This is a genomic window from Streptacidiphilus sp. BW17 (assembly GCF_041262485.1).
In the GTDB taxonomy this organism is placed as follows: domain Bacteria; phylum Actinomycetota; class Actinomycetes; order Streptomycetales; family Streptomycetaceae; genus Streptacidiphilus.
The window spans coordinates 55,402-167,357 of record NZ_JBGCCR010000008.1 but is presented as its reverse complement, the minus strand read 5'-3'; the positions used below and the strand labels follow the sequence as shown (position 1 = coordinate 167,357).

Here is a 111,956-nt window from a genome sequence, read left to right as displayed (position 1 = left end):
TCCTGGTCGAACTTGATCCCGGACTGGCCGTTGAGGTCGATGTGGAACAGCTTGCCGTGCCACAGCGCCTGTGCAATGCCATGCGGAAAGTTCAGCCCGGCCATCTGCTCGTGCCCGACCTCGGGGTTGAGGCCCACCCGCTCGGGGCGCTCCAACTCGTTGATGAACGCCAGCGCGTGACCGACCGTCGGGAGCAGGATGTCGCCGCGCGGCTCGTTGGGCTTCGGCTCGATCGCGAAACGCAGGTCGTAGCCCTGCGACTCGACGTACTCGCCGAGCAGGTCGAAGGCCTCCTTGAGCCGGTCCAGCGCGACCCGGACGTCCTTGGCCGCGCCCGACTCCGCGCCCTCGCGTCCACCCCAGGCGACGTAGACCTCGGCGCCGAGCTCGACCGCGAGGTCGATGTTGCGGATCGTCTTGCGCAGCGCGTAGCGGCGCACGTCACGGTCGTTGGCGGTGAACGCGCCGTCCTTGAAGACCGGGTGGGTGAACAGGTTGGTCGTCGCCATCGGCACCCGCATCCCGGCGGCGTCGAGGGCTGCCCGGAACCGCTTGACCGTCGCCTCGCGCTCGGCCTCGGCCGCCCCGAAGGGGATCAGGTCGTCGTCGTGGAAGGTGACCCCGTACGCGCCGAGCGCGGCCAGGCGCTGCACCGACTCGACCGGGTCGAGGGCGGGGCGGGTCGCGTCGCCGAAGGGATCACGGCCCTGCCAACCGACGGTCCACAGACCGAAGGTGAACTTGTGCTCGGGTGCGGGGGCGAGGCTGTCACGGGTCATCGGCGGTCTCCGGATCTATTCGTAATGGCACTGGACAAATTAGTATGCGAGAGCCGCCGAGGGAAGCCCGACGGCGCAGGAGCGCGAAATCAGGCAGAGCAGGGAGGCGTGCGCGATGAGCCACAGCAGGGCGGCGACCACACGGGTGGTCATCGGTGTGGACAGCTCGACCCAGGCGACCAAGGCATTGGCCGTCGACGTCGACACGGGCGCCGTGGTCGGCGAGGGGCGCGCCACGCACCAGGTCAGCGGCGGGCGCGGCGGGGACGGCCGCGAGAGCGACCCGGAGCAGTGGTGGCGGGCGCTCACCGAGGCCGTCGCCGCCACCGGCCTGGCCGATCGGGCGCAGGCCGTGTCGGTCGCCGCCCAGCAGCACGGGCTGGTCACCCTCGACGCGTCGGGCGCGCCGGTGCGGCCCGCGATGCTGTGGAACGACGTCCGGTCCGCACCACAGGCCGAGGCACTGGCCGACGCGCTCGGCGCGCACGCCTGGGCGAAGCACACCGGCAGTGTGCCGACCGCCGCGTTCACCGCAGCCAAGTGGGCCTGGCTGCGCGCGACCGAACCCCGTGCCGCCGAGCGGACCGCAGCGGTCCGACTGCCGCACGACTACCTCACCGAGCGCCTGACGGGCGAGGCGGTCACCGACCGAGGCGACGCGTCAGGTACCGGCTGGTGGACCCCCGACGACAGCGACACCTCGGGCTCCTCCGGCTCTTACGACAGCGCGATCCTCGACCTGATCGGCCTGGACCCGGCGAAGCTGCCCGCCGTCCTCTCTCCCGGCGCGCGAGCAGGCCTGACCCGCGCGGGCGGACCGCTGCGCCCCGGGACGCCGGTGGCCACCGGTACCGGCGACAACATGGCCGCCGCACTCGGTCTCGGTCTGTCCGCCACAGCCGGGCAACCGGCCCGGCCCGTGCTGAGCCTCGGCACCTCCGGCACCGTCTACGCGGCCACGGCCGGTCGGCCGCAGGACCCGAGCGGCACCGTCTGCGGATTCGCGGACGCGCTCGGCTGCTGGCTGCCACTGGCCTGCACCCTCAACTGCACGCTCGCCGTGGACCGGATCGCCGCGCTGCTCGGCCGCGACCGCGACGACGTCGAACCGGGCGGGACCGCCGTCGTCCTCCCCTACCTCGACGGCGAGCGCACCCCCAACCTGCCGCTGGCCAGCGGCCTCCTCCACGGCCTGCGGCACGACACCACACCCGGTCAGCTGCTCCAGGCCGCCTACGACGGTGCCGCGCACGCGCTGCTCACCGCACTCGGCGAGGTGCTGCGCGCGGGCGGCGAGCGCGACTCCAGCGACCGGCCGCTGCTGCTGATCGGCGGGGGCGCGCAGGGCCGTGCATGGCAGAACACGGTCCGGCGGCTGTCCGGGCGCCCGGTCCAAGTACCGCGCACCAAGGAGCTGGTGGCCCTCGGCGCCGCCGCGCAGGCCGCCGCACTGCTGACCGGCGAGAGCGCCGACGCGGTCGCCCGCCGCTGGCACACCGCCGACGGCCCGCTCCTCGACCCGCTGCCCAGGGACGACGTTGCCCTGGACCGCATCACCGATACGCTGCACCGAGCCCGGGCCCTGCAACAACCGCGGTGACCAGGCCGAACCAGGACCGGGACAGGGATCCGGACAGGGACAGGGAGGAAGTGACCGTGCGCGACGCGCCGCCGAGCGGGCCCGTAGGCCCGGCGTCCCAGCAGGGGATGCGACGCCAGAACCTCACGCTGGTGTTGTCCACCGTGGCCGAGCACGGCCCCCTCTCCCGCGCCGCGGTCGCGACCCGCACCGGCCTGACCCGCACGGCCGTCTCCAGCCTGGTCGACGACCTGGCCGCCACCGAGCTGCTGGTCGAACAGGACAGCGCACCGACCGGCCGGGTCGGCCGCCCCGGCCGGGCGCTCACGCTCAACGACCGGGGACCCGCCGGCCTCGGGCTGGAGGTCGGCCCCGCCCACCTCGGTGCCTGCGTGGTCGACCTGCGCGGTGCGACCCGGATCTGGCACCGGATACCGGCCGCCAACCGGAAGCGCCCACCCGAGCAGGTCCTGGCCGAGCTGGCGGCGCTGGCCGCCCGGACCACCGCCGAGGCCGAAGCCGCCGGCCTGCACCCCGCCGGAGCGGTCCTGGCCGTCCCCGGCATCCTCGGCCACACGCCGGGAACCGTTGAACACGCCCCCAACCTCGGCTGGCACCAGGTCTCCCCCGCCGCCCACTGGCCCGCCGAACTGACCTTGCCCGCACCCGAGTTGGAGAACGAAGCCAACCTCGGCGCACTGGCCGAACTGTGGGCCGCAGGCCGCACCGGGACTCTGCTCCACGTCTCCGCCGAGACCGGCATCGGCGCGGCGCTGGTCCTCGACGGACGCCTCTTCCGCGGAGCGGGCGGCTTCGCGGGCGAGCTCGGGCATGTCCCGGTCCACGCCGACGGTCCCCGCTGCGCCTGCGGCGCGCGCGGCTGCCTGGAGCAGTACGCGGGCGCGCGTGCCGTCCTGCGCGCCGCCGGGCTGCGCGGAGGTCACCGCGACCCGGTCGCGCCCCTCGCCGAACGGGCCGCAGCGGGTGACCCGACCACGCTGACCGCGCTGGCCGATGCAGGGAGCGCGCTCGGCATCGCGCTCACCTCGGCCGTGCAACTGGTCGACCCCTCGGCCCTGGTCCTCGGCGGTGCCTACGCGGAGTTGGCGCAGTGGCTGCTCCCCGCGATCGGCGCCGAACTCACCGCCCGCGTCCGGGTACGACCCTGGACCCCTGACGCACTGCAGGCCTCCGACCTCGGCCGGCGCGGCCCGCTCCTCGGCGCGGCACTCACCACCGTCCGCCGCATCCTCGCCGACCCCGCCCGCTGGTCGGACCCCTCCCGCCCGACGGCATCTCCGGCATCCACCCTGACCGCCTGAGGCACCGGGCGCGCCGCACCTGAAAAGCAGGCGTTCACCCGTGGAGCGCGGCGAGCAGCAGGGCCACGTCGTCCGCTCGGTGGGACGGGGGCAGCGTGTCCGCGAGGAGTTGGTCCGCGACCTCCTCCAGGGAGGCGGCGTCCGCGCGTTCGAGCGAGGTGCGCAGCCGGTCGATGCCCTGGTCGATCGGCACTCCCGGTCGCTCGACCAACCCGTCGGTGTACAACGCGAGTACCGACCCGGGGGGCAGGGTCAGCTCCTCGGCGGGGTAGGCGGCGCAGGGGTCGACGCCGAGCAGCACTCCGCCGCCCAGTTCGAGGACGTGCGTGCTGCCGTCCGGGTGCCGCAGCAGCGGCGGCAGGTGGCCCGCGCGCACGCCGGAGGCCTTCCCCGAGGCGGGGGCCAGCTCGATCAGGCAGCAACTTGCCAGCAACCCCGAGCCGAGGTCCATCAGCAGTCGGTTGAGATGCTCCAGCACCTCGCCCGGCGAGTGGCCGCTTGCCACGAACGCCCGGACCGCGCTTCTCAGTTGCCCCATCAGCCCGGCCGACGCCACGCTGTGCCCCTCGACGTCGCCGACCACCAGGCAGACCCCACCCGGGGTGACGATCACGTCGTACCAGTCCCCGCCGATCTCCATGCCACGGGTGCCGGGCAGATACCTGGCGGCGACGGCGACGCCCTCCAGCTGGGGCAGCGCATGCGGGAGCAGTGCCCGCTGCAGTCCCCGGGCCAGCGCGTACTCGGCGTCGTACAACCGGGCCCGCTCCAGGGCCTGGGCGATCAGACCGCCCAGGGCGGTCAGTACCCCGCGCTCCTCCGACGTGAACGGATGCGGCTCGTCGAACCCCAGGATGCAGCTGCCGACCGGACGCCCCGAGGCGATCAGCGGGAGGAAGGCCCAGGCGCACATCTCGTCCAGGGGAATGCCGGGATAGGCGCTGGACAGTTCGTCGACGGAGGCGAAGAAGATCGGAGCGCCGCTCGTCAGCGTCTCCGCGCCGGGCAGCCGGGCCCGCATCGGCGTGCCCTCGAACGGGTCCAGGAAGCCCTTGGGGTAGCCGACCTGCAGCGCGAGGTGCAGTCGGCCCTCCTCCGCCACGTAGATCGCGAGCTCCTGCCCGCCGAACGCGGGCAGGATCTGCTCGGCCACGACCTCGCAGACCTCGCGCACCGACACCGCCTCCGCGAGAGCGCTGGCCAGCCGGAGCAGGTGGTAGATGGCCGTCGCGCCCGCGCCCGGTCCCGGTCGGGCCTCCTCCCCGCCCGCCCCGGCGGCGGCAGTGCTCCCGGAGTCGCGGAGATCGTCCCCGGCGGGGTGGGTTCCCGGCACGACTGTCCCGGTCATGCCGTGCGCGTCCGGGTACAGGCTGAAGGCCAACCACCGGTCCGGCGGGCGACGAGCGAGGAAGCCCGTCGGCAGCCGGGAGATCGCCGCAGCCCGGTGGCGGTCCTCATGGGCGGGATCGGCCAGCCACGGAAGCGCCTCCCACAGCCGTTCGCCGAGGAGCTCCTCACGACGGACCCCGAAGAGGAGCTCGGCTCCCAGATTCACGTAGTCGACCCGCCCGTCCGGGTCGAGGGAGAAGACGCCCCTGCGCAGCCGCTCCACCGCCTGCGCGGCCGCCGCGGCGGTCCCGATGTCCAGCACCGCACCCGTCAGATGCCGCCCTGCGGAACCGCCGGCGTCACGGACCTCGGCCCAGACCTGGACCGGGCGTGTCCGCTTGGTCTCGTCCCTGATCCGCAGGCGCAGCGGCCGGAAGCGGCCGGTGCGCTCGGCATGGCGCAACGCGGTCCGCATCTTGGGCAGGTCGCCCGGGTCGATCGCGTCGACGAGTTCCCGAGCCTCCCGCCCTGGCCTCAGCCCTGCGACAGAACGCCCGGCAGCTGTCCGGGGACCGGCCGACGGGTCGAGACCGAGGATCGCGCGGAGCTCGTCGTCGAGCGTGATCGACCGGGTCTCCAGATCCAGATCGAAGAGGCCCAAGCGGACGACGGGACCGGGCGGCCACGGGAGTTCCAGGACGGTGGCCCGGCCCTCCACCGTCCCGCCCTGCGCGACCAGCTTCCCGAGATCCGCGCCGAGCCGCTGCGCGCTCTGACGCAGCTTCCGCAGGACCGCCGCGGGTACTCCCTCCGGCATGGCGGGCCACAGCGCGCACAGCACACCGTAGGTCTCCTCCCCACAGGTCACCGGCGCGTACGCGGACGCGAACGCATAGGGCAGGCCCGCCAGCAGTTGTGGGAACCGCCGCATGGTGTCCTCGGCTCCGGCCAGGTGCACCCTCCGCCTGGACCGGTAGGCCACCGGTGCAGGCAGGGACCCCTGCACCGAGACCCGCCGAAACGGCTCCAGTGCGGCCACCGGGACCCCGGCGGCCGTGCTGAGCAGCAGGGAGCGCCGGTCGTGGGAGCGCAGATAGATCATGGCGCCGTAGGCGCCGGTGGCGGTGAGCGTGCGCTCCAGCGCGTCGACCTGAAGATCGTCGCAGCGATGGTCGGCGTCCGGCACGCGGTCACCCGTGCCGGTCGGCGGGCGCCCCGTTCCGGCCGTGCGGTGCGGCCGGTTCCGCCCACCCGGGTGCATCTCTTCTCTGTACGCTCGCCCACCCCACCTGTCAAGGCGAAACCGCAGGTCGCGGCCGGGCGTGGCGGGACCAAGCCTTGACGGTCGCCCCAGGGTGGTATGCAGTGGAAGGGCCACAACGACATACACGGACGAACAATCACAAAAGGTGGGCAACCGATGAGCACGATGGAGAGCACACCGATGTTCGACACCGACGCCCTACGCCGGGGCATCGAGGGGCGTGACGTCTCCGCCCTGCGCGGCCTGTACGCGGAGAACGCGCACATGACCGTCGTCGACCAGCGCGACCAGCCGAGCCACCCCCACGAGATGACCGGGACCACCGCGATCGGCGAGTTCCTCGACGACGTGTGCGGCCGGGACATGGAGCACCGCCTCGAACAGGTCGTCGTCTCCGCCGACGGCAGCCATGCGGCGTACCTGGAGCAGTGCCGCTACCCGGACGGCACCCGGGTCACGTGCACGTCCATGCTCGACCTGCGGGACGGGCGCATCACCGCGCAGACCAGCGTGCAGGCCTGGGACGAGGAGAGCCTCGGCGGGGCGGAGTCCCGCGAAGCGACGACGGCCATGGCGACCGAGCACCTCGACTTCACGGTCCCCGACGAGATCCGCACCTTCCCGAACGGGCGCGCGGAGCTCCTCCACGCGGGCGGCGGCGTGGTCGGCCGCTTCTCCCTCGAGCCCGGTTGGCGCTGGTCCCGGGACGTCAAACCGTTGGCGGGCACCGAATGGTGCGAGGCGCCGCACTTCCAGTACCACCTCTCCGGGACCCTGCGCATCCACATGGCCGACGGGACCGAGTTCGACGCGAAGGCGGGAGACGTGACCATGCTGCCGTCCGGGCACGACGCCTGGGTGATCGGTGACGAGCCGGTCGTCCTCGTCGACTGGCAGGGCGCGGTCCACTACGCCGACAAGGCGGCCTAGAACGGCATAGAACGGCCCTAGAACCCGTCACCCGGCGCGTCGGAGGGATCGTCCGGGTCCGGCCCGGCCTGCTCCGGCTTCGGCTTCGGCTCGGACCCCGGCTGGGGCGGCGGCCCCGCCTGCGGCGGAATGTAGGCCTCGGGCGGGTCGACCGTCGTCTCGCGTCCGGCGTTGGCGTACACCACCGCGATGTAGGGCAGCACGCCGCCGCAGACGAGGGCGATGATCGCGGCGATCCGGCTCTCCTGCCACAGGACGACGGCGAGGATGACGCAGAGCGTACGGATTCCCATGGTCAGGGCATACCGACGCTGCCGATGGCGGATGTCGTCGGTCACGCTCGGGCGGGCGTCGGTGATCCGCACGACCGGGTGTCTGTGCAACGGGAAGTGCATGGCGTCGACTCCTGTGACTCCTCGTTTCATCGTAGGCCGCCGGGGAGCCCGACCTGGATCAACCGGCCGCCCAACGGGTGACAGCGGGCCCCAGGGTGTTCCCGTGCGCATTGAATGACTGACTGAGTCAGTCTATGGTCGGTCCATGCGAGGACGGATGCCGATACGGCCGTTGGAGGAGATCGCCGACGCGGCGGTGCGAGTGTTCCTGGCACGGGGTTTCCGGCCTGCGGGCATCTCCGATGTCGCGGCCGCGCTCGGGCTCAGCCACGGCGCGCTCTACACCTACGTGAAGAGCAAGCAGGCCCTGCTCCACCTGGCACTGCTGCGGGTGCTGCGGCCGAACGCGGTGGCCGGGCTGGACGTGCCCGTCTCGACCCCGACCGCCGAGGAGGTCATCGAGCTGGTCGAGTCCTGGGCGGGCGACCAGGCCGCACTGCCGCTGTTGGCCAGGGCTTCGGCCGGGCCGTCCGGGCTGTCGGCCGCCGCGGAGTTGGGCTCCGTGGTCGATGAGCTGTACGCGTTCGTCGAGCAGAACCGGATCGCGCTGCAACTGGTCGAGAGCTGCGCCGAGCACCTGCCCGAGCTGGCCCAGTGGTACTTCGTGCAGCGGCGGCGCGCGATGGTCGAACACGTCGGCACGTACCTGGCCGCCCGGATTGAGGCCGGCCTGCTGCGCCCAGTACCCGATGTGCCGGTCGCCGCCCGATTCATCGTCGAGACCGTCGCCTGGTTCGCCATGCACCGCCACGGCGACCCGGACTCACAGACGCTGACCGACGACGACTGCCGCCGCACCGTGCACCACCTTCTGGTCGCCGCCTTCCCAACCACGGAGGAAAGCCATGACGGACATCGGTGAATCCGTCTTACCCGCCGCCCCCTTGGCACCCGGCCGCGAGCGAATGGCGTGGCGCCCGGTGGTGCTGATCGCCACCGCCGTGGCGGTGGTGCACCTGGCGGTCGCCACCCGGTACGGCTGGCACCGTGACGAGTTCTACTACGTGATCTGCGGCCGCCACCCAGCCTGGGGCTACGCCGACCAGCCGCCGCTGGCCCCGCTGCTCGCCCGGCTCGCCGCCGCACTGCCCGGCGGCGTGCTGCCGCTGCGGGTCCTGGCGGTGGCCGCGCAGGTCGGATGCGTGCTGCTCGCACCCATGCTGGCGGCCGAGTTCGGCGGCAGGCGCCGCGCCCAGACCATCACCGCGGCTGCGATCGCGGCCTGTCCGGCGTTCGTGGCCGCGTCGCTGCTGTTCGGCACGACCGTGGTGGACCAGCTGGTGTGGGTGGCCCTGCTGGTCCTGGTCGCCCGAGCCCTGCGGCTGCGCACCACGGGGTCATGGCTGGCCGCCGGAGTCACCGCAGGTGTCGGCCTGGAGAACAAGGACACGCTGGCCGTGTTGCTGCTCGGCATCGTGGTCGGTCTGGCGCTGCTGCGCCGCGAGGCGCTGCGCACCGCCGGACCGTGGCTCGCCGGGGTCATGACGCTCGCACTGGCCGCGCCGAACGTGGTCTGGGACGCCGCGCACGGCTGGCCGAACCTGCGGATGGCCCGGGTGCTTGCCGCCGGACAGGGCGGCCCGCTCGGCTCACTGGAGCATCTCCCGGTGATCGGGGTGCTGCTGGCCGGTCCGCCGCTGATCACGCTGTGGGTGCTCGGTGTCCGCTGGCTGGCGTCCCCGGCCGGCCGCGCGCACCGGTGGGTGCTGGCGGTCGCGGTGGTGGCGGTAGTGGTGTTCACCGCGAGTGGAGGGAAGGCGTACTACCCGGCCCCGGTACTGGCCGCGCTGTTCGCGGCGGGGGCGGTGCGGGTGGAGTCGACGGGGTGGGTCCGGGATCGGGCCACGGGGCGGCACAGCTGGGCGAGGCGGATCGGGGTGTCCGCACTGGCCGCGCTGCTGATGGGGCTACCGGTGCTGCCGGTGAGCGCGGCCGACGCCGTGCGGGCACTGAACCCCACGGTGATCGAGACGTACGGGTGGCCGGGGTTCGTCGAGCAGGTGCGGAAGGCTGCCGCCACGCTGCCACCCGGGACCCCGATCTTCACCAGCAACTACGGCGAGGCGGGCGCACTGACGATCCTCGGCCCCGCGCAGGGCCTCCGGCAGCCGGTGTTCAGCGCGCAGAACACCTACGCGCTCTGGGGTCCGCCACCCGGGCGCCCGGACGTCGCGCTGTGCGTGGGCGAGTTCGGCCCCGCCCAGTTGCACCGATCGTGGGCCGAGGTCACCGAAGTCGCCCCGATCCAGATGCACGGCGTGCACGACGAGGAGACGGACCACCACGCCGCGATCTACGTCTGCCGCCAGCCGCGCGGCACCTGGGCCCAACTCTGGCCTACCCTCGTCCACTTCGACTGAGGTTGCCCCACAGGCTCTCCGAGTCCGCGCACGGCCGCTCCTCCGAGCCGGACTCGCGGAGTAGCCCAGGGGACTTGAGTCGCTCTTGTCGTTCCGATCTTGAGGGGTGTCGGTCGAACGGGAGTCTCGGTGGAACTGAACAGCGCTGTTGGTCAGCGTCGCAGGCGCGGTGCAGCCACTGGCCTGGTCGACCTGCGCTCCCTTGATACGCGACGTTGCGGTGACCGGGGCGACTCCGGTGTCACACGAAGATGCAGTGCGGCAAGCAGAAGGCAGAACACGGCCATTGCCGACCACAGTGCGATCGTCCCAGCGTGGGCGAGTAGTTGGGTGCCGAGGAGGGGGGCGAGCGTCGCGGCAATTCCCCAGCTGGTACCGAAGACGGCCAGGTAGCGGCCGCTTGCGCCGAGAGGTGCGAGGTCCGTGACGAGCGCGTAGATGCGGCCCATGACCAGCAGATCGCCGAGGCTCTTCACGGCGGCCGAGGCGAGCAGCGCCGGCAGGGTGCGGGTGAGGGCGTAGCCGGTCAGCCCTGCAGCCAGGAGGAGATGGGCGAGGGCGAGTGCGACAGGGGTGGTGAGCCGGGTCACCCAGGGCAGGCGGATCAGCGGCTGGGCGAGCACGGTGGTGGCCGCGGCGGCGGTGAACAACAGGCCGGCCTCGGCGGCGGGCAGGCCCTGCCGCGCGAGTACGAGCGGCAGGGTGATCACGGTCTGTTGGTTGATCAGGGCGTAGGCGGTGCCAGTGGCCAAGACGCCCAGCAGGGCTCGGTCGCGCAGCGGTCGTACGGCGATGTCGTCCTGGTCCGCTGCGAGCGGTGCCGGGCGGTCGCGGGGCAGGGCCAGGTGGATCAGCAGCGCGCAGGCCAGGCACGTGACGGCGTCGGTGACGAAGAGCCAGCGCAGGTCCCAGCGGCCGAGGAGGGCGGCGAGCAGCCCGGAACCCATGCCGCCCGCCGCGAGCGCGGCGCTGAACAGGCTGAACGCGCGCACCCGGTGCTGCTCCGGCACGGACTCGCCGATGATCGCCTGGCTCGGGGGCTCGTAGAGCTCGAACGCCAGCCCGAGCAGCACCGCCCCGGCGACCGCCCAGGTGAGCGACGCGGAGGCCGCGATCGCCAGCTGTGCGGCGGCGCATCCGCAGAGCCCGAGGACGATGGTCGTGCGCCGGCCGATTCGGTCGGCCAAGTGTCCCCCGGCCAGCCGTGAGGGGATCGTCGCGAGCCCGAAGGAGGCGCTGACCAGCCCGGCGGTGGTCAGGCTCGCGCCGTGGTTGGTGCTGATCAGCGCGGTGAGAAAGGGCAGTGAGAAGGCCCCGAGTTGGTTGACGACCCGGGCGAGTAACAGCAAGCGGACGGTGCGGGGCAGTGGTTCGGAACGCGACACAGCGCCTCCCTGTTCTTGTCGTCAATCGTCAAATGTCAGTGATCAGCGGGTGGTACGAGCGCCGATGTTCGTCCGGCGCTCGTGTGCCCCTGCTGGCGATCCACCGTCAGGTCGGACCGACACCGCGGGCGAAGTGCGGCAGCACCATCGCGACCAGGGCGCGGCTGACCGAGTCAGACGGACGGTCCGCGGCATCCACCGGCGAACCGCGCCCCCGGGGGCCTTGCCCGGCGCTGGGTCGGGGCCAGAGCCGGATCCGGGCGGAGCCGGGGATCCAGCCGGAGCGGCATCGTCCCGAACGCCGAGCGTGCAATCGCGGCACAGGTCTTGCTCTCTCCAGGTGACGGAGCTACGTTTCCCGCGGGTAACTTAGCGGAAACGCCGACGACATCTGCCTGCTGACGTGTCGTCGTCTGCTTTTCTCCCTGTCACGGCCCCACCCGGTCCAAGGAGATCCCCGCATGTCGCTCCGTCTGGCTCGTGTTCACAGTGCCCGCTCGCGGCGTCTTGCCGCGGCCACCGCCGCCGTCTCCGTCCTGGCCGGCCTGTGCCTCGCGCTCCCCGCGCGGGCGCAGGCGGACTCCTCCGTCAACTATGTCGCCCTGGGCGACAGTTACAGCGCCGGATCCGGGGTGCTGCCGCTCGATCTGAGCGCGCCGCTGGAGTGCGCGCGCTCGACGCTGAACTACCCCCACGACCTGGCCGCGAGATTCGGCCTGAACCTGACCGACGTCACCTGCGGCGGGGCGGAGACCAAGGACTTCGCCGGCTCTCAGTACCCTGGCGTCGCCCCGCAGTTGGACGCGTTGAACGCCGACACCGGTCTGGTCACGATGACCATCGGCGGCAACGACAGCAACACCTTCATCGACGCGATCCTCGCCTGCGGTTCCGCGGGCATCGCCACCCTAGGCATCGGGCACCCCTGCCAGAGCCTGTACGGGTCGAGCTTCGACAACACCATCGACACCACCACCTACGCCGCGGTCGACTCGGCGCTGGCCGCCGTCAAGGCCAAGGCACCCAACGCGCGGGTCGCCATCGTCGGCTACCCGTGGATCGTCCCGGCCCAGGCCGTCCCCGGCTGCTACGCCAAGATGCCGCTGGCGTCCGGCGACATCCCCTACCTCCGCGACATCGAGGCCCACCTCAACGCCGCCGCGCAGCACGCCGCGGCGGACAACGGCGTCACCTACGTCGACATGTCCGCCGTTTCCGACGGCCACGACGCGTGCGCACCCGTCGGCACCCGGTGGATCGAGCCGCTGCTCTTCGGCACCAACTACGTTCCGGTCCACCCGAACGCGATCGGCGAGGCGGCGATGGGCGACCAGATCGCGGCCACCCTCGGGCTGGGCTGATTCGCGGTCAGCCGTAGGCGTTCTCGATCGCGGCGGCAGCGACCGTCACCACGGTTCTGAACGTGCGGATCATCGCGTACGCGGTGTCCGTGGTGAACGCGACCCGGCGGACGTCGGTCCGCCGGACCGTCGGCACGCCGGCGGTCGCCGCCGCGAGGTGGCTGGCGTCGAACTCGACCTCGACCTCGAAGCCGCGCCCGCTGACCGGCTCGGCCCGCGTACAGAGCCGCGCGGCCTGCTCGGCCGCCGCGCGGATCTGTTCGAAGGTCACCGCAGGCGGACGGCAGACCGCGGCGTACCGGCTGACGCAGTCCTTCACCGCGGCCGTCACGGCGTCGGGCGCGTAGGACGCGGCGTCCGCGCAGGCACGGTCGTCGCCGGTGACGAGGACGACGGGCACGCCGAACTCAGCAGCCACCAGGGAGTTCAGGTATCCCTCACTGGCCGGGACCCCGTCGACGGCGACCTGAGTGATCGAGTTGGCCAGGTATGTGTGCGCGAGGACGCCCTCGGCCCCGGCTCCGGCGTGGTAGCCGACGAACGCCAGGCCCGAGACGTCCGGGTGCTGGACGCCCTCGACCATGGTCAGGTCCTTGTGACGGCCCGTCAGCATCTCGGCGCGCGGGTCGAGCTGCTCCAGCAGCAGGTTGCGCATCGTCGCATGGGCCTCGTTGACCAGGACGGACGTGGCGCCGCCTGCGAAGAAGCCCGCGATCGCGGCGTTCACGTCCGAGGTGAAGAGCGCCCGGCAGCGTTGCCAGGCGGGGTTTCCCGGTTCACAGTCGTCCGGCCAGGTGACTCCGGTGGCGCCTTCCATGTCCGCCGAGACCAGCACGCGCATGATGCCCCACTCCCGCTCGCCAGTCGCCGCTCGCCGATCGAAGACTCGGAGTCTGCCACGCTGCCGCGTTCGGTGGCGGGCGGATCACTGGCCGGTCCGTCAGTCCTGACGCTCCGCCAGCACCTGACCCAGGAAGGTCAACGTGCCGTTGTCCGCGTCCAGGCGGGCGCGGACGCCGATCGGCCAGGTCTGCATCGCGGTGTTGTGGCCGATGTTCACCCCGGCGAGCACCGGGACGCCCAGGTCGCCGAAGCGGTCGTCCAGCAGCCGGTCGACCTGCGCCGGGTCGCCGCACTCGGTGAAGGTGCCGAGAACGATTCCCGCCACGCCGTCGATGTAGTCCTTGGCCCGCCGGAGCTGCGTGAAGGCGCGGTCCAGCCGGAACAGGCGCTCGTCGACGTCCTCCAGGAGCAGGATCCCGCCGCGCGCCGGGTAGGAGGTGTCGGTGCCCAGGCTCGCCGTCAGCAACGTCGCGGTGCCGCCCACCGTCACGCCTTCGGCGACGCCGGGTACCAGCGCCCAGGATCCGGGGAAACTCAGCTGCGTGACGCGCTCGGGGGTGAGCAGCAGCTTCGTCAGGGCCCGGAAGTCGTACTCCTCCGGGCCCTCCCAGAAGCCGCTGCTCGCCACCATCGGACCGAACAGCGAGACCCAGCCCAGCTTCGCGGCGAGCGCCTCCAACAGTGCGGTGACGTCGGAGTAGCCGACCACGACCCTGGGCGCGGCGGCGTCGATCCGGCTCCAGTCGATCAGCTCCAGGGTGCGCTGCATGCCGTAGCCGCCGCAGGCGGTCAGCACGCCCGCGTAACGGGGATCGGTCAGGGCACGGGTGAGGTCCGCGGCGCGCAACGCGTCGTCCCCGGCGAGGTAGTCGTACGTGCTGCCGACGGCCCGGGCCGAGGCGAGGACCTCCGGCTTCAGCCCGACGGAGGTCAGGGCGCGCAGGCCGGACTCCAGGCGCTCCTGGTCGCCGACGGGCGAACTGCCGCAGAGGACGGCGACGGTGTCGCCGGGGCGAAGGGCGGGTGGACGCAGCAGGGGCATACGGACTCCGTCTCCGTGAGGGCGTCGGTGTGGCGCAGGTGCAAGCAGCACGGTAGCCGTCGGCCGCCGGGAGGTGTCCAGGCGTTCAGGCGAAGACGCGGGGGTCCGTCATCAGATAGCTCGTCAGCACCCGGGCGCCGAAGGCGAGGCTGTCGGTGAGCACGTGCTCGTCGACGCCGTGGACGTACTGCCACGCGTCGAAATCCGCGGGGGTGCGGCCCGGCACGAAACCGAAGCCGGGGATGCCGAGGGCGGCGAAGGCCTTGGCGTCGGTGCCGCCGGTCATGCAGTACGGGAGGACCAGGGCCTCCGGGTCGTGGGCGCGCAGGGCCGCTGCCATCGCCGCGAAGTCCGGCGCGGTGTGGTCGGCGCTGACGGGGGCCCGGAAGTCGCCCGTGCGGGTGCCGTCCGGGCCGAGCAGGGCGTCCACGGTGGCGAAGAACTCCGCCTCGGTGCCGGGCAGGATACGTCCGTCCAGAGCGGCACTCGCCTCGCCGGGGATCACGTTGTGCTTGTAACCGGCCCGCAGCATGGTCGGGTTGACCGAGTTGGCCAGGGTTCCCGACACCAGATCCGCCGCGGCGCCCAGCGGGCTGAGATCGGCGGGGTCGATGGTGACGCCGAGGTGCCGGGAGAGTCCGTCCAGCAGCGCCGCGACGACCGGCACCACCCGGACCGGCCACGCGTACCCGTCGAACCGGCCGATCGCCGCGGCCAGCTTGACCACGGCGTTGTCGTCGTTGTGCCGGGATCCGTGCCCGGCGGTGCCGCGTGCGGTAGCGGTCATCCAGGCGCTGCCCCGCTCACCGGCAGCGATCGGGTAGAGCCTGCCGCCGCCCGGCAGATGGACGGTGTGGCCGCCGGACTCGCTGATCGCGGCGTTGACGCCCTCGAACAGGTCGGGGTGCTGCTCGACGAGGAAGCGGGCGCCGTACTCGCCCGCGTCCTCCTCGTCGGCGACGAAGGCGAGGACCAGGTCACGGGGTGGCCTGGCGCCGGTGCGCTCCAAGTGGCGGACGAACGCCAGCATCATGGCGTCCATGTCCTTCATGTCGAGCGCGCCGCGTCCCCAGACCGCTCCGTCGCGGACGTCTCCGGCGAACGGATGGCTCGACCAGTCGGACGGCTCGGCGGGCACCACGTCCAGGTGTCCGTGGACCAGCAGCGCCGGGGCGGCGGGGTCGGCGCCCGCGATGCGCACCACGGTGCTGGCCCGGCCGGGGGCGGACTCCAGCACGACGGGCGTGAGCCCGGCGTCGGTCAGCCGCTCGGCGACCCATTCCGCGCAGGGACGTTCGCCTCGGCTCTCGCCGCCGCCGAAGTTGCTGGTGTCGAAACGGATCAGGCGGGAGCAGCAGGCCACCGCGTCGTCGGCGAGCGCTGCCGCCTCGTCCTCGGACGGAACGGGCGTCGCGGCACCGGTGTCGGTCATGACCAGCACCTTACGTTCTCTGGGATGGGAGGGGTGGGAACCGTCGGGCAGGCCCCGGGTCGGATGATGCGCGCACGAAGACTGACGCCCCGTCACTGCTCGTGATGTGTCGTGCAGGCCACTGGGCAGCGTCGCCGGGGTGAGCCGTTATGTTGACTGCTGCAGCCTGTCCCGCCGTGAGCTGGGAACGAAGTGGTGACTGAGCACCGAGGTTTTCGATGCTCCCGCCGACTCCGGCTCGACGGAGCAGGCTGAGCCCCGTCCGACCGCCCGGCACCCCCGCGAGCGAGGTAGCGATGCTTCCGACTCCCAGCACGGCCACCGCAGCCGCAACGGCCGCCGCACGGCGAGCCCGGCGGGACGCGGCCGTCCGTGCCGCCGTGGTCCGAGGACTCCTCGACGAGTCGGACAGCCCGGTCGCCGCCTTCGTGGATGTGGCCGGGATCGGCGAGAGTGCCCACGCGCTGCGCGCGGCCTGGCCACCCGAACTCGACGTCCTGCACGCGTTCGCCGCCAAGGCCAACCCCCTGGTGCCGGTGCTTGCCCTGCTGCGCAGTCACGGTCTGGGCTGCGAGGTGAGCAGTGCCGGGGAACTCGCGCAGGCCCGCGCCGCCGGGTTCCCCCCGGAGCGCTTGGTCCTCGACTCCCCCGTCAAGACGCTCGGCGAGCTGTCCACCGCTCTCGCCGACGGCATCGCCGTCAACATCGACAACTTCGAGGAACTCGAACGGGTCGACCGGCTGATCGGCACCGCCCCGCCCGCGTCACGTATCGGCATCCGGCTCAACCCGCAGGTCGGCCTCGGCAGCATCGAGGCGATGTCCACGGCGGGCCGCACCACCAAGTTCGGGATCGCGCTGACCGATCCGGGCAACCGCGAGCGCCTGCTGGACGCCTACCGGGACCGGCCCTGGCTGCGCTGGGTCCACGTCCACGTGGGATCGCAGGGGGTGCCACTGGAGCTCAACGCGGCGGGGGTGTCCACGGCCGTCGACTTCGCGCAGGAGGTCAACCAGGAACGGCCCGACCAGGTCGTCGGCATCGACATCGGCGGCGGACTGCACGTCGACTTCAGCGGTGACACCGACTCCCCGACCTTCGCCGACCACGTCGCCGTGCTCCGGGGGGAGGTGCCGGAGCTGTTCGACGGATCCTTCCGGATCGTCACCGAGTACGGGCGCGCGCTGATGGCACGGAACGGCTTCGTGGCCACGCGCGTGGAGTACACCAAGACCTCCGGCGGACGACGCATCGCGCTCACCCACGCCGGCGCCCAGGTGGCGGCCCGCACCGCCTTCGCCCCGGAGCTGTGGCCGCTCCGGGTCCTCGCCTACGACCGCGACGGCAGGCCCAGCCGCGCCGAGCAGCAGGTCCAGGACGTCGGCGGACCCTGCTGCTTCGCGGGGGACCTGCTGGCGCAGGAGCGGCTGCTGCCGCGCCTGTCGGCGGGCGACCTGGTCGTCGTGCCGGACACCGGCGCGTACGCGTTCTCCTCGCCGTTCCACTACAACAGCCTGCCGATGCCGCCGGTCCACGGCTTCGAGTGCACCCGCGACGGCGAAGTGCGGTTCACCGTGCTGCGCGCCGCCGAGACCGTCGACGAGGTGGTCGCCAGAAGCGGCGGAGCGCTGACGCGGTGATCGCGGGGTGATGGCGGGGTGATGACGCGGCGTCACTTCGACCTGCGGGCAGCGGACGCCTCAGCGGCCGACCGCGTAGCCCTGCATGCCACGCGGGTTGGCCGCGGCCGACAGCACCCCCGTGCGCGGGTCGCGGGCCACGGCGCAGACGCGGCCCTCCGACCACGGGTCGGCCAGGGTCACCTGGTGACCCCGGGCACGCAGCTCCGCGGCCACCTCGCCGTCGATCCGATCCTCGATCACCAGGCTGCCCGGTCGGATCCCACGCGGGAAGAACGAGCTCGGGAAGGCGTCGGTGTGCCAGTTGGGGGCGTCGATGGCGCCCTGGAGGTCCAACTGGCCACGGACCGGCGGGCGCAGCGCAGCGGCCAGGAAGAAGTGCAGGCTCCACTGGTCCTGTTGGTCGCCTCCGGGTGTGCCGAAGGCCATGACCGGCTCGCCGTCGCGGAGCGCCAGTGACGGTGTGAGCGTCGTACGCGGACGGCGGCCTGGAGTGAGCGAGTTGGGCAGGCCCGGTTCGAGCCACGCCATCTGCAGTCGGGTGCCGAGCGGGAAGCCCAGCTCCGGGACCACGGGGTTGGACTGGAGCCAGCCGCCGCTGGGCGTGGCGGAGACCAGGTTCCCCCAGTGGTCGACGACGTCGAGGTGGCAGGTGTCGCCCCGGGTCAGCCCGTCCCGTGCGACGGTCGGCTCCCCCGCGCCCGACGGCAGCGTGCCCAGCGCGTCGAAACCGTCCCCCGCACCGGACTTGGCCAGTTGCTCGACCAGGTGGTGGACGTGCGCGGGCAGGCGCGGCGACTGTCCGTTCGGGGAGCCGGGGCGCAGGTCCAGGCTCGCCCGGTCGCCCACCAGATTGCGGCGTTCGGCGCTGTACGCGGGCGAGAGCAGGGCGTCGAGCGGCACGTCGGCCGCGTCGCCGTACCAGGCCTCGCGGTCGGCCATGGCCAGCTTGGTGCCCTCGACCAGGGTGTGCACGTAGCCCGCGGAGCCGTACGCCGTCTCACCCGTGCCGAAGTCATCGGGCAGCAGGGCGAGTTGCTGGAGCAGCGCGGGCCCCTGGCTCCACGGCCCCGCCTTGCACAGCGTCCAGCCGTTCCAGTCCAGGGTGACCGGAGCCTCGTACCCGGCCCGGTATCCCGCCAGGTCGTCACCGCTGAGCAGGCCGGCGTGGCGTTCGCCGGAGGTGTCCATCGTGGGCCGGTCCGACGCCTCGACCAGCGCCTCGGCAACGAAGCCCTCGCGCCACGTCCGGCGGGCCGCCTCGATCTGCGTCTCGCGGTCCGTTCCCACCGCCTCCGCCTCGGCGATGACGCGCCGCCAGGTCGCGGCGAGGGCGGGGTTGCGCAGCAGCTCGCCCGCCTGCGGGGCCCGGCCGCCCGGCAGATAGAGCTCGGCGGAGCTGGTCCACTCCTGCTCGAAGCGCTCACGGACGCTTTCCACGGTGGCCCCGATCCGCTCCACCGCCGGATGACCGGACTCGGCGTAGTGGACCGCGTAGCGCAGCACGTCCCGCACCGTGCGGGTGCCGTGGTCGCGCAGGAGCAGCATCCACGCGTCGAAGGCGCCCGGCACCGCCGCCGCGAGCGGTCCGGTGCCGGGGACCAGGTCCAGGCCGAGCGAGGTGTAGTGCGGGACGGTCGCCCCGGCCGGAGCCGGCCCCTGGCCGCACAGCACGGTCGCACTGCCCCCGGCCGGAGCCAGGATGATCGGCACCTCACCCGCCGGTCCGTTCAGGTGCGGCTCGACGACATGCAACACGAACCCCGCAGCGACCGCCGCGTCGAAGGCGTTGCCGCCGTCCTCCAGCACCGCCATCGCGCACTGCGACGCGAGCCAGTGCGTGGACGACACCATGCCGAAGGTGCCCTGCAGGGTGGGACGGGTGGTGAACATCAGCGAACCCTCCAACCACGACGTGTATGTGATGAACCGTCTGATGAACCGCGGTCTGATGGACCGGTACCGTCAGAGCACCACGCGGGGACGGAACTCGGGCTCGGTCGAATCCGGCGTCATCAGCGCGTAGACGCTGCCTTCCTGGCCTGCCGCGCCGCCGTGCCGCCCGTCGGGGGTCAGGGCGAGGGCGCGCAGCTCCGCGCGGAAGTCATCCGGCAGGGTCGCGGCGTCGGCCAGGCCGAGGCGGCAGGCCTCCGCCGGGCCGTGGCCCGCAGCGAGGTGGTCGACGATGGTGCGGGCGGTCCCGCCGCGCATGCTGAGCTCGCCGCGCCCGGTGCAGGCGGCGCCGCCGGCCCGCAGGTCGCACCAGTTGCCCGCGCCGGGGACCGACGAATCCCCGACCCGGCCGGGATACTTGAACGGGTAACCGGAGGTGGACACGCCCACGCACAGCTCACCGGAGGCATCCAGGGCGATGATGTTGATCGTCCCCCAGGGCCCCTCGTGCGGGGCGAACTTGCGGACCAGGTCGAGGGCCGCGGCGCGGTAGCGGTGGTCACCCGGCAGCGCGGCGGTGTTCTCGCCCTCGACGGACTCGGCCGACCCGACCGACTCGGCCGACTCCTTGCGGGCGACTGCGTCCAGTTGTTCGCGCCAGAGCGCGCGCGCCTCGTCGGTGAGCAGCTCCGCTCGGGTGAAGCCGTTCTCCTCGGCGAAGAGTTCCGCCCCCTCGCCGACGAGCAGGCAGTGCTGCGGCAGCCGCTCCAGCACCGCGCGGGCGATGGAGATCGGGTTCGGATAGCCGTGCACCGCGCCCACGGCGCCGAATCGACGGCTGGATCCGACCATCACCGAGGCGTCCAGCTCCACCTCGCCACGGGCGTTGGGCAGACCGCCGGTCCCGACGTAGTGGTCGGCCAGGTTGTCCTCACAGCGCCGCATCGCCGCCTCGACGGCGTCCAGCGCTGAACCGCCCCGCCGCAGCACCTCCATCCCCGACGGCAGGCCGACTTCGCTGCGCTCGCTGCCGATGATGACCGGTTCGGGCATGTTCACTCCCGTTCGTCGCTGTGTCCGTCGCTGCGGCGATCTTCGACAAGCACTCTGACATGAAAGTGGTGCTCATGGGGAGGGGGCATTACCTGTGAATACGGAGCAGCTACCTTCCGCTTCGCCGCACGCCACGGGGGCGGACGCAGGCGCGAACGCGGGCGCACCTGCACACCGCCCTTTCTGGTACAGACCATTGACGGAGCGGCAGACTCCACTCCACCCTTTGGTCCACCGCACACCACCGTGGTCCCGGCCCGCCTGGAGGCGAGGATGCACATGCACAGACGCGGCTTCACGACATTGGCAGCCACCACACTGCTGGTCACCGCGGCGGCCACCGGCACAACCGCCGCACCGGCCGCAACCGCCGCAACGGCGGAATCCGTCGCACCGGCGGCGGCCACCTCGCCGATCCAGGTCTACGGCGCCTGGGACTGCGGGAACGACGAGTGCACCTGGGGCACGGTGCGCGACATGACCGGCTTCGACACCAACAACCACTGGCTGATCGACCGTGGCGACGGCACCCCGTCGGTCAACCTGGTCGTGCTCTCCTTCGTCGACCCGCTCAAACTGCTCGACGGCACCAACGACAGCGGCGACGTGAACGGCGCGCCCGTCGGCATGAACCAGGCCGTCGTCGACTACTTCACCAGCCACGGCGTCCGCGTGATGCTCTCCCTCGGCGGCGCCACCTACACGGCCGACTGGGACACCGCCCTCAGCCAGAACCCCACCCTGCTCGGGCAGAAGGCCGCAGCGCTGGCCACCCAGCTCGGCGTCGGCATCGAGATCGACTACGAGAACTCCACCGGCCCGAACCTGACGGGCCTTCAGTCCTTCATCAGCGCCTACCGGTCCGTCCATCCCTACGACGCCACCGGCGCGGACCCGACCGCCCGGCTCACCATCGACCTGGCCGCGGGCGACCGCTACCTGATCGGACTCACCCAGTACGCCACGGCCAACTGGCTCAGCACGAGCAACCCGGTGCTGGACTACGCCAACGCCATGGTCCCCAACAAGCAGCCCTCCGCCACCGCCGCGGAGGCCAATTGGCAGGAGCACATCGACGGCAAGCCCAACTACAGCCCGCCGATCGCGCCGCTCGCCCCGGCCAAGTTCACCGGCAGCGTCTATCTGGCCGGCCAGCCCCAGGTGCTGCCCGAGTGCAACGACTTCTCCGCGTCGTTGGAGAGCAGCACCGGGAGCTGGCTCCAGGCTGCGGCGCCAGGCGGTGCCGGGACCACGCCGGGCATGCTGGGCTACATGTTCTGGGCCGCCGAGACACCCTCCTCCCGAGGAACGTCCACGACCCCGCCCAACACGTGCCAGGCCGGCGTGGGCGTCGGCTCCAGCACCTACGGCATCCCTGTCCCGATGCCCGCCCTACGCCAGGGCTGAGGCGCGCCAAGGCTGACACCGCCCACAGGGCCCGGCCTGATCGGCGCGGCGGCGTGCGCGCCCGGCGAACACTGCCCCAGCCTCACCTCGGCCGGGGCAGTGCAGGGGTGTCGGCGGGTCAGGGACTCAGCAGGCCCCGTCGTCGTTCCACGCGCCGGAGGGGCCGCCGGGAACCTCGTCGTCGTTCCACTGGTTGGCGGTCCAGTTGTGACCGTTGTACGAGACCTCCTGGCCGGAGGTGTACGCGCTCGACGCGCTCCACGTCGCCGCGCAGGAACCACCGCCCCCGCCGGTGGAGGTCGGCGTGGGAGTGGGCGTGGGGGTAGGCGTCGGGGTGGCCGTCGAGCTGCTGCCGCCCGTGAAGGCCTGGAACGCCTGGGTGAAGGCCCCGCTGTTCTGGCTGACGCCGCTGCACGTCGAGCTCGCGGTCGTCTGTCCCGGGCAGCCGCCGTTGTCACGGCCTTCGGCCCAGAACGAGAGCTCCGCGATGCCCTGCTGGGCGGCGTAGGACTCGACGGTGCCCGCGTCGGCGAGTGAGAACACCTCCCCCGCGCTGTCGTTCTGACCGATCATCGGCGTGTTGCCGAGCCGCGCGTAGGCGGCTGAGGTGGAGATGCCGAAGGCCGAGGCCACCTGGCCGGCCGTGGCGTCGAGGGCCTGGTTGGCGGCCGTGCCCATCTCCGTGCCGGAGGTGCCGTAGTCCATCGTCATGATGTTGACGACGTCCGGCGTGAAGCCGTTGGCCACGGCCGTGGTGAGGACGTTGACGCCGGACTGGGTGAGCCCGGTCGGCGCCGCCGGGATGGTGTACGAGAGCGACAGGCTCTGGCCGTTGGCGGAGGCCCAGGAGCGGACCTGCGCGAGTGCCTGCGCGGTGCGGGTGATGTCGGAGGAGTTGGTGACCTCGTTGGACTCGATGTCGAAGTCGAGGTGGCTCACGCCCAGCGTGGTCACCACCGACTCGACCTGCGCGGCCATCGCGCTCGCCGACGAACAGGTGTTGCCGAGGTCGGTGCCGTTGGTGTCCGTCGTGTAGCCGCCGAAGGAGATGCTGACGTCGCCGCCCTGCGCCTGGAGCGAGGAGATCTGGGACTGCCAGCCCGACTCGTTGGGCATCGACCACTGGCAGCCCGAGCCGTCGACGAAGGCCAGCGTGAAGTACTTGGTGCCGTAGTCGGAGGCCACCGTGGTCAGTGTGGTGTTGCTCAGGCCGGTGTCCACGTAGGGGGCGAAGACCTGCGACGGCCACGACACGCCGGCGGCGTGCGCGGTGGGGGTCAGGCCGGTGGCCGTGAGCGCCGCGAACGCGCCGACACTCAGCAGGGCCGACGCGGACAGGACGAAGAAGCGTTTGGGCATGCACTGCTCCCTTTTCGGCATGGGGGGACCGGCGGCGCGACCGAGCGGGCGCCGTCGTTCGCCAGGGGCGTGCGCACATGTTGTCTGGACCAAAGTGGGGAGTGGTCTGGACCATGTGAACGCGAAAGCCAGCAAAGCGGCAGCAACGAATACATGTCAAGACCATCGACGACAATCACCACCGCACCGCACGACGCGGAAGTTGCCGGACCACCCGGTCGAGGTGGCGGCGGTCGCCCGGGCCGACCGTCCGTCATCCGAATTCGTCACGTCGGCGCGCGGCCATGCTGTTGGATGGTCCGCATGACGTCGCCAATGACCTTGATGGTGGAACCCACCCCGAGTGCGCCGGCTCTGACGCTCCGTCCCTGGCAGGACTCGGACGTCCCGGCGATTGTCGCCGCCCACCGCGACGAGGCGATGCGGCGCTGGTTGATGCGCCCCGTCGGCGACGAGGACGGGGCGCGCGCCTGGCTCGCCGACCAGGACCGGGGCTGGGCGAACGGCACCCATCTGAGCTGGGCCATCGAGGAGGACGGCAGGTTCGTCGGCTACTTCGTCATCAAGGCGGCCAACCCGCCGAAGATGCTAGCGACCGGAGTGGGCTATTGGACGGTGGCCGAAGCCCGCGGCAACGGCATCGCCTCGCGCTGCGTCCAGCGCGCGACGGAATGGCTGTTCGGCGGGCAGAACCTCATGCCCGCCGACGAGATCGAGTTGCTGCACACCGTCGGCAACGAGGGCTCGTGCCGCGTGGCGCAGAAGTGCGGCTACGTCCTGGATTCGGTGCTCCCGCCGATGCCGCCGAAATTCCCGCACGAGGGACACCGGCACGTGCGCAAGCGGCCCGCGTAGCAGCGACCGACATCGATGCGGCCCTGCGTCAAGGCTGACTTCGACCCGGACGAGTCACGAACCGCCGGCGGCCGTGCGCTGCTGAGCGGCCGTGTGGATCGCCTGCATGTACGGGAGGTCCATGGCCTGGGTACGGGCGGGGAGTTGCTCGAAGGGCACGATCGCCGGATGGTCGGGCTCGCGCCCGAGCATCCACGCCGACCACGTGTCGTGGACGTCTTCCGACGTGGTCTGCGTGCCCTTGGCCCTCATCAGCACCGCGTAGCCGAGGAAGAGTGCGTCGTCGTCCCCCGGCGGCTGTGCGGCCGGCGGGAGCAGGTTCCGGATGAGGGCGGCGTCTTCGGTGAGGTACTGGCTCATCCCAGCAGTCTGCCCAGGAGCAACAGGACGTGCAATCCGGCGAGCAGCCACGGGATCAGCCGCTCGGTCGTGCCGAGTTCGACGTAGCCGAGCCGCCGTGAACCGGGGTCTCCCACGCGTTTCAGGATCTCCCACTCGTCCGTGAAGATCCGGGCGGGCAGTCGCTCCTCCAGCCTGTTGATCACCCTGAACTTGGCTGCGTTGAGCATCCGGTAGCTGCGCAGTTGCAGCCACCACACCACGGAGATCGCACATCCGGTGAGGGCTGCGGTCAGTGCCGAGTACCACGCGACGTGGTCGAGTGTCGTGTCGGCAAGGCCCACGGCCGCCAGCAAGGTCGTCTGGACGGAGAGGAAGAACTTGTTGGCGGCGCCGCGCCGCTCCGAGACCCGGTCCGCCATCTCGACTGCCAGGGCGTAGGGTTCGAACAACCCGCGACCGACCCTGCTCCTCGGCACAGGCCGCGACCCGGCGTCGGGAGTGCGGGCCTCAGCGGTGCGGGCCTCGGGGATATCGGCTGCGGGTGCGGGTGCAGTTTCGGGCGCGGGTGCGGCTTCGGGCGCGGGTGCAGTTTCGGGCGCGGGTGCAGCTTCGGGTGCGGGTGCGGGTGCGGCTTCGGGTGCAGGATCGGTCTCTTGCATCGCTCAAGCACTCCTGACTTTGTCCGTGACGCTCTGATTACGGGGCAGTTCGGCGAGTTCCGCGAGGACAGGCTTGAGTTGACGCTTGACCAGGCGTGAGAGCGACCACCCCCTCTTGACTGACGTGAGGGCGATGGCTGCCGGATCGAATCGCCTGAACTCCCCCACCCCGTTCTCGCCAAAGACGACAATGCCTTTGAGGGGGAAGTCCCAGTCCTCGAACGCCTTCACCCGTTTCCTGCCGCCGAAGCACACCACCTTCCACCGCGAAAGCTCCTGGTAGCCGGACTTGGGCCGGAAGGCAGGCAGCTCAGGCAGCGGGCGCCGCGTCGGGAGCTCCTGTCCCGACGCCTCCTGTGCGGCAGCGAAACGGCGCGCGTACTCGGCTTTTACCGACTCGCAGAAGTCGCCGTACTCCTCCTCGTCGCAGTAGACCAGGAGCACCAGCCGTTTCAGGTCCATCACCTGAGCAGCCTCGGCGAACTCCCATACCGTTCCCTCGCCCCTGCCGGCGGCGAGGGCGACCACGTGGGCGCCTCGGATCAGCCCACCCACGGTGTCCTGCCAGTCGTCCAGCGGCAGGTAGCCGCGCGCCGCGCCCGGAAGCGGGAGGTCCTCGTCCGGACTGCCGATCGCGATGACCTTTCCGATGCCTCCGAACCGGCGCACCAGGTACTCCTCCTGCGTCAGCCCGGAGAGGAGGAAAATGGCTGTCCCCGGATCACCCCCACCGACCAGCGTCGTCGGCATCTTGAACATCGCCTCGTCCTGCGCGAACGGCCGCAGGTAGAGCACGTACCGCGTGTAGAGGAGCTCGGTGAAGGAGCCGATGATCTTCACCGTGTGACGCTTGCCCCTCTTGATCAGCAGGCGGCCGTAGAGGAACACCCACATGCCGATCGTCATGCCGACCAACCCTGCTCCCCTGGCCAGCAGATCGACCCAGGTCAAGATGCCCGCGCCGGCACCGACCCCCTGCCTCAACACGCCGTCTCCGGCCGCCCCGGCGCCCGTTCCGGCGACCCGCAACGTCCACCCGGCCGCGATCATCGCGCGCCCCTTGTTGGGCTTCTGTTCACCGTGGCGCGGGTATTCGTCCGCAGGCTTCGTCGTTCTGCGGCCCGGGGGCCGCGGCGGAAACCCCGGCGGGACCGGGAACAGGACAGAGGAGCCGTAGCGCACCTCGCCCCAAATCGCTGCGCGCAGTGTGCCTTCGAGGCTCTCCTTCCGAAAGCACCGGTCGAGGTAGAGCAGGCCCCAGAGTCAGCGGTGTCAGCGGCGCCGTCACGACCGCAGCGACAACGAACGCGAGCACGACGATGGAGACGGGAAGGATGAGACTGTCTGCCGACAGGTGGACCTTGCTGCCCGACGGACCGTAGAGAAGCTCCGGTGGGAGGTACCGAGCCGCGACGGTTGAACCGACGCCGATGATCAGTTGGGTCGCCGCCCGGCCGACCATGCCGGGCAGGAGCGAGATGCCGAAGGTGCGCCACCAGACGCCGCGGTTGAGCTGCCAGGAGCGGCGCAGCGCAGTCGTGGGGGTCATGCCCTCCAGTACTGAGACCGGTGTGGCATAGAGCAGCCTGCCCCCGACGTACAGCATTGCGGCAAGGCCGGGGAAGAGCAGCAGCAGGGCCAACCCTGCGGCAGCAGCGCTGTGGAGAGCGAGGCCGAGAACGACGGCCGGAAGGACGGACAGCAGGAGGACGCCGACCACGACCAGCGAGGTCAGCAGCTGGGTGCCGAGTGTCCGCCGCAACTGGGGGCGCGCCTCGGCCCAGGCCTGGCGGGCCGTCAGGCGTCGGCCGAGCACCGCGTGATGGCCGAGGACGGTGAGACAGACGGCCGTGGTGACCGCGGACGCGAGGACCGCGCACAACAGAGCGGGAACGATGACCACGGCTGCGGCAAGGGCCAGTTCGATCCCGCGCGTTGTGGTCATCCGCCCGCCGTGCAGGTGCGGGGAGGTGATCAGTCCCCACGCGGCCCACGCGCTGCCGCCGAGTACCACTGTGCTGCCGAGGGCGACGATCAGCAGCGGGAGGTACAGCGGCCAGAAGTACCGCCGGACGGTGGCGAAGACGCCCTTGACGATGTCGTTCGCGTCGAGCGGGCGTAGCGGCACGACCGCACGGTCCCGCGCCCCCATCGGCCACGCGAGTACCACCGCTCCGCCGCCAGGGCCGTCGCGCCTGACCGCTTCTCCCCCGTCGCCTGCCATCGCAGCATCCTCCCCCGATGTGTGCCGCCCTCTGTGTCAGATGATGTGTCAGACGCTCGCGCCGTACTGGTTCGGTCCGGGCGTGCCTTCCTGGCACAGGAACACCAGCAGGACGATCACGCCGATGAACGGGATGAGGGCGATCAGGATCCAGCCCGCCGACCGGTCGGTGTCGTGCAGGCGGCGGAAGGCCACCGCGAGCGTGGGCAGCAGGACCGCCAGGCTGTAGACGGCGTAGAGCAGCGGGAAGTGGATCGCGGCGCCGATGATGATCAGAAGTGCGCCGGCGACGACGTTGAACAGCGTGAACATCCAGTACTCCGCGCGCCGTGCCCGGCCCGAGAATCCTGCGTAGTTCTTGAGCACGTCCAGGTAGTAGTTCACGGCCCCTCCAAGGTGTGACTGGCTTGTGGAAGAAGCTAGCCACGGTCAGAGGGGACCGGTCCCCGGCGAGTTGTGCCCCGGTGTCGTGAGCGCCTGCGCGGCTACAACGTCCCTGCCAGAATGGGCATATGCCGACTCTCACGGTACTCGGAACGTGCGGCGCGTGGCCAGAGGCCGAGCGTGCAGCGAGTGGGTTCCTGGTGGAGGCGGACGGGTTCCGCGTCGTGCTGGATCTCGGATACGGCACGCTGCCACGCCTGTTGGCGCACTGCTCGGCGGACGAGGTCGACGCCGTGGTGATCACGCACGGGCATCCCGATCACTGCGCGGACCTGAGCGGGCTCGGTCGGGCGCTGACGTTCGGGGCTGAGCGGGCCGGAGGTGGACGAGCCGGGCGCACGCCGCTGTACTGCCCGGACGGGGTACTGGAGCGCGTGCAGGCGATGGAGCCGAGCGAGGACCTGCGGGAGGTGTTCGCGCCGCATCCGCTGCCGGGGAGTCACCAGGTCGGGCCGTTCCGGCTGGACGGGATGCTGCTGCGGCATCATGTGCCGCACGCGGGGGTGCGGCTGACCGTGTCAGGAGTGGCCGTGGCCTACAGCGGCGATGCAGGTCCCGCCGCAGGGCTGGGCGAACTGGCGGCCGGGGCCCAGCTGTTCGTGGCCGGGGCGACCCTGCAGGGCGCGGACCGGGACCCGTACCTGCTCAGCGCCGCCGAGGCCGGCCAGTGGGCCGCCGACGCACAGGCCAAGCGGCTGCTGCTCACGCACTTCTGGCCCGGCGCCCAGCGGAGCCGGTCCGTCGCGGAGGCGGGTGCCACCTACGACGGGGAGGTCCTGGCCGCGGAGGAGGGGACGAGCCTCACGCTCTGACCCCGCCCCCGCGCCACGGACCGTCAGTACCAGTTGTTGGCCTGCCAGAACGCCCAGGCCTGGTTCGGGCTGCCGTAGGTGGAGTCCATGTACTGCAGCGCCCAGCGCAGCTGGGTGGCCGCGTCGGTCTGCCAGTCGGCGCCGGCGGAGGCCATCTTGTCGCCCGGCAGGGACTGCGGCAGGCCGTACGCGCCGGAGGACGGGTTGGTGGCGGTGACGTTCCAGCCGCTCTCGTGGGAGATGATCTCGTCGAACGAGGCGAGCTGGTCGGCCGGGACGATCTGCGCGGCGATGGCCTGCGGGTCACCGCTCAGGTTCGCGTTGCTCGCGGGCTGCGCGGCGGAGCTGCTCTGGGCGCTGCTGCCGGCGGACGCGTCGCTGCCGGTCGTGCTCGTGCTGGTGCTCGTGGTCGTGCTCGACGACGAACCCGCGCCGGTGAGCTGCAGGTGCTCGCCCGGGAAGATCAGGTTCGGGCCCTGGGTGAGCGTGGCCTTGTTGAGCTGGTACAGCTCCTGCCAGCCGCCGGAGACGTGGTGCGACTCGGCGATCGTCGACAGCCAGTCACCCGAGACGACGGTGTACTCGGTGGCACCGGCAGTCGCACCGGAAGCGGGCGTGCCGACAGCGCTCGTGCTGGCAGCAGCCGTGCTCGGCGCGGCGGAGCTGCCGCCGTCGGAGTCCTCCGAGCCCGCCTGGGCCTGGCCGCTGTCGCTGGAAGCGGTCGAGCTGTTCGAGGAGCTCCCGGAGCTCGACGAACCGGAGGTGCTGATCACCGGGGCGGGGCCGCCCTGGGTCAGACCGGCCTGCGGGCCGCAGACGGGCCAGGCGCCGGGGCCCTGGTCCGCGAGGACCTTCTCGGCGACGGCGATCTGCTGGTCCTTGCTGGCCTGGTCGGCGGAGGACGCGTACTGCTGACCCCCGTAGGCGTCCCAGGTGGACTGCGAGAACTGGAGGCCACCGAAGTAGCCGTTGCCGGTGTTGATCGACCAGTTGCCCGTGCTCTCGCACTGGGCGACGGCGTCCCAGGTGGAGGTCGAGGCGGCGAATGCGCTGGACGTCCCGACGAGCGGGAGGGCGATGCCGGCGCCGGCGACACCGGCGACGGTGGCCAGGCGACGGGCCTGGTTGGTGCGGGGACGGCGGTGACGGCCGTTTCCGGACAGGAGCATGGCAGGGTCCTCTACGACGCCTGCGAGGTGAGCTGTCGGATTCGGACCGTGGGCTAGCCCGGCCGTGCTGAGCACGGCTTCACCCCAAGCTGCGGACCTTCTGGAGCGCAGCGACTTACCTGGTTCCCCCGCCCCTGCCGGGCCGAATGTTCGCGCTGCCCGAGCCTCCGGCGGCAGGATTCGGCGTTCCGGAACATCGGGGTCCGCTATGCGCGGACAGGCGGCACGCTAGGCAGTGCGACACGGCGAGGGCAACCGCCGCGAGCCCTCTGTGAGCAGGGCCACATGCCCGCGCGACGGGCTCCAACCCGCCTTCGCCACCTGAAGGTTCATCAACTGCGGCGGACAGCACCGCTCCCTGCCTCGGCTCGGCACCGTGGGCCGCCGCCCCCGCGCAGGGTGGCAAATCCACGCTTGACAGCCCCATCCGCAACCTCCAGGATCACTCGGGTGAACCTGTCAGACAGCCAGACAGGTGGCGCAATGCCGCGTCGCGTCAGCGCGATGGAAGCGGTGTTCGGCCATCTTCGCCAGGCCATCGAGCGCGGCGACTACGCCATAGGCGACAAGCTCCCCTCCGAGGCGGAGCTGTGCCGCATGCTCGAGGTCAGCCGGCCGGTGCTGCGGGAGGCGCTCCGCGCCCTGCAGGCGATGGGCCTGACCGCCTCCCGGACCGGCAAGGGCACCTTCGTCATCGCCCACGCGGTCGAGGAGCCCACTTTCGGCGACTACGCGGCCGGCGATCTGGAGGAGGTGCGCCGGCACGTCGAGATCCCCGTAGCGGGCTACGCGGCGCTGCGCCGCACCCCCGAGGACCTGGACCGGCTGGCCCATCTGCTGGAGCGGATGGAGCGGGAGACGGACACCACCGCATGGGTCGCGATGGACAGCCTCTTCCATCTGACCGTGGCCGCAGCCGCCCAGAACCCGGCCTTCCGCCGGGTGATCGAGGAGATTCGTGACGCCCTGGCACGCCAGTCGTCGTTCCTCAACGAACTGGGCCCCGGACGCCGCGAGCAGTCCAACCGGGAGCACCGCGTGATCGTCGAGGCGCTGGTCGACGGCAACCAGGACGACGCCGTCGCCGCCATGGCCCACCACCTCGACTGCATCGACGCGACCCTCAGCAGCATCGTGCACCCCGGGCGCACCACACCCACCCACATCCCCATCCCCACTCCCACCGAAGGCGGATCCGACGCGTGAACCTCGCTGACTCCCCCGCGATACGCGAACCCCGTCACTCCCCCGTCGCACACCTGGTGCGCGGCGGGGTGGTCGAGGGCGTCCACTACGGCTCGGTCGTCGTGCTGGACGCGGACGGCCAGGTCGCGTTCGAACTCGGCGACATCGAGGCCGCGTTCTATCCGCGCTCGGCGCTCAAGCCCATCCAGGCGGTCGCCATGGTGCGGGCCGGGCTGCCACTCGACGGTGAACTGCTCTCGCTGGCGGCGGCCAGCCACTCCGGCGAGGAGCGCCATCTCGACGGCGCCCGGCGGATCCTGGAGCTGGCCGGTCTCACCGAGAGCCACCTGCGCAACGCCGAGGACCTGCCCTACGGTCCGACCGTCCGGGACGCCTGGGTCAGTGCCGGACGCCTGCCGTCCCGGCTGGCGCAGAACTGCTCCGGCAAGCACGCGGCCATGCTCTACACCTGCACACTCAACGGCTGGTCCCTCGACGACTACCTCGATCCCGCGCATCCGCTCCAACAGGCCGTCGCGGCAGCAGTCGAGGACCTGACGGGGCAGCGCGTCGCGACGGTCACGGTGGACGGCTGCGGCGCGCCGCTGTTCGCGGTCTCGCTGCACGGCCTCGCCCGCGCCGCCGCCCGCATCACCACCGCCGCGCCCGGCACGCCCGAGGCACGCGTCGCGGACGCGATGCGCGAGCACGCCGAGATGGCCTCCGGCTCCGGCCGGGACGTCTCCGCGCTGATGCACGCCGTACCGGGACTGCTCGCCAAGGACGGCTTCGAGGGCGTCCAGGTGGGCGCGCTGCCGGACGGCCGGGCGATCGCCGTGAAGATCTCCGACGGCGCGAACCGGGCGCGCATCCCGGTCGCCGCCGCTGCGCTCGCCCGCGCGGGCGTCGACCCCGAGCTGCTCACCGCGTTCGCGGGCGAGACGCTGCTGGGCGGCGGGCACCCGGTCGGGCGCGTCCAACCGGTACCCGCGCTGACCGCCTGACCCTCAGCGCTCTCCCGCACCTGAGCCCTCGTCACCGTCCACTCCGAGGAAGAAGACCCGCACCCGCCATGACCGCAGTGACCGCCATGACCGCCGCAACCCGCAGCGAGCACGACCTCCTCGGAGACCGTGACATCTGCGCCGACGCCTACTGGGGCGTCCACACCCTGCGCGCCACGGAGAACTTCCCGATCACCGGCACGCCCATTTCGGCCTACCCCCACCTGATCGACGCCCTGGCCGCGGTCAAGGAGGCAGCCGCGCTCGCCAACGAGGAGCTCGGGCTGCTGGCGCCCGCCAAGGCTGCCGCGATCGTCGCCGCCTGCCGCGAGATCCGCACCGGCGCGCTGCACGACCAGTTCGTCGTGGACGTCATCCAGGGCGGCGCAGGCACCTCGACCAACATGAACGCCAACGAGGTCGTGGCCAACCGCGCGCTGGAGCTGCTGGGTCACGCCAAGGGCGAGTACCAGCACCTGCACCCCAACGAGGACGTCAACCTCAGCCAGTCCACCAACGACGTCTACCCCACCGCCGTCCGGATCGCGACCGTCTTCGCGGTGCGCGGCCTGCTGGAGGCGATGGCCCACCTCCAGGACGCCTTCGCCGGCAAGGCCGTCGAGTTCCGCGACGTGCTGAAGATGGGTCGCACCCAGCTCCAGGACGCCGTGCCGATGACGCTCGGTCAGGAGTTCTCGACCTTCGCGGTCATGCTCGACGAGGACCGCAGTCGACTGGCCGAGGCCGTCCAGCTGATCCACGAGATCAACCTCGGCGCGACCGCGATCGGCACCGGCCTCAACGCCCCGGCCGGATACGCCGAGGCCGCCCGCCGCCATCTCGCCGACGTGACCGGGCTGCCCCTGGTCACCGCCGCCAACCTGGTCGAGGCCACCCAGGACTGCGGCGCGTTCGTCCAGATGTCCGGCGTACTCAAGCGCATCGCCGTCAAGCTCTCCAAGAGCTGCAACGACCTGCGTCTGCTGTCCTCCGGCCCGCGCGCGGGCCTCGGCGAGATCAACCTGCCGCCGGTGCAGGCCGGTTCGAGCATCATGCCGGGCAAGGTCAACCCGGTCATCCCCGAGGTGGTCAACCAGGTCGCCTTCGAGGTGATCGGGAACGACGTCACCATCACCATGGCCGCCGAGGGCGGTCAGCTCCAGCTCAACGCCTTCGAGCCGATCATCCTGCACTCGCTGTCGGAGTCCGTCACCCACCTGCGCGCCGCCTGCCTCACCTTGGCCGACCGCTGCGTCACCGGGATCACCGCCAACACCGAGGCGCTGCGCGCGACCGTCGAGAACTCCATCGGCCTGGTCACCGCCCTCAACCCGCACATCGGCTACGTCGCCGCCACCGAGATCGCCAAGGAGGCGCTTGCCAGCGGCCGTGGCGTGGCCGAGCTCGTCCTGGAGCGCGGCCTGCTCCCGGCCGAGCAGCTCGCCGCGCTGCTCCGCCCCGAGGCGATCGCGGGCACCGGCGTCCCGGTGGCCTGACCCGACGCCAATCCGACGCGACGCCGATCTGACCCGACGTCGATCCGACCCCGGCACCCGCCCCGAGCGGGATCGACCGAGCAGCAGCTTCCGCGCCTGACCTGTGATCTCATCTGACATGCGTTCACACCCGACGGCCCGGCTCCCGACCTCCCGGAAGGCACCATGCTGAACCTGTCGATCCTGCTCGAGGACTCCGCCCGCACCTACCCGAACCGTGACGCGCTGGTCCTGGGCCCGACGCGCCTCACCTACGCCCAGGTCGACGCCGCCGCGAACCAGGTCGCCAACCTGCTGGTGGAACGCGGGATCCGGCCCGGCGACAAGGTGGCGCTGAGCTGTCCGAACCTGCCGCAGTTCCCGGTCGTCTACTACGGCGTCCTCAAGGCGGGCGCGGTCGTGGTCCCGCTCAACGTGCTGCTCAAGCCGCGCGAGATCGCCTACCACCTGCGGGACGCCGACGTGAAGGCGTACTTCTGCTTCGAGGGCACGCCGGAACTGCCGATGGGCGCGGCCGGTTGGGCGGCGTTCAACGAGGTCAAGGAGGTCGAGCACTTCTTCCTGATCACCGCCGACGCCGCCGAAGCCGCCGCGCCGAGCCCAGTGGAGGGCGCGGTGACCATGGGCGCGGAGACGTTGGCGTCGGCGCTCGCGGGCCGGAGTCCGGTCTTCGACCCGGTCGTCACCGAGGCGACCGACACCGCGGTAATCCTCTACACCTCGGGCACCACCGGCCAGGCCAAGGGCGCCGAACTGTCCCATGCCAACACGATGATGAACGTGTTCGCCTGCAACCGGATGTTCGACACCAGGCCGGCCACCGACAGCCACGTGCTCTGCCTGCCGCTGTTCCACACCTACGGCGCGACCGTGCAGATGCACGCCGGGTTCGCCATGGCGGCCACGCTCCACCTGGTGCCGCGGTTCAACGCGCAGCAGGTGGTGCAGTTGATGAACACCGAGGAGATCACCTTCTTCGCCGGTGTCCCGACCATGTGGTGGGGCCTGCTCGGCGCGCTCACCGACGACGTCGACGTCGACCGGATCGCGCGCAACCTCCGGGTCGGCGCCTCCGGCGGTTCCAGCCTGCCCGTCGAGATCATCCACGAGGTCCGGGAGCGGCTGCACGTCCAGGTGCTGGAGGGCTACGGCCTCTCCGAGACCAGCCCGGTGGCCACCTTCAGCGACCCGAACCAGGAGCCGCGTCCCGGCTCGATCGGCGTGCCGATCTGGGGCGTCGCGGTGAAGCTGATCAACGACGACTGGTCCGAGGTGACCGAGGTCGATGAGATCGGCGAGATCGCCGTCAAGGGCCACAACATCATGAAGGGCTACTACAACCGGCCCGAGGCCACCGCCGAGGTGATCAGGGACGGTTGGTTCCGCACCGGCGACCTGGCGCGCCGGGACGCGGACGGCTTCTACTACGTCGTCGACCGCTCCAAGGACATGATCATCCGCGGCGGCTTCAACGTGTACCCCCGCGAGATCGAGGAGGTGCTGATGACGCACCCCGCGATCAGCCTGGCCACGGTTATCGGTGTGCCGCATGCGAGCCATGGCGAGGAGGTCAAGGCGTTCGTGATCCTCAAGCCGGGGGCCGAGGCCTTGCCGGAGGGACTGGTCGCCTGGGGCCGGGAGCAGATGGCCGGTCACAAGTACCCCCGCATCGTGGAGATCGTCGAGTCACTGCCGATGACCGCCACTGGAAAGATCCTCAAGCGCGAGCTCTCCTGAAACTCGCCCGACCTCTCCTTCTTTCCCCTCGACCGGCCGTCAGTGGTGATCTGACGGCCGGTCGGTGTTTGCCTCGACACCTACCCTTGCCCCTCGAATGTCCCTTGAAACAAAGGGATCTTGACGCTCTGCAAGGTTTTTCAGGACTCTTCAGAATGGCTGTCAGAAGGTTGGCATGGACACTATTCACGGCGGGTTACCGGCTGGTACACAAGTCCGCGACGCGCGTCACCCAGGCCCCACCCCCCAATGTCGTGCACCACCACCACAAGTGGAGGCACCATGCACATCCACGCGTCCAGACGACTCCTGGCGAGCACCCTCGCCGTCGGCACCCTCGTGGCCTGCGCGCTGGCCGGCGCGCCGACCGCCCAGGCCACCAGCGGCGGCTACGTCGCACTCGGCGACTCCTACGCCTCGGGCGTGGGCAGCGGCAGCTACATCTCCTCCAGCGGCTCCTGCTACCAGAGCACGCTGTCCTACCCCGAGCTGTGGCAGCAGGCCAACTCCCCGTCCAGCTTCGACTTCGCGGCCTGCTCCGGGGCGACCAGCCAGGATGTGCTCAACAACCAGCTCTCCGGGCTGAACAGCAGCACCACCGAGGTCAGCCTCACCGTCGGCGGCGACGACGCGGGCTTCACCTCGACGATGGAGACCTGCGTGCTGGACGGCACCAGCTCGTGCCTCTCGGCCGTCAGCACCGCGGAGAACACCGTCAACACCCAGCTCGCCTCGCGGCTGGACACGCTCTACTCCGCGATCAGCGCCGACGCGCCCAACGCCCACGTGGTCGTGCTCGGTTACCCCCACCTCTACGCGGTCCCCGGCGACTGCCTCTTCGGCATCAGCGACACCAGCCGCAGCGCCATCAACGGCGCCGCCGACGACCTCGACGGCGTGATCGCCAACGAGGTCGCCAAGTACCCGAACTTCACCTTCGGCGACGTGCGGAACGCCTTCAGCGGGCACGAGATCTGCACCGACGACCAGTGGATCCACAGCACCACGCTGCCGGTCTACGAGTCCTACCACCCCACCTCCGCCGGCCAGGCCGACGGCTACTACCCGGTGTTCACCGCCGACGAGTGATCACCCGCTCGCGCATGGGCGTTGTGAGCGTGTGAACGTGTGACGGATCGACCCGGGCCGTCGCCGCCCGCCCCGGCACCGCCGGACGCGGGCGACGGCGGCCCTACGGCTGCTCTCTCCCACCGCGGCCCGCTGGATCGAACCGGACGCGGTCACCGCCCGTCAGCAGCCGACTGGGCGAATCTTCCTGATACGGCACCAAGATCTGCCCGGATTTCCTGTCCCAGGGCTCTTCGTCCGGGCGCCCTCGCGCGCGGCGATCCGGTAGGACCGGTTCTGCTTCCGGCCGAGCCAGGTGATGCGCCGGGGCCGAACGGCCGCCTTGACGAAGGCCGCCCGGCCGGGCTCGATCTGCACCGTTGCCGGGTGGAACTCGAACGCGAGCTGGTCGCCCTCGTCGAGGCCGGACACGGACGCGGTGAGCCTGGTGTTGCCCAGGTTGTCGAGCGCGAGCACCGGCCGGCCCCGAAACCGCCCCCGGACCGTCGGCGGCACCAACTCGGCCCGCAGTTCGGCGAACGGCGTGATGCTGAGGTTGCCCTCGGGGACGGTGGTCGCCTCCGGGTGCTCGGTCGGGACGACCTGGATGCCGTACGGGTTCGGACCGGCCGTCGCATCCGGACTGCGGGGCGGGGCGAAGCGGATCTCCACGCTTCCCGTGGTCCCCGGATAGAGCCTGAGCGTGGCGGGCTCGACGGTCGCGTACGCGGCGACGTCGCCGACCGGCACGAAGCGGTACTCGTCGACGACATCGCCGGTGTTGCGCACCCGCAGTCGCACCGTGGCGGTGCCGCCGGGGTCCACGGTGGTGGACGCCGGATCCAAGGAAGTCCAAATACTCACACGGGGACGCTAGCCATGGCCGAGGCGCCGGTCAGGAGGCGTCAGGTCAGACCTGCTGCCCGATCTCCCCACCGCACAGGGGGACTTACGACCGCTCACGTTCGCAGGTGGGCGAACGCCTGGTCGGCGTCGATGACAGCCTCGGGGTGAACGTCGCGCGCGGTTCCCCCGTCGGCGATCTTCTGCCAGTTGGCACGGGCGAGCACCCGTTGGACCGCGAGTACCTGGGCCGCCGTCAGTCGCGCCTGGATGTCCGGGCCTGGATCGAGGGCTTCTGCCAGCGCCTGCTCGTCCTCGAGCATGTACTGCGTGAGCCGTCCCGCCAGGCTCGGCGTGGTGAACACCAGGCGATGGAACTCCACCACCGCGGGATGGTCGCTGAGGCCGGTGACGGGATCGTAGAGATCGAGGCCGGCCCGAAAGTGCCGGTGCAGGGCCGCCACGGGCGAGACGCCGGGCTCGCGGTCGCGCACGACGCGTGCGGCCTCACCGTTGTGGTCTGCGAATCGGTGCAGTACCAGGTCCTCCTTGGTCGGGAAGTACCGGAAGAGCGTCGGCTTGGAGACCTCAGCCACCGCAGCGATGTCGCTGACCGAGACCTGGTCGAATCCGTGTGCAAGGAACAGTGAGATCGCCGCATCGGCGATGGCGTCACGAGTCCGCGCCTTCTTGCGGGCGCGCAGCCCCGTCGACTCGATCACCCGGACAGCATAACATTGTGTAACCAGGTTGCTTTTTTAACCGAGTAACGCTTTGCTGCGGGAGTGAATCGGACAGACACCACCCACATGCCACCGGTGCTCGTCACCGGCGCCACCGGCCGGATCGGGCGCGGCGTCATCGACCAACTCGTCAGCGCGGGCGTGCCGGTGCGCGCCCTCACGCGTCGTGCCGAAGGCGCGGCGACGCTGCCGGCCGACGTCGAAGTCGTCACCGGCGACCTCACCGTGCCCGCGTCTCTTGACCAGGCATTGCAGGGCACCAGCGCCGTCTTCCTGCTCTGGACCGCGCCTCCGACGACGGCTGCGGCAGTTGTCGAGCGCCTGGCGGCCCACACGCGGCGCGTCGTCTTCCTCTCCTCGCCGCACCGGACGCCGCACCCCTTCTTCCAGCAGCCGAATCCCATGGCGGTGCTCCACGCCGAGATCGAGCGACTGATCGCGGCCACCGGACTCGAGTCGACGATCATCCGACCGGGGATGTTCGCATCGAACTCGTTGGCCTGGTGGGCACCCGCCATCCGCGCCGGCGAGGTCGTCCGATGGCCCTACGGTGCGGCCGAGACCGCACCCGTCGACGACCGTGACGTCGCAGCCGTCGCGGCGCGGACGCTCTACCAGGACGGACATGCCGGCGCTGACTACGTCCTCACGGGGCCCGAGTCACTGAGCCAGGCGGCGCAGGTGGACATCATCGGCAAGATCCTGGGTGGCCCGGTCAGGTTCGAGGAGCTGTCACCGGACGAGTTCCGCAGCGAGACAGAGGGCAAGGCCCCGCGCGCGGTCGTCGACATGCTGCTCACCGCATGGGGCGCAACGACTGGCAGGCCCGCGTTCATCACCTCAGCCGTCTCCGACGTCCTCGGGGTGCCGGCGCGATCCTTTGCCGAGTGGGTGGCCGACCACGCAGGCGCGTTCGAGCAAGGCGCGGTTCCGTCAACCTGATCTTCGTCGCAGTCGCCGCAGTCACCGCAGTCGCTGCTGTCGTATGACGTCCCGTCAGTTCCCGTCCCAGTCCCAGCGGATCCCGAACCGGCCGGGTCCCGCGCCGAGGGCCACCGCGTGGACGGTCCCGGCGCTGTTCAGCCGGAGCGACCGCTCGCGTGGGACGGCGTCCAACGCCCCACTGCGGAACATGCGGCAGGCGCCGGGCCGGGCCGCGCGGTCGAAGCGGACCTCCAGCAGGTGTTCGCGCGAGGCCCGGTTGAGGCGGGCGTCGAAGTGATGGACCGGCCGCCCGGCGGACGCCCGGTGGACGGTGTACTCGACTATCGCTGTCTCGCCTCTGGCGAGCGCACGGTCGAAGAGCAGTTCCGCCGCCAACAGGCCTTGGTCCGGCAGGTGTTCGACGGCGCCCAGCCGCAGCGGTGCCGGGACTTCCAGTTCAGGACCGCGGCCGATCTCGTGCGCCTGGAGCACGGTGATCCAGCGGTCCACGCCGTCGGCCTCGGCGCGGACCACGCGTCTGCTCCACAACGAGCTAACGCAGCGGTCCGCGTCGACGGTCAGGCGGCTGTGGCAGCTCAGCCGGGTCAGACTGAGATCCCAGCGGGTGTCCAACCGCTCCCACAGCCCCCGGCCCTGCTCGCCGGGCGACCACGCGTCGGTCAGCGGAACATCACCCACGACACCGACACCGCCGCCCCCCGCCGCCCTGGGAACGGCCACCTGACCCGTGCCCTGCTCTGCGCTCTGCTGCGCGCCCTTGACGGCCCACCGGCCGCGCGGACGCGGGGGCCCGAGCAGGGCGAACAGGGCGCCGGGCTGGACCTGGAGCACCTCCTCGATCACGCTCAGCGCCTGGAGTGACTTGGGCCGTTCAGGACGGCAGCGACCCGTCTGCCAGAGGCTCAGCGTCGCGACGGACAGCCGCATCCCGCGCGCGTCCAGCCGGTCCGCGATGCGTTCGAGCGTGAGGCCGCGTTCCGCGATGGCGTGACGCAGCGCCTGGTCGAAGGGAACGCTCTGCGCAGGCACCTGCGTCATAGTCACGCCCTCCTTCTGCCGACCCCGCCCCCGTGTCTGGCTGATCATTACCCACGATTGCATCTAACAACCTGTGAGTTCCCTGGCGGCTGCCCGCCCTGGGCTCATCCCGCCCTGCGGCAGTCCTCCTCGGCAGGCTGCTCGCCGGTCTCCTTGCCGATCTCTTCGGCAATTCCCTTGAAACTGAACGGGCGGAGCCCTCTTGTCCGGTGCATGTACACAAGGTGAGGCTGTGTCAACCGCCGGAGATCACCCCCACTTCGCGGCGGCCGACCCCAACTCCTCACCCCCATAGGAGAATCCATGAGGACCGTTCGGCGAACCGCACCCTTGCTGGCCATCGCCGTCGGCGTCAGCGCCGCCGCGCTGGCCACCCCGGCCATCGCGGCCACCCCCACGGCGTCGCCCGCCCAGATCACCCAGGCCCAGGCGTCGCACGAGAGCCACTCCCTGCACGGTCTGCACCAGCGGACGGGCGCCGTCACCAACGCGAGCGTGGAGTCCACCAACTGGTCCGGCTACGCCGCCACCGGCTCGTCGGGCGCGTACAAGTCCGTCTCCACCTCCTGGGTCCAGCCCTCCGTCAGCTGCGGCTCGGCCACGACCTACTCGTCCTTCTGGGTCGGCCTCGACGGCTACAGCAACTCGGCGCTGGAGCAGACCGGCACCGAGGCGGACTGCATCGGCGGCCACGCCACGTACGGCGCGTGGTGGGAGGTGCTGCCCGCCTCGGAGAGCGCGTACTCGGGCGTCACCGTCGCGGGCGGCGACTCGATGTCCGCGTCGGTGACCGACAACGGCAACGGCACCTTCACCATGACGCTGACCGACAGCACCAAGGGCTGGTCCAAGTCCACCACGCATGCCGGAAGTTCCGGCTACCAGGACAGCTCGGCCGAGGTCATCGCCGAGGCCCCGGAGGTCAACGGCTCGATAGCCAGCCTGGCGAACTTCGGCACCGTCAACTTCACCGGCGCGACGGCCGGCGGAAAGTCGCTCGGCAGCGCCTCTCCGACCGAGATCGTCATGGTCAACAGCAGTGGCAGCACGGTCCGCGCCCAGCCCGGCGCGATCTCCGGTGGCAGCTTCTCCGACGTCTGGAAGCACAGCTGACGCGCGGGGCGCGCTGACGGAACGACCGCGTCCGGGTCCGCGCTTCCAGTCGCGGACCCGGACGGCCTCGTTCGGCTGCTTCTCCAGCCCCACCAACCACCCCGGTCAACGACCGCGCCCGTTACGCCGGCTCCTGCGGCGGGCCAGTTCCTCGCGTGCCGTCACCCAGCGCTCCTGCGCCTGCGCCACCACAGCCGCCCACTCCTGCCGCACCTCGTCGTCCGGCGGGCGGTTGCCGCGGGCGATCCGGCCGAGTTCGTCATGGACCTCCCGGCCCAGCGCCGACGAGGCCACGAGCACGACCATGACGCCGAACAACGCCGCGATCATTGCGAAGACGGCACCCACCGGCCCGAAGCGGGTGGCATAGGAACTGAAGAGATGTGGCAGATACACCGCCGCCACGACGGAGTAAGCACTGCTCGCGACCGCTCCGACAACGCCGAACGGCACCAGGTCCCGCCAGGCCTGTCGTCGGGCGCAGAGGGTCCAGCCTCCCCACACGAGAAACACGGCGGTCAGCGGCACCTCGCACGCGGCTGCCAGGAGACCGAACCGCGCTTCCCCAAGCGTGGCGTACAGCCATCCTCCGACTGCCGCGTACGCGACGAGGCCCGCGAGCCAACGCAGCCCGTTCAGAGTGTTGCGCACGCTCAGCGGCGGCAGTTCCCAGGTCTGCTCGAACAACCGTTGGGCCGCTCGCGCGAGACTCAGGGACGAGATGATCAGGAACACCGTCCCACCGACTCCGAGACTGACACCGGGTCCTTCCGCGAAGGAGAAAAGAGACCTGACCGCCTCCGCCCCACCACCGGTCAGGCCGTAGCGGTTGATCAGCCGGGTGGCCAGGTCCTCCTGGCCGAGCTGCACCACCACGGACGCCACCAGCAGAGCCAGCGGGATCCCGGCGGTCAGGGCACTCGACGCGAGCGCCATGGAGCGGTCGAAGCCCACCAAGCGCTGGAATCGGCTGACGACGCGCAAAGCGAACGCCGGACGCAGCCAGAAGGTCAAGGTCCGCAGGACACGCTCCCGCGAGATGGTTTTCGTGCCTGGCCTCCGCGAACCCGGGGTGGTCGGGACGCAGCCACCCTAACGCGCCGTCACCTTTCCGCCCGCGTGGACGCGCCCGCGCCGGTGTGTGAGCACCACTTCCCCTGCCGGGCCTAAATGTCGTCGAAGTCAGCGAACACACCCTCCCCCTGGAGTCCTCCGGTGAGCGGCTGCTCGGACCAGATCACCTTGCCGCTCGCGGTGTAGCGGGTGCCCCAGCGGTGGGCGAGCTGGGCGACGAGGAAGATGCCGCGACCGCCCTCGTCCGTCGTCGCCGCCCAGCGCAGGTGCGGGGCGGTGCTGCTGCCGTCGGAGACCTCGCAGACCAGTCCCGTGTCGCGGAGCAGCCGGACGCGGACCGGCGCCACGCCGTACCGGATGGCGTTGGTGATCAGCTCGCTGAGGATCAGTTCGGCGCTGAAGGAGATCTCCTCGAGTCCCCACTCCACCAGCTGCTTGACGCACGCGTTGCGCACCGGCGCCACGGCAGCCGGGTCGCCGGGGACCTCCCACTCCGCCACCTGCTCGGGCGGCAGCAGCGCTGTTCCGGCGACGAGCAGGACCACGTCGTCGGTCGGCTGCGGCGCGGGTGCCGCGCGGACCGCGACGGCGCAGATCTCCTCGGGGCTGAGCGCGCGGCCGTGGTTCTCCAGTGCGACGCGGAGACGGCGCAGACCCTCGTCGATGTCCTCGCCCCGAGCCTCCACCAGGCCGTCGCTGAAGAGCAGCAGCCGCGAGCCCGCGTCGAGCCCGATCTCGCTGGTCCCGAACGGGTGGCCGCCGACGCCGAGCGGTGGGGCGACCGCGACCTCCGGGAAGACCACGGTGCCGTCGGGACGCACCACGGCGGGGCCGAGATGCCCCGCGCTGGAGAGAGTGCAGACGCCCGACACCGGGTCGTAGACCGCGTACAAGCAGGTCGATCCGGTCACGGTGACGTCGGCGGGGACCCCGTCCGCGGGGGACTGCTCGGACTGCCCGGCCTCCTCGTCCAGCTGCGTGACCAGCTCGTCCAGCCGGCCCAGCACCTCGTCGGGCGGCAGGTCCAGGGCGGCGAAGGTGCGGGTCGCGGTGCGCAGACGCCCCATCGCGACGGCGGCGTTGATGCCGTGCCCGACCACGTCGCCGACCACCAGCGCCGTACGGAAGCCGGGCAGCGGGATGACGTCGAACCAGTCCCCGCCGACACCGGCGCTCGCCGGAAGGTAGCGGTGGGCCAGCTCCAGCCCGGTGCGCTCGGGCACGCTGCGCGGGAGCAGGCTGCGTTGCAGGGCGACGGCGGTCCCGTGTTCGCGGGTGTAGCGGCGGGCGTTGTCGACGGAGACAGCGGCGCGGGCGGCCAGGTCCTCGGCGAGCGGCAGGTCGTCCGCGTCGAACGCCGGGCTCCCGGGGGCCCGGCGGAACTCGACCAAGCCGAGCACTCCCCCGCGCATCCGCAGCGGGACGATGAGCGTCCCGTGGTCGGCGTCCGGGACGGCACACTCACCGGCCAGGGCGAGGGCCTGCGGGCTGTCCGGGGTGAGGGTGACGGTGGTGCCGACCGGAGTGTCGGGCTCCTGGTCGCCGCCGCGCAGGACGGTGCGGCGCAGCAGTCCGGCGGTCCGGGGTGGCTCCTCGCCGCGGGTGACGGCGTCGACGAGGTCGACGGAGACGGCGTCCGCGAAGCCGCCCAGCGCGACGTCCGCGAGTTCCTCGCAGGTCCGGGTCATGTCCAGAGTCCGGCCGATCCGCATGCCCGCCTCGTAGAGGAGTCGGCGGCGGCGTCCGGCAGCCTCGATCCGGCTGGTGAGGTCGTGCAGCTCGGTGGTGTCCCGGAGCGTGACCACACTGCCGGGGAGGCCGCCGTACGGGGCGGTCGGGCGCTTGTTCACCGCGAGCAGCCGGTCGGCGGCACGGTGAATGCCGTCCGTCACCTCGTCCGGGGAGGTGAGCAGCGTCGTCGTCGCCGGGTCCAGACCCAGCGCCGCCACAGGCTGCTGCTCGGCGTCCGGCGGCAGGTCGAGGAGGCGGCGGGCCTCGTCGTTGGCGAGCGTCAGCCGTCCGTCGCCGCCGATGATCAGCACGCCCTCGCGCACGGCGTGCAGGACAGCTTCATGGTGCTCGTACATCCGGGCCAGCTCGGTGGGACCGAGGCCACGCGTCTGCCGCTGCAGCCGCCGGGAGGCGAACGCCGTGCCCGCGGCAGCCAGCAGCACAGCGATGGCCGCTCCGCCGAGCAGGACCGGCAGTTGGGTGTCCGCGAGGGCGTTGACCCGTCCGACCGTGATGTTGACGGCGACCGCGCCGAGCGGTCGATGGGCGGCGTCGAACACCGGCACGGCGGTCGCGATCGAGTCGAAGCCCGGCTGGTTGTCCTCGAAGGTGACCGTCTGCCCGGCGAGCAGCTTGGGCAGCACGTCATGGAGCACGAACGGCGTGGGCTGGTAGGGACGGCCGACATAGTCGGGGTAGGGCGAGGTGAGCTGGACGAACGAGGTGTTGAAGACCACCACCGAGTCCACCCCGGCCGCCTGCTGCACCCGCTCCGCCTGCGGCTGCAGCACCGCCGTCGGGTGGGGCGACTCCAGCGCCTGGACCACACCCGGAGCGGTCGCGAAGGACTGGGCCACGCCGCGGGTGATCCTGCGGGCGTCGCTCGTCGTACTGGAGCGCGCCTGGAGCACCATGGCCACCACGCCCGCGACGACGAGCAGCAGCACGATCAGCAGCTCGATGAGGAACATCCGCCCGGCCAGGCTCCGCCCGAACAGTGCGGCGCGCGGTCCGCGCGGTCCGCGTTTCTTCCGGGGCTCGTGCTCCCGCTCCGACGACGCACCGCGGTCACGGTGCGTGGAAGGCGCGCGGCGGCGTAGCACACACCATGCTTAACCTGCACAACTGTGACCGCGCAAGCAGCATTCCGTAGTCATCCGACTACGGTTGTCAACGCCACGCCTCCCACGGGCGGACCTCAGCCGCCGTCGGGGTAGCCGCCCCGGAGGGCGATCACCGGGTCGTACGGCAGCGTCTCCGGTTGACGCCGGGCGGCGCACCAGGCGTCCGGATGCGGCTCCCGACCGGCCGTCAGACGCGACGGCTACACCGCCGGATCACCGACGCCGTCTGCCGTCTGCCGTCTCACGGTGGCGGCCCGGCGTGGTGCCGAACTCGCGTCTGAAAGCGTGGGAGAAGGCGTAGGGACTGCCGTAGCCGACCCGGCGGGCGATGGTGGCGAGGGGGTCCTGCGTGTCGCGCAGCATGCGGGCAGCGAGGGTCAGTCGCCACCAGCCGAGGTAGGCCATGGGCGGTCGGCCGACCAGGGTGGTGAAGCGGCGGGCCAGGGTCGCGCGGGAGACGCCCGACGCCACGGCCAGCGAGTCGTTGGTCCAGGTCGCCGCCGGATCCGTGTGCAGGGCGCGCAACGCGGCGGCGGCCACCGGGTCGCTCAGGACGCCCGGCCACGCGCCGACCGCGCCGTCGCTCATCCAGGAGCGGATCATGTAGACGAGCAGCAGGTCGAGCAGGCTCTGCACGGCGATGCAGGACCCGGGCCCGCGCAGCTCCAGCTCCCGGCCCAGCAGGTCGATGGCGGCGCGAAGTTCCTGGTTTCCGCCGACCCGGCTGGGCAGATGGACGACTGCGGGCAGTTCGGCCAGCAGCGGATGCTTGCGACTGCGGTCCAGCCGGTACTTGCCGCACAGCAACTGCACCGTGTCCCCGGGGTCTGGGACGGTCCCAGGGAAGGGCTCGCCCGAGGCGAACCAACGTTCCAGCGGCACAGCTTGACGCACCGTCCGCTCGTCGGTGGGAGAGTCGGCGAGGATGTGCCCGGTGCCGTGCGGGAGCAGTACCGCGTCGCCCGGCCCGAGGGACACCGGGGCGTCCCCACTGTCGGGGAGCAGCCAGCAGCTGCCCCTGAGGACGACATGGAAGCCCGCGCCCTGGTACCCCTCGATCCTGGTGCACCAGGTGCCGGTGACGCTGACCCTGGTCGTCTCCGGATTCCCGACACGTACCGCCGCGATGGCGTCGCTCACCACGTCCATGATGACCAGGGTAGCCTCAGAAGACCTCAGTGGTGAGACGCATGCGTATGCGAAGGAGCAGCTGACGTATCGAGAAGCTCGTGTGGTCTCCCTAGGGTTGACGGCATGACAGCGGACAATGTGCAGGTCTTCCAGGTCGGAGACGTCGAAGTGCTGCGGCTCGTCGAGTGGACGGGCGCCTTCGTTCCCGCCGCCGATCTGGTGCCGGGGGCGACACAGGAGTTGTGGGCGGCTCAGGCGCACTGGCTGGCGCCCGAGCACGTCGAGCCGGAGACAGGGCGGGCGATGGTCGCGATTCAGACCTGGGTGCTGCGCAGCGAAGGGATGACCGTGGTCGTGGACACCGGGATCGGCAACGGCAGGGAGCGGCCCGGTTCCCCGATGTTCGACAACTGGCAGGGCGACTTCCCAGGGCTGCTGGCCCAGGCCGGCATCCGCCCGGAGGAGGTGGACGTGGTGGTCAACACCCACGTCCACGGTGACCACGTCGGGTGGAACACCACGGCGACGGAGCACGGCTGGGTGCCCACGTTCCCCAACGCCCGCTATCTCGTACCGGCCGCAGACGACGCCTACTTCGGGCCGGCGAACGGATACGCGGGCGGTCGCCGCCCGGACGACCGGCTCATGTACGAGGACAGCCTCGCGCCGGTGCACCGGGCTGGGCAGGTCGACCTGTGGGAGGGCAGCCACCGGATCGACGGGCGACTCACCCTGGAGGCCGCTCCCGGCCACACGCCCGGCTCCGCCGTGCTGCGGCTGGCCTCCGCCGGGGAGCGGGCGGTCTTCGTCGGCGACCTCGTGCACAATCCGGTGCAGATCGTCGCACCCGGGTGCAGCAGCTGCCTCTGCCTGGATCCGGTGCAGTCGGCGGCGAGCCGCCGCCGCGTCCTGGCACGGGCCGCCGACGAACGGGAGTTGCTCGTCCCCGCCCACTTCGCCGGCCCCGGCGCGGTCGAGGTGCGCCGCGCGGGCGAAGGCGACGGCTTCGCGCCGGGAGCCTGGGCCGCCTTGGCGGGGACGCGCTCGTCGTAGCCGATGTCGGGACGAACAGGCCGCGCGACGCGAGCGGTCAGGAAGGCCGAGAAGGACGAAGTGAGCCGGCGCGGGGACGAGGCCTCGCGTCCGGTCGCTTCATCTCGCGCCACTCCGGGCGTAGCCCGGCGAGGTTGGTGGTGAGGAAGTAGGCACTGCCGCCGACGAGCAGCACCGGGACGAGGCCGGCGGCTACCACGGCGGCTCCGGCGAGGAGGCCGCCGAGCGGGATCCCGGCCCAGGCCAGGGAATCGCCGAGGGCGCTGACGCGGCCCAGCATCCGGCGCGGGACGCGTTCGAGGAGGACGGCTCCGATGACCGGGTTGATGAAGCCCGCGCCGAGCCCCGCGACCGCGAAGACCGCCAGCACCGCGCCCAACGGCGCGCCGGAGGCCAGGATCAGGAAGCGTGGGGCCCCGGCCACCAGGAATCCGGCGAAGAAGACCAGCCGTCGCGGCAGCCGGTGCGCCAGCGCCGCGGCGACCAGGCTGCCCGCGACGGCCGCCGCGCCGCCCGCGCTGCTCATCAGGCCGATCGCGGTCGGCCCGCCGCCGGACTGCCGGGCCCAGAAGGGGATCAGGACGGACGAGAGCCCCTGGTCCAGCAGGTTGGTGCACGCCACCATCACGATGACGGAGAGCAGCAGCGGCTGGCCACGCAGGAAGGTGAAGCCCTCGGCGAAGCGCTGCCAGTAGCCGGACTCCACTTCTCCGGCCTCCCCGGCGTCATCTGACCTGGCATCAACTGACTGTCCGACGCCGCGCGGCAGTGCCAAGCCGATGATGACCGAGCCGAGGGCGAAGGAGCACGCGTTGACGACGATGCCCGTCAGCGGCCCGAGCAGCGCCACCAGCGCGCCGCCCGCCGCCGGGCCGATGGTGGAGGCGAGCCGTTCGGTCGTCCCGGTCAGCCCGGTGGCCCGCTCCAGCGGGATCTCGGCGAGGTCGGCCGCCTCCGGGACCATGACCTCCTTGGCCAGGTCTCCCGGCCCACGCGCGGCGCCGACCACTGCGACCAGCGCCAGCAGCAGCGCGAAGGAGAGCAGGTGCAGGCTGTGCAGCAGGGGGATCGCACCGGCGGCGATCGCGCTGACGAGGTCCGTGGTCCACGAGACGGCGCGCGGGCCGGTGCGGTCCACCAGCGGCCCGGTGAGCGCCTTGACCACCACATAGGGCGTCAGCTCGCAGAAGGCCACCAGCCCCGTCTGTGTCGCGCTGCCGGTCGTGACCAGGACGAACCAGGGCAGCGCCACGGCCGAGACGCGGGTGCCGGTCTGCGAGACGGCGATGGCCGTCAGCACGCCGACGAGTGGTCGTAACGACCGTCTGCGGGAACGGCCGGATATCTCGGTGTTCACTCCGCACCTCCGTCGGCGTCCAGTTCGGGCAGAACGTGGAAGATCGCGGTGACCCGCCTGGCGCCCTCGGGGGCGTCCGCCGCCGCCTCCGGCGCGTCCTTTCGGTAGCGACCGAGGACCGCCTCCAACTCCCGGCCCAGAGCGGCGGCTTCGTCCGGCGTCAGGCGCAGGGGCCAACTGCTCAGATCGATGGTGTTGCGCCACTCGCGGGGCATGGTCGGCACGTCGTTCAGCGTCTGCTGGGTGCGGAGAGTGTGTGCCGCGGCGACGGACTGGAGGTACGCCTGCGTCGCCTCGGGCTCGCGGTCGGCGAGGGCCGGGTCGTTGAACTCCGTGGACTGGTGGACCGCGCGCCACCAGCGCTCGCGCGCGTTGCCGAGCTCCGGGACCTCCTCGACGAACCCCGCCGCGCCGAGTTGGCGCAGGTGGTAGCTGGCTGTCCCGGAGTTGACGCCCAGCCGCTCCGCGAGGCGGGTGGGCGTGGACGGGCCGTGCTTGCGCAGCAGCCCGACCACCTGCACCCGCACCGGATGCGCCAGTGCCCGAAGTCCCTTGGCATCAAGGACAACTGACGTCAGTTCACCTTTCGGGGGCTTGGAGCCGCCCGCTGCTGTCTCAGCCATACCGCATACGGTAGACCGCGAAGACTTCTTTGCAAACAGTTCTTTGCAAAGAAGTCTTCGCGGTTCCTGTGGGACGGCGGTCGGCTCAGCTGTCGAAGTCCGTGGAGCGGGTCAGCTTCTCCCAGGCGCGGAACTCGGCGCGGTCACGGTCCAGACTGCCGCTGATCGCGTCGGCCGCGTCGTTGCCGAGCAGCAGGCGCAGCGGCGGCTCGGGGGCGCCCAGGGCGGTCAGGATCGCCGCCGCGGCCTTGGCCGGGTCGCCCGCCTCCTGGCCCGCGCCGCCCGGCAGCCCGGCGCGGACCGGGCCGACGGTGTCCTGGTACGCGTCCATGGCCTCGGACTGGTAGAGCGCGCCGGACCCGGCGAAGCCGGTGCGGAACGCTCCCGGCTCGACGATCAGCACCCGGATCCCGTGCGGCGCGACCTCTGCGGCCAGCGACTCGGACAACCCCTCCAGGGCGAACTTGGTGCCGCAGTACGCGCCCACCCCGGCGAAGGCGAAGCGTCCGCCCATGCTGGTCATCTGCACGATCGCGCCCGAGCCCTGGCGGCGCATGTGCGGCAGCGCGGCGCGGGTGAGCGCGACCGGGCCGAAGAAGTGCAGGTCCATCAGCTCGCGCAGTTCGGCGTCCGTGGTCTCCTCGACCGCGCCCACGAGACCGCGTCCGGCGTTGTTGACCAGGACGTCGATCCGCCCGTGCTTCGCGACCAGGCTGTCGACGGCGGCCTGGGCACCCGCCGTGTCGGTGACGTCGAGTCGAAGCGCCTCGACCTGGCCCGGATGCGCGGCGACCAGGTCGTCGAGCAGTTCGGTGCGACGCGCGGCGGCGACCACGAGGTCACCGCCCGCCACGACCGCCTCGGTGATCGCCCGGCCGAACCCGCTGCTCGCCCCGGTGACCAGCCAAACCTTCGTCATCTTCCGCTCCCGCATGCCGGCTTCATGATCAGTACGGGAACCACCGTGCCACGGCGGGCGGTTGTGCGTCCGCGTTTTACCGTCGCGCGGAACCCTCCGGCCAGACGCGGTGGACGTAGAGGCCGAGGCGCTCCGCCTCCGCGACCGCGTCGGCGACCTCCGTGCCGGGTCGGCCGTCCCAGACGGCGACCAGTTCCTCCACCATGCCGAGCAGCGTCGGCACCAGCGCCATCCCGGAGCCGAGATGGTGCACGGCACGGGCCTCCTCGCGCAGCGCGTGCGCGGTCGTGCCGAGGATCTCCAGCCCGCCGCCGTGGTCCACCACGGACTGGGCGAACCAGGTCTCCGGGCCCGGGCGCAGCGGCGTCACGCCGACGAGGTCGTGGCTCGGGCAACCCGTGACGATGCGCCACAGCTCGCCGCGGACCAGCATCTCCGTGACGTCGGACAGGTCTTCGTGGCCGATCACTCCCATGTGCATGAGGCCCGATGCTACGGCCTGATCCCCGCCCTTTCGGTGCGGAGACCAGGCCGTCTCAGTGCTCGGACCGAACGCCGGGCAGCGCTCAGCCGTGCAGGATCCGGACGCCGTGGATGTCGACCGGGAGGGTCGGGAAGCCGTCGCCCGGACCGTTCTGGTCGTCCTCTCCCGCGGCGGCGATCTTGAGCAGCACGTCCATGCCGCCGGTGACCTTGCCGAACGGGGTGTAGGCGGGCGAGAGCTTGGTGTCCTTCCAGACGAAGAAGAACTGGCTGCCGTTGGTGTTCGGCCCAGCGTTGGCCATCGCCACCGTGCCGGCCGGGTAGGTCGCGCCGGTCAGGTTCTCGTCGTTGAAGGAGTAGCCCGGCCCGCCCGAGCCGGTCCCGGTCGGGTCGCCGCACTGGAGCACGTAGATGCCCTTGGTGGTGAGCCGATGGCAGTGGGTGCGGTCGTAGTAGTCTCGCTCGGCCAGGAAGCGGAACGAGTAGGTGGTGCAGGGGGCCTGACTGGTCAGTGCCTGAAAGGTGATCACGCCCTGGCTGGTGCGCAGCTGCGCCGAGTACGGCTGGGCGGCCTTTGTCGCGTCGAAGACCGGGATGCCCTTGAAACGGTCCGCGGGCACCGCCGCGGTGTAGCCGCACGGGTCCGCGGCGGTGGCGGCCACGGCCGCGTGGTGGACGGCGTGGTGTGCGGCCGGGGCGAGGCTCTGCGTGCCGCCGCCGGATCCGCTCGCGGCCGTGGCCGCGCCGGTCGTACCAAGAACGAGCGCCGCTGCCGCCGCGAACGAGAGCCAGTGCCTGCGGTCCATCCGACCTACCCCCAGAACGTCAGGACGCCACGCCACAGCTCGTGACCGCGCGCGGCGCCGGTTGTCATGTCCCTCCTGCCTTTCCCCGGCACACGCGTCACCACACCCACCCAGCTTGCCCCCGTTCTCCTGGCGCACACGGCACAAGGCCGAGCGGGTGGGGCAGCTCGGCCCTGTGCGTCAGCGGTGCTCGGCGATCGACCGGATCAGTGGTTGCAGGCGTCCGCGTACCAGACGGGCGCCCAGTTGTAGTCGGAGTTCCAGAACACCGGCGGCGGCGTCGTGTAGATCACGCTCTTGCTCGAATTGAGCAGGAAGGCATCGGTGCCGGCGGTCTGGTTGTTGATCCAGGAGCCGTCGGAGTTCCAGCCGGAGCCCGGCAGCTCCTGGTCCTCGTTGCAGGTGCTCACGTTGAACTGCTCGCCCGCGCCGGTCTGCCCCTGCCACATGCAGAAGTATTCGTAGCCGCAGCCGGGCCCCGGCTGCCGCACTCCGTTCAGCGTGAAGAACCAGACCCCCGTGTTGGGCGTGCCGCTCCCGGTGTTGGCGGGTCGCACGCCACTGGTGGCGCCGGTTGCGGGCGCGAAGCCGAGGTTGACCGCGCCGGGGAGCACCCGCGCGTACTTCTGGCCGGGCAGCGGGAGCAGCACGGACGCGCCGTGCGGCAGCGCCAACTCGTTCGCCGCGACCTGCTTGGCACCGCTGTACTGGTGCAGGATCTGGTCGACCTTGCTCTGCAGGGCGGCGGCCTGCGTGGTGTTCAGCCCCGCCTCGCGGACCTGCGCGGCGAACGGGGCGGCCTGCGTCACGGCGCGCGGCGCGGCCTGGGACGCGGCGTCCGCCGTGCTCACCCCTGCCGTACCGATGGCCGCGACCGCCGCCATGACGGCGAACGCCTTCAAGCTGCGTGACCTCATCGCGATCTTTCCCCTCCTGGTCGAACAACTCGGACGCAGTTCCCATGGGCCCCTGGGAACTGCTCGGGCCGAGCGTGCTCGGCCCACTTCCCGTCCCACCAGGGAGTGCGGCGGAATGACGGAATATCGGGACAGCATCAAGCCTGACCTGCTGGGACGTACACGCACCTGACGGTGGCACGGGACAGCCGGACAGGAGTCCTCGTTCGGAGCGTTACTGACGGAACGTCAAGATTCTTTTGTTGCCGCACAGTTGGGTCACAGAACCAGGCACGGGGTCAGAGGCCCTGTTCCAGCGTCCGGGTGACCGGTTTGAGTCCCGCGGCCCGGTAGAAGGCGAAGGCGCCCTCGTTGAGGTCCCAGACCTGGGTGACCAGGCGGCGGCAGCCCGCAGCGCGCCCCAGCACGCGGACGTGCTCCAGCAGCGCGGAGCCCACCCCGCTGCGTGCAGCGGCCGGATCCACCGCGATCTGCTGGAGCGAGACGACCGTCTCCCGCACGACCAAGGCGCTGGCCGGTCGCTCGACGACCCGGGCCATGGCATAGCCGACGGCGCGGCCGTCGGACGCCTCGGCGAGCAGGAAGGTCACCCCCAGCTCGGCCAACTGACCGGCCAGGAGGGCTTCGAGCTCGTCAGTGGCCGGAGCGGTGACGAAGACGTCAGGGCGCGCGCGGGCGTGCAGGTCGTGGACGATGGCGTTGAGTGCCGCAAGGGTCGTGACGTCGTCCGTGGTGGCGGTGCGGATGGTGACCATGGGACGCATCCTGGGCCGTCACCGACCGGCACCGCCACGCGTTTTCACAACCGGCGGTCCGCTGTAGCCGCCGCAAGGAGCCGGGCGAGTTCGGTCGGCTTCGTGACCATCGGCCAGTGGCCGGAGTCGATGTCGACGAACTCGACGAGTTTGGCGCGGGCGAGTTCCGGGATCTGTCCGGCGCCGATCCAGCCCTGGGCCTCCGTCGGGGAGAACTCAGGGCAGACCACCGTGACCGGGATGTCGAACCGGCGCTCGTCCGTCAGCCGGACGACGCCCCGTGCGACGCCCTCGGGGACGGGTATCGCGGCGGCTTCGAGCTGACGGAGCATAGGCTCGTCCAGGTCGACGCTGTCGGGGCCCGCGAAGGGCTCCCAGCCGGGGAACGGCATCGCCCCGTCCGCGATCGGGAAGAAGTCGGCGTACGCGCGGCCGTCCGCGCCCGGGAAGCCGCCGATCAGGACGGCCCTGACGACCCGTTCCGGGCGGGCGTCGGCGGCCAGCCAGGCCAGGGTGCTCGCGGCGGAGTGGCCGACCACCGTCACCGGGCTCGGCGCGGCGTCCACGGCGGCGAGGACCGCGGCGAGTTGGTCGTCCAGCGTGGCGGACGCGTTCCCGTCGCCCTGTCCCGGCAGAGTGAGCGGGACCGGGCTGCGGCCGAGGCGTTCGAGTTCGGGCGTCACGTCCTTCCAGGCGGTTCCGTCGAGCCACAGGCCGGCGATCAGCAGGATGTCCACGGGGGGTTCCCTTCGTCTTCGGCCCAGTCAACACGGAGGGACTGACAGAACGCACGGAAGCGCCCGGAAACGCACGGGCGGGCCGAGGCGCGTACGCCTCGGCCCGCCCGTCGCTCCGTTAGACCACTACGGCCGCTGGAGTCGCGCGTCCAGTGAGTCGTGGATGGCGTCGCCGATCAGGTTGAACGCCACGACCGTGACGATCAGGATCACCGCCGGCGGGTAGACCAGCCACCAGTAGCCGTCGAAGAGGTAGTTGAGACCGTCGGAGAGCATGGTGCCCCAGTCCGCGTGGGGCGGCGGGATGCCGAGCCCGAGGAAGCTCAGTGTGGACATCGCCAGGATCGCGTCCGCGATGGTGAAGGTCCCGCTGACCAGGACCACGCCGATGGCGTTCGGCACCAGGTGGCGCAGGACGATGCGGCGTCGGCTTCCGCCCATCATCCGGGCCGCCTGGACGAACTCGCGGGTGCGCAGGCTCAGTACCTCGCCTCTGACCAACCGCGCCACGCCGAGCCAGGAGAGCAGCGACAGCAGCACGATGATCATCAGCAGGTTCGGGGTGAACATGCTGACCAGGATCAGCAGCAGCACCAGGCCGGGGATGGCCAGGAAGGTGTCGATGACGCGCATCATCAGCGCGTCGACCACCCCGCCGATGAATCCCGCGAACGCCCCGTAGAGCGTGCCGATGACGGTCGTGGCGACGGCGACGGCGAACCCCAGCTCCAGCGAGGACCGCCCGCCCTCCATCAACCGGCCCAGCACGTCGTAGCCGGAGGCGTCGGTGCCGAGCGGATGCGCCCCGCTGGGCGGCAACTCGGACAGGTCGAGACGCACGGTCACCTGATTGGTGGGGTAGAGCAGCGGGCCGACGAAGCAGAACAGGACCATCAGCGCCACCAGGCAGAGCCCGGCGATCGCCATCTTGTTGTGCGCGAGCGCCGAGACGACCAACCGCCCGGACCCGCGCCGCTCGGCGAGCTCGCCCGCCTCCGGCACGGCGCCCGGCCCGCCTGGCCCGGCGGGGCCGGGAGCAGTCGCCGCCTCGCGGTCCCGCTCCGCATCGACTGCGGGTTCATGCACCGGCTCATGTACTGACATAGCGAATCCGGGGGTCGAGGAGGCTGTAGGCGGTGTCGGCGGCCAGGTTCCCGACGACCGTGGCGATGCCGACGACCAGCGTCGAGCCCAGCAGGATCGGGTAGTCGTGGCTGGTGGCTGCCTGGAAGAAGAGCAGCCCCATGCCCGGGTAGTTGAAGACCTCCTCGGCAATCACCGCGCCCGCGACGATGCTGGGCGCGGAGAGCCCGACGATCGTGACGATCGGCAGGATCGAGTTGCGCAGCACGTGCCGCATCAGCACCAGCCGCTCCGGCAGGCCCTTGGCCCGGACCACCCGGAGGTACTCCTGGGCCAGGGCGTCGATCGCCGAGGACCGCATGTAGCGGCTGTAGCCGGAGACGCTGACCAGCGTCAGCGTCACCACGGGCAGGACCAACGCCCGTGGGTCGGCCAGGATCCCGGCCACCGTGGTGGCGCGGGGAGCCAGCGGCGGCAGCAGGTGCAACTGCACCGAGAACACCGCGATCAGCAGCAGCGCGAAGAAGAAGTCGGGCATCGAGTAGAGGACGAAGGCCACCACGGTGGCGATGTTGTCGCCGACTCCGTTGCGCCGCACCGCCTGGTAGATCCCGAGCGGCACGGCGATGGCCAGGGCCAGCACCGTGGAGAGGCCAAGCAGTACGGCGTCCTTGGGCAGCCGCTGCGCGATCAGCGTCGACACCGGCTGCTGCAGGGAGTAGGACGTGCCGAAGTTGCCCTGGCACACCTGCTTGACGTACGTCCAGAACTGCTCGACCAACGGCTGGTTGAGGCCGTTGACGTTGTCGAAGATGGCGATCCGGCTGGCGGTGGCCCGCGTCCCGAGGGTGGCGCGGGCCGCGCTGCCGGGCTCCAGGTGGACCAGGATGAAGGTGAGCACCATCACCCCGATCACCACGGTGATCGCCTGCCCGATCCGGCGGACGAGGTAGGCGGTCATGAGGCACTCACGAGGTGAAGCCCCACATTTCCGGGTTGAGTCCGCCGGAGAACGGGTTCAGCGGCGTGACGCCCTGGAGGTTGCTCCGGTAGACCAGCAGGCCGTTCTGGTTCGGCAGCCACAGCCAGGGCAACTGCTGGGCCGCGTAGTCCTCGTAGGCGAAGAAGGCGGAGGTCCCCGAGCCGTACTCGGTCGCGTTGATCAGCTGGTCCATCTTCGGGTCGGCGTAGCCGCCCTGGTTGTTGCTGCCGGTGCTGTTGAAGAAGCCGTCGCCGGCCGGGTAGAGCGGGTACGGGTCGTAGCCGAAGTCCGCCAGCTGCCAGCCGCAGGTGGCGGCCGGGTGGGACGACGCACTGCACGCACCCACGGTGGCGATCAGCGAGTTGAAGGGCTCGGAGTGCAGGTTGATGGTGATGCCGGCCTGCGCCTCGGAGGACTTGATGGCGGCGTTCTGCTCGTCCATGGACGCCTGGCCGGAGGAGTAGGCGAGTTGGAAGGTCAGCCCCTCCCCCGCCGTGATGCCCGCGCCGCACTGGTTCGCGCCGGTGCCGGGGCTCTGGCAGGTGGTGGTGCCGTTGGGCACGACCTTCCATCCGTGCGCCTGGAGCAGGGCGGTGGCCTTGGACGGCGAGTACGGGTACGGCCCGCCGGACTTCTCCAGCGGCGAGGCCCACGGGCCGGTCGCGGTCAGCGGCACTGGGCCGTTGCCGGGGTCGGCGTACCCGGAGTAGACCTTGGAGACGATCTGCTGCCGGTTGATCAGGTACTCCAGCGCCTGCCGGACGTAGAGCTGTTGGATCTCCGGCCCCACCTGGGCGTTGTAGAAGTTCGGCTGGATCATCGCGACGCCGGGGACCGGGATGTTGGCGACCGAGTACCCGTTCTGCTCCAGCGCGGAGGCCTGCTTGACGTCGTTCAGCGGCAGCTGTCCGATGTCGAGGGTGTCACCGGCGCGCAGCGCGTTGAGCTCGGCTGTGTCGGTGGTGAACGGGGTGTCCACGACCTTGGCCAGGACGGGCTTGTCCGGCCCGGAGTACTGCTTGTTGGGGACGTAGCTGTAGTAGCCGTCCGTGCGGAACTCCGACAGCTTCCACGGCCCGTCGACCACCTGCCACAGCGGGTTGGTGGCGAAGGTGGCCATGTCGCCGCCTTCCTTCTGCAGGTACGCGTAGACGGCCTTGGCCCCGGCGCTGGTCTCGTCCAGGTTGCCGACCGGCCCCGCGTCGGAGGACTTGTCCCAGGCGTGCTGCGGCAGCAACGGGATGTTGCTGAGCACGTCGTCCTCGTAGAACGTGGGGTTGTACGACCGGGTCAGGTTGATCACGACCGTGTTGGCGTCCGGCGTCGAGACGCCGGCCACGTCGTCCGGGAAGAGGCCCTGGACGTAGTTGCTCCAGTTGGAGGCGTTCGCCTTGATCAGGTTGTAGACGAAAGTGAAGTCGCGGCTGGTGATCGGCTGCCCGTCGGACCAGTTCCAGTGCTTGAGGTCGATCGTGAGCTGCTTGTCGCCGTTGGCCCAGGTGATGTTGCTGAACAGACTCTCGTCCGGATTGACCACGGACTGGCTGCCGTCGCCGGCGTAGACGAGAGCGGGCCACAGCGGCTGGGTGAGGTTGACATTCCAGCCGTCGGTGTTGGTCACAGGCTCGAGTGGGAAGACGAAGTTCGGCGTCGCGCCGACCTCGGCGATGGTCACCGTCCCACCGGCCTTGACGGGCTTCTTGCTGCCGGCCCCACCGTTGCCGATGGCCCCGGATCCGGAGCCTCCGCCTCCCGAGCAACCCGCCGCGACAGCCATCGTCAGAGCCACCATCGCTGTGGTGAGTGTCAACTGACGTATCTTGCGCATACGCGGCCCAACCTTCCCTTTTGTGGCACCAGGGTGTGGCGGGTCTACGGTTCGACAGGCCTCACCCCTTGCCGTTCATCTTGGCAGGATCATTACACGCAGGGTGCCCGATCGGATACCCGCGTGACCGGAGTGAGTCTTCACCATTTTTGTTTCAGCCACACCAAGGAAATCTTTCAGGCGTGCGAAAGCCTCCGGCTCTGCACAAACGGGGGATCTGACTCCGCCACAGATGTGCAGGTAGGGGGATGATCGATCATGAAACGTCCGTATTGCGGCAGTTGACCGCCTGTCAGGGCACAGCAATTCCGTGCGGACATCCCGGCAATGCTTTCCGGCTGCGGGAATGCCCCTGTGGACGCGCGTCAACCCGGGGCGGGGTGGCAGCCAAGCGGCGGGTATTCAGCGCGATTTGACGGACTTCCCGAAGCGGGAGTCGAGGAACTCGGCCAGGACCTGGTTGAACTCCTCCGGGCGTTCCAGCGGCGGCACGTGGCCGGTCGCGGGCATGACGACGTGGCGCGCGCCGGGGATCCCGAGGGCGAGCTGCTCGGAGACGGCGATGATCGCCGGCACGTCCTCGGTGCCGTGGACGACGAGGGTCGGGACGGAGACCTCCGCCAGCCGTGACTCCGCGCCCGGGTCGAGATCGCGGGCCGTGCCTGCACTGCGCGGGCCGCCCTGCGCCGAGGAGGCCGGAGCTGAGGCCTGCGCCGAGGCCGGGGCTGAGGCCAAGGCCGCGGCTTGAGCCCACTCGCGCTCGATGACGCGGCGGAACATCCGGACGGCGAGCGACCACACCTCCGGGGCAAGGTCGTGCCTGGTCCGCGCCGGTCCGGCGACCAGGAGCTCGACCGTGGCCTCGACGTAGCGGGAGAGGTCGGCCGGGTCGATCACCCGCGCCGTGCCGGAGGCGTACTCCCGCAGCCGCTCGGCGCCGACGAGGTCGTGGATGCGCTCCTCGTACAGGCGCAGGAACTCCGGCGGCCACACATGGCCGGAGAGCCCCGACCCGACCAGCACCAGCCCCGCCACTCGCTCCGGCGCGCACAGTGCCGCGTCCAGCGAGAGCTTGCCGCCGTCCGAGTTGCCGACCAGCACCACCCGCCCGACGCCGAGCGCGTCCAGCAGCGCCAGCAGTTGCTCGTGCCGCGCGTGGTCGCCGGCGACGTCGCCGGACGTCCCGTAGCCGAGCCAGTCGTAGCGGACGACGCGGAACCGCGCGGCCAGAACCGGCACTTGACGGTCCCACATCCGCCGGTCCGAGGTCCCGCCGTGCGCGAGCACCACCGTCGGCGCGTCCGGGCCCGACCCCGGGGGCGCGCCCGTGTCATCGTAGGCCAGCCGAGCGCCGTCGATCTCGATCTCCGCCATGCGTGCACGCTACCGGCGGGCAGCAGCGCCCGGCCAGGCGTTCGCCTGTGGGCGGACGAGCGGCGGACAAGCGCCGTCCGGGGACCGGATCAGCTGCGGATCGGCAGGCCCGCGCACGCCCCGGCCTGACCTGCCGCGATCCCACTCCGCACGCTTGCTGATCCTGCCCGGCGTTGCCGTGTGTGCGGTGTCGGTGGGGTGGGGCAGGCTGGAGGTATGAGCTACGCGGTCACTGTCGACACCCGACGCCCCGAGGAGTCCCCCGGGCTCGACCCGCTGCAGCGGGCCGGCGTCGTCCACCTGCTGCGCGAGGGGCTGGACGCGATCGAGAGCATCGAGGACGAGGACGGTCAGGTCGTCGAGATCACTGACCACTTCATCGGCGTCCATCCCGACGGCGCGCTGCTGAAGGTCTTCGTCGACGCGCCGACCCTGGAGGACGCCGAGGCGGCGGTGGAGGCGGTCATCGGCGAGATCCTCCAGCACAGCGAGCTGCTGTCGGAGTGGACCGTGGACCGGTGCGAGGTCGAGCTGCACCTCGACTCCGCCGAGGAGAGCCTGCAGGCCGCCGACACCCCGGACACACCGGTGGACGGGCCCGCGACCTCCCGCTCCGTCGCCGTCCGCCCGACGATCGAGGCCGCACCGGGCAGTGCCCCGACCGGCTCCGAGCCGCCGATCGGCGAGGACCGCCGCAGACTGCAGCGCGCCTTCCGCGCGCTCGCACCGCGGCTCGCGGGCGTGGGCCCGGAGTCCTTCGGGCTTCCCCACCCCGGCCTCGACGAACCCGACGCAACCGACGCAGCCGATCCAGCCAACGCGGCCAAAGCGGCCAACGCGGCCAAAGCCGCCGACGCAGCGCACAAGCGCGACCGCGCCGCGGCCGAGGACGCCGCGCTCGCCGCAGGGGCGCTCGTCTACAGCATCGACATCCTCATCGACGAACTCTTCGCCGACATCGAGACCCTCGGCGACGGCCCCAATGCGGCCGAGTGCGAGGACGGTCTGCTGCAACTCGAAGGACTGCCACCACAGTTCGCCCATCTGTACACGCCGCGCTTCGCCCGCAAGCTGCTGGTCACCGCCGTCACGCTCACCGACCGGCTCTGCCGACCCGACTTCGGGCGACCGAGCTGCGTCGCCGAGGAACTGCTGCTGCGCCTGCTGTTGGAGGCCACCGAGGCCACCCTCGACCTGCACGGCCTGCTGGACCCGGGCGTCCGCAAGTCCCTGCTCGCGTTCCAGGCGAGCGTGTACGAGACCCTCGACCACGAGTGGCTCTACGCCCCGCCCGCCACGGACGCGCTGGACGAGGGCCCGGCCGCCACCTCGCCCGATTTCGCTCCGTCCTCCATCGACGCCTGGTTCACCCCGTTCGACGCCGACCGCCCGGTCCACCCGTACACCACGGACGCCGACGGGTTCGGCGGGTGAACGCTCCGGCCGCTCGGTCGGCCGCTCGGTCGGTCGGCCGTCCCGTCAGCCGGTCTCCGCGCGCCGCTCGTGCCGTGCGCGGGCCAGGCGGTGGGCCTCGCTGAGCAGCTCGCGGATGGCTCCGTCGGTGCGCGGGCCAGGGTTCACCACGGCCAGCCAGCCGAGCGTGCCGTAGACGGGGTGGGCGAACACCGTGTCGTCGGCCCCGGCGTCACCCTCGCCGTCGAGGCCCGCTTCGCGCGGCGCGTGCCCGGTCCACCGGACGAACGTGTCCCGCCCGGCGGCGACGTTGACGCGGAACGCGTCCGGCCGGTCCAGCCGGGAGGACGCGTCGCCCGGGTAGTCCTTGGTCACGACCGTCGCGAAGGGCTGCGGCTCCGTCGGGTTGACGCCGTCGGGGGCGAGGTAGCAGAACGCGTCCCCCCAGCTGATCTCAGGGGAACCGTCGCCGGGCATGGGCCTGACGGTGAGGACGTCGCCGAGGCCGTCGACAAAACTTAGGATCTCTTCCATGGTCATGTACTCCAGCGTGGCATTCATGTCCTTGTGGAGACTTCTGCCGGCCACGTGGTGGAGAGCAAGGGAGTTCGGGTGACAGGTCTCAAATCGTCGGCCATGCGCACCGTCGACGTCGCACGCCGCGCCGGCTGCTCGGTCCAGCAGATCCGCAACCTCGAACGCGACGGCGTGCTCCCGCCCACGACCCGCACCGCCGCGGGCTTCCGCGTCTACGCGGAGGTCCACGTCCGCTCCGCTCTCGCCTACCGCACCCTGGCCGCAGGCACGGGCCCGACCGAAGCCCGGCGCATCGTCCGGGCCGCTCACGCCTACCCCGCTTCGCCGGAGGTGCTCGTCCTGCTCGACGCCGCGCACGCCCGACTGGACGCGGAGCGACGCGACCTGCGCCAGGCGCAGGAGGCCGTCGCGGCGATCTCCGACGAGCCGATCGCGGACGTCCGCGCGTTCGACGCGATGAGCGTCTCCGAACTCGCCGCGGCGCTGGGCGTGCGCCCGTCGACCCTGCGCCACTGGGACGCGGAGGGCCTCGTCGTGCCCGACCGCGACCCCCATCGCGACCCGGCCCGCGCCACTCGCCGCTACACCCCGACCCAGGTGCGGGACGCCCGCATCGTCCACCAACTCCGCCTGGCCGGTTACCGGATCGAGCCGCTGCGGGCGCTGATGCCGGAGCTCCGGCGCGGCCGTCGGACGACCGACCTCACCGCCGCCCTCGCCGCCAGGGACGCGACGGTCAACGCCCGCTCCAAGGCCCTGCTCGACGGCACCGCAGCCCTCAGCGCGCTGCTCGCACCGAGGGCTGCGGGCTGAGAAACCCGCGTCGTCAGGCCACCTCGGCCGCCTGCGCGGCGTCGTAGGCCTCGTGGGCGCGGACGATGTCGGTGCTGTGCCGCTTGGCCCAGTCGACCAGCGTCATCAGCGTCTCGTGCAGTTCCATCGCCATCGGCGTGCAGGCGTACTCGACCTTGGGCGGGACCGTCGGATAGACCGTGCGCTCCAGCAGGCCCTCGCGTTCGAGCTTGCGCAGGTTGAGGGTGAGCATCCGGCGGCTGATGCCCTCGATACTGCGCTCCAACTCGGTGAAGCGCACCGGTCCCTTCGCCGCGGCGACCAGGATCCCGATGGCCCACTTGCCGGCGACCCGGTCCAGCACCTCCGCAACCGGGCAGGCCGGGTTCTCCTCCGTGACCGGGTCGGTCACAGAAATGTGACTGCGTGACATAAAAGTGCCTCCTTCCGCCTCGGGCGATGGTTACACAAGATGGTCTCAGTAACAAAAGGTTACCCATGAGAGGCCCGTTCATGCCTGCCCAGCCGCTCCCGGCCCCGTACTCGTCGCCGCCCACCCGCAACGCGTCCCGTTCGCTCGCCCTGGCGATCCTCTGCGTCGGCCAGCTGATGGTGATCCTCGACGGCACCATCGTGAACGTCGCGCTGCCGACCATCCAGCAGAGCCTCGGTTTCTCCCCGTCCAGCCTGGCCTGGGTCGTCAACGCGTACCTGATCCCGTTCGGCGGCCTGCTCCTCCTCGCCGGACGGCTGGGCGATCTGCTCGGCCGCAAGCGGGTCTTCGTCGTGGGCCTGGTCGTCTTCACGGTCGCGTCCCTGGCGTGCGGGCTGGCACAGGACCAGACCGTGCTGCTGGCCGCGCGCTTCCTCCAGGGCGCGGGCGGCGCGGTGACGTCGTCGGTCACGCTCGCGATGGTGGTGACGCTGTTCCCCGAGCCGAGGGAACAGGCGAAGGCGATCGGCGTCTACAGCTTCGTGCAGTCCGCCGGAGGCACGCTGGGCCTGCTGCTGGGCGGCGTGCTGACGCAGGCGGTCAGCTGGCACTGGATCTTCTTCGTCAACGTGCCGATCGGCGCGGTGGCCGTGGTGCTCGCCGCCCGCAGGTTGCAGGCCGACGGCGGCACGATCCGGGACGGCAGCAGGAGCACCGACGCGGTCGGCGCGGTGCTGATCACCGCCGCACTGATGCTGGCCGTGTACACCATCGTCGGCACGGCGGGCCACGGCTTCCTCTCCCTCCGCACCGGCGGCTTGGGCCTGGTGACCGCCGTCCTGCTGGCGACGTTCGCCCTCCGGCAGGCGAAGGCCGCCGATCCGCTGCTGCCGCCGCGCATGTTCCGGTACCGCAACGTCATGGGTGCGCTCGGCTCGCACACCCTGATGGTCGCGGGCATGTTCAGCTTCTCGTTCCTGGCCGTGCTCTACATGCAGAAGGTGCTCGGGTTCGACGAGGTGCGGACCGGCCTCGGCGTACTTCCCGTGTCGCTGCTGATCGGGGGCATGTCGCTGCTGGTCGCGCCGCGCCTGATCGGCCGGTGGGGCGGGCGCTCGGTGCTGCTCGTCGCGCTGGCGCTGATCGCGGGCGGGCTCGCGATCCTGGGCCAGGTCTCCGTCCACGGCGCGTACCTCACCGACGTCTTCCCGGCGACGGTACCGCTCGGCATCGGCTTCGGCCTGGCCATGCCGGCGCTCGCCGGACTCGCCATGTCGGGCGCGACGGCCGGGGACTCGGGCCTGGCATCGGGCATGTTCAACACTATGCAGCAGGTCGGCAGTTCCCTCGGCCTCGCGGTCCTGAGCACCCTGGCCGCCTCGCGCACCGAGACGCTGCTGGGCCACGGCACCTCGCCGGACTCCGCCCTCACTGACGGCTACCAGCTCGCCTTCCGGGTCGGCGCGGGCCTCGTGGTGGGTGCCATCGTGGTCGCCGCGCTCGTGATCCGCACCTCGCCCCGGGCAGCGGCCACGACGCCGCAACAGTCGGAACCGGCACGACGCGAACCTGAAGCGGTGGGCCAGTCGTAGCCCGACGCGCCTCGTCGGGACAGCCAGCGGGCGGCGGCCTCCATGCTGTCGCCGCCGCTGGTGTTGAAGGCGATCGCCGACTGCGGCGCATGCCGCCGCGAAACGGGCACGACTCCGGCGGCGTACTGCCGCGCGCCGGGCCCGTCGTGACCCATCCTGACCTGACGTCAGCTGAGGTCAGACCACCGTCCACGCGCTCTCACCTGCCGTGCACGGACCGCCCGCGTGGACGGCGAGTCGGCCGTCCGGGAGGTCGAGCGAGACCGTCGCCAGCGACTCCCACCGCTGGCCGAGCGGCGCGTCCGGCGCGGCGTGGCAGCAGAGGGCGGCGCCCTCGTCCAGGTGGAAGGTCAGCGCGTCCAGTAGCTCGGACCGGTCCGGCTTCGGGCGGCCCGCGGTGCCGGTGCGGAGGGCGGCCAGGCGGTTGAGGGTGTCGGGGTCCTCGGTGGCCATCGCCTCGCCCGTCGAGAGCCGCGCATCGACGAAGTGGTTGGTGCGCAGCAGGTAGCCGTCCGCCTCGGGCTGCAGCAACGCCGGTCCGGCCGGGCTGAGTTCGACGGTGGTCGCGCGGGCACGGCCGACGGCGAAACCGGCCAGCGTGAGCGAACTCGACGCGGCGACGGGCGTCGTGGTGGCCAGCTCCACGGCGGTGTCGACGTCCGTGCAGCGGTCGAGCACGTGCCGGGCCAGGACGTGGACCGGCAGCCAGGCGCGGTCCGAAAGGGACGCGGCGGCGTCCGAGGCGTGGCCGAGGATGTTGAAGTGCAGGCCCAACGCCTGTCGTGGAGCCGGTCCGGCCGCGTTGACGCCGATCTTGCCGACGATGCCGTACTCGGTGACGGTCTTCACGACCCGCCCGTCCGGGTGCTCGATGTGCCAGACGAACCAGCCGTCGCGCATGCCGTCGTGCCAGTCCCAGGTCTGCAGGGTGACCGGCGGGCGCCCGTCGGCGGGGACGTGGACGACGGTCGAGCACTCCGGGTGCTGGCGCCCGAAGCGGCCGAGGATCTCGGTGCGGGCGTTGAGTGCGGCGACGCGGTGCAGAGGCAGTTCCGCCCCTCGGGCGATGCCGTCGATCTCCTCGGCCAACTCCGGCGCGAGCGCGGCAATGTGCCCGAAGGCGGCTGCCGCCGCGCTGGCGACGTCCTGCGCCCCGGCGCCGGTGGCCCGGAACAGCTCGTCGTAGAAATCGGCGGTGCGCCTGATCCGGTCCGGGAAGGCGCGACCGAGGAGCAGGCCGCGCTGGCCGGGAGCGCTGGCGGGGGAACGGAAAACCGTGGGAGCGGTCATGATCGCGATGCTCCTCGGCGCAGAGAATCTCAGGCGGACATCAGGCGGGCCAGGCGGGCCTATGGACGGGCGCCAGTATTGGTCACTCATCCAACAATGCGCCCAGTGGCCCCGTCAAGCACCCGGAACCCACGCCGACTACTCCGCCATGACCAGCGCCAGCAGCCCGGGGAACCGTGCATCGAACTCCTCGCGGCGCAGCCGGTTGAACCGCTTCGCGCCTGCGTCGCGCTGCTCCAGCAGACCCGACTCGCGCAGGACCTGGAAGTGCCGGCTCAGCGTGGCCTTGGTGACCGGCACATCGAAGCTGCCGCAGGCGCGTTCCCAGTCAGGCACGCCCGCCAGGGTGCGCACGAGGGTGCGCCGGATCGGGTCGGCGAGCGCGAGGAGCGCAGTCTCCAGGCTCACTTCGACCAGGTCCGCATGAACGGGCGCAGCCCGGTGACTCGCACCGGCGACGCGATCCTCCGTCTGTGCCATGGCAGTTGCCCCTTCTCTCTTCTTCGTCCGACGCGGCAGGAGTGGATTGCAAAGTGTTCGACGCTCTGCTAACACTATGGGTGTTCGCACTACGACGAACACTCTACCTCGGGGGCAGCTCACCACACGACCGCCGTCCGGTCCCTGTCCTTTGCCTCCCCACGCCGCCACGCGCGGCACGGAAGGAAGAGCAATGCCGCACCACCCCGCCGTCCGCACGCCCCACGCCGTCCGCACCCGTCCGGGCCTGACGCTCTTCGCGGCCTGCCTGGGCGCCGTCGTGATCATCCTCGACGTCAGCGTCGTCAACGTCGCCATCAAGGCGCTCTCCGCCGACTTCGGCGGCAGCCTGTCCGGTCTCGAATGGGTGGTCAACGGGTACACCCTCACCTTCGCGGGCTTCCTGCTCACGGCGGGTGCCATGGGCGACCGGTTCGACCCCAAGCGGATCTTCGTCTGGGGGTTCGTGGTCTTCGCGCTCGCCTCGCTCGCCTGCGGCGCGGCTCCGGACCTGGTCGCTCTGATCACCGCGCGCATTGTGCAGGGCGTCGGCGCGGCCATGATCGTGCCCTCGTCCCTCTCGATCGTGAACACCAACTTCCCCGACCCGGCCCGGCGTACCCGCGCCGTCAGCCTGTGGGCGGCGGCCGGTGGTCTCGCCCTGGCGCTCGGTCCGGTCGTCGGCGGAGTGCTGGTGGCCACCGCCGGTTGGCGCTCGATCTTCTACGTCAACCTCCCGGTCGCCGCGATCGGCGTGGTGATCACCGCCCGGTACGCGCGCGCTGCCGCACCGCGTGACGCCGCGGCGACGCGGTCCGCGCGCGGGCTCGACCTGCCCGGTCAGGTCCTCGCCGTCGTCGGTCTGGGCGCGCTGACCGGTGCCGTGGTCGAGGCGAATGCCCAGGGGTGGAGCTCCCCGCTCGTGCTGACCTGCCTGGCGGTCTTCGTGCTCGCGCTCGTCGGCTTCCTCGGCGTCGAGCGGCGCAGCGCGGACCCGATGCTCCCGCTGCAGCTGTTCCGTCACCGGGTCTTCGGGACCACGTCGTTGATCGGGGTGCTGATCAACTTCTCCTTCTACGGCCTGATCTTTGTGCTCAGCCTCTTCTTCCAGCAGGTGTGGGGCTTCTCGCCGATCCGTGCCGGGCTGGCGTTCCTGCCGATGACGGCGGCGATCATGGCCGCCAACCTCTCCTCCGGCCCGCTGACGAAGCGTTACGGCACGCGCACCGTCCTGGTCGTCGGCAGTGTGCTCGCCGCCGCGGGCTACCTGCTCACGCTCCCCGCGGTCGGCGGACACTCCTACCCCGCGATGCTCGCGCAGTTCCTGGTCGCCGGGTTCGGGACCGGCCTCGTGGTCCCGGCGATGACCAACGCCATGCTGACCTCGGTCGACCCCGCCCACGCGGGCATCGCCTCGGGCGTGCTCAACGCCTCGCGGCAGGTGGGCGGTCTGATCGGTGTCGCGGTGATGGGACTGCTGGTCGGTCAGGCCTCCTCACCGCACTTCCGCGCCGGGCTGCAGACCGCGCTCGCCACCGCCGTCGTGGCACTCGCGATCAGCGCGGTGCTGAGCGCGGTCGGGATCCGGGCGCGCCGCGCGGCGGACGCTGCCTCCACCCGCCTCATCGCCCGCTCGAACGCTCCCGCCGCGGCCGGAGTCGAGACGGCGGAGCCGGTCCGGTCGGCGTAGGCTCCGCTGGTCGCAGTCGAAAGGCGGGGGGATGGACGTGGGGCTCACCGGGCGGACCGTGGTGATCACCGGTGCCGGACGCGGCTTCGGACGCGGACTGGCGCTGCGGATGGGCAGGTTGGGAGCCAGGCTGTTCATCTCGGCGCGCAGTCTGGAGTCCGCCGAGCGCGTCGCGGACGAGGTCCGCGCCGACAGCGGCACGGAGATCCACGCCTCCGCCTGCGATCTGTCCCGGCCGGAGACGATCCTGGCCTTCGCCGAGCGGGTGAGCACCCAGACCGACCACGTCGACGTCCTGGTCAACAACGCCGCGCGCTACCTGCACGGCCCCGACCTCTGGGACGCCGACGACGCGGCGATCGCGGACACCGTCGCGTCCGGGGCCACGGGCACGGTGCTGACGACCAAACACTTCCTGCCGCTGCTACGGAAGTCGGCGGCCGGTGCGGACGTGGTCAACCTGGTCTCCTCGGCGGCCGAACCCCGCAACCACCGGTCCGACGCACACCCGGCCTTCTACGCCGCCAAGGCCGCCCAGGCGGGCCTCGCCGACGTCCTCTCCGCCCGCCTGCGCCCGGAGGGGATCCGGGTGATCTCGCTCTATCCGCCGGACTTCGACGACAGCGACCCACTCGACGCGAACGCCGCCCGCCCGAACCGGTCGGACCGCTCGGACCGCTCGTCGAACAGCCCGCTGTCGGCCGATTCCGTGGCCGACTGCGTGCTCTTCGCCCTCGGCCAGCCGCGCGACTGCTTCACCCGCTCGTTCCACTTCGAGCAGCTCTGAGCGGCGTCCCCTCCGCCTCCTCTCCTGCTGCCACGGCGAGTTGGTCCTGTCGCCAGGGCAGCAGCAGACCGCTGGCCAGGCAGAGCACGCCCGCCACGGCGACAGCCGTCCGGATGTCGGCGAACGCGGCGACCGCGCCGCCGAGGACGATCGCGAGTGGCTGCGCGGCCTTGGTGCTGACGGACCATGCCGTCATGACGCGCGCCAGCATGTCGTCCCGCGTCGCCGACATCCGGTAGGCGACGAACGTCGGGTTGAAGACCCCGGCCGCGAAGAGCAGCGCCGTGTCCACCACGACCAGGAAGGCCAGCCCGAACGGTCCGGCCGGCACCCAGGCGAGCAACAACAGCCAAGGGGCGCGCACCACTCCGAAGAGCAGCAGCATCCGGTGCGGACCGAGCCGCCAGCTCAGCCGGGTCGTGAACCGCGACCCCAGCACCCCGCCCAGGCACGGCAGGCCCAGCGCCAGCCCGTACTGCCACGGCGTGTAGTGCAGGTCCCGCAGCATCAGCACGGCCAGCAGCGGACTGCTCATCATCACCGCCCCGCTGAACAGCAGCGAGTTCCAGAAGAGCGGACGCAGGCCCGGATGCCGGAGGATGGCGTGCCATCCGGCGGCCAGCTCAGCACGCTGTGCTGCTTTCCCCTCGGCTTGCGACGGCCGCGTCGGCGGCGCGGGCTCGGGGCGTCGGATGGCGCGGACGCCAACGGCCGACAGCAGGAAGGAGAACGCGTCCACCGCCATGGTGACCGTCGCCCCGCACGCCCCGATCAGCAGGCCGCCCAGCGGCGGGCCGGCCGTCTGGCTGATCCAGTCCGTGGTCGCGAAGTGCGCCGCGGCGCGGAGCCGACCGGCGGACGACACCAGCCCCTTCAGATGCGCGGTCCCCGCCACCCCGAACGCGATCGCCGCAGCCGCCTGGACCACGCCGACCACGCAGAGCTGGGCGTACGTCAGGACTCCGAGCCCGGCCGCCACCGGCACGCTCGCCAGCGCGACACAGCGGACCAGGTCCGCCGCCATCATGACGGGCCGTTTGGTCCGGTACTCGATCCGGCTCCCCAGCGGCAGCGCGATCGCCGCCCCGGCCAGCGCCGACAACGCGGCCAGCAGCGAGACCTGGAACGTCGACACGTGCAGCGCCAGCACCGCGACCAGCGGCAACGCCCCGGCCCCGACGGCACTCCCCGCCGCGCTCACCGCGTAGGCGGTCCACAACCTCCGGAAGTCCCGCCCGAGGTCCCGCCCGAGGTCCCGCGGCTCGTCCGTCGGCGAAGAGATCATGACCGCCGAGCATAGGACGTGCTCGGAGCAACGGAACAGCGGGAGGGCTCACTCCGGATGTGTGAGTCCTCCGCTCACCACTGATGCGAGGCGAAGTCGACCGGCGTCGGCCGCAGTTGACGCGTGCGCGCGGTCAGCGCGCGCAGTTGCTCGGCCATCTCCTCGGGCGCGAGGTGCTTGCGGTCGCCGTGCCCCGGCAGCACCCAGGCGAAGCGCAGCTGGGGTGCGGTGCGGGTCAGCGAGGCCGCCAACTCCCGGATGGAGTACCAGGTCACGTGCTCCGCGACCGCGAGCGCGCCCTTGGTGCGCGACCAGTAGAGGCTGTCGCCGCTGAAGCAGTACCGCTCGTCGGCGACGAACAGGACGCTGCCCTCGGTGTGTCCCGGGAGCGGGTAGGCGATCACGCCCTGCGCGATCTCGGTCGGCTCGATGCCGCGCAGCACCTGGTCGGCGTCGCGGGCGGCGGCCAGGTCGCCCTCGTGGATCCACAGCCGCGCACCGAACCGGTCCGCATACCGGCGACCGTGGGCCGCGTGGTCCCGGTGCGTCAGCAGGACGTCGGTGACCTGGCCCGACGCCTCGTACCGGTCGGCGAGCGCGGCGGACCAGCGCGGCGTGTCGACCATCATCTGCGTGCCGTCAGGCCGGCGCAGCAGGTAGGAGTTGGCGGCGGCAGTGTGCGGCGAGTTGTGGCCGCAGAACAGGACGTTCTCATCGAGCGCCATCGGGTACGGGTCCGCGGCGGTGTCGAGCGGCTGCTCCGGTTGCCGGATCGACCGCGTGTGGCAGGCGAAGGCGGCGGCGTGCATCCGGGCGAGCTCGTCCGCGTCACGCGGCTGCCGCACCACCTCCGAGCGCCCGCCGACCTGCTCGATCAGCCCGGGCGCCAACTGCCGCGCCACGTCGCAGTTGGTGCAGCGGTCGTCCACGTACCAGTCGTTGTGCGAGCCGTCGTCCATGGCACTCCCCCGGTGCGGTGCTGTCGATCTCGGCCTTCGGCGGGCGAACCAGCTCAGGCCTTGACCCTCAGGCTATGACCCTCAGGCCTTGGCCGCGCAGTCCGGGCAGAGCCCGCGGTAGGTGACCTCGACGCCGGAGACGGCGAAGCCGAAGCGCTCCGTCGACGGCAGGGCGATGAGCGGGTCACCCGTTGGGTGGACATCGCGGATGGTGCCGCAGGACTGGCAGATCAGGTGCTGGTGCGCGTGGTGGGCGTTCGGGTCGTAGCGCTTGGCGCGGCCGTCCGTGCTGACTTCGAGGACTTCGCCGAGGCTGACCAGCTCGCCGAGCGTGTTGTAGACCGTCGCCCGGCTGATCTCCGGCAGCAGCTCCACGGCGCGCGCGTGGATCTCGTCGGCGGTGAAATGAACGTGGTCGCCGTCCAGGACCTGGGCGACGACCCGCCGCTGCGCGGTCAGCCGCCAGCCGCGGGTACGGAGCCGTTCCAGCAGGTCGCTCATGCGTCGAGGGTAGCAGCCACTCGGATGTTGTTCGAGATTGGTGTCGGCATTGACTTAGACAAGGTCTAAGATAGGGTTCGAGGCGGCACCGGATGGACGCAAGGACGGCCTGGAGTTATCGCACGTGACTGCCTACCCAACGACGGGGATTCACATTCCCGTCGTCGACGACCGCAACGCGCAGGCCGCGTGGGCGGCGCGCAGACCGCGCACCGCGCAGACCGCGGGTCGGGCCTGCTTGTCCGCCGTGCAGGACGAACCACACGAGCGACACGAATTCCTGCACGCGACACGCACCGGCCTGAACGCCCTCGCCTCTTCCTCTCAGCCAGACTTCGGAGTTACTCGTCAAGCCCGGAAGGATTCCCATGTCTGAGACCCCTGACGCAATGGTCGGAGCGGAGGGCTCGGGTGGTTGCCCGGTCGTGCACGGACGTGCCACGCACCCCACGCAGGGTGGCGGAAACCGCCAGTGGTGGCCGGACCGGCTCAACCTGAAGATCCTCGCCAAGAACCCGGCCGTGGCCAATCCGCTGGGCGAGGACTTCGACTACGCGGCGGCCTTCAAGTCGCTCGACCTCCCGGCCGTGAAGCAGGACATCGCCGAGGTGCTCACCACCTCGCAGGACTGGTGGCCCGCCGACTTCGGCAACTACGGCCCGTTCATGATCCGCATGGCCTGGCACAGCGCGGGCACCTACCGCATCAGCGACGGCCGCGGCGGCGGTGGCGCCGGTCAGCAGCGCTTCGCCCCGCTCAACAGCTGGCCCGACAACGGCAACCTGGACAAGGCGCGCCGCCTGCTCTGGCCGGTCAAGAAGAAGTACGGCAAGAACCTGTCCTGGGCCGACCTCATGATCCTGGCCGGCAACGTGGCCCTGGAGCAGATGGGCTTCGACACCTTCGGCTTCGCCGGCGGTCGCGCGGACGTCTGGGAGCCGGACGAGGACGTCTACTGGGGTCCCGAGACCACCTGGCTCGACGACCAGCGCTACACCGGCGACCGCGAGCTGGAGAACCCCCTCGGGGCGGTCCAGATGGGCCTCATCTACGTCAACCCCGAGGGCCCCAACGGCAACCCGGACCCGATCGCCGCGGCCCGCGACATCCGTGAGACGTTCCGCCGGATGGCGATGAACGACGAGGAGACTGTCGCGCTGATCGCCGGCGGCCACACCTTCGGCAAGACCCACGGCGCCGGCCCGGCCGACCACGTCGGCGCGGACCCGGAGGCGGCCCCGCTGGACGAGGTCGGCCTGGGCTGGAAGTCCAGCTTCGGCACCGGCAAGGGCGGCGACGCGATCACCTCCGGCTTGGAGGGCATCTGGACCAACACGCCGACCACCTGGGACAACTCGTTCTTCGAGATCCTCTTCGGCTACGAGTGGGAGCTGTTCCAGAGCCCGGCGGGCGCCAACCAGTACCGGCCGAAGGACGGCGCCGGTGCGGGCAGCGTGCCGGACGCCCACGACGCGTCCAAGAAGCACGCGCCGACGATGCTGACGACGGACCTGTCGCTGCGCTTCGACCCGGCCTACGAGCAGATCTCGCGCCGCTTCCTGGAGCACCCCGACCAGTTCGCGGACGCCTTCGCCCGCGCCTGGTTCAAGCTGACCCACCGCGACATGGGCCCGCTCGCCCGCTACCTCGGCCCGGAGGTCCCCTCCGAGGTGCTGATCTGGCAGGACCCGGTCCCGGCCGTGGACCACGCGCTGGTCGACGACGCCGACGTGGCCGCGCTCAAGGAGAAAGTGCTGGCCTCCGGCCTCAGCGTCTCCGAGCTGGTTTCCACTGCGTGGGCCGCTGCCTCGTCCTTCCGCGGCAGCGACAAGCGCGGCGGCGCCAACGGCGGCCGCATCCGCCTGCAGCCGCAGGCCGGTTGGGAGGTCAACGACCCCGACCGCCTCGCCACCGTGCTGCGCAAGCTGGAGGGCATCCAGGAGTCCTTCAACTCCGCCCAGTCCGGCGGCAAGAAGGTCTCGCTGGCCGACCTGGTCGTGATCGCGGGTGCGGCGGGTGTCGAGAAGGCGGCCAAGGACGCCGGCTACACCGTCACCGTCCCCTTCCACGCGGGCCGCACGGACGCCACGCAGGAGCAGACGGACGTTGAGTCCTTCGCCGCACTGGAGCCGGCAGCCGACGGCTTCCGCAACTGGACCGGCAAGGGCAACCGCCTCCCGGCCGAGTACCTGCTGCTCGACAAGGCCAACCTGCTGACGCTGAGCGCGCCGGAGATGACCGTCCTCGTCGGCGGCCTCCGTGTGCTGGGCGCCAACCAGGGCCAGTCCTCGAACGGCGTCCTCACCACGACCCCGGGCGTGCTGACGAACGACTTCTTCGTCAACCTGCTCGACATGGGCACCGCGTGGACGGCCGCCGCCGACGACGCGTCCACCTTCGAGGGCCGCGACGCCGCCACCGGCAAGGCCAAGTGGACCGGCACGCGTGCCGACCTGGTCTTCGCCTCCAACTCCGAGCTGCGCGCCCTCGCCGAGGTCTACGCGAGCGACGACGCGAAGCAGAAGTTCGTCAAGGACTTCGTCGCGGCGTGGAGCAAGGTGATGGAGCTGGACCGGTTCGACCTGCGCTGAGCCTGAGGGTTCGGATCAGCTGACACTGACGTCCGGGTCGGCCCGCAGGGGCCGGCCCGGACGTTCTGCGTTCCCGCTTTCGGAACAGCTTCAGGGCGCACGGAAGTACGTCGCGAAGGCCGCCGCGAGCCGAGGGCGGCGTCCCCAGGCGAGGACCCGGCCGCGCGCGATCGCACCCCACGGCGAGCAACGGCCCAGCGCGATCAGGAAGAACGTCACCGGCTCGCTGATGATCGTGCAGTCACTCGGCCCGGCCGGGCCACCGGACTTCGGCGCCACCTCCAGCGAACCGGAGGTGAACCGGGCCGACCAGCGGTCGCGCGAGCCGCGCAGACCGAGCGTGAACGTGGCCGTCAACTCACCCACCACGTCCGGGACCACCACCCGCGGCATCGCGGTGAAGAGGAACGGCAGGCAGAGCTCCACCCGGCGGCGGTCGACCATGTGCGGGCGGCGCAGGGCGCGGGCGATGTCCCAGCCGTGGCCGAGCATGTGCGTCAACAGGTAGGAGCCGAGCGTGTCCAGGCGCATCGGGCCCATCGGCGTCACCACGGGTTCCGTGCCGGGCCGTTCGCCCGCCGCGTCGACGTAGGCGCGCGCCTGGTCCAGCACGCCGTCGGCGAGAACCGCCAGGTCGCGCTCCGGAAAGGCGACCAGGGACGCGGCGTTGGCGCCGGCGAGGCTCTCGGGCGTTCCGTTCCCGTACGGCGGCAGGTCCACTCCGGCCGCGATCTCGGCCATCAGCGCGTTGGCGAGCACCAGGTGCGCGGCGGCCTCGGCCACGGTCCACTCCGCTTCGGGTATCCGGACCGTCCCGTCGACGCCCGAGCGGAGCAGAGCGGCGATGTCCTCGGCGGCGGCCAGGACCTCATCGTGAAGCTCCTGGCGTCCGCGCACGTCGAGCAGCTGTCCGGCCATGGTCACGTAGCCTGGGGCACAACGGGCGTACTGTCCAGTCCCCGCGCAAACCCGTCCATCGACGAACTGTCATGAAACGGTCGGGAAACATCCGCTGACCCGGCACAGCGCCAACAGGCGGCGCAGCAGCCGCGAGGGACGGGCCAGGTAGATCCGCACCGCGACCGACTCGGCCGCCCGCCGGGCACTGAGCAGCCCGCCCACTCCGCCCGCGTCGCAGAAGCGCAGGGCGTCCATGTCCAGCACTATCCGGTGGCGACCGCGCACCAACGCCCGCTCCACGGCGTGCAGCAGACAGGGGACTGCGGCCCGGTCCAACTCGCCGGAGAGGCGCAGCACGACGGCGTCGTCGCACAGGTCCGTCCGGACGCGGAAGTGGGTGCAGCAGACGTGCGCGGCGGGCGAGGCGAAGGGGCGGGCGGTTCGGGGGGCATAGGTTCCGGTGGTGCGGTCACCGGGGCGCAGGAAGGCGGGCATGGCGGGTAACTCCTGTGGCAGGGAGGGATGGAGGATGATCGGCGGATCCGAGAAGGGGCAGCGGCCCTCTGCGGGCCGCTGCTCAGCTCTCTACTGACTGCTCGTCACTTCTTGGCACTCATCCGCTTCTTGACCATTCCGGCACCGATCACGCCGACACCAGCGACCAGGCCCGCGCCGACGGCCAGCAGCACGGTGTTCTCGTCCGAGCCGCCCGAGTGCGCGGCAGTGTCGCTGCTCGGCTTCGCGGTCGAGGTGTGCGCGACCGGGGCAGCCTTGTGCGCGACCGGTGCGGCCGGTTGCGCCGGAGCCACCGGGGCGACCGGCTGCGCGGGCGGGGCGACGGGGGCCAGGGGCAGCAGGGACGGGTGGGCGGCCGGCGTCACCGGCACTGCCGGAGCAACCGGATGGGCAGGGGCCACCGGCTTGACCGGGGCGACCGGGGTGGCGGGCTTCACGGGGGCGACCGGGGTGACGGGGGTGACCGGCTTCACCGGCGGGGTCACCGGCGTCACGGGGGTCACGGGCTTCACCGGGGTCACCGGAGTGACGGGAGTGACGGGAGTGACCGGCGTGCTGACCGTGAAGCTCCCCGGCACCGTCTCGTTCGCGCCGGAGCCGTTGACGCAGGACACGGTCACCGGGTCGGACCCCGCCGGAATGTCGGGCAGGACCGTCGCAGTGGCGGTGAAGGCCTGCGGGTTGGACGAACCGATCGTCGCCGATCCCCCCGCGAAGAACGGCGAGGATATGCCGGTCAGCGTCACAGCGTCGTCCGGACAGGTACCGCTGATGTTGACGTTGCCGCCGCCGTCGATCGGCGCGCCCGCGTCCGTCGCGGAGGTGACGCTGACCGCACCGCCGGAGGAGATCGCCGCGCTCGTCGAGTTGGCCGGCGTGGTCGGGCTGTCCGGGGTGGTCGCGGTCCCGGTCGAGTCCGCCGGGGTGAACGGGGTACCCGTCGGGTCCGCCGTGGAGCTCGCGGTCCCGGTGGAGCTCGCGGTGCTCGTCGGGCTCGCGGAGTCCGCGAACGCGACGGGCGCGGCGAGAGTCAGGGTTCCCGCGGCCAGGACAGCTGCACCGGTGAGAAGAATCGTCGACTTCATTGTTTTCCCCAAAGCGTGTCCCACTCGTACGGACCAGGTGGATCATCCGGCCCGGCGGGTCTGCTGACCTGCGCTTTCCACTGTCGTCGGCAAGGGGGGACGGCAGGGTCAACCGATCGGGGGGTCGGGTGGATGATCCGCGCACCACCCGGACGGGGCTGGTGGGAGACTGAGAACGGCGGAGGGCTCGACGGACATCCACGGGACTTCCACGGGACTCCGGGAGCGACGATGGCACCCAACCCCAGCGCCCAGGCAGAAGCCGGCTCGACCCGCACTCGCCGGCCGAGCGGCCTCCTCGCGTCCCTGCGCCGGCTCCCGGCCTTCTCGGGATCCCCCGAGCTCGGGTTGCCCGACGCCGCCGACAAGCACGCGGTCGGCGAGATCCTGCGGGCCCACCAGCACCGCGCGGTCCGGGTCCAGGCGGCGCTGCGGGCGTGCGTCTTCCTGGTCGTGCTGGCGAGCCTCCTCCTGATCCGCCCGCACGAGCAGGTCCGGCTGACGCTCGTGCTGACCCTTCTCTACGGGGTGTGGAGCGCGGGGATGGTCGTGGCCTCCCGGCGCGAGGACGGGCCGCAGCAACTGGTCTGGGCGGTGGCGCTGGTCGACCTGCCGTTCCTGGCCGTGATCCTGGGCGTGGCCGGTGCGTTCACCGACCCCAACTGGTCCACCCCGCTGAGCCCGGACGCCTTCATCTTCGTGCCGCTGCTGGCCTCGTTCCAGCTCAGTCCGGTGGTCACGGCCGTGGCCGGCCTCGCGGCGACAGTCACCTACATCGCCGCATCCGGCATCGGCCACCTGCACGCCTCCCCCGACCTGCACTACACGCTGGCCAACGGGCTGGTGCTGGCCACGCTCAGCGTGGCGGGAGTGGTGCTGTCGCGGATCCAGCAGTCCCGTGTGCGGATGATCGCGGAGCTGGCCCGCCAACGTGGGCAGTTGCTGGCCCGTACGGTCGCCGCCGTAGACGAGGAGCGCCGCGACCTCGCCGAGGCCCTGCACGACGGCCCACTGCAGAACGTGCTGGCCGCCAGGCTGGACCTCGACGAGGCCCACCACCTCACCCGCAGGGACCGCGAAGCCGTTCCCGTCTCCCCTGCTTCCCCCGCCTCCCCCGTCGAAGCCGAGGCCACCACCGAGGGCGCACTCGAACGCGCCGACGAGGCGCTGCGCGAGGCAGCCCGCCAGCTGCGCTCCTCCGTCACCGAGCTGCACCCCGCCTCGCTGGAGCAGGCAGGCGTCTCGCCCGCGCTGCGCGACCTGGCCGAGCGCGCCGCCCGGCGCGGCGGCTTCACCCTCGCCTTCCGCAGCGACGCGGTGTCGGCGGGCCACCGCGCCGACCGGGTGCTCTACCGCTGCGGGCGCGAACTGCTGACCAACGTGGTCAAGCACGCGGGCGCCGGGCATGTGGAGGTGGAGCTGTCGCTGGTCGACGGCGTCGCGGTCCTCGCCGTCCGGGACGACGGCATCGGCCTACCGGTCGACGGGGACGGAGATGGGGACGGCGAGGTCGGTCGGAGTGCGCGCGTCACCCGTGGCCATATCGGCCTGTCCGCGCAGCGGATCCGCGTCGAGGAGGCGGGCGGCACCCTGGTCCTCGGCCCCAACCGCCCTCGCGGCACCACCGCCACGGTCACCCTCCCCCTGCCCCTCCCCCCGACCTCGCAGGCGGCGCACGCCGCCCCGGCATACGATGGCGGCACCGGGACGGACGGCGTGATCCCCCCGCCCAACGGGCCAGTCACGAACGCACGGTGAGCGCGATGCGGAGAGCCCGATGCGGAGAGCGCGATGAGCCGGACAACCCAGCAGGACCGACTGATCCGGGTCGTGGTGGCCGACGACCACCCCCTCTACCGGGAGGGTGTCCGCCGCTCGCTGGCCCTGAGCGGTCGCGTCGAGGTCGTCGCCGAGGCGGAGACCGGCCGCACCGCGCTGGCCGCGATCCGTGAGCACCTCCCGGACGTCGCCCTGATCGACTACAAGATGCCCGACCTCGACGGCATCGCCGTGGTGCACGCGGTCGTCCGCGACGAGTTGCCGACGCGCGTGGTGCTTCTCAGCGCCTTCGAGGACAGCGGCCTGGTCTTCAAGGCCCTCCAGGAGGGAGCGGCCGGCTACCTGCTCAAGGACTCCTCCCGCGACGAGATCGTCGACGCCGTCGCCCAGGCCGCCGCCGGACGCTCCGTCGTCCCGGCCCACCTGACCGACGGCCTCGCCGCCGAGATCCACGCCCGCCGCGAGGTCGACGCCCCCGTCCTCTCCGCCCGCGAACACGAGGTGCTCGAACTCTTCGCCCAGGGCCGCAGCGTGCCGGAGGCGGCGGCAGCGCTCTTCCTCTCTCCCAGCACGGTCAAGAGCCATGTCCAGCACCTCTACGCCAAACTCGGCGTCTCCGACCGCGCCGCCGCCGTCGCCGAGGCGATCCGCCGCGGACTGCTGGAGTGACAGTCCGTCACATACGCGTGCCACGGAACGTGTCAGAGGGAGGGACTAGCGTGGGGCCCGAGCGCGGGCTTCGGGCGGTGTAGCAGGCCGTTCTCCGCACCTTCGCCACCACCGGCACCCCACCCGCGACCGTCCGAGCTGAAGCCGGTGGCCGAGCCCTTCGGCGTCCCTGCCGCCCAGGTGCTCGCCGAGCTGGCGGCAGAGGACTTCCTCACCCTGGACGAGACGGGCGGCATCCAGGCGGCCTACCCGTTCTTCGCCTCCCCCACCGAACACGTCGTGCAGCTCGCCGACGGTCCGACGGTCTGGTCGATGTGCGCGATCGACGCGCTCGGCATCCCGGTCATGCTCGGCACCGACGCCGTCATCACCTCCACGGACGCGGTCACCGGCGAACAGATCCGCGTGGAGTTCACCAACGGCCACGCCACCTGGCAACCGCCCACCGCCGTCGTCTACTACGGTGCCACCCCCGCCGACGGCCCGGCCGCCGCCGTCTGCTGCGGCTACCTCCGCTTCTTCGCCTCCCGCGCCACCGCCGAGCAGTGGACCGGCGCCCACACCGACCTCACCGGCGCCGTCCTCGACCAGCTCGAGGCCGAACGCCGCGGTGCAGACATCTTCGGCTCTCTGCCGAATAACTGACAGTCAGTCAATCTTCCTGCTCGGGCGGTGAATCCACCGTCGACGGCGATGGTCGTGCCGGTGATGTACCGCCCGTCGGCGCTTTCCAGATGGGCGACCGTGGCGGCGATCTCGCTCGCCTCGGCATAGCGGCCGAGGGCGGCTACTCGGCGAGCCGGTCCAGCTCCGCACCGATGGCCTCGCGCAGCGGGCGGTGCTCCGGGCCGAGCGCGTGGCCCGGGTTGCTCCACTTCTCGCGTGGGTGGAGCCAGACCGGGCGGCCGACCAACTCGGGCGGCTCCCACTCGTAGCGGGGCCAGATGTGGGCGTGCAGCATCGGGGCGGTATTGCCGAGGATCTCCAGGTTCACCCGCCGGAACGCGGGATCCAGACGACCGCAGACGCGCTCGACGGCCTCGCCGATCCGCTCCATGTCGGAGAGGAACGCCACCCGCCTGGACCGCGGCAGTTCGGAGAGTCGCTGCACGGACGGGTCATCCACCAGCAGCACCGAGTACCCCGGAAGGAACTGCACGTCCCCGATCGTCGCGAACCCCGCGTCCAGCCTTCGCATCACCGAGGGGTTCGTGCCGTCGAGCGCGCTGCCGATCCGGTCCTTGCGCCAGTCCTGGGTCATAGCCGAGCACGATAGGCAAGATCGCGGTCCCTGGGCACCTCAGGCGATTCAGAATGAAATTATTCAACCTCTTGACAGCTGCCTGAGTCCATACAGCAAGATGTGGCACACCCCCACACGTCTCGAGCTTCCGAGGTGGCCTCATGGAACGGCGCGCACTGGAGTTCGTCCCGGAATCCGAACGGCACGGGAGATCACGCTCCCTCTTCACCGTCTGGTTCGCGGCGAACACACAGATCACCACGATCGTCACCGGTGCCCTCGGGGTCGTACTGGGCCTCCCCCTGCCCTGGGCGATCCTCGCGCTGATCGTGGGCAACCTGTTCGGCGGCGTGTTCATGGCGCTGCACTCGGCCCAGGGCCCGAAGCTCGGCGTGCCGCAGATGATCCAGAGCCGGGCGCAGTTCGGGTTCCTGGGTGCGGTGATCCCGCTGCTGCTGGTGATCCTGATGTACCTCGGCTTCTTCGCCAGCAGCGCGGTCCTCGGCGGCTCGGCGCTCGCAGCCTGGACCGGCATGCCCCAGAGCGCCGCGGTGGTCGCCGTCGCGGCGGTCTGCGTCGTGCTGGCCCTCTACGGTTACCGGCTGATCCACCAGGTGGAGCGCTGGATCAGCCTGCTCAGCGGCATCGGCTTCGTCTACCTCAGCTACCGGCTGCTCACCGGGAACAACCACCCGGCCGGGATGTGGCACGCGGGCTCGCTCAACTGGGGCACCTTCCTGCTGGTGATCTCCATCGCCGCGACCTGGCAGATCACCTACGCCCCGTACGTCGCCGACTACTCCCGCTACCTGCCCTCCGCCACCCGCGTCGCGCCGCCGTTCTGGTGGACCTACGCCGGGTCCGTCGGCGCCAGCATCTGGATGATGTCCTTCGGCTGTGTGGCGGCGGCCGTCGCGCCCAAGGCGTTCGGCGACAACTCGGTGGCCTTCGTCGTCGGCCTGGCCCCCGGCTCGATCTCCGGCCTCTTCTACCTCGTCGTGGTACTGGGCGTGCTCGCCGTCAACGTGCTCAACCTGTACGGCGCGTTCATGTCCACCACCACGACGCTCTCGGCGCTGCTGCGCTTCCAGGTGGGCCCGGGCCTGCGCGCGGCGTTCATTCTGCTCGCGGCCACGGTCGGGACGGTGCTGGCGCTGGTCGGACAGGCGCACTTCCTCAACACCTTCGAGAACTTCATCCTGCTGCTCACGTACTTCCTGGTCCCGTGGACGGCGATCAACCTCGTCGACTTCTACGTGATCCGCCGTGAGCAGTACGACATCCCCGCGCTGTTCGACCCGGCGGGGTGCTACGGCCGGTTCAACTGGCGCACCATGGTCGCGTACGTCGTCGGCGTCCTGGTCGAGGTGCCGTTCGTCAGCACCACCTACTACACCGGCCCGATGGTCGCGCATCTGGGTGGCGCGGACATCTCCTGGCTGCTGGGCCTGGCGGTCTCCTCGGCCCTCTACTTCGCGCTGATGCGCAACCAGCCGGTCCCGCCCGCCGTCGCCGGCGACGCGATCGCCCTCACGACCGCGCCGGCTGCAGAGACGGCGCTCACCGCCGAGCCCGACCACAGCTGACCCCCACCGACCGCAGCGGCCCCTCGCGTCCCGAGACGCGGCGGGCCGCTGCGCGTTGCTCTTGCCCAGCCCCCGGGCGGCGACTTACTGTCGCGACATGGGAGCCAGGAACGCTGGAAACACCGTGGGTCGGCGCGGCAACGCGCTCAATCTGATCGTCCTCGCGGGCGCCTCCGCGCTGGTCGGCGCGGCCGTCGCCAAGGAACTGGGCCAGGCCCCCGAGGACCGCACCTGGCACGGCCGCATCGCCGGTCTGCCCTACGACTTCCGCCCGCCCACCCTCGCCCGCCTCCGCGCCGAGTACTGGGACCCGGAAAACGACGCCCTTTTCACTCCGCATGCGTTCGGCATCGGCTACGGCGTGAACCTCGCCCGCGTCGCCCGCGACCTCACCTCGCGTGAGCGGTAATCAGGCAGACCGCTCCTTCAAGTGCGGCATCATGGGCGGATGCCGGCCGACACCGCGCGACGCGCGGAGGACCTGATCACCTCGAAGACCTGCCGGGACTCGGCCACACCGGCCGCCCGACAGTCGCTCCACGCCGAAACCGGCCGCTGGGGACGGACGGTGGCCCTACGCGTCCCGGCGCTTCGCGAACTGCCCTTCTACAACAAGGCCCGCGGCGTCAACGAGGACGACCTGCCGCACCTCGACGCGATATCCGCCTTCTTCACCGATGCCGGGATCGTGCCGACCCTGGAGGTGTGGGCCGGAGACGCGAGTGACCGCCTCGGTGCTGCCCTGGCCCGTCGCGGCCTGTACGCGGGCGCCGTCACCGCGACCATGCACCGGCATCTGGACGCCGGCTCTCAATCGGCGGTGCCCGCCCAGGGTTCGGTCACCGTGGAGGAACTCGACCCGACCGACGACACCGACTACGTCGCCACACTCATCGGCGGGTACGAACTCACCGACGCAAGCCCCGAACGCCACACCATGCTGCGCGCCGAACACGACCCGGCAACCGTCCGCCGCTACCTCGCCCGCGTCGACGACCAACCGGCCGCCGCCGCAAGCCTCTACCTGACCCCCACCGGAGCCCTGCTCAGCGGCGCCGCGACGCTCCCCCGGTACCGCCGCCGGGGATGCCAGAGCGCACTGATCACCCGCCGCCTCGCCGACGCCGCGAAGCTCACCGACCTCGCCGTCGTAACGGTCGCCTACGGCTCAGCCAGCCAGATCAACCTCGAACGCGCCGGCTTCCGCATCACCCACACCCGCACCACCTGGCGCCCGCTCCGCCACGAGCCGATGGCTGACGCACGCTCATAGTCTGAGCACGGACGACACCGGCGTGATCAAGCCCGCCTGAGCGCAGCGACCTGGGGGGTGGGTTGCCAGGCCTGCCGGGGCTCAGGCGGGAATGGGTACCGGCTGCCCGGGGTGGTCGAGCCAGACGAGCTGCTGCCCCTCGCGGGTGACGGTGAGCCCAAACCGGTCGAATCCCGGCCGGCCTCGGGCGTCCCACCACCGCCATGCTGCCTCGACCTCGTCCCACAGCCGCCGGGGCCCGGGCTGCACGACCTCGAATGCGGTGCGGTCTTTCTCCCAGTCGGCGGTTGCCCATGAGGTGACTGCTGTGTCGTGCAGCCACAGGGTGTAGGAGCCATCGCGATAGTGCTCGGGGCGGGGATAGACGCCGGGGACCTGGAGCCCGATGGCGAACATGGCGAGCCATCCGCCGACGTCGTCCGGGGACAGGGCGGTGGTGGTGCGGGTGCCGTCGGCCGGCCACTCCTTGCCGCCCAGGTAGATGCTGGTGGGGGTTCGGTGGACTCGCTGGGCGCGTAGGGACATGAACGCGCTGGAGCGGGTGAACCAGCCGGAGGCGCTGCCGTCTTCCTCGACGATCAGCCGCACGATCGCTTCACCGCCGTACTGCGGTCCCCACGGCGCGACGATGGTCCCGCCCGGTTTCGTCTGGGCGATCCAGGCCGCGGGGATGCCGCGCACGGAGCACGTGGCGGTGATCCGGTCATACGGTGCTCCGCTGGGGTGTCCGGCGCAGCCGTCGCCGACCACCACGAGCGGGCCGCGCCCAACTGCCGCGAGGTTCGCCCGCGCGGTGTCGGCTACGGCCTGGTCCACTTCGACGCTGACCACCTGGTCGTCGCCGAGCCGTGCGGCAAGGAGCGCGGCGTTCCAGCCGGTTCCGGTTCCTATCTCCAGCACCCGCATGCCCTCGTACGGGTCCAGGTCGCGGAGCATCGAGAACACCATCGTCGGCATCGAGTTGGACGATGTCGGCATGGTGCCTTTGGCGTCGCCGTCGTGCTGGCCGTCGTGCTGTCCGTCGTCCCACTGCGTGGTGAGCGGGATGTCGGAGTACACCGCTCGTAGCCAGGCCTGGCGGTCGGTGTCGCGGTTGACGGCGTTGTGCTGCTTGTTGCCGCCCGCTGTGCCCGGCCAGATGGTGGCCGGGATGAACAGCTCGCGGAGTGCTGCGTGGAAAGCGGGGAGCCAGTCGGTGGTGAGCGCGCCCTTCTTCATCAGCGCGGAGGCCAGCCCCAAGGCGCAGGGGCTGGCCTCCTCTTCGCGGGTGTCGGTCATCGACTACTTGCCGTCCGCCGGACCGGAGCCGTCGGAGGTGTTGCCACCCTCGTCGGAGCCGCCTCCACCGTGCTTGTTGCCGGAGTCGCTGTCGTCCTGGGGGTTGCCACCCTCGGCGGCCAGGAGCCACCACGCGTGCTTCGTCATTGTGCTCGCCCTCCTACGGGTTTCAGTGTGCCCGCGCCGACGGGTTATCCGTGCGGGAGTCGGCGGGATCGGCCGGCGGTGCCGGCGTGGCAGCCGCCCGTACCCCGCGACGGGGGCTCAGGTCGTCGGCCAGTCACCCATGCGATGCCGCCGGTTGACGGTGCGTCACCAGGTGATGGTTCGACGGTAGGAGCGGGCGCACGCGGGTCGCGAGTCTCTTCTACGCAATTGCACGGAACTACTCGCCGAGGCCGGTGAGGGCGGCGGTGATCAGGGCGCGCGCGGCGTCGCCGTAGACGGCGCTGCGGCTCAGCTCGGCGAAAGCGTGCACGTAGTCCGCGATCTCGCGGGGCTGGGTGACGTTGATCTCCGCCGTCAGCGTCTCCACGCCCACGTGCTGGTCATCGAACAGGTAGAACCCCTCCAGCGGCCACATCGTGCGATCAGCGCCGAACGGGATGATGCCCAGCGAAACAGAGGCGAGCGGCATGACGGCGAGCAGGTGGCGCAGCTGTCCAGCCATCACCTGCGCCGTGCCGAGCCGGTGCCGCAGCACCGTTTCCTCCAGCAGAAACGCGAACCGGTGCCCGCCCTCGTGCAGCAGGCGGGAGCGGGCGACGCGGGCGGCGACGGCTTCGGTGACGTCGTCCGGGGTGCCCTGGAATCGCGTGATGGAAGCAAGGAGCGCGGTGGCGTAGGCGGCGGTCTGCAGCACACCCGGGACGACGTTGGACACGTAGATGCGGCACAGGCCGGCGTCTTCGTGCCAGGTGTTCCAGTCGCGCTGCGCCCTGCGCATGCCGTCGCGGTGGACGCGCCGCCACTCCCGGTACATGCCGTCGACCGCGCGGGCGGTGGCGATCAGGTCAGCAGTCTGGTCATCTGCGTCGCAGGCGGAGCACCAGGCGCGGATGTCGGCCTCGGACGGCGGGGTAACGGCGTTGAGGATGCGAGAGGTCTTGGAGGGGTGCCACCCGCAACGGGTGGCCAGCTCCTGGCCCTTGAGTCCGGCGTCGTGCAGCAGTTCGCGCAGGCGGGCGGCGACGGCTTGGCGTGCGGCTTGGGCGCTGGACGACGGGGAGGCGGGCATGGCGGCTACCTGGTGCGGGCGGACACGGGGTTCAGACGGCGTACTGGTCGTGTGGGATCGCGCGGTCCCACACCGCTTCGAACGCGGCGGCGTACTGGGCGACGGTGGCGGGGTGGTCGGTGTAGGCGTGGCCTGCCCAGTCGCCCTCGCCGGTCCAGTAGTGGACCAGCAGGCAGCGGCCGTCGATCAGCCACAGGTCGTTTGCGGGCAGCAGCAGTCCGGACGCCTTCGAGCGCGGGAGCCAGCGAACCAGCTCGCCCGAGGCGACGTTCAGCGGGCTGACGGCGTGCTCCCACCGGATGTAGTCCGTCACCGGCTCCGAGACGACGCGGGCCCGGCGCATCACCACGCCACGGCCGATCGTCTCGCGGACCAAGCCCAGCCACTCGGGCCACCACGAGTGCCCGGGGTCCACGATGGCGTGACCGGTGCGGCGGAACTCCTCGAACTCCTCCGCCTCGTCCCCGACTCCGTAGACGTCACGCAGCTCCAAGTGCACCGCGGAGTGCTCGGCGCCGCGCAGCAGCTCGGCGAAGTTCGGGACGCCCTCTCGTTCGTCCCACACCGGGCCGGCCGAGTCGGTGAGCGTCGCGAAGGCTTGCTGCACGATCGGCTCCATCCGCGCGGGCAGGCGCACCACGGACTCACCGTTCGGCACGCCGGTGGCGTGCCCGGGTACCCACTCGGTGGCGTCGATCTCCGCCAGCGTCCCGGGCTCGGGCTTCCACCCTTGGATCACGACCTCCTGCCGCTCCTCGTCCGCCCACACGGTCGGCGATCCACCGCCACCCGTGCTCGGATCGATTCCGATGAACCGTAGCGTCATGCGGTGCTCCATCCCTCATCGCTTCTGCGTCCTTGCACGCTTTCGCGGACATGGCGGAGCGTCAAGAGCGCACGGGCGCATCCGAAATCGGAAGCCGGGCAGGCCCTCCCCCTGGGTGGACAGCCATCAGCGATAGCGGCCCTCTGCCCAAGGAACGTTGGCGGCCTGCTGTACTTTCATCGGCTGCATGGATCTGACGCACGCTCATAGTCCGAGCACGGACGACACCGGTATAAACAAGCCCGGCCGAGCCCAGCAACTCCTCTAGTTTTCATTCGGACGAGAGGAGCCCGCAGTGGCGAGCGAGTACATCAGCGAGAAGCACCGCGACCTGGTTGCCCGTTACCGGCAGGCGGAGGCAGAGACCGAGAACACCGTCTGGCCCGACCGGCCGGATGCTGTGAACCGCGTCGTTGTCTTCGATCCGCACCTGCACGCCCGCCCGCGCGACTGATCGCGACGAGAAGGGTCCCGACTCCTGATGGAGTTCGGGGCCCTTCCGCTTCCCGGCTAATTCACCGTGGTCAAATCGCCATGGCGAAGCGGCGGCACACATGCACCCGGCCGAACTCCGCCCGGAGACGCGCCTCCTCGGCCAAGGGCGCGTGGGCGAAGACCTGAATGGGCTTCAACCCCGCTCCCGCCTCGACGACCGCGCGGCCCGGCTCGGACGGGTCGGCGTAGTGGAAGGCGTAGACGTGGAGGTAGTGGTCGCTCTCCGCGAACCCCACCGCCCGGTACCAGGCGAGTGTGTCGGCGTCGTCCCTGGTCCAGGCGTCCAGGGTGGTCGCACCCGCGTCGCGGGCCCAGGCGCGGGTGGAGGCGAGCAACTCGCCTGCCAGGCCGCGGCGTCGGTGGTCGGGGTGGATCGCGACGGTCTCTGTCGTCGCCAGGTCGCCCTCGACCTCGGTGTCCATGATCCCGACAACGGCCCCGCGCTCGTCCACGGCGACCAGCTCCAAGCCGGGCGCAGCGATGGCGGGCTTGGCGGGGACGACCGAGTCGTAGTAGGCGGTGTCGAGGAAGGCGAGCACCCGGCAGCGGAGCCAGGAGGTCTCGTCAGAAGGCGTGTATGCGCGAACGGTACAGGTCATGATCACGGTCCTCTGCAAGCGGGCTGATGGGGTGTCGGCTGCTACGGAGGGAGGTGATCACACGGCGATCGTGCGCCCGGCGCTGCGAACCGGGCAACTGATTTTCCTGTCCTACTCTGACGACAGCAGGTCGCCGGCCCGAGGACGGAGGAAGTCGAGGTCACCATGGACATCAACCCGACGAGCGTGGTCGAGGCGGCGTTCCGTGCCTATCGGGCGCAGGACCGCACGGCGGCCCTCCCGCTCTACGCCGACGACTTCACCTTCACCAGCCCGCAGGACGACCACATCGACAAGGCGGCCTTCTTCGAGCGCTGCTTCCCGACCGCCGACCGCTTCACCGAGCAGCGGATGCTGCACGTCGTCCCCGTCGACCCGGAGCTCGTCTTCGTCCACTACGACTACGAGCTCACGACAGGCGGCCGGCACCGCAACGTCGAGGCGATCACGGTACGGGACGGGCTCATCCGGGAGGTACAGGTCTTCTTCGGCGGCGCGGTGTGAGTCGCGGGGTTACGGCGTCTCGACGGAGACGTGCGGCGACAGGGCCTTGAGGAAGTCGGTCGCGTCGAACAGCTCGCCCGCCGACGCGACCCCGACCGTCCGGGTCCCGCCCGCGAGGATGCGCTGGGTCGCTTCGACCACCAGCGGCGCGGTGACCGCGTAGATGTCCTCGCCCCGCGCGACCGCGCGGCGCTCCTCGTCCCCCGAGCGGACCACGACGTCGACCACAAAGGTCTCCGCCGTGCGTCCGTGCTCGTCGACCGGCGTGGCCGCGGCCAGGTCGCCGGCCGCCGCCGTCGACATGTAGGTGCAGACCTCGGGGATGGAGAGGTGGCTCGGGAGGGTGACCACGTCCGCCATGGTGAACTCCGCCAGCACGGTCCGGCGGCCCAGCGGCTCGGGGAACTCCCACTCCAGGGTGGGGAGTTCGGTGGCCTCCACGTACTCCAGCCGCCCGTTGGCGTAGCGGACGCGGCGGTCGCCGCGCCGCTCGCGGGAGACCACGCCGGCGGCGAGCGTGCCCGGGGTCGGCTGCCAGCTGCTCAGGCCGTAGGCGACGTGGGCCTCGTCCGCCGACGTCCAGTCGCCCATCGCGGCGGTGGCGAGCAGGTCGCCGAGACCGCCGTAGAAGGCCATCGCGGGGACGACGACCGTGCCGGCGGCGCGGGCGCGGTCGGCGAAGTCCGCGAAGGTGTCGACATTGGCCTCGATCTCGGCCGCGACGTCCAGGTAGGGGATCCCCGCGCGCAGCGCCGCCTCGATGACCGGGGCCGACGTCGTCGCGAACGGTCCCGCGCAGTTGATCACTGCGGCCGCACCGTCCAGCGCGCGGTCGAGCGCGGCGGGATCGTCGACCGACGCCGGGCGGACGTCGAGCTCCCCCGCCCCCTCGGGCAGGGAATCCGCCAGCGCCGCCAGCTTGTCGGCGTCCCGGCCGGACAGGACCGGCGCCAGCCCCCGCTTCAGCAACTCCGCCACCACGAAACGCCCGGTGTGTCCATACGCCCCGAACACCGTCACCTTTTGGGTCGATCCCATGACTTGACTCCCGTTTCTCTGTTCCGTGCCGCGTTCCTGCTTCGAGATCATCCTGATGGACGCGAAGCCACGGCACTAGTGTCCGGAACGACATCACCCATACACTTCCGGACATGGATCGGGACGTGAAGACCGTCGCCCTCGCCGTCACCGACGGCATGCTGCACTTCGAACTCTCCCTCGCCCTGGAGGTGTTCGGCTCTCCGCCGGTGAGCGTGACGCGTCCCTGGTACCGGCTGCTCGTCTGCGGCCCGGGGCCTGTGCAGGTCGGACGGTTCCGGCTGGAGCCCGACCACGGGCTCGACCACCTACGGCATGCCGACACCGTGATCGTCCCCGGCTGGGCGGACGTCGACGAGGACCCGCCGGGCGACCTGGTCGACGCGGTGCGCGCGGCCCACGACGCGGGGGCGCGGATCGCCTCCCTCTGCACCGGCGCGTTCGTCCTGGCCAGGGCCGGTCTGCTGGACGGTCTGCGCGCGACCACGCACTGGGCGCACACACAGATCCTGGCCGAGCGCCACCCGCTGGTCGAGGTGGACCCCGACGTGCTGTACGTGGACAACGGCAGCGTGCTCACCTCGGCGGGCAAGGCCGCCGCGATGGACCTCTGCCTGCACCTGGTCCGCCTCGACCACGGCTCGTCGACGGCCAACGCGGTCGCGCGGCGGCTGGTCGTACCGCCGCACCGGGACGGCGGGCAGGCCCAGTTCGTCACCAGCCCGATGCCCCCACCGGGCAACCATCCGCTCGCGGACCTCCTCCCCTGGGCGATCGAGCGGCTCGACCAGCCGCTGACCGTCGAGGACCTGGCCCGGCAGGCGCGCATGAGCTCACGTCACCTCGGCCGCCACTTCCGGCAGGTGACGGGCACCACGCCACTCCAGTGGCTGCTCAACCAGCGGATCCGGCGCGCCCAGGAGCTGCTGGAGACCACCGACCAGGGCATCGACCTGATCGCGGAGACCACCGGCATGGGCACCTCGACGACTCTGCGCCGCCACTTCCACCGGTCGGTGGGCGTCCCCCCGGACACCTACCGCCGCACCTTCCGCAGCCACGGCCGGTCGGAGCACGTTCCCGGCTGACGCACTGTCGGCCGGGAACGATCAGCTCCGCACTGGTCAGACGCGGCCGATCGCCGGGTCGCTGGAGCTGACCTGCCCCGTCTCCACGCGACCGGCCAGGCGGCGCAGGTCGGAGGGCCGACCGTCGGTCAGCACCGAGACGTCGTACCAGCCGTGGGTGCGGCGGGTGTCCACCTGGTGCACCGCCTCGGCGCCCGCGCGGAGGGTGAGCGTGACCGGGCCGTGGACGCCGTAGGCGTCGACCAGGACCACGTGCGCGCTCGCCGTGCCGCGGTTGGTCAGGGTCAGCCGCACCTCCCCGCCGGCGCCCTTGTGCCGGGCGGTCACCTCGACGCCGACCTGCCCCGGCTCGCCCCGGAACTGCCGCAGGAACCCGGACGGGCCGTGGACGGTCAGCTCGTAGGGACCGGAGACGGAAGCGGTGGACGCGTCCCAGACGTGGCTGAGGCTGCGTCCGGCGCCGACCGTGAACGTCCACGGCCCGTCCGTACGGGACGTGGAGGTCGCGAAGAAGTTGGCGCCCGCGCCGCCGTGGCTGGCGAAGTCGACGGTCAGCGCGCCGGAGGCGTCCACGGAACCGTCGACCGCCAGGTCGTAGGGAAGCGGACGGGACGGCCGGGTCCCGCTCTCCTGCTTGGGCAGCGCCGGGTTGGCCGGCAGCGTGGGCACGTAGTCGGGGTGGCGGTTCTTGTCGGGCGGCAGGTACCCGGCGGTCGACGGCAGGGACGGGGGTGCGTCGTCGTGGCGCCGGAAGTCGAACGCCGAGGTCAGGTCGCCGCACACGGCACGGCGCCAGGGCGAGATGTTGGGCTCCTGGACGCCGAACCGCTGCTCGATGAACTGGATGATCGAGGTGTGGTCGAACGTCTGCGAGCAGACGTAGCCGCCGGTGCTCCAGGGCGAGACCACGAGCATCGGCACCCGCGGGCCCAGCCCGTACGGACCGGTCACCGCGCCACCGCCCGCGCTGTAGAGCTCCAGGCCCGTGTCGGCGGTCGACGCGCCCTGTGCGGCGTCGGCCGGGGCGAACGGCGGGACCAGGTGGTCGAAGAATCCGTCGTTCTCGTCGTAGGTGATCAGCAGTGCGGTGCGGCTCCACACCTCCGGGTCGGCGGTCAGCGCGTCCAGGACCTGGGAGATGTACCAGGCGCCGTAGTTGACCGGCCAGTTCGGGTGCTCGGTGAACGCCTCGGGCGCGACGATCCAGGAGACCTGGGGCAGCTTGCCCGCCTTGACGTCCGAGCGGAGGACGTCGAAGAAGCCGTCGCCCGCGCTCGCGTTCGTGCCGGTGCGCGCCTTGTCGTAGAGCGGGTCGCCGGGGTTGGCGGTGCGGTACTGGTCGAAGTAGAGCAACGAGTTGTCGCCGTAGTTGCCGATGTAGGCGTCACTCGTCCAGCCCCACGAGCCGTCGGCGTCCAGGCCGGTGCCGACGTCCTGGTAGATCTTCCAGGAGACCCCGGCCGCCTCCAGCCGCTCGGGGTAGGTGGTCCAGGCGTAGCCGGCCTCCGCGTTGGAGATGACCGGGCCGCCGCCCTTGCCGTCGTTGCCGACGTAGCCGGTCCACATGTAGTAGCGGTTCGGGTCGGTAGGGCCGAGCAGCGAGCAGTGGTAGGCGTCACAGACGGTGAACGTCTCGGCCAGGACGTAGTGGAACGGAATGTCGTCCCGCGTCAGGTGCGCCATGCTGGTGGCGCTCTTGGTGGGCACCCAGCGGTCGTAGCGGCCGTTGTTGAGCGCGCCGTGCGTGCTGTTCCAGTCGTGCGGCAGGTCCTCGAGGAACTGCAGGCCGAGGTTCGGCGCGTCCGGGTGGAAGGGGAGCACGTCCTTGCCACCGCTCGCCCCGCCGTCGTTCTGGTACCAGACCGGCTTGCCGCTCGGCAGGGTGACCGGGTGCGGGTCGCCGAAGCCGCGGACGCCGCGCAGGGTGCCGAAGTAGTGGTCGAAGGACCGGTTCTCCTGCATCAGGACCACGATGTGCTCCACGTCGCGCAGGCTGCCCGTCGCCCGGTTGGCCGGGATCGACGCGGCGCGCGCGACGCTGGTGGACAGCACGGACGCGGCGGCCGTGCCACCCGCGAGTTGGAGGAAGCGGCGACGGTTCAACGAGGATGACATCAGGTCAGGCTCCGGTCTCCGGTGCGTCGGCGCACTCGGCTCGGGGACGTGCGTGCAGATTCTCGACAGATCCACGACAACGCAAGAGGGCCGAACGGGGGATGCCGGGCAAACCCCGGTGGAACGCTCGGCGAGGCACCTCGGCCGGGCCCTGGCAGACTGGTGGTCATGCAGACGATCACCTTGAACAACGGGCTGACGATGCCCCAGCTCGGCTTCGGCGTCTGGCAGGTGCCGGACGCGGAGGCCCGCACCGTCGTCGGCGAGGCACTGGCCGCCGGGTACCGCAGCATCGACACCGCCGCGATCTACGGCAACGAGAAGGGCGTCGGCCTGGCGCTGCGCGACAGCGGCCTGCCGCGTGACGAACTCTTCGTCACCACCAAGCTCTGGAACACCGACCACGCGGGCGACGCCGCGCTGCGGGCGTTCGACGCCGGCCTGGAGCGTCTCGGGCTGGACTACATCGACCTCTACCTGATCCACTGGCCGGTCCCCTCGCGCGACCGGTACGTCGACGCGTGGCGCGCGCTGGAGAAGATCCACGCCGAGGGCCGGGCGCGCGCGGTGGGCGTGTCCAACTTCGGTGCGAAGCACCTGGAGCGGCTCTTCGCCGAGACCGGCCTGGTGCCCGCGGTCGACCAGGTCGAGCTGCACCCGTACTTCCCGCAGACCGAGCTGCGCGCCCTGCACGCGAAGCACGGCATCGCAACGGAGGCGTGGAGCCCGCTGGGCCAGGGCCGTGGCCTGCTGGAGGACCAGACGCTGGTCGCGATCGGCGCCAAGCACGGCAAGACGGCGGCCCAGGTGGTGCTCCGCTGGCACCTGCAGCTGGGGAACGTGGTGATCCCGAAGTCGGTGACACCGGAGCGGATCCGGCAGAACTTCGACGTCTTCGACTTCACCCTCGACGCCGAGGACCTGGCGGCGATCGCGTCCCTCGACCACGGCGGGCGCATCGGCCCGGACCCGGATACGTTCGACTGGATGGGCTGAGCGACTCCGCACGGAGAGCGCGGGGGCAGGGCGGGCGCGCCCGGCGCACCACGCACGGCGGCGCGCCCGGACGACATCGTTACTGGTGGGACCGCGTTCGACCCCCCGTTCCGCTCTTTCGAGTGGTTTGATCACGTTACGGGCCGCCAGCCCGTGGCTGGGGTGTTTCGATCACCCCATGACGGTTGCTCAGAACCTTTCCAGGATCGGCGCAGGCCTCGCCCTGGTCGTCGCTGCCACGGCGCTCACCGGGGTGGGTACGGGGGCGCAGGCCGCGCACGCCGACGTGTTGCCCAGTGACGCCTGCTCCGCCGCGTTCGACAACGGCGACGCGCGCCTCGGTCCGGAGCAACTCCCGACCGCGGGCTCGGTCGGCCGCGAGCTGACGGGTTACCACCGCACGGGCGGCGAGTCCCCCGTGGCCTTCCTCGCGCAGTACTACGACCCGACGGCCTACAACGGCGCGGGCGGCTGGCGCTACCCGCCGGACAACGGTTACCTGATCGCGCCCGACGGCAGGCCGATGGAGATCCACGAACGTCTCCTTCCCGGTCTGGACATCGACCGTTTCGGCAGCGAGTACGGCTCCTTCCTCGCCCCGGAGGGCTCGGCGTACTCCTCGCGCGCGCTGCCGCCGCAGAGCCTGGACGGGCAGCCCGCCGCCGGGTGCAACTACCACGACTACAAGGTCCTCAAGCCCTTCGAGGTGGACGCCGGGCCGATCGCGCCCTGGTTCAACCAGCCGGGCTTGGGCTGGCAGTACCAGCTCGACGCCTCCCTGTTCCCGGGCGCACCGGCACAGCTGAACGTGCAGTGGCTGGTCAACAACGGCTACCTGGAGCGGCTCGTCTGACGTCGTCCCGTGACGTCGTCCGGTCAGGCCGAAGGCCTCCGAGCCACGAAGACGAACTCCTTGCCAGGACGGTCCGGGGCGTCCCGCACCTCCCGGACCTCGTATCCGTTCGCGGCAAGGTCCGCCTCGATCTCGTCCCGCCGGCGGAAGCGGAGCGTGGAGAGCGACGTCAGCTCCGGCCCGCCGTCGGCCTCCCGCACATAGGTCCAGCGGAAGGTCACCAGCGGGCCGTCGACATCGAGCAGGTCGACCCAGCTGGTGACCGCCCCGAGGCCGGGGAACCGCGCGACCCGGTAGGAGCTCTCGCGGTTCCATGACTCCCACGCGCGCCCCGCGGGGTCCCGGGTCTCGAAGATCAGATGCCCGCCGGGCCGCAGCGCCGCGTGGACGCGGGCGAGAGTGCCGTTCCAGGCGGCAGGCTCGACGATGGCCTGGGCGACGTTCCCGGTCATCACCGCCAGATCGACACGCAGCTCGGGCGGCAGTGCGGTCGCGTCCCCGCAGATCCACCGGACGCGGTCGGCGCCCGGCTTCGCCCTGGCGATCTCCAGGGAGGCCCCGGCGGGATCGACACCGGTGACGGCGAGGCCCCGGTCGGCCAGCATCAGCGCGAGCACACCGGTCCCGCACCCGATGTCCAGCACGCTGCGCGCGCCGAGCTCGTCCGCGATCCGTGCGTAGAAGTCGAGATCGTCGCGGTCGCCCTCCATCGGGTCGTAGAGGGCAGCCATCGCGGGGTCGGCGAAGAGATCATCGGGCACGCGCCCGAACGTACCGCGCGGGCACACCGCCCCGCCGTCCCTTTGACTGCACGGCGCGCGCCCCGCCCGCTACGGTTCGGACACGTCCCACCACAGACAGCAACAGGGTTTGCCCAGCTCAGCAGGGGTAAGGGGCAACTGCGGGGTTCTGCTTTGAGCGGCCGGATCCCCGCGCCGCGAGGGCATGGACAGGTGGCCTCGCGGCTCCTCACCCGGGGTGCCGACAGCGTGGGCGTTTCGGCACCCCGGGCCCATCTCCACTCGTCCCTTCCCGGGCACGACAGACTGGCTGCCGCGCCCGGGCGGTCGTACGTTGGTGCCGTGCTCAGCAACCGCTCCATCCCCGGCAGCACGGTGATCCCCGTGCTGGTCTACCCGGACGTGCGTGCTGCCGTCGCCTGGCTGACGGCGGCCTTCGGGTTCTCCGAGCGGGTGCGGATCGGCGAGGATCACCGCTCGCAGATGCGCATCGGCACGGACGGGGCCGTGATCGTCGCCGACGCGCACGGCGAGCGTCGACCGCCGTCGCCCTCGTCGGGCGGGCACACCCACGTGATCAAGGTGCGCGTCGAGGACGTGGACGCCCGGTTCGAGCAGGCCCGCGCCCACGGCGCGCGGGTGGTCGAGGAGCCGACCGAGTACCCGTACGGCGAGCGCCAGTGCACGCTGGAGGACCTGGCCGGTCACCCCTGGGAGTTCACCCAGACCGTGCGGGACGTCGCGCCGAGCGAATGGGGCGGGGTCGCGGTCGACGAGTAGCCCGCACACCGCACGCGCACGCGGCACCACCGTCAGCGCCACCTCACGGCACCATCGGGGCCACCTCACGACGCGTCACATCGCGGCTCACGGTGCGTCACATCACGCCTCCCACCTGGCCTAACACGGCACACCCACCCGGCGGAACTTGTCACCCGAGCGCCGGTCCCCGAGCCCACACCCCGCAGATCCGTGCATATCGTCGTACCCATGCACGTCGAGCGGCGTCTGTTGATGCGTCGGGTGGCACAGGTCGCCCTGGTCGGAGGAGTCACAACGGTGCTGGTGCGCGGCTCCGCCGCGTCCGCGCCGCCGTCCTCCCCTGCCCGGGTGTTCGCCGACCCCGTGAACCTGCGATGGACGGCGGCGCAGCCCCCGATCATCCGGCGCGCCGACTGGGACACCATCGGCCGCAACAAGCCCCTGCCCGCGCCCCACTACGCGGACGCGGTGAAGGCAATCTTCATCCACCACACCGACAGCGGCAACGAGTACGACCTGGCCGACGTCCCCAGCATCATCTGGAGCATGAAGGACGACCAGACCGGCCGCCGAGGATGGGACGACATCGGCTACAACTTCCTGGTCGACCGCTTCGGCAACATCTACGAGGGCCGTCACGGCGGCGTCGACCGGCCGGTGATCGGCGCCCAGTGTTCCGGGTTCAACGTCAACACAGCGGGCATCGCCGCGATCGGCACCTTCACCGAGGGCGCGGACGTGCCCACGCCGATGCTCCAGTCCCTCAGCGCGCTGTGCGCCTGGAAGCTGAGCCTGCACGGGGTGGACGCCGTCTCCTCGACCGTGCTGACCTGCTCCGACTCGCTCAGCCGCTTCCCCGCCGGCAGCCGGGCCACCTTTGCCGTGATCTCCGGGCACACCGACGCCGACTGCACCTACTGTCCGGGCTCCGCGCTGTACGCGGCGCTGCCGGGGATCCGGCGGCAGGCCTCACAGATCCAGCAGAGCACCGACCATCCCGTCTTCGGGAACTCCACGCCCGTACTGCAGGCCAAGCCCACCACGACTCCGTCGACCCCGCCGGGGCTGTAGGCGTGGACTGACTGCCCGCAGGCGCGAGCGTTCGTGCGGGTGATTCACCGTCAGATGTCGCGTGACGCGACGTCAGTCATGGCATGCATGGACGCGTCCACATCATTCCGCTCACCCGCTCACCCGTTGATCCGCTCATCCGTTGATCCGCACAGGGCTGCGCCTCCGCGCGCAGCGACGAGGGAATCGCACATGACCGACCACAACGGCGCCACCGCCGTCGCCGACCGTCCTGCGCAGCGCCGCCGTCGCCGCCGACTGCTGCCGTGGAAGCGGGCGAGCGACCTGACTCCCCCTCAGCGCCGCCGACGGCGGATCGTCACCCGCAGCGTCCTGGCCACCGGACTGGTCTGCGCGGGCTGGCTGGGCTGGTCGATCGGCCAGGCGCTCACCTACCCGGGCCGTGACGGCACCGAGGCGCGGCTGGCGGAGTGGGGACGCGACCACCACCTCGGCCTGGTGATCAACCAGTTGGAGGACTGGCAGTACGAGCTGAACCCGCCCCGCGTCGGCGGCTCGCTGACGCCCGCGCAGCTGGCCCAGATGCGGGCGACGAACGGGACCACCTCGCTCAACTCGGCCGTGCCGATGCTGGCCCCCATGCCGACGAGCATCACCCCGCGCCTGCCCGGCGAGGGCGTCTGGCGCGCGCTGGTCACCTACCACGGCCTGCCCCTGGTCCAGGGAACCTACGTCCGCCCGGACGCGGAGCACTCCTCCTACGAGGCCGCGGTGGCGTGGATCAGCGCCGGGCACGCGCGCTTCCAGCTGCACCCGGGCTTCCGGGAGCCCGGCGGGAGCTTCGCCGTCCCGCCGACGATCCCGGTCGGCCAGCGGACCGGCCTGATGGCCACCTGGAACGGTGGTTTCCGGATCACCGACGGCACCTCGAAGGGCGGCTTCTACCTCGACGGCAGGACCGACTCGACGCTGCGCGACGGCGCGGCGTCCGAGGTCTTCTACAAGGACGGCTCGATCAGGATCGGCGTCTGGGGCCGCGACGTGAAGATGACCCCGGACGTGGTCGGCGTGCGGCAGTGCCTGACGCTGATGGTCGACGGCGGCAGGCTGGCGGGCGACATCGACGTGCCGTACGCCTACGGCTGGGCGTACCAGGGCAAGAAGTACGTCGAGCGGTCGGGCGTCGGCGAGACCGCCAAGGGCGACATCATCATGGTCGTCGGCCAGGCGCTCTCCGCCCGCACGCTGGCCGAGCTCATGCAGCACGCGGGCGCGGTCCGGGCGATGCCGCTGGACATGAACGGCGCCTGGCCGTCCTTCATGAGCTACGACTCGAGCGCCGACCCGGCCAGCCCGAAGCCCACCAACATCCTCGACTTCGGCGAGGCAGCCGACCGCTACTACACCCAGGCCACCCGCGACTTCGTCGCCGTCTACGCCCGCTGAACGCGTCCAGCGTCCTTCCGCGCCCGCAGGAGCAGCCGCACCATGACTCCCGAGAACCGCAGCGACCCGAACCACCCGCTCACCTCCGTCGACCCCTCCGTGCCGCCGAGCGGCACCGGCTGCGTCGAGTGCGACGCGGACGGCGGCTGGTGGCTGCACCTGCGGCGCTGCGCCGCCTGCGGCCACATCGGCTGCTGCGACGACTCCCCCGCCAAGCACGCCACCGCGCACGCCCAGGGCACCGGTCACCCGATCATCCGCAGCTTCGAACCGGGCGAGAGCTGGTTCTGGAACTACGTCGCCTCGGAGTTCTACGACTCCGGCCCGGAGCTCGCCCCGCCCACGAGCCACCCGGCCGACCAGCCCGTCCCCGGCCCGGCGGGCCGCGTCCCCGCCGACTGGGCCGATCGGCTCGGTCCGCGCTGACCATCCGTCATTCACGAGTTCTGTCAGTGGTGGCGGATACGGTCGAAGACCTCAGCGGACGGAAGGAACAGGCGATGACCACCACCTACACGCTCGTCCCGGGCGCCGACGGCCGCGCCTGGATGTGGCATCGGCTCGCAGCCGAGCTGCAGGCGAGGGGCCATCGGGTGATCACGCTGGACCTGCCCACCGATGACGCCGCGGGGTACGACGAGTTCGCCGAGGCAATCGGCGACGCGGTGCTCCAGAACTTCGACCGGTCAGGGCCGTTGGTCGTGGTCGCCCAGTCCCTCGCGGGGTTCCACGCGCCGGTGGCCTGCGAGCGCTTGCCCGTGCCCGTCGCCGAGCTGGTGCTGCTCAACGCCATGGTCCCGGTGCCCGGCGAGGCCGCAGGCCAGTGGTGGGACGACACGGGCCAGCCCAAGGCCCGCGCGGAGTACGCCGTCGCCAGCGGACGCCAGCCGTCCCTGGACGTCGACGTGTGGGTCGATTTCTTCCACGACGTCCCGCCGGAGGTGACCGCGGAGGCCCTCGCGCAGGGCGGCGCGGCACCGCCGTCCACCCTGTTCGAACAGCCCTGGCCGCTGACGGAGTGGCCCGACATCACCACCCGCCTTCTCCAAGGGCGCGACGACCGGTTCTTCCCCCTGGAATTCCAGCGCCGTCTCGCCCGCGAGCGGCTCGGCCTGGAGGTCGAGGCGATCCCCGGCGGCCATCTTGCCGCGCTCAGCCATCCACACGAACTCGCGGACCACCTGGCGCGGACCGGCCCGTGACGCCCGGCGGCTCGGGTGATTTCGGGGCGCTCGGCGTTTTCGACGTCGCGCCCACCGCCCGCACCGCCGTGGCATGGCTTCCTCCGGACGAGTTGTGGCCACCGATCCAGGCCGTCCGCAGCGATCACGACCCGCAGATCCGGCGCTGGCCGCCGCACGTCAACGTGCTCTTCGGCTTCGTCCCGGAGTCCGACTTCCACTCGGCCGCACCGCTGGTCGCAGCGGCAGCCGCCGAGGTCCCGGCGTTCGCCGCCCGGCTCTCCGGCATCCGCACCTTCCACCACCGCGCCTACAGCACCGTCTGGCTCGACCCAGCCGCAGCGGGCATCACGCCTTGGCGCGCCCTCCACGCCGCGTTCGCGGACCGCTTCCCGCGCTGCCGGGGCCGGTCACGCGCCTTCACGCCGCATCTCTCCCTCGGACGCACCACCGATCCACGCGGGGTCGTCGCCGAGTGCACGGCCCGGCTGGGCGACTACGACGTGCAGGTCGGCGAGTTGGCGCTGCTCTCGCGCCGGGGCGACGACGTGCCGATGCAGCCCCGGGCTGTCGTCGCGCTCGGCTCCGGCGAGTTGCGCTGGGTCGACCAGCTACCTGACAGATAGTCACTTGCCTGCGCGCCCGCGCACGGATGCAATGGCCACCATGGTCACCATCGGCTCCCAGAACCACGACACCGTCCCGATCGGCGCTCTCGTTCCGCTGACACGCCCCGGTTGGGGCGAAGCGGGCCGGCACCTGCTCGCCGGACTCGAACTGGCCGTTGGTCACATCAACGACACTGGTGGGATTGCCGGCAGGCCACTGGAGTTGCTGGTCCGGGACACGGCGGCCGACCCGGCGAAGGCCGCGACGGCCGTGGAGGAGTTGGCCAGTCTGGGCGTGGCCGCCGTGGTGGGCGAGTACCACAGCGTCGTCGCTCGCACCGCTGCCGCCAGCGCCCACTCCCTCGGCCTGCCGTTCCTCTGCTCATCGGCGGTTCTCGACGCGCTCACCGACCAGCCGACGGATTGGGTCGCACGCCTCGCCCCGGCGCAGTCCCAAGGCTGGAACATCTACGCCGACTTCCTCGTCGGCGCGGGTCACCGTCATGTCGCCGTGGCAACCCAGTCGAGCGTCTACTGGACCTCCGGGACCCGCATTCTGCGGGACCGCCTCGCTGAACGCGGCGGCACGGTCAGCGAACTCGACGCGGGCGCCCTCACCCCCGAGGCCGTGTGCGACGCACTCGTCGACAGCGGCGCGTCAGCTCTGCTCCTTCTGGTCGGCCACCCGGAACCGGCCGTGTCGATCGTCCGGTCCGTCCGCCGCGACCCTCGCCTCGCCGAGATCCTGATCGGCGCTCCGGCCGGACAACCGGAACTGCCCGAGTGGGCGGCGATGCTCGGCGAGGACGGCACCGCGATCCCCTTCCTGCGCTACCTCCCCGAGCGCCTCAGCCCCCTCGGCGCCCGCGTCAAGTCGGCCCTGCGCGAGCGTCTTGACGACTCGCCCTCCTTCGTCGCCTTCGAGGGCTACGACAGCGTGACGGTCCTCGCCGAAGTGCTGCGCTCCCACGGCACGGAGCGGGCACGCATCGCCGAAGCCTGGCCACACGTCGCCGTCGAGGGCACCCGCGGGCTGATCCGGTTCTCACGCGTGCCAGGCATCAACGTGTGGCAATGGGCCTGGCCGCCCGTCCAGGTCGTCGACCGGGATCCGGCGCAGCCTGATCGCTTTCGGACCCTGCACTTCACATGACGCTGCATCAGGATCTCCTCGCCGCGGTCGCCCTCACCACGGAACCGACCGCAAGCCCTGACTCAGCAGGAAGACCAACCCGTACACCAGGCCTGCGAGCAACACAACGGATACCCCAACGACGACGAGCCCGGTGACGTGGTGGCGTGACGGACGGCGCATGCCGGAATTTCCGATTGGCGTCTACCGGCGTCACAGGCCGTGCGGCGAAGGTCGCGTCGAGGAAACCGTCCGGCCCGTCACCGCGGGGCGAGGACGCAGAACTCGTGGCCCTCCGGGTCCGCCAGGCAGGTCCACGCGACGTCGCCCTGGCCCAGGTCGAGGTCGGTGGCGCCGAGGGCCTTCAGCCGGGCGACCTCCGCTGACTTGTCGTCACCGGTGTACGGCAGCAGGTCGATATGGACGCGGTCCGGCACGGTCTTCGCGTCGGACGAGCGCAGGAACTCAAGGTACGGGCCGACTCCCTTGGCCGAGCGCAACGACGCGAAGTCGTCGGCCAGCTCGTGCAGGGTCCAGTCCGTCGCCTCACCCCAGAACCGGGCCATGGCCCGCGGATCCACGCAGTCGACCAGCACCGCGGCGATCGGCCCGGTGTCCCGGTAGATCTCCCGGGGCTCCAGCACGCAGAACTCGTTACCCTCCGGGTCGGCGAGGACCACCCACGGCACGTCACCCTGCCCCACGTCGACGGGCGTCGCACCGAGCGCCCGAAGGCGCTCGACCCACTCCGCCTGATGCGCCAGGGAGGTGGTGGCGAGATCGAGATGTACCCGGTTCTTCGTGGCCGTCTTCGGCTCCGGGACGGCCACGACGTCGATGCAGACGGCGAGCGGATCCGGCCAGACGTAGCCGCCGGGTTCGACATTGGTCACGCCGGGTCCCTCGCTGGAAAGCCCCCAGCCGAGCGCCTCGGCCCAGAACCGGCCGACCGCAGCGTGGTCAAGAGCCTTGATGTTCACCTGAACAGGTCGCAGTGCCATGTCGGCGATCCTACGCGGCCGGTCGGCACGGAGAGTTGCACAATGCCGTCGCCGAACTGAAATCACCTCACTTCCCCTTGCCGCGCCGGTGGGCACAACCGCATCAGCTGCGGGCAGGGCTGGGTCCTCGACGTTGTGTCAGACGGTCTTCACAGACCCACCGTCGATCAACAGGTCCGTGCCCGACATGCTGGCCGCCAGCGGTGAGGCGAGGTAGGCGACGGCCGTAGCGACCTCCGATCGGGCTGCCCAGCAGCGGAGTTAACGCGCTGTCCTGCACATGCACGCCTGGCAAGATCGCTCGCGGTCGTCGCGACATATGTCGGCCGTGATGCGCGATCGCCCGCCGTTGGCAGCTCGGTCGCCGCTCGCTCTGTTCCGGTCGTCCCCCATGCGGCTGCCCGGACTGTGGCGGGACGATCCCGAGCATGTCGCCACCTTGGCCTGGCGCCAGGAGGTCTCGCGCCGCGCGGGACTGCCCGTCAACCGGGCCGCTGTCTCAGGCCTCGCGGACGCGGGCGTGGAGGTGCATGTCGTGGCGGCCGTCGTCGTGGAGCGCCGCGCTGCGCTGGGTGCCTTCGAGGTGGTAGCCGGACTTGGTGGCGACCCGGCAGGAGGCGTGGTTGCGCGTCGAGTGGTCCAGGTGGAGGCGGTGGAAGCCGATCTCCTCCATCGCCCACTCCGTCAGCGCGGTCAGGGCGCCCGTCGCCACTCCCGCGCCCCGGGCTGCCGGGAGGACCCAGTAGCCGACGCCCGCCGTGCCGTCGTCGAAGTTCAGGCTGCCCATGGCGATCCGGCCGAGGACGTCGTCGCCGTCGCGGGTGACCGCCCAGTGGGCGCCCCGCTCCTGGGCCCAGTCCTCGCGGTAGCGGGCGAACCACTCCAGGACGCGGGTCTCGGACGACGGACGCCGCGTGTGCCAGCGGCGGATCGCCTCGTCCCGGTAGGCCGAGAGAAATGTCGGTGCGTCAGAGGACGTCCAGGGACGCAGCACCAAGCCCCGTGCAGCAGGCAACACGGGTTGGGGCGCACCGGCGAGTGAGCCGGAGGAGATGACGGGCGGCGTCGACAGATCGCGAGTCACGAGCCATGATCACCAGACCGCCACCACAACCGTCAAGGTCCTTGCGAGGATCAGTAGAGCGAGGGCACCTCCGGCAGGGAGGGAGCGCCGCGCAGGGTGAGACCGATGCCCGGGGAGCGGCCCATCAGCCAGGCCAGCAACCCGTGTTGCGGCCCGAGGACGGTGGGCGCGGACGGTCCGGTGCCGGTCGCGTAGGTGGTATCGGTGTCGGTGGCGTGCAGCTTCATGGCGGGCACGTCGGTGCGGGTCGCGAAGGACGTTGCCACCCGGTCGAGCATGTCTCGGACGAAGTCCGGCGGCCAGTCGGACGGTGTGTACCCCGCGTTCAGGTCGGCGTGGTGGACCAGAACCTCGCAGAGCCGGGAGTCGGCGGCGCGGGCGGCGGGGTGTTCCTGACCGGCAGTCCAGCGCACGGTGCGCTGCCATGCCTCAGGAGGCATCGCGCGGTACTCGGCCTCGAATGCGGCGGCGCTGTCGCGCAGGTCGGACAGCAGCTCGGCAACACTCCGGCCCGCCCCCGCCCCGATTTCCTCGGCCCGGGCGGTCAGGCTCGGGTACTCCGGCGTCTCGACGCCGGTCCGGGCCCAGGTCAGCAGACGGCGACCGCCGTCGGCGTTGCGGGCCAGGTGGCTCAGCACATGCCCGCGCGACCAGTCCGGCAGCAGTGACGGCCCGCGCACCTCGGCGTCGGTGAGCCGTGCCGCTGTCCGCACGAGGTGCTCGGTCGCTGCGGTGATCTCCTCCAGCACAGCCGCCAGGTCGAAGACCGTCTGATCGGTCGTCATGCTGCCGCCTCTCCTTCGTCTTCCTTCGGATTGCCTCGAATTTGCCTCGAATTGCCTCGGAACCAGTGCAGTTGTCAGACGCCCGTCGAATCGGCCAGAACCGCGCGCAGGGTCCGCTCGCCGATACCGCCCATGAGCGGGTTGTCCGCCGAGTGGGTCAGGAAGACCAGCGCGAGGGCCAGTGCCCACCCACGGGCGCGCGCCCATGTGGCGTCGTCGGCGGGCCCGCCCGCGTGGTCGTAGGCCTCGCGCAGGTCGGTGCGGCGGTCCTCGGCCGGGAAGAGCATCCAGGCGACGGAGAGGTCGGTGGCCGGGTCGCCGGAGGTCAGATCGCCGAAATCGATCACCGCGGTGATCCGCCCCTCGTCCACCAGCACATTGGCCGGGTGCAGGTCGCCGTGCAGCCACAGCGGCGGACCGTCCCATACCGGTGCGGCGACGGCTGCTTCCCAAACGGTCAGCGCCGCTTCGCGGTCGGCCGTGTCGGCGACGTTCGTGAGTCCGCGCAGCACGCCGTCGCCGCGTCCCGCCAGCGGGATCCCCCGGAACGCGTTGACCGGGGCATCCGGCGGGGCGGGAGTGTGCAACGCGGCGAGGAACCCACCGAGCGCAGTTGTAGCTGACGGTACGTCATCGAGCGTGGTGTCCGCGGCGATCCGGCCCGGGAGGAACGGGACGATGCTCCAGGACCACGGGTACTCCCCCGCCGGCCGCCCGATCCGCACCGGCGCGGGCACCGGCAACGGCAAGCGGGTCGCCAACTCCGGCAGCCAGCGCTGCTCGTGGTCGACGAGTTCGGCGGACTGGGCACGCCGGGGCAACCGGACCAGGAACTCCTCACCCAACCGGCAGACCATGTTGTCCCAGCCGTTGGCCAGCACTTCGAGCGGCAGGCCCGCGAGGTCCGGGTGCTGCTCGTCGAGCAGGTGGCGTACCAGCTCGACGGTGAGCGGGATCTCGGCGGCCGGCATCCGATGGACGGTCATGACACGGACCCTACGGCCCTACCGACGCGCGTGTCCCGTGGTCAGCCCTGCCCCGGCCCGGTCGTCGTCCCGGGGACCGGGCCGACCGGGGACCGACGACGTCAGGTCGGGGCCTCGGCCGCGGCGGCCCGCTCCGGCGGGCGGAGCAGGTACCAGCGGCGGTCCGCCTCCAACTGCGCGGCCAGCGAGATCAGTCGGGCCTCGCTCGCGGCCGGGCCCAGCAGTTGGCAGCCGATCGGCAGCCCGTCCGAGGTGAGGCCCGCCGGGACGTTCACCCCCGGCCAGCCGAGGACGTTCCACGGCCAGGCGTAGGGGCAGGCGGTGATCATCGCGCGGTCCAGCGCGCCCGGACCGAGGCCGTCGGTGGCCCCGATGCGCAGCGGCGGGGCGGCAGTTGTCGGCGTGAGCAGCACGTCGACCGTCCCGAAAACCGCACCGATGCGCCGCTGGAGCGGTCGTTCGGCCGCGCGGGCGGCGCGCAGAACCGGTCCGTCGAGGAGCGCGCCGAGCCGGATGTTGCTCCGGGTGCGCGGATCGAGCAGCGCCTGGTCGGGCGCTCGACGGGCCCAGGCGCGGATCCCGGCGAGGGCGCGCGGCAGCTGGGCCGGGCCGACCAGGCCGTAGCGGGGTTCGACCTCGACCACGTCGTGGCCCAACCGGGCCAGGGTCTCGGCCAGTTCGACGGTCGCGGCGCGGATCTCGGGATCGAGCCGCAGGGGATGGATCGCCCAGGCCGCGCCGAGGGAGAGCCCGATGCGCAGCCGGCCCGGGTCGCGCCCGGCGGCGGTCAGGAACGATTCCGCAGATGGCCGATGCGCATCGCCCGGGTCATTGCCCGGGTCATTGCCCGGGTCATTGCAAGGCTCATTGCCTGGGCCATTGCCGGAGGAGTTGCCAGACGAGTTGCCCGAGACGACGTCCAGCAGCAGGGCCGCATCGGCGACGGTGCGGGCGAGCGGGCCGTGGACGGTCAGGCCGTGGAAAGGGTCCGGCTCCGGCCAGGCGGAGATCCGGCCGCGCTGCGGCTTGATGCCGACCAGGTGCGTCCAGGCGGCGGGGATCCGCACCGACCCCGCGCCGTCGGAGCCGATCGCGGCGGGTACCACCCCGGCCGCGACCGCAGCGGCGCCGCCGCCGGAGGAGCCGCCGGGCGTCCGCTCCGGGTCCCAGGGGTTGCGGGTGGCGCCGAAGGCACGGCCCTCGGTGAAGGCCCACTGGCCGATCTCGGGCGTGTTGGTCTTGCCGACGATGACGGCTCCGGCCGCGCGCAGGCGACGCACCACGTCGGCGTCGGCCGGTGCCGGCGGGAAATCCCCGGCGCAGCCGAAGGCCGTGGGCTCGCCGACGAGGTCGGTGTCGTCCTTGATCGCCACCGGCACGCCCAGCAGCGGCAGCCGCTCCCCCGCCGCGAGCCGCCGGTCCGCCTCCTCGGCCTCGGCGAGCGCCGCCTCGGCCCGAACGCGCCGGAACGCGTTGAGCGTCGGCTGGGTCGCTTCGATCCGGTCCAGTGTCCGCTCGACGGCGGCTCGCGAGGTGAGCTGACCATCACTCAACTGCACCGCGAGCTCGGCCAGTCCTGGCGTCGGGTGGTTCGCGCGGTTCATCGTGGTGTCCGCCTTCCGTCGCGTTCCAGCGCTCTGCCGAGGGGATCCCTACTGCACAGTAACGTGCGGCGACCAACTTCGCACGCACTCCGGTCGGCAGGTCCGCACGAGCGCGCCGCGCGCGTGCCTGACCAGCGCGTCGAACGGCCCTGGGGTGAGCCCGGCCCGCACCAGGAGGGCGTCAGTGCTGCTCGGCGTCTTTGATCGCCTCCTGGATCTCCGCTGTCCGGAGCGCCACGGCAATCGCCCAGTAGTACACCACCAGCGCGAACACACTGATCAGAACGATGTCCCAGCCGAGCGGGAGACGGCCGGTGCCGCCGAAGCTGCCCTGCCACGAGATGGCACCGATACCGAGGAGGTAGACGGGCAGCCACTGGGCCGGGCGCCACCGCATCCGCGGTGCCTGCGGGAGCCGCGTCGCGGACGCATAGGCGGCATAACCCCCCATCAGTGCGTAGCCGACCAGCACCGCGAAGCCCAGCCGCCACAACGTGCTCCAGCCCGACCAGTAGATGATCAGCGTGGCGATGACGAAGGAGAGCGGCGAGATCAGGCCGCCCGCCGGGAGCCGGTAGGGCCGGGGATGGTGCGGAAGCCTGCGGCGCAGCGCGCCGTAGGCGAGCGGCGCTCCCGCGTACATCAGCACCGAGGCGGAGGTGATGAACGAGACGAGCTGCTGCCAGCTCGGGAACGGGAGGAAGCAGACCACCCCCACCACGAGGGAGACCAGAAGCCCGATCCACGGGACGCCGCGCCGATCGGTCCGGGCCAGCGCCTGCGGGAAGTAGCCGTTGGCGGCCAGCCCGTAGGAGACCCGGGAGGTCGAGGTGGTGTAGATCAGCGCGGTGCCCGCGGGCGAGACCACCGCGTCGACGTAGAGGAACGCGGCCAGCCAGCCGAGGCTGAGCACCCCCGCGAGGCCCGCCCACGGGCCGGAGATGCCCTGGTAGGCGAGAGCGGCCCAGCCGTGCTGCAGCGACGCAGCCGGGAGCGCACCTATGTAGACGACCTGGAGCAGGATGTAGACGACCGCGCCGATGGTCACGGAGCCGAGCACGGCCCGGGGGATGTGGCTCCTCGGATTGCTGCTCTCACCCGCCAGCTGAATCGCCTGCTCGAAGCCGAGCAATGCGAAAATGATCCCGCTCGTGCTGATCGCCGCGAGGACGCCCTTGGCGCCGTACGGTGCGAATCCGTGCGAGGTGAAGTTGCCGGTGTCGAAATGCGTGAGTGCCACAACGAACACGGTGAGCAGTGGCACGAATATCTTCCACCACGTGGCCGTGCTGTTGGTATGGGCCAACACCTTCACGCCAAGGAAGTTGACGGTCACGAATACCACCATCAGGCCGGTGGCGACCGCGAGTCCGGAGGCGGTGAGCGTCCCGTCGGCATGCTGCAGTCCGGCGGCCGAGGACCAGTGGCCGGCGTAGCCGATCACCGCTTCGACCTCGATGGGAGCCACGGTCGCCGCCTGGATCCAGGAGAACCAGCCGAACGACATGCCGACCAGCCCGCCGAAGGCGTAGTGCGGATAGCGCGCGGTCCCTCCGGAGACCGGGAACATCCCGCCGAGCTCCGCGTGGACGAGGGCGAGCAGACCGATCGCCACCGCGCCGACACCCCAACTGACCAGTGCCGCAGGCCCGGCGGCGGTGACGGCGTTCCGTGCGCCGTAGAGCCAGCCCGATCCGATGATCGAGCCGACCGAGGCCCACATCAGGCCGATCAGCCCGACCTCGCGGCGCAGGTGCCCGGATCGGCGCGCGGTCCGGGCCGGAGCCGAGAGTTGATCGTAGACCATGGGTCTCCTCGCGTTCGCTTCACCCGGTCCTGAGAATGCGGGACACGTTAGACGTCCGCGCAGGCAGCAGGCGCTCCTGTTATCAAAAAGTCACTGCCACCGCCGCGAGTGGCACCCAGGCGGCCCGAACATCCGTGATCTGAGGAGAATTTGAGGTTACCGATCGGAATAACTGCCGCAGAAGGCTGCACAAGCACCCGTTCGGCTCGTAACGTCAGCCCATGAACTTTTTGGGACGCGGTCGGCGGGCGATTCCCCGGCTCACCCCGGAACTGGACGACGAGGCTCTGGGGCGCGTCTGCCGGCAGTTGGGCAGTACACCCGCCATGCCGGGGGCGGTCGACTCCCAGGTCGACGCAGTCGCCCAGCTCTTCGACAGCGTCGCCGGCGACTGGGACCGGATCGGTCACCGGATGGCGGTCCTGGCCGAAGAGGTCACCGATCCCGCCTTGGCGCGCTCGTGGGTGATGCGGCACCCGCGCAGCGCGGACGCCTGGCTCTTCCGGGCCCGGATCGCCTACGTCGACCTGCGCGACGACGCCTCGCTCACCAACCAGGCCTTCGCTGCGTCGGAGGACTGCGCGCAGGCCGCCGCCCTCCGGCCGGAGGATCCGACCCCCTGGGTCGTCCGCCTCGGCCTCTGCCGCTTGCTCCGCAGGCCCGCTCCCGAGGTCATAGCCGTCTGGCGCGAGGCGTTGGCCCGGGATCCCTGGAATCGTGAGGCGGATCTGCAGATGCTGTCCTACCTCACCGCCCTGGACGACGCCTCGTTCTGGCGGCTGGACGACTTCGTCGACCGCCGCTGCTTCGAGATCCCCGCCGACTCCCCCGGCGCCGGACTGGAGTTGGCCGCGACGCTGGGCCGCTACGCCCGTGCGCTGGACGGCACCGGTCTCGGCGGCCTGCTGTCGGACCGCTGGTGGCAGGCACCACGGCAGGCGAGGCTGCTGGACCGGAGCGTGCTGTCCTGGACCGAGCCCGGCTTCCTCCGGCACGCCGGTGCCCTCGCGGACCTCAACGGCCTTGCCTACGCGCTGATCCAGGCCAACCGGCTGCGCGACGCCGGTCTCGTCTTCCTGCGGATCGGCCCCGTGGTCTCCTCCTGGCCCTGGGTCGCGGACGGCGATCCGCTCAGACAGTTCACGACACTCCGAAGGCAGGCGCTGCGCTTCGTCACGCCGTGACCGGAGCCCACGTCCGCGCCGGGTTCGCGCGCGTGCCCGGACCCGTACGCGCACCCATGCCCAGACCCGCGCCCGTGCCCGCGCCGTGCCCAGACCCGCCCGTGCCCACACCTGCCCCGGGGTCGCTCTGACCGGGCCCGGCCAGACCCAGCCCATCCCACCGGCCCCCACGGGCCCGACAGCCGGAAGCGAGGAGAACGAGCAGATCATGGTGCTCGTCCGACCGACCCTCAAGCGGGTGCCCGCCCGGGTACCGACGCGGAAGTCTCCCGGTGCCATCGTTCTCGCCGACAACGAGTGCCCGTACGGGCTGCTGCCGGCCGTCGTGGAACGGATCGCCGCGTCGTCCGCGACCACCTCCCGCTACCCGGACCGCTGCGCCTTTGAGCTTCTCGCCGCCCTGGCCACCCATCTCCGTGTCCCGGTGGACCGGATCGCCGTGGGCGCGGGCTCGTCGGAGCTGTGCAGTCAACTCGTGCACACCGTCGTCGGGCCCGGCGACGAGGTCGTCTTCGGCTGGCAGTCCTTCGAGGCGTACCCGATCCTCACCCTGGTGGCCGGAGGGTCACCGGTACGGGTGCCGCTGCTCCGGCAGGGCCTGGACCTCGACGCCATGGCCCGCGCGGTCACCCGGCGGACCCGGCTGGTCTTCCTCTGCAACCCCAACAACCCGACCGGCACCGCCCTGGACGCCAGGGCGCTGACCACCTTCGCCGACCGCGTGCCGTCCGACGTGCTGATCGTCGTGGACGAGGCCTACCGCGAGTACGCGGCCGCGACCGCCGTGCCGGACGCGCTGACGCTGCTCGGCGAGCGCCCCAACGTCGTGGTGCTGCGCACCTTCTCCAAGGCGTACGCACTGGCCGGCCTGCGCGTCGGCTACTGCGTCGGATCGGCGGAGGTGATCGCCGGGGTCCGCAAGACCCAGGTCCCGTTCAGCGTCGGCGCCCTGGCCCAGGAGGCGGCCGTGGCCGCGCTCGGCGAACGGGCCGAGGTGGCCCGCAGGATCGGGCTGACGCTGCTGGAACGCGAGCGGGTGATGTCGGCACTGCACGACCTGGGCTACACGGTGCCGTCCTCGCACGCCAACTTCCTCTGGCTGCCGCTGCGCGAGGAGAGTTCCGCGTTCGCGGAGTTCTGCATGCGCCACGGGATCGCGGTCCGCAGCTTCGACGGAGAGGGCGTCCGGGTCACCGTCGGTCTCGCGGCGGAGAACTCCGCCTTCCTCTCCCTTGCCACCCGCTGGAGAAGGGAGCGCCCGACCACGGCGTCATGACCCGTGCGCCCTGACCACGGCGCCCTGACCACGGCGGCCTGGCCGGGACCACGGTTCGGTTTCGAGCGGTCCACGCTTGAGGCATGATCAGGGCGTGCGTGGACGATCACGCCTTCCTGCGCTGCGGCAGCCGGGAAGCAGGCACACCCATCTCCTGATGTCCCGATGCCCCGAAGGCGGAGCCGGCATGAAGCGCATCCTTTTCGACGACGAGCACCAGGCCTACCGGGAGAGCGTCCGGTCGTTCGTGGAACGGGACGTGGTGCCCCACTACCCGGACTGGGACCGGGACGGCATCGTGCCGCGCGGTCTCTTCAAGGGCCTCGGCGAACTCGGCGCGCTGGGCATCGCGGTCCCCGAGGAGTTCGGCGGGGCCGGCATCACCGACTTCCGCTACAACGTGATCCTGCAGGAGGAGGCCGCACGGGTCGGCGTCTCCCCCGCGCTCCTCGGTCCGGCGCTGCACGCCGACGTGTGCCTGCCGTACTTCCTGGACCTCACCACCGAGGAGCAGAAGGCACGTTGGCTGCCGGGCATCGCCTCCGGCGAGCTGGTCACCGCCGTGGCGATGACCGAACCCGGCACCGGATCGGACCTCTCGGGCATCCGCACCAAGGCCGTCCGCGACGGCGACCACTACGTGATCGACGGCGCCAAGACCTTCATCACCAACGGCATCAACGCGGACCTGGTGGTCGTCGCGGTCCGCACCGGTGAGCACCCGCACCGGGGCCTCAGCCTGATCGTCGTGGAGCGCGACACCCCCGGCTTCGAGCGCGGACGCAAGCTGGAGAAGGTGGGCCTGCACGCCCAGGACACCGCCGAGCTGGTCTTCACCGGCGCACGCGTTCCGGTCGCCAACCTGATCGGCAAGGAGGGTGAGGGCTTCTTCGGCCTGACCCGCAACCTGCCGCAGGAACGCATCTCCGTCGCGGTCTCCGGCCTCGCCCAGGCGACGGCCGCGTTCGAGTGGACGGTCGCCTACGTGCGCGAGCGCAAAGCCTTCGGCAAGCCGATCGGCGCACAGCAGGTGATCAAGCACCGCCTTGCCGAGCTGGCCACCGAGATCGAGGTGGCCCAGCACTACCTCGACCGCTGCGTCCTCTCCCTGAACGACGGCGAACTGACCGTCGTCGACGCGGCCAAGGCCAAGTGGTGGTGCACCGAACTGCAGGGCCGCGTCGTCGACGCGTGCGTCCAACTCCACGGCGGCTACGGCTACATGCTGGAGTACCCGATCGCCCGCGCCTGGCAGGACAGCCGCGTCACCCGCATCTACGCCGGGACGACCGAGATCATGAAGGAGATCATCGGCAGGTCCCTCGACCTCGGATAGTACCGATTGTCCCAAGTTGAGATATCGGTATGAGCCGCGCGGACCGGCCACAGCAGATCTTGACGCGTACAGGCTAATCGTGGAGTCTATGGGCCATCCACCCGGCGAGCGGCCGGACGTGAAGGACGGCGAAGCGTGACCGACCCCACAGGTTACAGCCAACGCATACGCACCACAGGCACTACGAGCACAACAGGTAGCACGGGCACCACCCGGCGCACCGGACCACCCAACCCCACTCCCCCACCCCGGCGGGCCTCCCGCGCCCTGGACGCGGCCCTGCGTGCCGGCCCCTTCGAGACCGCGCTGCAACTGGCCATCAGCGACAGCGGACTGAGCCTGGACAGCCTGCGGCGCAGACTCGCCACCGACGGCATCCACGTCGGCCTCTCCACACTGAGCTACTGGCAGCGCGGCCTGCGACGACCCGAGCGGGCCGAGTCGCTGCGCGCCGTGCGCGCCATCGAGGACCTCTGCGGCCTGCCGCGTTCCAGCCTCGTCGCCCTGCTGGGACCGCGCCGACCACGGGGACGCT

General features: G+C 71.3%; 104 protein-coding genes, 1 pseudogene and 1 riboswitch (2 of these 106 only partly in view). Of the genes and pseudogenes, 46 read left to right on the top strand and 59 right to left on the bottom strand.

Annotation, left to right across the window (positions count from 1 at the left end; genetic code table 11):
* Positions 1-779 carry the 5' portion of a xylose isomerase gene (gene xylA / locus ABH940_RS12755; RefSeq protein WP_370105287.1) on the bottom strand. Its footprint begins 394 nt before the window's first position, so only the first 779 of its 1,173 coding nucleotides appear in the window; it begins with the start codon at positions 777-779; the stop codon falls past the left edge of the window.
* Positions 780-894: 115 nt separating this feature from the next.
* On the opposite strand from xylA, the gene xylB reads away from it, so the two are divergent.
* Together xylB and ABH940_RS12745 are read left to right on the top strand one after the other, a co-directional pair.
* A complete protein-coding gene (gene xylB, locus ABH940_RS12750) occupies positions 895-2,379 on the top strand; it encodes a xylulokinase (protein WP_370105286.1) in 1,485 nt (494 codons plus the stop codon).
* Positions 2,380-2,486: 107 nt separating this feature from the next.
* Positions 2,487-3,680 carry an ROK family protein gene (locus ABH940_RS12745; RefSeq protein WP_370062993.1) on the top strand — a complete coding sequence of 398 codons (1,194 nt, stop codon included), beginning with the start codon at positions 2,487-2,489 and terminating at the stop codon, positions 3,678-3,680.
* A gap of 34 nt (positions 3,681-3,714) precedes the next feature.
* On the opposite strand, the gene ABH940_RS12740 is transcribed toward ABH940_RS12745, so the two are convergent.
* On the bottom strand, positions 3,715-6,195 hold the full coding sequence (locus ABH940_RS12740; RefSeq protein ID WP_370062724.1) for a SpoIIE family protein phosphatase: 2,481 nt from the start codon (positions 6,193-6,195) through the stop codon (positions 3,715-3,717).
* Positions 6,196-6,429: 234 nt separating this feature from the next.
* Between ABH940_RS12740 and ABH940_RS12735 the strand changes: the two genes are divergently transcribed.
* Positions 6,430-7,203 (top strand): nuclear transport factor 2 family protein, encoded by a 774-nt coding sequence (locus tag ABH940_RS12735; protein WP_370062722.1) that lies wholly within the window; start codon positions 6,430-6,432, stop codon positions 7,201-7,203.
* Between the two features lie 17 nt (positions 7,204-7,220).
* Here ABH940_RS12735 and ABH940_RS12730 read toward each other — a convergent pair whose 3' ends face one another.
* Complete coding sequence (locus ABH940_RS12730; protein WP_370105285.1) at positions 7,221-7,598, bottom strand: DUF3099 domain-containing protein; 378 nt, start codon at positions 7,596-7,598, stop codon at positions 7,221-7,223.
* Between the two features lie 145 nt (positions 7,599-7,743).
* Here ABH940_RS12730 and ABH940_RS12725 point away from each other — a divergent pair, with 145 nt between their 5' ends.
* Positions 7,744-8,460, top strand: coding sequence for a TetR/AcrR family transcriptional regulator (locus ABH940_RS12725; RefSeq protein WP_370062718.1), 717 nt, complete (start codon positions 7,744-7,746; stop codon positions 8,458-8,460).
* Positions 8,461-8,503: 43 nt separating this feature from the next.
* Positions 8,504-9,958, top strand: coding sequence for a glycosyltransferase family 39 protein (locus ABH940_RS12720; protein WP_370062716.1), 1,455 nt, complete (start codon positions 8,504-8,506; stop codon positions 9,956-9,958).
* Positions 9,959-10,110: 152 nt separating this feature from the next.
* On the opposite strand, the gene ABH940_RS12715 is transcribed toward ABH940_RS12720, so the two are convergent.
* On the bottom strand, positions 10,111-11,343 hold the full coding sequence (locus ABH940_RS12715; RefSeq protein ID WP_370105284.1) for an MFS transporter: 1,233 nt from the start codon (positions 11,341-11,343) through the stop codon (positions 10,111-10,113).
* Positions 11,344-11,804: 461 nt separating this feature from the next.
* Between ABH940_RS12715 and ABH940_RS12710 the strand changes: the two genes are divergently transcribed.
* A complete protein-coding gene (locus ABH940_RS12710; protein WP_370062712.1) occupies positions 11,805-12,704 on the top strand; it encodes an SGNH/GDSL hydrolase family protein in 900 nt (299 codons plus the stop codon).
* A gap of 7 nt (positions 12,705-12,711) precedes the next feature.
* Here ABH940_RS12710 and ABH940_RS12705 read toward each other — a convergent pair whose 3' ends face one another.
* The 3 genes from ABH940_RS12705 to ABH940_RS12695 all read right to left on the bottom strand — a co-directional run bounded on the left by ABH940_RS12705 (position 12,712) and on the right by ABH940_RS12695 (position 16,021).
* On the bottom strand, positions 12,712-13,545 hold the full coding sequence (locus ABH940_RS12705; RefSeq protein ID WP_370062710.1) for a M55 family metallopeptidase: 834 nt from the start codon (positions 13,543-13,545) through the stop codon (positions 12,712-12,714).
* A 99-nt stretch (positions 13,546-13,644) separates the two neighbouring features.
* Complete coding sequence (locus tag ABH940_RS12700; RefSeq protein WP_370105283.1) at positions 13,645-14,589, bottom strand: LD-carboxypeptidase; 945 nt, start codon at positions 14,587-14,589, stop codon at positions 13,645-13,647.
* An 85-nt stretch (positions 14,590-14,674) separates the two neighbouring features.
* Complete coding sequence (locus ABH940_RS12695) at positions 14,675-16,021, bottom strand: M20/M25/M40 family metallo-hydrolase (RefSeq protein ID WP_370105282.1); 1,347 nt, start codon at positions 16,019-16,021, stop codon at positions 14,675-14,677.
* Between the two features lie 296 nt (positions 16,022-16,317).
* Here ABH940_RS12695 and ABH940_RS12690 point away from each other — a divergent pair, with 296 nt between their 5' ends.
* On the top strand, positions 16,318-17,661 hold the full coding sequence (locus ABH940_RS12690) for a diaminopimelate decarboxylase (protein WP_370105281.1): 1,344 nt from the start codon (positions 16,318-16,320) through the stop codon (positions 17,659-17,661).
* A 60-nt stretch (positions 17,662-17,721) separates the two neighbouring features.
* On the opposite strand, the gene ABH940_RS12685 is transcribed toward ABH940_RS12690, so the two are convergent.
* Both ABH940_RS12685 and ABH940_RS12680 read right to left on the bottom strand, forming a co-directional pair.
* Entirely contained in the window at positions 17,722-19,554 is a 1,833-nt protein-coding gene (locus tag ABH940_RS12685) for a gamma-glutamyltransferase family protein (RefSeq protein ID WP_370105280.1), read from the bottom strand.
* Positions 19,555-19,626: 72 nt separating this feature from the next.
* Positions 19,627-20,607: a N(4)-(beta-N-acetylglucosaminyl)-L-asparaginase gene (locus ABH940_RS12680; protein WP_370105279.1), complete on the bottom strand. Its 981-nt coding sequence runs from the start codon at positions 20,605-20,607 to the stop codon at positions 19,627-19,629.
* A gap of 273 nt (positions 20,608-20,880) precedes the next feature.
* Between ABH940_RS12680 and ABH940_RS12675 the strand changes: the two genes are divergently transcribed.
* A complete protein-coding gene (locus ABH940_RS12675) occupies positions 20,881-22,014 on the top strand; it encodes a hypothetical protein (protein ID WP_370105278.1) in 1,134 nt (377 codons plus the stop codon).
* Positions 22,015-22,140: 126 nt separating this feature from the next.
* Here ABH940_RS12675 and ABH940_RS12670 read toward each other — a convergent pair whose 3' ends face one another.
* Positions 22,141-23,373: a chitinase gene (locus ABH940_RS12670; RefSeq protein WP_370105277.1), complete on the bottom strand. Its 1,233-nt coding sequence runs from the start codon at positions 23,371-23,373 to the stop codon at positions 22,141-22,143.
* A gap of 324 nt (positions 23,374-23,697) precedes the next feature.
* Here ABH940_RS12670 and ABH940_RS12665 point away from each other — a divergent pair, with 324 nt between their 5' ends.
* Positions 23,698-24,228, top strand: coding sequence for a GNAT family N-acetyltransferase (locus tag ABH940_RS12665; protein ID WP_370062694.1), 531 nt, complete (start codon positions 23,698-23,700; stop codon positions 24,226-24,228).
* Between the two features lie 54 nt (positions 24,229-24,282).
* Here the strand turns inward: ABH940_RS12665 and ABH940_RS12660 are convergent, their stop codons facing one another.
* From ABH940_RS12660 to ABH940_RS12640, 5 genes are all read right to left on the bottom strand, one after another.
* Complete coding sequence (locus tag ABH940_RS12660; RefSeq protein ID WP_370062692.1) at positions 24,283-24,588, bottom strand: hypothetical protein; 306 nt, start codon at positions 24,586-24,588, stop codon at positions 24,283-24,285.
* Positions 24,585-25,019, bottom strand: a complete 435-nt coding sequence (locus tag ABH940_RS12655) for a hypothetical protein (protein ID WP_370105276.1) — start codon at positions 25,017-25,019, stop codon at positions 24,585-24,587. The genes ABH940_RS12660 and ABH940_RS12655 overlap by 4 nt, the downstream gene beginning before the upstream one ends.
* Positions 25,020-25,232: 213 nt before the next feature.
* Positions 25,233-26,279, bottom strand: a complete 1,047-nt coding sequence (locus ABH940_RS12650) for a hypothetical protein (protein ID WP_370105275.1) — start codon at positions 26,277-26,279, stop codon at positions 25,233-25,235.
* A 25-nt stretch (positions 26,280-26,304) separates the two neighbouring features.
* Complete coding sequence (locus ABH940_RS12645; protein ID WP_370105274.1) at positions 26,305-27,453, bottom strand: hypothetical protein; 1,149 nt, start codon at positions 27,451-27,453, stop codon at positions 26,305-26,307.
* Positions 27,454-27,501: 48 nt separating this feature from the next.
* On the bottom strand, positions 27,502-27,837 hold the full coding sequence (locus ABH940_RS12640) for a DUF805 domain-containing protein (RefSeq protein ID WP_370062686.1): 336 nt from the start codon (positions 27,835-27,837) through the stop codon (positions 27,502-27,504).
* Positions 27,838-27,965: 128 nt separating this feature from the next.
* Between ABH940_RS12640 and ABH940_RS12635 the strand changes: the two genes are divergently transcribed.
* The gene (locus ABH940_RS12635; RefSeq protein WP_370105273.1) at positions 27,966-28,709 is read left to right on the top strand and encodes an MBL fold metallo-hydrolase; all 744 of its coding nucleotides are present in this window, start codon (positions 27,966-27,968) and stop codon (positions 28,707-28,709) included.
* A 23-nt stretch (positions 28,710-28,732) separates the two neighbouring features.
* Here the strand turns inward: ABH940_RS12635 and ABH940_RS12630 are convergent, their stop codons facing one another.
* Positions 28,733-29,878, bottom strand: a complete 1,146-nt coding sequence (locus ABH940_RS12630; RefSeq protein ID WP_370105272.1) for a transglycosylase family protein — start codon at positions 29,876-29,878, stop codon at positions 28,733-28,735.
* A gap of 2 nt (positions 29,879-29,880) precedes the next feature.
* Positions 29,881-30,074: riboswitch (cyclic di-AMP (ydaO/yuaA leader) on the bottom strand.
* A gap of 308 nt (positions 30,075-30,382) precedes the next feature.
* On the opposite strand from ABH940_RS12630, the gene ABH940_RS12625 reads away from it, so the two are divergent.
* The 5 genes from ABH940_RS12625 (at position 30,383) to ABH940_RS12605 (ending at position 36,389) form a co-directional block, all read left to right on the top strand.
* Positions 30,383-31,084 (top strand): FadR/GntR family transcriptional regulator, encoded by a 702-nt coding sequence (locus ABH940_RS12625; protein WP_370105340.1) that lies wholly within the window; start codon positions 30,383-30,385, stop codon positions 31,082-31,084.
* On the top strand, positions 31,081-32,067 hold the full coding sequence (locus ABH940_RS12620; protein ID WP_370062680.1) for an asparaginase: 987 nt from the start codon (positions 31,081-31,083) through the stop codon (positions 32,065-32,067). Before ABH940_RS12625 ends, ABH940_RS12620 begins: the two co-directional genes overlap by 4 nt.
* 86 nt (positions 32,068-32,153) lie before the next feature.
* Positions 32,154-33,563: an aspartate ammonia-lyase gene (gene aspA, locus ABH940_RS12615; RefSeq protein ID WP_370062989.1), complete on the top strand. Its 1,410-nt coding sequence runs from the start codon at positions 32,154-32,156 to the stop codon at positions 33,561-33,563.
* A gap of 165 nt (positions 33,564-33,728) precedes the next feature.
* Positions 33,729-35,300 carry a long-chain fatty acid--CoA ligase gene (locus ABH940_RS12610; RefSeq protein ID WP_370105271.1) on the top strand — a complete coding sequence of 524 codons (1,572 nt, stop codon included), beginning with the start codon at positions 33,729-33,731 and terminating at the stop codon, positions 35,298-35,300.
* Between the two features lie 282 nt (positions 35,301-35,582).
* Complete coding sequence (locus tag ABH940_RS12605) at positions 35,583-36,389, top strand: SGNH/GDSL hydrolase family protein (RefSeq protein ID WP_370062676.1); 807 nt, start codon at positions 35,583-35,585, stop codon at positions 36,387-36,389.
* A gap of 234 nt (positions 36,390-36,623) precedes the next feature.
* On the opposite strand, the pseudogene ABH940_RS12600 reads toward ABH940_RS12605, so the two are convergent.
* Together ABH940_RS12600 and ABH940_RS12595 are read right to left on the bottom strand one after the other, a co-directional pair.
* Positions 36,624-37,232: pseudogene (locus ABH940_RS12600) on the bottom strand (hypothetical protein); the annotation flags it as partial.
* Between the two features lie 95 nt (positions 37,233-37,327).
* Complete coding sequence (locus ABH940_RS12595; RefSeq protein WP_370062674.1) at positions 37,328-37,933, bottom strand: TetR/AcrR family transcriptional regulator; 606 nt, start codon at positions 37,931-37,933, stop codon at positions 37,328-37,330.
* Between the two features lie 63 nt (positions 37,934-37,996).
* Here ABH940_RS12595 and ABH940_RS12590 point away from each other — a divergent pair, with 63 nt between their 5' ends.
* Positions 37,997-38,896 carry an NAD(P)H-binding protein gene (locus tag ABH940_RS12590; protein WP_370105269.1) on the top strand — a complete coding sequence of 300 codons (900 nt, stop codon included), beginning with the start codon at positions 37,997-37,999 and terminating at the stop codon, positions 38,894-38,896.
* 54 nt (positions 38,897-38,950) lie between these two features.
* Here ABH940_RS12590 and ABH940_RS12585 read toward each other — a convergent pair whose 3' ends face one another.
* Complete coding sequence (locus tag ABH940_RS12585) at positions 38,951-39,937, bottom strand: helix-turn-helix domain-containing protein (RefSeq protein ID WP_370105268.1); 987 nt, start codon at positions 39,935-39,937, stop codon at positions 38,951-38,953.
* A gap of 303 nt (positions 39,938-40,240) precedes the next feature.
* Between ABH940_RS12585 and ABH940_RS12580 the strand changes: the two genes are divergently transcribed.
* The gene (locus ABH940_RS12580; protein WP_370105267.1) at positions 40,241-41,050 is read left to right on the top strand and encodes a G1 family glutamic endopeptidase; all 810 of its coding nucleotides are present in this window, start codon (positions 40,241-40,243) and stop codon (positions 41,048-41,050) included.
* A 105-nt stretch (positions 41,051-41,155) separates the two neighbouring features.
* Here the strand turns inward: ABH940_RS12580 and ABH940_RS12575 are convergent, their stop codons facing one another.
* The 3 genes from ABH940_RS12575 to ABH940_RS12565 all read right to left on the bottom strand — a co-directional run bounded on the left by ABH940_RS12575 (position 41,156) and on the right by ABH940_RS12565 (position 46,128).
* On the bottom strand, positions 41,156-42,064 hold the full coding sequence (locus ABH940_RS12575; RefSeq protein ID WP_370062666.1) for a hypothetical protein: 909 nt from the start codon (positions 42,062-42,064) through the stop codon (positions 41,156-41,158).
* 152 nt (positions 42,065-42,216) lie between these two features.
* Positions 42,217-44,826 carry a SpoIIE family protein phosphatase gene (locus ABH940_RS12570; protein WP_370062664.1) on the bottom strand — a complete coding sequence of 870 codons (2,610 nt, stop codon included), beginning with the start codon at positions 44,824-44,826 and terminating at the stop codon, positions 42,217-42,219.
* A 366-nt stretch (positions 44,827-45,192) separates the two neighbouring features.
* Positions 45,193-46,128, bottom strand: coding sequence for an AraC family transcriptional regulator (locus ABH940_RS12565; RefSeq protein WP_370105266.1), 936 nt, complete (start codon positions 46,126-46,128; stop codon positions 45,193-45,195).
* 105 nt (positions 46,129-46,233) lie between these two features.
* Here ABH940_RS12565 and ABH940_RS12560 point away from each other — a divergent pair, with 105 nt between their 5' ends.
* The gene (locus ABH940_RS12560) at positions 46,234-47,163 is read left to right on the top strand and encodes an MBL fold metallo-hydrolase (protein WP_370105264.1); all 930 of its coding nucleotides are present in this window, start codon (positions 46,234-46,236) and stop codon (positions 47,161-47,163) included.
* Positions 47,164-47,200: 37 nt separating this feature from the next.
* On the opposite strand, the gene ABH940_RS12555 is transcribed toward ABH940_RS12560, so the two are convergent.
* The 12 genes from ABH940_RS12555 to ABH940_RS12500 all read right to left on the bottom strand — a co-directional run bounded on the left by ABH940_RS12555 (position 47,201) and on the right by ABH940_RS12500 (position 59,027).
* Positions 47,201-48,463, bottom strand: a complete 1,263-nt coding sequence (locus tag ABH940_RS12555; RefSeq protein ID WP_370062658.1) for an MFS transporter — start codon at positions 48,461-48,463, stop codon at positions 47,201-47,203.
* 53 nt (positions 48,464-48,516) lie between these two features.
* Positions 48,517-49,143, bottom strand: coding sequence for an ArsR/SmtB family transcription factor (locus tag ABH940_RS12550; RefSeq protein ID WP_370062656.1), 627 nt, complete (start codon positions 49,141-49,143; stop codon positions 48,517-48,519).
* An 85-nt stretch (positions 49,144-49,228) separates the two neighbouring features.
* A complete protein-coding gene (locus tag ABH940_RS12545) occupies positions 49,229-50,062 on the bottom strand; it encodes an oxidoreductase (RefSeq protein ID WP_370062654.1) in 834 nt (277 codons plus the stop codon).
* A gap of 76 nt (positions 50,063-50,138) precedes the next feature.
* The gene (locus tag ABH940_RS12540; protein WP_370062652.1) at positions 50,139-50,543 is read right to left on the bottom strand and encodes a hypothetical protein; all 405 of its coding nucleotides are present in this window, start codon (positions 50,541-50,543) and stop codon (positions 50,139-50,141) included.
* 85 nt (positions 50,544-50,628) lie between these two features.
* Positions 50,629-51,351 carry a peptidylprolyl isomerase gene (locus tag ABH940_RS12535; protein ID WP_370062650.1) on the bottom strand — a complete coding sequence of 241 codons (723 nt, stop codon included), beginning with the start codon at positions 51,349-51,351 and terminating at the stop codon, positions 50,629-50,631.
* Positions 51,352-51,557: 206 nt separating this feature from the next.
* Positions 51,558-52,268 (bottom strand): hypothetical protein, encoded by a 711-nt coding sequence (locus ABH940_RS12530; RefSeq protein ID WP_370062648.1) that lies wholly within the window; start codon positions 52,266-52,268, stop codon positions 51,558-51,560.
* 278 nt (positions 52,269-52,546) lie between these two features.
* Positions 52,547-53,023: an N-acetyltransferase family protein gene (locus ABH940_RS12525; RefSeq protein WP_370062646.1), complete on the bottom strand. Its 477-nt coding sequence runs from the start codon at positions 53,021-53,023 to the stop codon at positions 52,547-52,549.
* Positions 53,024-53,067: 44 nt separating this feature from the next.
* Positions 53,068-53,760, bottom strand: a complete 693-nt coding sequence (locus ABH940_RS12520) for an alpha/beta fold hydrolase (RefSeq protein WP_370105263.1) — start codon at positions 53,758-53,760, stop codon at positions 53,068-53,070.
* 126 nt (positions 53,761-53,886) lie between these two features.
* Positions 53,887-54,846 (bottom strand): ABC transporter permease, encoded by a 960-nt coding sequence (locus tag ABH940_RS12515; RefSeq protein ID WP_370062642.1) that lies wholly within the window; start codon positions 54,844-54,846, stop codon positions 53,887-53,889.
* 4 nt (positions 54,847-54,850) lie between these two features.
* A complete protein-coding gene (locus ABH940_RS12510) occupies positions 54,851-55,804 on the bottom strand; it encodes an ABC transporter permease (protein ID WP_370105262.1) in 954 nt (317 codons plus the stop codon).
* 7 nt (positions 55,805-55,811) lie between these two features.
* Positions 55,812-57,653, bottom strand: coding sequence for an ABC transporter substrate-binding protein (locus ABH940_RS12505; RefSeq protein ID WP_370062638.1), 1,842 nt, complete (start codon positions 57,651-57,653; stop codon positions 55,812-55,814).
* Between the two features lie 402 nt (positions 57,654-58,055).
* Complete coding sequence (locus ABH940_RS12500) at positions 58,056-59,027, bottom strand: alpha/beta fold hydrolase (RefSeq protein ID WP_370062636.1); 972 nt, start codon at positions 59,025-59,027, stop codon at positions 58,056-58,058.
* A gap of 216 nt (positions 59,028-59,243) precedes the next feature.
* Between ABH940_RS12500 and ABH940_RS12495 the strand changes: the two genes are divergently transcribed.
* Complete coding sequence (locus ABH940_RS12495; RefSeq protein WP_370062634.1) at positions 59,244-60,461, top strand: hypothetical protein; 1,218 nt, start codon at positions 59,244-59,246, stop codon at positions 60,459-60,461.
* 45 nt (positions 60,462-60,506) lie between these two features.
* Here ABH940_RS12495 and ABH940_RS12490 read toward each other — a convergent pair whose 3' ends face one another.
* On the bottom strand, positions 60,507-60,980 hold the full coding sequence (locus ABH940_RS12490; protein ID WP_370105261.1) for a DUF6194 family protein: 474 nt from the start codon (positions 60,978-60,980) through the stop codon (positions 60,507-60,509).
* A 72-nt stretch (positions 60,981-61,052) separates the two neighbouring features.
* Between ABH940_RS12490 and ABH940_RS12485 the strand changes: the two genes are divergently transcribed.
* Positions 61,053-61,790, top strand: a complete 738-nt coding sequence (locus ABH940_RS12485; protein WP_370105260.1) for a MerR family transcriptional regulator — start codon at positions 61,053-61,055, stop codon at positions 61,788-61,790.
* Between the two features lie 13 nt (positions 61,791-61,803).
* Here ABH940_RS12485 and ABH940_RS12480 read toward each other — a convergent pair whose 3' ends face one another.
* Positions 61,804-62,202: a winged helix-turn-helix transcriptional regulator gene (locus tag ABH940_RS12480; RefSeq protein ID WP_370062628.1), complete on the bottom strand. Its 399-nt coding sequence runs from the start codon at positions 62,200-62,202 to the stop codon at positions 61,804-61,806.
* 80 nt (positions 62,203-62,282) lie between these two features.
* Between ABH940_RS12480 and ABH940_RS12475 the strand changes: the two genes are divergently transcribed.
* The gene (locus ABH940_RS12475; RefSeq protein WP_370062626.1) at positions 62,283-63,794 is read left to right on the top strand and encodes an MFS transporter; all 1,512 of its coding nucleotides are present in this window, start codon (positions 62,283-62,285) and stop codon (positions 63,792-63,794) included.
* A 177-nt stretch (positions 63,795-63,971) separates the two neighbouring features.
* Here the strand turns inward: ABH940_RS12475 and ABH940_RS12470 are convergent, their stop codons facing one another.
* Together ABH940_RS12470 and ABH940_RS12465 are read right to left on the bottom strand one after the other, a co-directional pair.
* Positions 63,972-65,084: a C45 family autoproteolytic acyltransferase/hydolase gene (locus ABH940_RS12470; RefSeq protein WP_370062624.1), complete on the bottom strand. Its 1,113-nt coding sequence runs from the start codon at positions 65,082-65,084 to the stop codon at positions 63,972-63,974.
* 138 nt (positions 65,085-65,222) lie between these two features.
* Positions 65,223-65,564, bottom strand: a complete 342-nt coding sequence (locus tag ABH940_RS12465) for an ArsR/SmtB family transcription factor (protein ID WP_370105259.1) — start codon at positions 65,562-65,564, stop codon at positions 65,223-65,225.
* 193 nt (positions 65,565-65,757) lie between these two features.
* Here ABH940_RS12465 and ABH940_RS12460 point away from each other — a divergent pair, with 193 nt between their 5' ends.
* Both ABH940_RS12460 and ABH940_RS12455 read left to right on the top strand, forming a co-directional pair.
* Entirely contained in the window at positions 65,758-67,254 is a 1,497-nt protein-coding gene (locus ABH940_RS12460) for an MFS transporter (protein ID WP_370105258.1), read from the top strand.
* 31 nt (positions 67,255-67,285) lie between these two features.
* On the top strand, positions 67,286-68,041 hold the full coding sequence (locus ABH940_RS12455) for an SDR family oxidoreductase (protein ID WP_370105257.1): 756 nt from the start codon (positions 67,286-67,288) through the stop codon (positions 68,039-68,041).
* Here ABH940_RS12455 and ABH940_RS12450 read toward each other — a convergent pair.
* From ABH940_RS12450 to ABH940_RS12440, 3 genes are all read right to left on the bottom strand, one after another.
* Positions 68,010-69,326 carry an MFS transporter gene (locus ABH940_RS12450; protein WP_370105256.1) on the bottom strand — a complete coding sequence of 439 codons (1,317 nt, stop codon included), beginning with the start codon at positions 69,324-69,326 and terminating at the stop codon, positions 68,010-68,012. The two genes, ABH940_RS12455 and ABH940_RS12450, sit on opposite strands and share 32 nt — an antisense overlap.
* 74 nt (positions 69,327-69,400) lie before the next feature.
* Positions 69,401-70,285: an MBL fold metallo-hydrolase gene (locus ABH940_RS12445; RefSeq protein ID WP_370105255.1), complete on the bottom strand. Its 885-nt coding sequence runs from the start codon at positions 70,283-70,285 to the stop codon at positions 69,401-69,403.
* An 81-nt stretch (positions 70,286-70,366) separates the two neighbouring features.
* Positions 70,367-70,786: a Fur family transcriptional regulator gene (locus tag ABH940_RS12440; protein WP_370062612.1), complete on the bottom strand. Its 420-nt coding sequence runs from the start codon at positions 70,784-70,786 to the stop codon at positions 70,367-70,369.
* A 368-nt stretch (positions 70,787-71,154) separates the two neighbouring features.
* Between ABH940_RS12440 and katG the strand changes: the two genes are divergently transcribed.
* Positions 71,155-73,377 carry a catalase/peroxidase HPI gene (katG, locus tag ABH940_RS12435; protein WP_370105254.1) on the top strand — a complete coding sequence of 741 codons (2,223 nt, stop codon included), beginning with the start codon at positions 71,155-71,157 and terminating at the stop codon, positions 73,375-73,377.
* Positions 73,378-73,467: 90 nt separating this feature from the next.
* Here the strand turns inward: katG and ABH940_RS12430 are convergent, their stop codons facing one another.
* From ABH940_RS12430 to ABH940_RS12420, 3 genes are all read right to left on the bottom strand, one after another.
* A complete protein-coding gene (locus ABH940_RS12430) occupies positions 73,468-74,295 on the bottom strand; it encodes a sterol-binding protein (RefSeq protein ID WP_370105253.1) in 828 nt (275 codons plus the stop codon).
* Between the two features lie 69 nt (positions 74,296-74,364).
* Entirely contained in the window at positions 74,365-74,772 is a 408-nt protein-coding gene (locus tag ABH940_RS12425) for an STAS domain-containing protein (RefSeq protein ID WP_370062606.1), read from the bottom strand.
* 104 nt (positions 74,773-74,876) lie between these two features.
* Positions 74,877-75,878, bottom strand: coding sequence for a hypothetical protein (locus tag ABH940_RS12420; RefSeq protein WP_370105252.1), 1,002 nt, complete (start codon positions 75,876-75,878; stop codon positions 74,877-74,879).
* Positions 75,879-76,109: 231 nt separating this feature from the next.
* Between ABH940_RS12420 and ABH940_RS12415 the strand changes: the two genes are divergently transcribed.
* From ABH940_RS12415 to ABH940_RS12405, 3 genes are all read left to right on the top strand, one after another.
* Positions 76,110-77,636 carry a sensor histidine kinase gene (locus tag ABH940_RS12415; protein ID WP_370105251.1) on the top strand — a complete coding sequence of 509 codons (1,527 nt, stop codon included), beginning with the start codon at positions 76,110-76,112 and terminating at the stop codon, positions 77,634-77,636.
* Positions 77,637-77,669: 33 nt separating this feature from the next.
* A complete protein-coding gene (locus ABH940_RS12410) occupies positions 77,670-78,326 on the top strand; it encodes a response regulator (protein WP_370062600.1) in 657 nt (218 codons plus the stop codon).
* 147 nt (positions 78,327-78,473) lie between these two features.
* Complete coding sequence (locus ABH940_RS12405) at positions 78,474-78,971, top strand: alkylmercury lyase family protein (protein ID WP_370105250.1); 498 nt, start codon at positions 78,474-78,476, stop codon at positions 78,969-78,971.
* Positions 78,972-79,113: 142 nt separating this feature from the next.
* On the opposite strand, the gene ABH940_RS12400 is transcribed toward ABH940_RS12405, so the two are convergent.
* Positions 79,114-79,587 carry a diadenosine tetraphosphate hydrolase gene (locus ABH940_RS12400; RefSeq protein WP_370062594.1) on the bottom strand — a complete coding sequence of 158 codons (474 nt, stop codon included), beginning with the start codon at positions 79,585-79,587 and terminating at the stop codon, positions 79,114-79,116.
* A gap of 143 nt (positions 79,588-79,730) precedes the next feature.
* Here ABH940_RS12400 and ABH940_RS12395 point away from each other — a divergent pair, with 143 nt between their 5' ends.
* From ABH940_RS12395 to ABH940_RS12385, 3 genes are all read left to right on the top strand, one after another.
* The gene (locus ABH940_RS12395; protein WP_370105249.1) at positions 79,731-81,155 is read left to right on the top strand and encodes a cytosine permease; all 1,425 of its coding nucleotides are present in this window, start codon (positions 79,731-79,733) and stop codon (positions 81,153-81,155) included.
* A 97-nt stretch (positions 81,156-81,252) separates the two neighbouring features.
* The gene (locus ABH940_RS12390; protein WP_370105248.1) at positions 81,253-81,564 is read left to right on the top strand and encodes a DUF5808 domain-containing protein; all 312 of its coding nucleotides are present in this window, start codon (positions 81,253-81,255) and stop codon (positions 81,562-81,564) included.
* 39 nt (positions 81,565-81,603) lie between these two features.
* Positions 81,604-82,428, top strand: coding sequence for a hypothetical protein (locus ABH940_RS12385; protein ID WP_370105247.1), 825 nt, complete (start codon positions 81,604-81,606; stop codon positions 82,426-82,428).
* Between the two features lie 81 nt (positions 82,429-82,509).
* On the opposite strand, the gene ABH940_RS12380 is transcribed toward ABH940_RS12385, so the two are convergent.
* The 4 genes from ABH940_RS12380 to ABH940_RS12365 form a co-directional block, all read right to left on the bottom strand.
* Complete coding sequence (locus ABH940_RS12380) at positions 82,510-83,706, bottom strand: methyltransferase domain-containing protein (protein ID WP_370105246.1); 1,197 nt, start codon at positions 83,704-83,706, stop codon at positions 82,510-82,512.
* A gap of 3 nt (positions 83,707-83,709) precedes the next feature.
* Positions 83,710-83,853, bottom strand: coding sequence for a hypothetical protein (locus ABH940_RS12375; RefSeq protein WP_370062584.1), 144 nt, complete (start codon positions 83,851-83,853; stop codon positions 83,710-83,712).
* A 238-nt stretch (positions 83,854-84,091) separates the two neighbouring features.
* Complete coding sequence (locus ABH940_RS12370) at positions 84,092-84,943, bottom strand: helix-turn-helix domain-containing protein (RefSeq protein ID WP_370062582.1); 852 nt, start codon at positions 84,941-84,943, stop codon at positions 84,092-84,094.
* Positions 84,944-84,974: 31 nt separating this feature from the next.
* Positions 84,975-85,769, bottom strand: a complete 795-nt coding sequence (locus tag ABH940_RS12365; protein ID WP_370062580.1) for a DUF6879 family protein — start codon at positions 85,767-85,769, stop codon at positions 84,975-84,977.
* A 295-nt stretch (positions 85,770-86,064) separates the two neighbouring features.
* Between ABH940_RS12365 and ABH940_RS12360 the strand changes: the two genes are divergently transcribed.
* Entirely contained in the window at positions 86,065-86,223 is a 159-nt protein-coding gene (locus tag ABH940_RS12360) for a hypothetical protein (RefSeq protein ID WP_370062578.1), read from the top strand.
* A gap of 70 nt (positions 86,224-86,293) precedes the next feature.
* Here ABH940_RS12360 and ABH940_RS12355 read toward each other — a convergent pair whose 3' ends face one another.
* Positions 86,294-86,863, bottom strand: a complete 570-nt coding sequence (locus tag ABH940_RS12355) for a GNAT family N-acetyltransferase (protein ID WP_370105245.1) — start codon at positions 86,861-86,863, stop codon at positions 86,294-86,296.
* 165 nt (positions 86,864-87,028) lie between these two features.
* Here ABH940_RS12355 and ABH940_RS12350 point away from each other — a divergent pair, with 165 nt between their 5' ends.
* Positions 87,029-87,367, top strand: coding sequence for a nuclear transport factor 2 family protein (locus ABH940_RS12350; RefSeq protein WP_370062574.1), 339 nt, complete (start codon positions 87,029-87,031; stop codon positions 87,365-87,367).
* Positions 87,368-87,376: 9 nt separating this feature from the next.
* Here the strand turns inward: ABH940_RS12350 and ABH940_RS12345 are convergent, their stop codons facing one another.
* Entirely contained in the window at positions 87,377-88,405 is a 1,029-nt protein-coding gene (locus tag ABH940_RS12345; RefSeq protein WP_370105244.1) for a trans-acting enoyl reductase family protein, read from the bottom strand.
* A 125-nt stretch (positions 88,406-88,530) separates the two neighbouring features.
* Here ABH940_RS12345 and ABH940_RS12340 point away from each other — a divergent pair, with 125 nt between their 5' ends.
* Entirely contained in the window at positions 88,531-89,493 is a 963-nt protein-coding gene (locus ABH940_RS12340; RefSeq protein ID WP_370105339.1) for a helix-turn-helix domain-containing protein, read from the top strand.
* 36 nt (positions 89,494-89,529) lie between these two features.
* Here ABH940_RS12340 and ABH940_RS12335 read toward each other — a convergent pair whose 3' ends face one another.
* Positions 89,530-91,608 (bottom strand): phosphocholine-specific phospholipase C, encoded by a 2,079-nt coding sequence (locus ABH940_RS12335; protein WP_370105243.1) that lies wholly within the window; start codon positions 91,606-91,608, stop codon positions 89,530-89,532.
* 168 nt (positions 91,609-91,776) lie between these two features.
* Between ABH940_RS12335 and ABH940_RS12330 the strand changes: the two genes are divergently transcribed.
* Together ABH940_RS12330 and ABH940_RS12325 are read left to right on the top strand one after the other, a co-directional pair.
* A complete protein-coding gene (locus ABH940_RS12330; protein ID WP_370062568.1) occupies positions 91,777-92,604 on the top strand; it encodes an aldo/keto reductase in 828 nt (275 codons plus the stop codon).
* 178 nt (positions 92,605-92,782) lie between these two features.
* Entirely contained in the window at positions 92,783-93,457 is a 675-nt protein-coding gene (locus tag ABH940_RS12325) for a TNT domain-containing protein (RefSeq protein WP_370062566.1), read from the top strand.
* 23 nt (positions 93,458-93,480) lie between these two features.
* Here the strand turns inward: ABH940_RS12325 and ABH940_RS12320 are convergent, their stop codons facing one another.
* Positions 93,481-94,218 (bottom strand): class I SAM-dependent methyltransferase, encoded by a 738-nt coding sequence (locus tag ABH940_RS12320; protein ID WP_370062564.1) that lies wholly within the window; start codon positions 94,216-94,218, stop codon positions 93,481-93,483.
* Positions 94,219-94,539: 321 nt separating this feature from the next.
* On the opposite strand from ABH940_RS12320, the gene ABH940_RS12315 reads away from it, so the two are divergent.
* The 7 genes from ABH940_RS12315 (at position 94,540) to ABH940_RS12285 (ending at position 100,379) form a co-directional block, all read left to right on the top strand.
* Positions 94,540-94,977 carry a VOC family protein gene (locus tag ABH940_RS12315; RefSeq protein ID WP_370062562.1) on the top strand — a complete coding sequence of 146 codons (438 nt, stop codon included), beginning with the start codon at positions 94,540-94,542 and terminating at the stop codon, positions 94,975-94,977.
* Between the two features lie 210 nt (positions 94,978-95,187).
* Entirely contained in the window at positions 95,188-96,030 is an 843-nt protein-coding gene (locus ABH940_RS12310; RefSeq protein ID WP_370062559.1) for an N-acetylmuramoyl-L-alanine amidase, read from the top strand.
* 192 nt (positions 96,031-96,222) lie between these two features.
* Positions 96,223-97,437 (top strand): phosphodiester glycosidase family protein, encoded by a 1,215-nt coding sequence (locus ABH940_RS12305; protein WP_370105242.1) that lies wholly within the window; start codon positions 96,223-96,225, stop codon positions 97,435-97,437.
* Between the two features lie 42 nt (positions 97,438-97,479).
* Entirely contained in the window at positions 97,480-97,863 is a 384-nt protein-coding gene (locus ABH940_RS12300; protein WP_370105241.1) for a UBP-type zinc finger domain-containing protein, read from the top strand.
* Between the two features lie 74 nt (positions 97,864-97,937).
* A complete protein-coding gene (locus ABH940_RS12295; protein ID WP_370105240.1) occupies positions 97,938-98,639 on the top strand; it encodes an alpha/beta fold hydrolase in 702 nt (233 codons plus the stop codon).
* Positions 98,636-99,244, top strand: coding sequence for a 2'-5' RNA ligase family protein (locus ABH940_RS12290; protein ID WP_370062551.1), 609 nt, complete (start codon positions 98,636-98,638; stop codon positions 99,242-99,244). The genes ABH940_RS12295 and ABH940_RS12290 overlap by 4 nt, the downstream gene beginning before the upstream one ends.
* Positions 99,245-99,284: 40 nt before the next feature.
* A complete protein-coding gene (locus ABH940_RS12285; protein ID WP_370062549.1) occupies positions 99,285-100,379 on the top strand; it encodes an ABC transporter substrate-binding protein in 1,095 nt (364 codons plus the stop codon).
* A 239-nt stretch (positions 100,380-100,618) separates the two neighbouring features.
* Here ABH940_RS12285 and ABH940_RS12280 read toward each other — a convergent pair whose 3' ends face one another.
* The 6 genes from ABH940_RS12280 to ABH940_RS12255 form a co-directional block, all read right to left on the bottom strand.
* Entirely contained in the window at positions 100,619-101,359 is a 741-nt protein-coding gene (locus tag ABH940_RS12280; RefSeq protein WP_370105239.1) for a VOC family protein, read from the bottom strand.
* Positions 101,360-101,858: 499 nt separating this feature from the next.
* Positions 101,859-102,443: a GNAT family N-acetyltransferase gene (locus ABH940_RS12275; RefSeq protein WP_370105238.1), complete on the bottom strand. Its 585-nt coding sequence runs from the start codon at positions 102,441-102,443 to the stop codon at positions 101,859-101,861.
* A gap of 50 nt (positions 102,444-102,493) precedes the next feature.
* Positions 102,494-103,228 (bottom strand): maleylpyruvate isomerase family mycothiol-dependent enzyme, encoded by a 735-nt coding sequence (locus ABH940_RS12270; protein ID WP_370105237.1) that lies wholly within the window; start codon positions 103,226-103,228, stop codon positions 102,494-102,496.
* Between the two features lie 74 nt (positions 103,229-103,302).
* Entirely contained in the window at positions 103,303-104,214 is a 912-nt protein-coding gene (locus tag ABH940_RS12265; protein WP_370105236.1) for an aminoglycoside phosphotransferase family protein, read from the bottom strand.
* A gap of 101 nt (positions 104,215-104,315) precedes the next feature.
* Positions 104,316-105,818 carry an amidase gene (locus ABH940_RS12260; protein WP_370105235.1) on the bottom strand — a complete coding sequence of 501 codons (1,503 nt, stop codon included), beginning with the start codon at positions 105,816-105,818 and terminating at the stop codon, positions 104,316-104,318.
* Positions 105,819-105,999: 181 nt separating this feature from the next.
* Positions 106,000-107,625, bottom strand: coding sequence for an APC family permease (locus tag ABH940_RS12255; RefSeq protein ID WP_370105234.1), 1,626 nt, complete (start codon positions 107,623-107,625; stop codon positions 106,000-106,002).
* A 221-nt stretch (positions 107,626-107,846) separates the two neighbouring features.
* Here ABH940_RS12255 and ABH940_RS12250 point away from each other — a divergent pair, with 221 nt between their 5' ends.
* The 4 genes from ABH940_RS12250 to ABH940_RS12235 all read left to right on the top strand — a co-directional run.
* Complete coding sequence (locus tag ABH940_RS12250) at positions 107,847-108,809, top strand: hypothetical protein (protein ID WP_370062535.1); 963 nt, start codon at positions 107,847-107,849, stop codon at positions 108,807-108,809.
* A 208-nt stretch (positions 108,810-109,017) separates the two neighbouring features.
* Positions 109,018-110,085: a histidinol-phosphate transaminase gene (locus ABH940_RS12245; RefSeq protein WP_370105233.1), complete on the top strand. Its 1,068-nt coding sequence runs from the start codon at positions 109,018-109,020 to the stop codon at positions 110,083-110,085.
* A gap of 187 nt (positions 110,086-110,272) precedes the next feature.
* Positions 110,273-111,421: an acyl-CoA dehydrogenase family protein gene (locus tag ABH940_RS12240; protein WP_370105232.1), complete on the top strand. Its 1,149-nt coding sequence runs from the start codon at positions 110,273-110,275 to the stop codon at positions 111,419-111,421.
* Between the two features lie 135 nt (positions 111,422-111,556).
* Positions 111,557-111,956 carry the 5' portion of a hypothetical protein gene (locus tag ABH940_RS12235; RefSeq protein ID WP_370105231.1) on the top strand. 647 nt of this gene lie beyond the right edge of the window, so the window shows 400 of its 1,047 coding nt (coding positions 1-400); its start codon is at positions 111,557-111,559; its stop codon lies beyond the right edge, outside the window.

What these genes read in the sequence shown, in the direction of transcription:
- xylB (WP_370105286.1), top strand. Translation starts at nt 895, where the DNA reads ATGAGCCACAGCAGGGCGGCGACCACACGGGTGGTCATCGGTGTGGAC.
- ABH940_RS12745 (WP_370062993.1), top strand. Translation starts at nt 2,487, where the DNA reads ATGCGACGCCAGAACCTCACGCTGGTGTTGTCCACCGTGGCCGAGCAC.
- ABH940_RS12735 (WP_370062722.1), top strand. Translation starts at nt 6,430, where the DNA reads ATGAGCACGATGGAGAGCACACCGATGTTCGACACCGACGCCCTACGC.
- ABH940_RS12730 (WP_370105285.1), bottom strand. Translation starts at nt 7,598, where the DNA reads ATGCACTTCCCGTTGCACAGACACCCGGTCGTGCGGATCACCGACGCC.
- ABH940_RS12725 (WP_370062718.1), top strand. Translation starts at nt 7,744, where the DNA reads ATGCGAGGACGGATGCCGATACGGCCGTTGGAGGAGATCGCCGACGCG.
- ABH940_RS12720 (WP_370062716.1), top strand. Translation starts at nt 8,504, where the DNA reads ATGGCGTGGCGCCCGGTGGTGCTGATCGCCACCGCCGTGGCGGTGGTG.
- ABH940_RS12710 (WP_370062712.1), top strand. Translation starts at nt 11,805, where the DNA reads ATGTCGCTCCGTCTGGCTCGTGTTCACAGTGCCCGCTCGCGGCGTCTT.
- ABH940_RS12705 (WP_370062710.1), bottom strand. Translation starts at nt 13,545, where the DNA reads ATGCGCGTGCTGGTCTCGGCGGACATGGAAGGCGCCACCGGAGTCACC.
- ABH940_RS12700 (WP_370105283.1), bottom strand. Translation starts at nt 14,589, where the DNA reads ATGCCCCTGCTGCGTCCACCCGCCCTTCGCCCCGGCGACACCGTCGCC.
- ABH940_RS12695 (WP_370105282.1), bottom strand. Translation starts at nt 16,021, where the DNA reads ATGACCGACACCGGTGCCGCGACGCCCGTTCCGTCCGAGGACGAGGCG.
- ABH940_RS12690 (WP_370105281.1), top strand. Translation starts at nt 16,318, where the DNA reads ATGCTTCCGACTCCCAGCACGGCCACCGCAGCCGCAACGGCCGCCGCA.
- ABH940_RS12685 (WP_370105280.1), bottom strand. Translation starts at nt 19,554, where the DNA reads ATGTTCACCACCCGTCCCACCCTGCAGGGCACCTTCGGCATGGTGTCG.
- ABH940_RS12680 (WP_370105279.1), bottom strand. Translation starts at nt 20,607, where the DNA reads ATGCCCGAACCGGTCATCATCGGCAGCGAGCGCAGCGAAGTCGGCCTG.
- ABH940_RS12675 (WP_370105278.1), top strand. Translation starts at nt 20,881, where the DNA reads ATGCACATGCACAGACGCGGCTTCACGACATTGGCAGCCACCACACTG.
- ABH940_RS12670 (WP_370105277.1), bottom strand. Translation starts at nt 23,373, where the DNA reads ATGCCCAAACGCTTCTTCGTCCTGTCCGCGTCGGCCCTGCTGAGTGTC.
- ABH940_RS12665 (WP_370062694.1), top strand. Translation starts at nt 23,698, where the DNA reads ATGGTGGAACCCACCCCGAGTGCGCCGGCTCTGACGCTCCGTCCCTGG.
- ABH940_RS12660 (WP_370062692.1), bottom strand. Translation starts at nt 24,588, where the DNA reads ATGAGCCAGTACCTCACCGAAGACGCCGCCCTCATCCGGAACCTGCTC.
- ABH940_RS12650 (WP_370105275.1), bottom strand. Translation starts at nt 26,279, where the DNA reads ATGATCGCGGCCGGGTGGACGTTGCGGGTCGCCGGAACGGGCGCCGGG.
- ABH940_RS12645 (WP_370105274.1), bottom strand. Translation starts at nt 27,453, where the DNA reads ATGGCAGGCGACGGGGGAGAAGCGGTCAGGCGCGACGGCCCTGGCGGC.
- ABH940_RS12635 (WP_370105273.1), top strand. Translation starts at nt 27,966, where the DNA reads ATGCCGACTCTCACGGTACTCGGAACGTGCGGCGCGTGGCCAGAGGCC.
- ABH940_RS12630 (WP_370105272.1), bottom strand. Translation starts at nt 29,878, where the DNA reads ATGCTCCTGTCCGGAAACGGCCGTCACCGCCGTCCCCGCACCAACCAG.
- ABH940_RS12625 (WP_370105340.1), top strand. Translation starts at nt 30,383, where the DNA reads ATGGAAGCGGTGTTCGGCCATCTTCGCCAGGCCATCGAGCGCGGCGAC.
- aspA (WP_370062989.1), top strand. Translation starts at nt 32,154, where the DNA reads ATGACCGCCGCAACCCGCAGCGAGCACGACCTCCTCGGAGACCGTGAC.
- ABH940_RS12610 (WP_370105271.1), top strand. Translation starts at nt 33,729, where the DNA reads ATGCTGAACCTGTCGATCCTGCTCGAGGACTCCGCCCGCACCTACCCG.
- ABH940_RS12605 (WP_370062676.1), top strand. Translation starts at nt 35,583, where the DNA reads ATGCACATCCACGCGTCCAGACGACTCCTGGCGAGCACCCTCGCCGTC.
- ABH940_RS12585 (WP_370105268.1), bottom strand. Translation starts at nt 39,937, where the DNA reads ATGACGCAGGTGCCTGCGCAGAGCGTTCCCTTCGACCAGGCGCTGCGT.
- ABH940_RS12580 (WP_370105267.1), top strand. Translation starts at nt 40,241, where the DNA reads ATGAGGACCGTTCGGCGAACCGCACCCTTGCTGGCCATCGCCGTCGGC.
- ABH940_RS12570 (WP_370062664.1), bottom strand. Translation starts at nt 44,826, where the DNA reads ATGTTCCTCATCGAGCTGCTGATCGTGCTGCTGCTCGTCGTCGCGGGC.
- ABH940_RS12565 (WP_370105266.1), bottom strand. Translation starts at nt 46,128, where the DNA reads ATGGACGTGGTGAGCGACGCCATCGCGGCGGTACGTGTCGGGAATCCG.
- ABH940_RS12560 (WP_370105264.1), top strand. Translation starts at nt 46,234, where the DNA reads ATGACAGCGGACAATGTGCAGGTCTTCCAGGTCGGAGACGTCGAAGTG.
- ABH940_RS12550 (WP_370062656.1), bottom strand. Translation starts at nt 49,143, where the DNA reads ATGGCTGAGACAGCAGCGGGCGGCTCCAAGCCCCCGAAAGGTGAACTG.
- ABH940_RS12545 (WP_370062654.1), bottom strand. Translation starts at nt 50,062, where the DNA reads ATGACGAAGGTTTGGCTGGTCACCGGGGCGAGCAGCGGGTTCGGCCGG.
- ABH940_RS12540 (WP_370062652.1), bottom strand. Translation starts at nt 50,543, where the DNA reads ATGCACATGGGAGTGATCGGCCACGAAGACCTGTCCGACGTCACGGAG.
- ABH940_RS12535 (WP_370062650.1), bottom strand. Translation starts at nt 51,351, where the DNA reads ATGGACCGCAGGCACTGGCTCTCGTTCGCGGCGGCAGCGGCGCTCGTT.
- ABH940_RS12530 (WP_370062648.1), bottom strand. Translation starts at nt 52,268, where the DNA reads ATGAGGTCACGCAGCTTGAAGGCGTTCGCCGTCATGGCGGCGGTCGCG.
- ABH940_RS12525 (WP_370062646.1), bottom strand. Translation starts at nt 53,023, where the DNA reads ATGGTCACCATCCGCACCGCCACCACGGACGACGTCACGACCCTTGCG.
- ABH940_RS12510 (WP_370105262.1), bottom strand. Translation starts at nt 55,804, where the DNA reads ATGACCGCCTACCTCGTCCGCCGGATCGGGCAGGCGATCACCGTGGTG.
- ABH940_RS12505 (WP_370062638.1), bottom strand. Translation starts at nt 57,653, where the DNA reads ATGCGCAAGATACGTCAGTTGACACTCACCACAGCGATGGTGGCTCTG.
- ABH940_RS12500 (WP_370062636.1), bottom strand. Translation starts at nt 59,027, where the DNA reads ATGGCGGAGATCGAGATCGACGGCGCTCGGCTGGCCTACGATGACACG.
- ABH940_RS12495 (WP_370062634.1), top strand. Translation starts at nt 59,244, where the DNA reads ATGAGCTACGCGGTCACTGTCGACACCCGACGCCCCGAGGAGTCCCCC.
- ABH940_RS12490 (WP_370105261.1), bottom strand. Translation starts at nt 60,980, where the DNA reads ATGACCATGGAAGAGATCCTAAGTTTTGTCGACGGCCTCGGCGACGTC.
- ABH940_RS12480 (WP_370062628.1), bottom strand. Translation starts at nt 62,202, where the DNA reads ATGTCACGCAGTCACATTTCTGTGACCGACCCGGTCACGGAGGAGAAC.
- ABH940_RS12475 (WP_370062626.1), top strand. Translation starts at nt 62,283, where the DNA reads ATGCCTGCCCAGCCGCTCCCGGCCCCGTACTCGTCGCCGCCCACCCGC.
- ABH940_RS12470 (WP_370062624.1), bottom strand. Translation starts at nt 65,084, where the DNA reads ATGACCGCTCCCACGGTTTTCCGTTCCCCCGCCAGCGCTCCCGGCCAG.
- ABH940_RS12465 (WP_370105259.1), bottom strand. Translation starts at nt 65,564, where the DNA reads ATGGCACAGACGGAGGATCGCGTCGCCGGTGCGAGTCACCGGGCTGCG.
- ABH940_RS12460 (WP_370105258.1), top strand. Translation starts at nt 65,758, where the DNA reads ATGCCGCACCACCCCGCCGTCCGCACGCCCCACGCCGTCCGCACCCGT.
- ABH940_RS12455 (WP_370105257.1), top strand. Translation starts at nt 67,286, where the DNA reads ATGGACGTGGGGCTCACCGGGCGGACCGTGGTGATCACCGGTGCCGGA.
- ABH940_RS12450 (WP_370105256.1), bottom strand. Translation starts at nt 69,326, where the DNA reads ATGATCTCTTCGCCGACGGACGAGCCGCGGGACCTCGGGCGGGACCTC.
- ABH940_RS12445 (WP_370105255.1), bottom strand. Translation starts at nt 70,285, where the DNA reads ATGGACGACGGCTCGCACAACGACTGGTACGTGGACGACCGCTGCACC.
- ABH940_RS12440 (WP_370062612.1), bottom strand. Translation starts at nt 70,786, where the DNA reads ATGAGCGACCTGCTGGAACGGCTCCGTACCCGCGGCTGGCGGCTGACC.
- katG (WP_370105254.1), top strand. Translation starts at nt 71,155, where the DNA reads ATGTCTGAGACCCCTGACGCAATGGTCGGAGCGGAGGGCTCGGGTGGT.
- ABH940_RS12430 (WP_370105253.1), bottom strand. Translation starts at nt 74,295, where the DNA reads ATGGCCGGACAGCTGCTCGACGTGCGCGGACGCCAGGAGCTTCACGAT.
- ABH940_RS12425 (WP_370062606.1), bottom strand. Translation starts at nt 74,772, where the DNA reads ATGCCCGCCTTCCTGCGCCCCGGTGACCGCACCACCGGAACCTATGCC.
- ABH940_RS12420 (WP_370105252.1), bottom strand. Translation starts at nt 75,878, where the DNA reads ATGAAGTCGACGATTCTTCTCACCGGTGCAGCTGTCCTGGCCGCGGGA.
- ABH940_RS12415 (WP_370105251.1), top strand. Translation starts at nt 76,110, where the DNA reads ATGGCACCCAACCCCAGCGCCCAGGCAGAAGCCGGCTCGACCCGCACT.
- ABH940_RS12410 (WP_370062600.1), top strand. Translation starts at nt 77,670, where the DNA reads ATGAGCCGGACAACCCAGCAGGACCGACTGATCCGGGTCGTGGTGGCC.
- ABH940_RS12400 (WP_370062594.1), bottom strand. Translation starts at nt 79,587, where the DNA reads ATGACCCAGGACTGGCGCAAGGACCGGATCGGCAGCGCGCTCGACGGC.
- ABH940_RS12395 (WP_370105249.1), top strand. Translation starts at nt 79,731, where the DNA reads ATGGAACGGCGCGCACTGGAGTTCGTCCCGGAATCCGAACGGCACGGG.
- ABH940_RS12390 (WP_370105248.1), top strand. Translation starts at nt 81,253, where the DNA reads ATGGGAGCCAGGAACGCTGGAAACACCGTGGGTCGGCGCGGCAACGCG.
- ABH940_RS12385 (WP_370105247.1), top strand. Translation starts at nt 81,604, where the DNA reads ATGCCGGCCGACACCGCGCGACGCGCGGAGGACCTGATCACCTCGAAG.
- ABH940_RS12380 (WP_370105246.1), bottom strand. Translation starts at nt 83,706, where the DNA reads ATGACCGACACCCGCGAAGAGGAGGCCAGCCCCTGCGCCTTGGGGCTG.
- ABH940_RS12375 (WP_370062584.1), bottom strand. Translation starts at nt 83,853, where the DNA reads ATGACGAAGCACGCGTGGTGGCTCCTGGCCGCCGAGGGTGGCAACCCC.
- ABH940_RS12370 (WP_370062582.1), bottom strand. Translation starts at nt 84,943, where the DNA reads ATGCCCGCCTCCCCGTCGTCCAGCGCCCAAGCCGCACGCCAAGCCGTC.
- ABH940_RS12365 (WP_370062580.1), bottom strand. Translation starts at nt 85,769, where the DNA reads ATGACGCTACGGTTCATCGGAATCGATCCGAGCACGGGTGGCGGTGGA.
- ABH940_RS12355 (WP_370105245.1), bottom strand. Translation starts at nt 86,863, where the DNA reads ATGACCTGTACCGTTCGCGCATACACGCCTTCTGACGAGACCTCCTGG.
- ABH940_RS12350 (WP_370062574.1), top strand. Translation starts at nt 87,029, where the DNA reads ATGGACATCAACCCGACGAGCGTGGTCGAGGCGGCGTTCCGTGCCTAT.
- ABH940_RS12345 (WP_370105244.1), bottom strand. Translation starts at nt 88,405, where the DNA reads ATGGGATCGACCCAAAAGGTGACGGTGTTCGGGGCGTATGGACACACC.
- ABH940_RS12335 (WP_370105243.1), bottom strand. Translation starts at nt 91,608, where the DNA reads ATGTCATCCTCGTTGAACCGTCGCCGCTTCCTCCAACTCGCGGGTGGC.
- ABH940_RS12330 (WP_370062568.1), top strand. Translation starts at nt 91,777, where the DNA reads ATGCAGACGATCACCTTGAACAACGGGCTGACGATGCCCCAGCTCGGC.
- ABH940_RS12325 (WP_370062566.1), top strand. Translation starts at nt 92,783, where the DNA reads ATGACGGTTGCTCAGAACCTTTCCAGGATCGGCGCAGGCCTCGCCCTG.
- ABH940_RS12310 (WP_370062559.1), top strand. Translation starts at nt 95,188, where the DNA reads ATGCACGTCGAGCGGCGTCTGTTGATGCGTCGGGTGGCACAGGTCGCC.
- ABH940_RS12305 (WP_370105242.1), top strand. Translation starts at nt 96,223, where the DNA reads ATGACCGACCACAACGGCGCCACCGCCGTCGCCGACCGTCCTGCGCAG.
- ABH940_RS12300 (WP_370105241.1), top strand. Translation starts at nt 97,480, where the DNA reads ATGACTCCCGAGAACCGCAGCGACCCGAACCACCCGCTCACCTCCGTC.
- ABH940_RS12295 (WP_370105240.1), top strand. Translation starts at nt 97,938, where the DNA reads ATGACCACCACCTACACGCTCGTCCCGGGCGCCGACGGCCGCGCCTGG.
- ABH940_RS12285 (WP_370062549.1), top strand. Translation starts at nt 99,285, where the DNA reads ATGGTCACCATCGGCTCCCAGAACCACGACACCGTCCCGATCGGCGCT.
- ABH940_RS12280 (WP_370105239.1), bottom strand. Translation starts at nt 101,359, where the DNA reads ATGGCACTGCGACCTGTTCAGGTGAACATCAAGGCTCTTGACCACGCT.
- ABH940_RS12270 (WP_370105237.1), bottom strand. Translation starts at nt 103,228, where the DNA reads ATGACGACCGATCAGACGGTCTTCGACCTGGCGGCTGTGCTGGAGGAG.
- ABH940_RS12265 (WP_370105236.1), bottom strand. Translation starts at nt 104,214, where the DNA reads ATGACCGTCCATCGGATGCCGGCCGCCGAGATCCCGCTCACCGTCGAG.
- ABH940_RS12260 (WP_370105235.1), bottom strand. Translation starts at nt 105,818, where the DNA reads ATGAACCGCGCGAACCACCCGACGCCAGGACTGGCCGAGCTCGCGGTG.
- ABH940_RS12255 (WP_370105234.1), bottom strand. Translation starts at nt 107,625, where the DNA reads ATGGTCTACGATCAACTCTCGGCTCCGGCCCGGACCGCGCGCCGATCC.
- ABH940_RS12250 (WP_370062535.1), top strand. Translation starts at nt 107,847, where the DNA reads ATGAACTTTTTGGGACGCGGTCGGCGGGCGATTCCCCGGCTCACCCCG.
- ABH940_RS12245 (WP_370105233.1), top strand. Translation starts at nt 109,018, where the DNA reads ATGGTGCTCGTCCGACCGACCCTCAAGCGGGTGCCCGCCCGGGTACCG.
- ABH940_RS12240 (WP_370105232.1), top strand. Translation starts at nt 110,273, where the DNA reads ATGAAGCGCATCCTTTTCGACGACGAGCACCAGGCCTACCGGGAGAGC.